The organism is Pseudomonas sp. VE 267-6A (assembly GCF_024126555.1).
GTDB lineage: Bacteria > Pseudomonadota > Gammaproteobacteria > Pseudomonadales > Pseudomonadaceae > Aquipseudomonas > Aquipseudomonas palmensis.
Genome location: NZ_JAMYBY010000001.1, coordinates 57,672 through 172,318 on the forward strand (window position 1 = coordinate 57,672; position 114,647 = coordinate 172,318).

Annotated in this window: 98 protein-coding genes (2 of these 98 cut by a window edge); 43 read left to right on the forward strand and 55 right to left on the reverse strand. The window is 65.1% G+C overall.

Going from position 1 to position 114,647, the window contains the following annotated elements; all coding sequences use genetic code 11:
- Positions 1-8, reverse strand: partial view of an RNA ligase RtcB family protein gene (locus NJH59_RS00270; protein WP_253086207.1) — the 5' end (the start) only. 1,129 nt of this gene lie to the left of the window's left edge; only the first 8 of its 1,137 coding nucleotides appear in the window; the start codon lies at positions 6-8; its stop codon lies off the left edge, out of view.
- A gap of 410 nt (positions 9-418) precedes the next feature.
- The gene (locus tag NJH59_RS00275) at positions 419-1,210 is read right to left on the reverse strand and encodes a helix-turn-helix transcriptional regulator (RefSeq protein ID WP_196931973.1); all 792 of its coding nucleotides are present in this window, start codon (positions 1,208-1,210) and stop codon (positions 419-421) included.
- Between the two features lie 87 nt (positions 1,211-1,297).
- Here NJH59_RS00275 and panB point away from each other — a divergent pair, with 87 nt between their 5' ends.
- The 11 genes from panB to NJH59_RS00330 all read left to right on the forward strand — a co-directional run bounded on the left by panB (position 1,298) and on the right by NJH59_RS00330 (position 12,917).
- Positions 1,298-2,119, forward strand: coding sequence for a 3-methyl-2-oxobutanoate hydroxymethyltransferase (panB, locus tag NJH59_RS00280; RefSeq protein ID WP_043863699.1), 822 nt, complete (start codon positions 1,298-1,300; stop codon positions 2,117-2,119).
- Positions 2,120-2,196: 77 nt separating this feature from the next.
- A complete protein-coding gene (locus NJH59_RS00285; RefSeq protein WP_054915967.1) occupies positions 2,197-2,655 on the forward strand; it encodes an Lrp/AsnC family transcriptional regulator in 459 nt (152 codons plus the stop codon).
- A gap of 247 nt (positions 2,656-2,902) precedes the next feature.
- A complete protein-coding gene (locus NJH59_RS00290; RefSeq protein ID WP_100634773.1) occupies positions 2,903-4,585 on the forward strand; it encodes an NAD(P)/FAD-dependent oxidoreductase in 1,683 nt (560 codons plus the stop codon).
- 12 nt (positions 4,586-4,597) lie between these two features.
- A complete protein-coding gene (locus NJH59_RS00295) occupies positions 4,598-5,398 on the forward strand; it encodes a carbon-nitrogen hydrolase family protein (protein WP_100634775.1) in 801 nt (266 codons plus the stop codon).
- Positions 5,399-5,440: 42 nt separating this feature from the next.
- Complete coding sequence (pqqF, locus tag NJH59_RS00300; RefSeq protein WP_253086208.1) at positions 5,441-7,777, forward strand: pyrroloquinoline quinone biosynthesis protein PqqF; 2,337 nt, start codon at positions 5,441-5,443, stop codon at positions 7,775-7,777.
- A 120-nt stretch (positions 7,778-7,897) separates the two neighbouring features.
- Entirely contained in the window at positions 7,898-7,969 is a 72-nt protein-coding gene (gene pqqA / locus NJH59_RS00305; RefSeq protein WP_008365141.1) for a pyrroloquinoline quinone precursor peptide PqqA, read from the forward strand.
- A 67-nt stretch (positions 7,970-8,036) separates the two neighbouring features.
- Positions 8,037-8,948, forward strand: a complete 912-nt coding sequence (gene pqqB, locus NJH59_RS00310; RefSeq protein WP_054915970.1) for a pyrroloquinoline quinone biosynthesis protein PqqB — start codon at positions 8,037-8,039, stop codon at positions 8,946-8,948.
- Between the two features lie 8 nt (positions 8,949-8,956).
- On the forward strand, positions 8,957-9,712 hold the full coding sequence (pqqC, locus tag NJH59_RS00315) for a pyrroloquinoline-quinone synthase PqqC (protein ID WP_054915971.1): 756 nt from the start codon (positions 8,957-8,959) through the stop codon (positions 9,710-9,712).
- Positions 9,709-9,984 (forward strand): pyrroloquinoline quinone biosynthesis peptide chaperone PqqD, encoded by a 276-nt coding sequence (pqqD, locus tag NJH59_RS00320; RefSeq protein WP_043863692.1) that lies wholly within the window; start codon positions 9,709-9,711, stop codon positions 9,982-9,984. Before pqqC ends, pqqD begins: the two co-directional genes overlap by 4 nt.
- Positions 9,956-11,116, forward strand: a complete 1,161-nt coding sequence (gene pqqE, locus NJH59_RS00325; protein WP_253086209.1) for a pyrroloquinoline quinone biosynthesis protein PqqE — start codon at positions 9,956-9,958, stop codon at positions 11,114-11,116. The genes pqqD and pqqE overlap by 29 nt, the downstream gene beginning before the upstream one ends.
- Positions 11,082-12,917: a S9 family peptidase gene (locus tag NJH59_RS00330; RefSeq protein ID WP_253086210.1), complete on the forward strand. Its 1,836-nt coding sequence runs from the start codon at positions 11,082-11,084 to the stop codon at positions 12,915-12,917. Before pqqE ends, NJH59_RS00330 begins: the two co-directional genes overlap by 35 nt.
- 97 nt (positions 12,918-13,014) lie before the next feature.
- Here the strand turns inward: NJH59_RS00330 and NJH59_RS00335 are convergent, their stop codons facing one another.
- From NJH59_RS00335 to NJH59_RS00345, 3 genes are all read right to left on the reverse strand, one after another.
- Positions 13,015-13,173, reverse strand: a complete 159-nt coding sequence (locus NJH59_RS00335) for a YqaE/Pmp3 family membrane protein (RefSeq protein WP_011063854.1) — start codon at positions 13,171-13,173, stop codon at positions 13,015-13,017.
- Between the two features lie 163 nt (positions 13,174-13,336).
- Positions 13,337-14,608 carry an aminotransferase class III-fold pyridoxal phosphate-dependent enzyme gene (locus tag NJH59_RS00340; protein WP_043863689.1) on the reverse strand — a complete coding sequence of 424 codons (1,272 nt, stop codon included), beginning with the start codon at positions 14,606-14,608 and terminating at the stop codon, positions 13,337-13,339.
- Positions 14,605-15,303 carry an MOSC domain-containing protein gene (locus NJH59_RS00345; RefSeq protein WP_058541823.1) on the reverse strand — a complete coding sequence of 233 codons (699 nt, stop codon included), beginning with the start codon at positions 15,301-15,303 and terminating at the stop codon, positions 14,605-14,607. The genes NJH59_RS00340 and NJH59_RS00345 overlap by 4 nt, the downstream gene beginning before the upstream one ends.
- Before the next feature lie 102 nt (positions 15,304-15,405).
- Here NJH59_RS00345 and NJH59_RS00350 point away from each other — a divergent pair, with 102 nt between their 5' ends.
- A complete protein-coding gene (locus NJH59_RS00350) occupies positions 15,406-16,326 on the forward strand; it encodes a LysR substrate-binding domain-containing protein (RefSeq protein ID WP_043863687.1) in 921 nt (306 codons plus the stop codon).
- Positions 16,327-16,555: 229 nt separating this feature from the next.
- Here the strand turns inward: NJH59_RS00350 and NJH59_RS00355 are convergent, their stop codons facing one another.
- The 9 genes from NJH59_RS00355 to bioB form a co-directional block, all read right to left on the reverse strand.
- Complete coding sequence (locus tag NJH59_RS00355) at positions 16,556-18,334, reverse strand: acyl-CoA dehydrogenase C-terminal domain-containing protein (protein WP_253086211.1); 1,779 nt, start codon at positions 18,332-18,334, stop codon at positions 16,556-16,558.
- A gap of 122 nt (positions 18,335-18,456) precedes the next feature.
- The gene (locus tag NJH59_RS00360; RefSeq protein WP_043863685.1) at positions 18,457-19,740 is read right to left on the reverse strand and encodes a GGDEF domain-containing protein; all 1,284 of its coding nucleotides are present in this window, start codon (positions 19,738-19,740) and stop codon (positions 18,457-18,459) included.
- A 198-nt stretch (positions 19,741-19,938) separates the two neighbouring features.
- On the reverse strand, positions 19,939-21,744 hold the full coding sequence (locus tag NJH59_RS00365; RefSeq protein WP_043863684.1) for a phenylacyl-CoA dehydrogenase: 1,806 nt from the start codon (positions 21,742-21,744) through the stop codon (positions 19,939-19,941).
- 268 nt (positions 21,745-22,012) lie between these two features.
- The gene (locus NJH59_RS00370; RefSeq protein ID WP_043863683.1) at positions 22,013-22,309 is read right to left on the reverse strand and encodes a hypothetical protein; all 297 of its coding nucleotides are present in this window, start codon (positions 22,307-22,309) and stop codon (positions 22,013-22,015) included.
- A 119-nt stretch (positions 22,310-22,428) separates the two neighbouring features.
- A complete protein-coding gene (bioD, locus tag NJH59_RS00375) occupies positions 22,429-23,109 on the reverse strand; it encodes a dethiobiotin synthase (RefSeq protein WP_043863682.1) in 681 nt (226 codons plus the stop codon).
- A 1-nt stretch (position 23,110) separates the two neighbouring features.
- The gene (gene bioC, locus NJH59_RS00380) at positions 23,111-23,935 is read right to left on the reverse strand and encodes a malonyl-ACP O-methyltransferase BioC (protein ID WP_236177171.1); all 825 of its coding nucleotides are present in this window, start codon (positions 23,933-23,935) and stop codon (positions 23,111-23,113) included.
- Positions 23,928-24,659: an alpha/beta fold hydrolase gene (locus NJH59_RS00385; RefSeq protein WP_253086212.1), complete on the reverse strand. Its 732-nt coding sequence runs from the start codon at positions 24,657-24,659 to the stop codon at positions 23,928-23,930. The genes bioC and NJH59_RS00385 overlap by 8 nt, the downstream gene beginning before the upstream one ends.
- Positions 24,652-25,824, reverse strand: coding sequence for an 8-amino-7-oxononanoate synthase (gene bioF, locus NJH59_RS00390; protein ID WP_253086213.1), 1,173 nt, complete (start codon positions 25,822-25,824; stop codon positions 24,652-24,654). The genes NJH59_RS00385 and bioF overlap by 8 nt, the downstream gene beginning before the upstream one ends.
- A gap of 7 nt (positions 25,825-25,831) precedes the next feature.
- On the reverse strand, positions 25,832-26,890 hold the full coding sequence (gene bioB / locus NJH59_RS00395) for a biotin synthase BioB (RefSeq protein ID WP_043863678.1): 1,059 nt from the start codon (positions 26,888-26,890) through the stop codon (positions 25,832-25,834).
- Between the two features lie 89 nt (positions 26,891-26,979).
- Here bioB and NJH59_RS00400 point away from each other — a divergent pair, with 89 nt between their 5' ends.
- From NJH59_RS00400 to rarD, 4 genes are all read left to right on the forward strand, one after another.
- Positions 26,980-27,717, forward strand: a complete 738-nt coding sequence (locus tag NJH59_RS00400; protein ID WP_253086214.1) for a ComF family protein — start codon at positions 26,980-26,982, stop codon at positions 27,715-27,717.
- Between the two features lie 59 nt (positions 27,718-27,776).
- The gene (locus tag NJH59_RS00405) at positions 27,777-28,532 is read left to right on the forward strand and encodes a TOBE domain-containing protein (RefSeq protein ID WP_043863676.1); all 756 of its coding nucleotides are present in this window, start codon (positions 27,777-27,779) and stop codon (positions 28,530-28,532) included.
- Between the two features lie 166 nt (positions 28,533-28,698).
- A complete protein-coding gene (locus NJH59_RS00410; RefSeq protein ID WP_100634789.1) occupies positions 28,699-29,673 on the forward strand; it encodes a serine/threonine protein kinase in 975 nt (324 codons plus the stop codon).
- Positions 29,674-29,736: 63 nt separating this feature from the next.
- Positions 29,737-30,624: an EamA family transporter RarD gene (gene rarD / locus NJH59_RS00415; RefSeq protein WP_054915981.1), complete on the forward strand. Its 888-nt coding sequence runs from the start codon at positions 29,737-29,739 to the stop codon at positions 30,622-30,624.
- A gap of 15 nt (positions 30,625-30,639) precedes the next feature.
- On the opposite strand, the gene NJH59_RS00420 is transcribed toward rarD, so the two are convergent.
- The gene (locus NJH59_RS00420; RefSeq protein WP_058541817.1) at positions 30,640-31,164 is read right to left on the reverse strand and encodes an ACT domain-containing protein; all 525 of its coding nucleotides are present in this window, start codon (positions 31,162-31,164) and stop codon (positions 30,640-30,642) included.
- 302 nt (positions 31,165-31,466) lie between these two features.
- On the opposite strand from NJH59_RS00420, the gene NJH59_RS00425 reads away from it, so the two are divergent.
- Positions 31,467-33,644: a malate synthase G gene (locus tag NJH59_RS00425; RefSeq protein ID WP_043863672.1), complete on the forward strand. Its 2,178-nt coding sequence runs from the start codon at positions 31,467-31,469 to the stop codon at positions 33,642-33,644.
- Between the two features lie 54 nt (positions 33,645-33,698).
- Here the strand turns inward: NJH59_RS00425 and NJH59_RS00430 are convergent, their stop codons facing one another.
- Positions 33,699-34,151, reverse strand: coding sequence for a response regulator (locus NJH59_RS00430; protein ID WP_054915983.1), 453 nt, complete (start codon positions 34,149-34,151; stop codon positions 33,699-33,701).
- A gap of 202 nt (positions 34,152-34,353) precedes the next feature.
- Between NJH59_RS00430 and NJH59_RS00435 the strand changes: the two genes are divergently transcribed.
- The 7 genes from NJH59_RS00435 (at position 34,354) to NJH59_RS00465 (ending at position 42,461) form a co-directional block, all read left to right on the forward strand.
- Complete coding sequence (locus NJH59_RS00435) at positions 34,354-36,288, forward strand: DUF294 nucleotidyltransferase-like domain-containing protein (protein ID WP_043863670.1); 1,935 nt, start codon at positions 34,354-34,356, stop codon at positions 36,286-36,288.
- A gap of 10 nt (positions 36,289-36,298) precedes the next feature.
- The gene (locus tag NJH59_RS00440) at positions 36,299-37,009 is read left to right on the forward strand and encodes a PolC-type DNA polymerase III (protein WP_043863669.1); all 711 of its coding nucleotides are present in this window, start codon (positions 36,299-36,301) and stop codon (positions 37,007-37,009) included.
- A gap of 107 nt (positions 37,010-37,116) precedes the next feature.
- Positions 37,117-37,635 carry an RNA polymerase sigma factor gene (locus tag NJH59_RS00445; RefSeq protein WP_043863668.1) on the forward strand — a complete coding sequence of 173 codons (519 nt, stop codon included), beginning with the start codon at positions 37,117-37,119 and terminating at the stop codon, positions 37,633-37,635.
- Complete coding sequence (locus NJH59_RS00450; RefSeq protein WP_054915985.1) at positions 37,632-38,600, forward strand: FecR domain-containing protein; 969 nt, start codon at positions 37,632-37,634, stop codon at positions 38,598-38,600. Before NJH59_RS00445 ends, NJH59_RS00450 begins: the two co-directional genes overlap by 4 nt.
- Before the next feature lie 144 nt (positions 38,601-38,744).
- Entirely contained in the window at positions 38,745-41,180 is a 2,436-nt protein-coding gene (locus NJH59_RS00455; RefSeq protein WP_253086215.1) for a TonB-dependent siderophore receptor, read from the forward strand.
- Positions 41,181-41,188: 8 nt separating this feature from the next.
- Positions 41,189-42,292, forward strand: coding sequence for a PepSY domain-containing protein (locus NJH59_RS00460; protein WP_253086216.1), 1,104 nt, complete (start codon positions 41,189-41,191; stop codon positions 42,290-42,292).
- Entirely contained in the window at positions 42,279-42,461 is a 183-nt protein-coding gene (locus NJH59_RS00465; RefSeq protein ID WP_088514279.1) for a hypothetical protein, read from the forward strand. The genes NJH59_RS00460 and NJH59_RS00465 overlap by 14 nt, the downstream gene beginning before the upstream one ends.
- A 75-nt stretch (positions 42,462-42,536) precedes the next feature.
- On the opposite strand, the gene NJH59_RS00470 is transcribed toward NJH59_RS00465, so the two are convergent.
- The 8 genes from NJH59_RS00470 to glnE form a co-directional block, all read right to left on the reverse strand.
- On the reverse strand, positions 42,537-43,979 hold the full coding sequence (locus tag NJH59_RS00470) for a lipopolysaccharide kinase InaA family protein (RefSeq protein ID WP_043863663.1): 1,443 nt from the start codon (positions 43,977-43,979) through the stop codon (positions 42,537-42,539).
- Positions 43,979-44,731, reverse strand: coding sequence for a lipopolysaccharide kinase InaA family protein (locus tag NJH59_RS00475; RefSeq protein WP_054915989.1), 753 nt, complete (start codon positions 44,729-44,731; stop codon positions 43,979-43,981). Before NJH59_RS00475 ends, NJH59_RS00470 begins: the two co-directional genes overlap by 1 nt.
- Complete coding sequence (locus NJH59_RS00480; RefSeq protein ID WP_078480851.1) at positions 44,728-45,462, reverse strand: lipopolysaccharide kinase InaA family protein; 735 nt, start codon at positions 45,460-45,462, stop codon at positions 44,728-44,730. The genes NJH59_RS00475 and NJH59_RS00480 overlap by 4 nt, the downstream gene beginning before the upstream one ends.
- Entirely contained in the window at positions 45,462-46,268 is an 807-nt protein-coding gene (rfaP, locus tag NJH59_RS00485) for a lipopolysaccharide core heptose(I) kinase RfaP (RefSeq protein WP_253086217.1), read from the reverse strand. Before rfaP ends, NJH59_RS00480 begins: the two co-directional genes overlap by 1 nt.
- Entirely contained in the window at positions 46,265-47,389 is a 1,125-nt protein-coding gene (locus NJH59_RS00490; protein WP_088514278.1) for a glycosyltransferase family 4 protein, read from the reverse strand. The genes rfaP and NJH59_RS00490 overlap by 4 nt, the downstream gene beginning before the upstream one ends.
- The gene (gene waaC, locus NJH59_RS00495; RefSeq protein ID WP_054915991.1) at positions 47,389-48,447 is read right to left on the reverse strand and encodes a lipopolysaccharide heptosyltransferase I; all 1,059 of its coding nucleotides are present in this window, start codon (positions 48,445-48,447) and stop codon (positions 47,389-47,391) included. Before waaC ends, NJH59_RS00490 begins: the two co-directional genes overlap by 1 nt.
- Position 48,448: 1 nt before the next feature.
- Entirely contained in the window at positions 48,449-49,498 is a 1,050-nt protein-coding gene (gene waaF, locus NJH59_RS00500) for a lipopolysaccharide heptosyltransferase II (RefSeq protein WP_043863657.1), read from the reverse strand.
- A 163-nt stretch (positions 49,499-49,661) separates the two neighbouring features.
- Positions 49,662-52,598 (reverse strand): bifunctional [glutamate--ammonia ligase]-adenylyl-L-tyrosine phosphorylase/[glutamate--ammonia-ligase] adenylyltransferase, encoded by a 2,937-nt coding sequence (gene glnE, locus NJH59_RS00505; protein WP_229588945.1) that lies wholly within the window; start codon positions 52,596-52,598, stop codon positions 49,662-49,664.
- 382 nt (positions 52,599-52,980) lie between these two features.
- Between glnE and aceE the strand changes: the two genes are divergently transcribed.
- The 5 genes from aceE (at position 52,981) to NJH59_RS00530 (ending at position 61,665) form a co-directional block, all read left to right on the forward strand.
- Positions 52,981-55,626, forward strand: coding sequence for a pyruvate dehydrogenase (acetyl-transferring), homodimeric type (gene aceE, locus NJH59_RS00510; RefSeq protein ID WP_043863655.1), 2,646 nt, complete (start codon positions 52,981-52,983; stop codon positions 55,624-55,626).
- Between the two features lie 13 nt (positions 55,627-55,639).
- Positions 55,640-57,277, forward strand: coding sequence for a dihydrolipoyllysine-residue acetyltransferase (gene aceF, locus NJH59_RS00515; protein WP_253086218.1), 1,638 nt, complete (start codon positions 55,640-55,642; stop codon positions 57,275-57,277).
- 317 nt (positions 57,278-57,594) lie between these two features.
- Positions 57,595-60,288 (forward strand): GGDEF and EAL domain-containing protein, encoded by a 2,694-nt coding sequence (locus NJH59_RS00520; protein WP_043863653.1) that lies wholly within the window; start codon positions 57,595-57,597, stop codon positions 60,286-60,288.
- A gap of 69 nt (positions 60,289-60,357) precedes the next feature.
- Positions 60,358-61,023, forward strand: a complete 666-nt coding sequence (msrA, locus tag NJH59_RS00525) for a peptide-methionine (S)-S-oxide reductase MsrA (RefSeq protein ID WP_043863652.1) — start codon at positions 60,358-60,360, stop codon at positions 61,021-61,023.
- Positions 61,024-61,032: 9 nt separating this feature from the next.
- Positions 61,033-61,665: a glutathione S-transferase gene (locus NJH59_RS00530; RefSeq protein ID WP_043863651.1), complete on the forward strand. Its 633-nt coding sequence runs from the start codon at positions 61,033-61,035 to the stop codon at positions 61,663-61,665.
- A 179-nt stretch (positions 61,666-61,844) separates the two neighbouring features.
- On the opposite strand, the gene creD is transcribed toward NJH59_RS00530, so the two are convergent.
- From creD to NJH59_RS00550, 4 genes are all read right to left on the reverse strand, one after another.
- Positions 61,845-63,179, reverse strand: a complete 1,335-nt coding sequence (gene creD / locus NJH59_RS00535) for a cell envelope integrity protein CreD (RefSeq protein ID WP_043863650.1) — start codon at positions 63,177-63,179, stop codon at positions 61,845-61,847.
- Between the two features lie 94 nt (positions 63,180-63,273).
- On the reverse strand, positions 63,274-64,707 hold the full coding sequence (gene creC, locus NJH59_RS00540) for a two-component system sensor histidine kinase CreC (RefSeq protein WP_043863649.1): 1,434 nt from the start codon (positions 64,705-64,707) through the stop codon (positions 63,274-63,276).
- Positions 64,707-65,387 (reverse strand): two-component system response regulator CreB, encoded by a 681-nt coding sequence (creB, locus tag NJH59_RS00545; protein ID WP_043863648.1) that lies wholly within the window; start codon positions 65,385-65,387, stop codon positions 64,707-64,709. The genes creC and creB overlap by 1 nt, the downstream gene beginning before the upstream one ends.
- A gap of 141 nt (positions 65,388-65,528) precedes the next feature.
- Positions 65,529-66,029, reverse strand: coding sequence for an ATP-dependent zinc protease (locus NJH59_RS00550; RefSeq protein WP_043863647.1), 501 nt, complete (start codon positions 66,027-66,029; stop codon positions 65,529-65,531).
- A 180-nt stretch (positions 66,030-66,209) separates the two neighbouring features.
- Here NJH59_RS00550 and NJH59_RS00555 point away from each other — a divergent pair, with 180 nt between their 5' ends.
- Entirely contained in the window at positions 66,210-67,100 is an 891-nt protein-coding gene (locus tag NJH59_RS00555) for an acyltransferase (protein WP_043863646.1), read from the forward strand.
- Here NJH59_RS00555 and NJH59_RS00560 read toward each other — a convergent pair.
- The 12 genes from NJH59_RS00560 to glyA form a co-directional block, all read right to left on the reverse strand.
- On the reverse strand, positions 67,097-68,254 hold the full coding sequence (locus tag NJH59_RS00560) for a glutathionylspermidine synthase family protein (protein ID WP_253086219.1): 1,158 nt from the start codon (positions 68,252-68,254) through the stop codon (positions 67,097-67,099). The genes NJH59_RS00555 and NJH59_RS00560 overlap by 4 nt on opposite strands.
- A 9-nt stretch (positions 68,255-68,263) precedes the next feature.
- Positions 68,264-68,959 (reverse strand): DUF1190 domain-containing protein, encoded by a 696-nt coding sequence (locus NJH59_RS00565; RefSeq protein ID WP_054915998.1) that lies wholly within the window; start codon positions 68,957-68,959, stop codon positions 68,264-68,266.
- A 15-nt stretch (positions 68,960-68,974) separates the two neighbouring features.
- Positions 68,975-69,403 (reverse strand): DUF350 domain-containing protein, encoded by a 429-nt coding sequence (locus NJH59_RS00570; RefSeq protein WP_043863643.1) that lies wholly within the window; start codon positions 69,401-69,403, stop codon positions 68,975-68,977.
- Positions 69,404-69,474: 71 nt separating this feature from the next.
- Positions 69,475-70,041: a DUF2780 domain-containing protein gene (locus NJH59_RS00575; RefSeq protein ID WP_043863642.1), complete on the reverse strand. Its 567-nt coding sequence runs from the start codon at positions 70,039-70,041 to the stop codon at positions 69,475-69,477.
- A gap of 173 nt (positions 70,042-70,214) precedes the next feature.
- Entirely contained in the window at positions 70,215-72,569 is a 2,355-nt protein-coding gene (locus tag NJH59_RS00580; RefSeq protein ID WP_058541809.1) for a glucose/quinate/shikimate family membrane-bound PQQ-dependent dehydrogenase, read from the reverse strand.
- Between the two features lie 195 nt (positions 72,570-72,764).
- Positions 72,765-73,964, reverse strand: coding sequence for a formaldehyde dehydrogenase, glutathione-independent (gene fdhA, locus NJH59_RS00585; protein ID WP_043863640.1), 1,200 nt, complete (start codon positions 73,962-73,964; stop codon positions 72,765-72,767).
- Between the two features lie 124 nt (positions 73,965-74,088).
- Entirely contained in the window at positions 74,089-74,946 is an 858-nt protein-coding gene (gene purU, locus NJH59_RS00590) for a formyltetrahydrofolate deformylase (RefSeq protein ID WP_043863639.1), read from the reverse strand.
- Positions 74,943-75,575 carry a sarcosine oxidase subunit gamma gene (locus NJH59_RS00595; protein WP_043863638.1) on the reverse strand — a complete coding sequence of 211 codons (633 nt, stop codon included), beginning with the start codon at positions 75,573-75,575 and terminating at the stop codon, positions 74,943-74,945. The genes purU and NJH59_RS00595 overlap by 4 nt, the downstream gene beginning before the upstream one ends.
- A gap of 130 nt (positions 75,576-75,705) precedes the next feature.
- Positions 75,706-78,723, reverse strand: coding sequence for a sarcosine oxidase subunit alpha (locus tag NJH59_RS00600; protein ID WP_253086220.1), 3,018 nt, complete (start codon positions 78,721-78,723; stop codon positions 75,706-75,708).
- Positions 78,720-79,049, reverse strand: coding sequence for a sarcosine oxidase subunit delta (locus NJH59_RS00605; RefSeq protein ID WP_058541806.1), 330 nt, complete (start codon positions 79,047-79,049; stop codon positions 78,720-78,722). The genes NJH59_RS00600 and NJH59_RS00605 overlap by 4 nt, the downstream gene beginning before the upstream one ends.
- Before the next feature lie 13 nt (positions 79,050-79,062).
- Positions 79,063-80,313: a sarcosine oxidase subunit beta family protein gene (locus tag NJH59_RS00610; RefSeq protein ID WP_043863635.1), complete on the reverse strand. Its 1,251-nt coding sequence runs from the start codon at positions 80,311-80,313 to the stop codon at positions 79,063-79,065.
- Between the two features lie 15 nt (positions 80,314-80,328).
- Positions 80,329-81,582 (reverse strand): serine hydroxymethyltransferase, encoded by a 1,254-nt coding sequence (gene glyA / locus NJH59_RS00615; RefSeq protein WP_253086221.1) that lies wholly within the window; start codon positions 81,580-81,582, stop codon positions 80,329-80,331.
- 177 nt (positions 81,583-81,759) lie between these two features.
- On the opposite strand from glyA, the gene NJH59_RS00620 reads away from it, so the two are divergent.
- Positions 81,760-82,803, forward strand: coding sequence for a low specificity L-threonine aldolase (locus NJH59_RS00620; RefSeq protein WP_253086222.1), 1,044 nt, complete (start codon positions 81,760-81,762; stop codon positions 82,801-82,803).
- A gap of 84 nt (positions 82,804-82,887) precedes the next feature.
- Here the strand turns inward: NJH59_RS00620 and NJH59_RS00625 are convergent, their stop codons facing one another.
- The 3 genes from NJH59_RS00625 to NJH59_RS00635 all read right to left on the reverse strand — a co-directional run bounded on the left by NJH59_RS00625 (position 82,888) and on the right by NJH59_RS00635 (position 85,514).
- Complete coding sequence (locus tag NJH59_RS00625; RefSeq protein ID WP_253086223.1) at positions 82,888-84,825, reverse strand: methyl-accepting chemotaxis protein; 1,938 nt, start codon at positions 84,823-84,825, stop codon at positions 82,888-82,890.
- Positions 84,826-84,984: 159 nt separating this feature from the next.
- On the reverse strand, positions 84,985-85,287 hold the full coding sequence (locus NJH59_RS00630; protein WP_043863631.1) for a cell division protein ZapA: 303 nt from the start codon (positions 85,285-85,287) through the stop codon (positions 84,985-84,987).
- On the reverse strand, positions 85,284-85,514 hold the full coding sequence (locus tag NJH59_RS00635) for a hypothetical protein (protein WP_043863630.1): 231 nt from the start codon (positions 85,512-85,514) through the stop codon (positions 85,284-85,286). The genes NJH59_RS00630 and NJH59_RS00635 overlap by 4 nt, the downstream gene beginning before the upstream one ends.
- 278 nt (positions 85,515-85,792) lie before the next feature.
- Between NJH59_RS00635 and NJH59_RS00640 the strand changes: the two genes are divergently transcribed.
- From NJH59_RS00640 to NJH59_RS00650, 3 genes are all read left to right on the forward strand, one after another.
- Positions 85,793-87,418: a methyl-accepting chemotaxis protein gene (locus NJH59_RS00640; RefSeq protein ID WP_253086224.1), complete on the forward strand. Its 1,626-nt coding sequence runs from the start codon at positions 85,793-85,795 to the stop codon at positions 87,416-87,418.
- A gap of 381 nt (positions 87,419-87,799) precedes the next feature.
- Positions 87,800-89,221 carry a cytosine permease gene (locus tag NJH59_RS00645; RefSeq protein ID WP_078480832.1) on the forward strand — a complete coding sequence of 474 codons (1,422 nt, stop codon included), beginning with the start codon at positions 87,800-87,802 and terminating at the stop codon, positions 89,219-89,221.
- Positions 89,218-90,063: a nitrilase-related carbon-nitrogen hydrolase gene (locus NJH59_RS00650; protein ID WP_078480831.1), complete on the forward strand. Its 846-nt coding sequence runs from the start codon at positions 89,218-89,220 to the stop codon at positions 90,061-90,063. Before NJH59_RS00645 ends, NJH59_RS00650 begins: the two co-directional genes overlap by 4 nt.
- Here NJH59_RS00650 and gbcB read toward each other — a convergent pair.
- Entirely contained in the window at positions 90,060-91,160 is a 1,101-nt protein-coding gene (gene gbcB / locus NJH59_RS00655; RefSeq protein WP_043863626.1) for a glycine-betaine demethylase subunit GbcB, read from the reverse strand. The genes NJH59_RS00650 and gbcB overlap by 4 nt on opposite strands.
- 282 nt (positions 91,161-91,442) lie before the next feature.
- Between gbcB and gbcA the strand changes: the two genes are divergently transcribed.
- Complete coding sequence (gbcA, locus tag NJH59_RS00660) at positions 91,443-92,735, forward strand: glycine-betaine demethylase subunit GbcA (RefSeq protein ID WP_078480829.1); 1,293 nt, start codon at positions 91,443-91,445, stop codon at positions 92,733-92,735.
- Positions 92,736-93,421: 686 nt separating this feature from the next.
- Here the strand turns inward: gbcA and NJH59_RS00665 are convergent.
- The 6 genes from NJH59_RS00665 to NJH59_RS00690 all read right to left on the reverse strand — a co-directional run bounded on the left by NJH59_RS00665 (position 93,422) and on the right by NJH59_RS00690 (position 101,163).
- Entirely contained in the window at positions 93,422-94,192 is a 771-nt protein-coding gene (locus NJH59_RS00665) for an electron transfer flavoprotein subunit beta (protein WP_043860354.1), read from the reverse strand.
- A 10-nt stretch (positions 94,193-94,202) separates the two neighbouring features.
- On the reverse strand, positions 94,203-95,423 hold the full coding sequence (locus tag NJH59_RS00670) for an electron transfer flavoprotein subunit alpha/FixB family protein (protein ID WP_253086225.1): 1,221 nt from the start codon (positions 95,421-95,423) through the stop codon (positions 94,203-94,205).
- Positions 95,420-97,369, reverse strand: coding sequence for a dimethylglycine demethylation protein DgcB (gene dgcB, locus NJH59_RS00675; protein ID WP_253086226.1), 1,950 nt, complete (start codon positions 97,367-97,369; stop codon positions 95,420-95,422). The genes NJH59_RS00670 and dgcB overlap by 4 nt, the downstream gene beginning before the upstream one ends.
- A 158-nt stretch (positions 97,370-97,527) precedes the next feature.
- Positions 97,528-99,588, reverse strand: a complete 2,061-nt coding sequence (dgcA, locus tag NJH59_RS00680) for a dimethylglycine demethylation protein DgcA (protein WP_043860357.1) — start codon at positions 99,586-99,588, stop codon at positions 97,528-97,530.
- A gap of 15 nt (positions 99,589-99,603) precedes the next feature.
- Positions 99,604-100,134: a 4-vinyl reductase gene (locus NJH59_RS00685; RefSeq protein WP_054916693.1), complete on the reverse strand. Its 531-nt coding sequence runs from the start codon at positions 100,132-100,134 to the stop codon at positions 99,604-99,606.
- A 51-nt stretch (positions 100,135-100,185) separates the two neighbouring features.
- Positions 100,186-101,163: a dipeptidase gene (locus NJH59_RS00690; RefSeq protein WP_210015261.1), complete on the reverse strand. Its 978-nt coding sequence runs from the start codon at positions 101,161-101,163 to the stop codon at positions 100,186-100,188.
- 266 nt (positions 101,164-101,429) lie between these two features.
- Between NJH59_RS00690 and NJH59_RS00695 the strand changes: the two genes are divergently transcribed.
- The 3 genes from NJH59_RS00695 (at position 101,430) to NJH59_RS00705 (ending at position 102,659) form a co-directional block, all read left to right on the forward strand.
- The gene (locus tag NJH59_RS00695) at positions 101,430-101,840 is read left to right on the forward strand and encodes a lysozyme inhibitor LprI family protein (RefSeq protein WP_088514261.1); all 411 of its coding nucleotides are present in this window, start codon (positions 101,430-101,432) and stop codon (positions 101,838-101,840) included.
- An 8-nt stretch (positions 101,841-101,848) separates the two neighbouring features.
- Complete coding sequence (locus tag NJH59_RS00700; RefSeq protein ID WP_043860360.1) at positions 101,849-102,268, forward strand: DUF3010 family protein; 420 nt, start codon at positions 101,849-101,851, stop codon at positions 102,266-102,268.
- A gap of 130 nt (positions 102,269-102,398) precedes the next feature.
- A complete protein-coding gene (locus NJH59_RS00705) occupies positions 102,399-102,659 on the forward strand; it encodes a hypothetical protein (protein ID WP_253086227.1) in 261 nt (86 codons plus the stop codon).
- Positions 102,660-102,761: 102 nt separating this feature from the next.
- On the opposite strand, the gene NJH59_RS00710 is transcribed toward NJH59_RS00705, so the two are convergent.
- Entirely contained in the window at positions 102,762-103,865 is a 1,104-nt protein-coding gene (locus NJH59_RS00710; protein ID WP_043860362.1) for a GlxA family transcriptional regulator, read from the reverse strand.
- A gap of 393 nt (positions 103,866-104,258) precedes the next feature.
- Positions 104,259-105,635, reverse strand: coding sequence for an L-serine ammonia-lyase (locus NJH59_RS00715; protein ID WP_253086228.1), 1,377 nt, complete (start codon positions 105,633-105,635; stop codon positions 104,259-104,261).
- 350 nt (positions 105,636-105,985) lie between these two features.
- Here NJH59_RS00715 and NJH59_RS00720 point away from each other — a divergent pair, with 350 nt between their 5' ends.
- The 3 genes from NJH59_RS00720 (at position 105,986) to choV (ending at position 109,027) form a co-directional block, all read left to right on the forward strand.
- Positions 105,986-106,933, forward strand: coding sequence for a choline ABC transporter substrate-binding protein (locus NJH59_RS00720; RefSeq protein ID WP_043860364.1), 948 nt, complete (start codon positions 105,986-105,988; stop codon positions 106,931-106,933).
- Positions 106,934-107,003: 70 nt separating this feature from the next.
- The gene (gene choW, locus NJH59_RS00725; RefSeq protein ID WP_173925098.1) at positions 107,004-107,852 is read left to right on the forward strand and encodes a choline ABC transporter permease subunit; all 849 of its coding nucleotides are present in this window, start codon (positions 107,004-107,006) and stop codon (positions 107,850-107,852) included.
- On the forward strand, positions 107,849-109,027 hold the full coding sequence (gene choV / locus NJH59_RS00730; RefSeq protein WP_043860366.1) for a choline ABC transporter ATP-binding protein: 1,179 nt from the start codon (positions 107,849-107,851) through the stop codon (positions 109,025-109,027). Before choW ends, choV begins: the two co-directional genes overlap by 4 nt.
- A 338-nt stretch (positions 109,028-109,365) precedes the next feature.
- Here the strand turns inward: choV and NJH59_RS00735 are convergent, their stop codons facing one another.
- The 3 genes from NJH59_RS00735 to betT all read right to left on the reverse strand — a co-directional run bounded on the left by NJH59_RS00735 (position 109,366) and on the right by betT (position 113,057).
- Positions 109,366-110,076 carry a hypothetical protein gene (locus tag NJH59_RS00735; RefSeq protein ID WP_253086229.1) on the reverse strand — a complete coding sequence of 237 codons (711 nt, stop codon included), beginning with the start codon at positions 110,074-110,076 and terminating at the stop codon, positions 109,366-109,368.
- A gap of 145 nt (positions 110,077-110,221) precedes the next feature.
- Positions 110,222-110,542, reverse strand: a complete 321-nt coding sequence (locus NJH59_RS00740; RefSeq protein WP_253086230.1) for a hypothetical protein — start codon at positions 110,540-110,542, stop codon at positions 110,222-110,224.
- Positions 110,543-111,053: 511 nt separating this feature from the next.
- Positions 111,054-113,057, reverse strand: coding sequence for a choline BCCT transporter BetT (betT, locus tag NJH59_RS00745; protein ID WP_054915558.1), 2,004 nt, complete (start codon positions 113,055-113,057; stop codon positions 111,054-111,056).
- Positions 113,058-113,480: 423 nt separating this feature from the next.
- Between betT and betI the strand changes: the two genes are divergently transcribed.
- Positions 113,481-114,146 carry a transcriptional regulator BetI gene (betI, locus tag NJH59_RS00750; protein WP_043860369.1) on the forward strand — a complete coding sequence of 222 codons (666 nt, stop codon included), beginning with the start codon at positions 113,481-113,483 and terminating at the stop codon, positions 114,144-114,146.
- Between the two features lie 29 nt (positions 114,147-114,175).
- Positions 114,176-114,647: the beginning of a betaine-aldehyde dehydrogenase gene (gene betB / locus NJH59_RS00755; protein ID WP_043860370.1), read on the forward strand. The gene runs 1,001 nt beyond the window's last position; the window shows 472 of its 1,473 coding nt (coding positions 1-472); its start codon is at positions 114,176-114,178; the stop codon falls past the right edge of the window.

The window sequence follows — 114,647 nt, forward strand, 5'->3', positions numbered from 1 at the left end:
GTGCCCATAGTCCAATCCTGATGGGTTGAAACAAAAAGATGTTCGGATTGGCAGGCCAGAGGCCGGGCGTTGCGGTACCGCTAACGAGTAGCGGTGAATGCGTTCAAGCCAGGCGCGACCTGCAAAGGGTGATCAACTGTTGCATGATGTACCTCCTTTGCTGTCGGGTGAGAGAAGGCGGGCATCTTAGGTGTGTAATTGCCACCCTGCAACAACCTTGATCACATTTTTACCAGGAGAACAACGTCATGGCCGCAAAACCTGACCGCTCCGCGGTACAAAAAACATACCCTGGCGGTACAGTGCCCAGCTTCCAACCATTTCGCCAATTACGCTAAACACTAGTCCGTGTGGGCCCACCATACTCAAAGCCGCGCATTGCGCGGCTTTTGCGTTTCCGGCCCTCAGAACTTCACAATCACGTCCCCAAACTGGCCGCATACACCCCCGGCGTCTTCCCATAGTGGCGCTGAAACAACCCGATGAACGCCGACACCGAGTCATACCCCAGTTCATTCGCCAGCCGAGTCACGCTCATGCCCTGCGCCAGCAACGGCAATGCGGCCAGCAAGCGCAGGCGCTGGCGCCATTCACGGAATGAAAGCTGGGTCTGCGCCTGAAACAGGCGCACCAGCGTGCGCCGCGATGCCCCCACCTGCTGCGCCCATTGCTCGAGGGTGCGGTTGTCCCCAGGCTCGACCTGCAGTGCATCGGTGATCCGGCGCAGGCGCGGGTCGCTGGGCAGCGGCAGGCTGAACGGTGCTTCGGCCAGCCCCTGCAACTCGTCCACCAGCACCTGCAGCAGGCGCGCCTGCGGCCCGTCGTCAGGGTAGTCGGCGGGAAAGTGGCTGACCCGTTCGATCAGCTCGCGCACCAGCGGCGTCACCTGCAGTACCGCGCAGTCACGGCGAGCGCCCGGCAGCACCGCGGCATCCAGGTACAGCCCGCGAAACGCCAGCGCCTGCTCACTGAACGCCGTGTGCTGCACCCCTGGCGGAATCCACAACGCGCACTGCGGCGGCAGCAGATAGCTGTGGCGCTCGGTCAGCACCTGCATGATCCCGGCGCTGGCATAGGTGAACTGCACCCAGTCATGGCTGTGCATCTGCACTTCATAACCTGCCGGTATGCCGAACATGCGCCGCTGCACCGGGCGCGAAAGCGCCAGCGGTACGGGCGGCACCTGCGGTATCTGTCCCGCTTGCGGCATCAGCTGTCCCCTTTGCTCAAGTGAGCCAAAAGTGCCGATGGTAGCCTGCGCCGCGACCCGTTGCACAACCTGATCGGAGACTTATCGATGAGCACCCATGTACGTCAAAACCGCCTGACCATTCCCGCCATCCAGCAGCGCAAGGGCGCCGGCAGCCTGGTGGTGCTGACCGCCTACAGCCTGCCCATGGCCCGCTGGGTGGATGCCCATGCCGACCTGATCATCGTCGGCGATTCGGTGGGCATGGTGCTGTACGGCATGCCCAGCACCCTGGGCGTGACCCTGGACATGATGATTGCCCATGGCCAGGCGGTGATGCGCGGGGCAGAGCGCGCCTGCGTGGTGGTCGACCTGCCGTTCGGCTGCTATCAGGCCTCGCCGGAGCAGGCATTTGTCAGCGCCGCCCGGGTGCTGCGCGAAACCGGTGCACAGGGCATCAAGCTCGAAGGTGGCGCCGAAATGGCCCACACCGTCGAATTTCTGGTGCGCCGTGGCATTCCGGTGATGGCGCACGTGGGCCTGATGCCGCAGCAGGTCAACAGCATGGGCGGCTTCAAGGCCCAGGGGCGGGATGAACAAAGCGCAACCAAGGTGCGCGACGATGCCTTGGCCATGCAGGCGGCGGGTGCGTTCTCGGTGGTGCTCGAGGGCATCGCCGAGCCGCTGGCCCGCAGCCTGAGCGAAGCGTTGCACATCCCCACCATCGGCATTGGCGCATCCCCTGCGTGCGATGGGCAGGTGCTGGTGACCGAGGACCTGCTGGGCCTGTTCGGCGAGTACCAGCCGCGCTTCGTCAAACGCTATGCCGAGCTGCAACCGCAGATCGAACAGGCACTGGAGCACTACGCCCGCGAGGTGCGCAGCGGCGAGTTCCCGGGGCTGGAGCACTGCTTCAAGGCCGCGCCCTGATAGCACCGGCGTGGACAGTGGGTCGATTAGCTGCCTTAATCGGCCCACTTCCCAAGCGAAAGAAACGATCCCTGTCCATGCCCACCCGCCCTGTCGCCCTCGATGAAATCGACCGTCAACTGATCGCCGCCCTGCAGATCAACGCCCGCGAAAGCGTGGCCATGCTTGCCCGGCAACTGGGCATTGCCCGCACCACCGTGACCTCGCGCCTGGCGCGCCTGGAGAAAACCAACGTCATCAGCGGTTACGGCGTGCGCCTTGGCCAGCGCGTGATCGACGGCGGCCTGCAGGCCTATGTGGGCATCACCGTGCGCCCCCGCTCGGGCAAGGAGGTGGTACGCCGCCTGAGCGCCATGGGGCAGATCCAGCAGTTGTGTGCGGTCAGTGGCGAGTTCGACTATGTGGCGTGGCTGCGCAGCGATTCGCCCGAACAACTGGACCAGTTGCTCGACCAGATCGGCAGTGTCGAGGGCGTGGAGAAAACCACCACCTCGATCATCCTCAGCAGCAAGGTGGACCGCGGCCAACCGGTTTGACATGGGTTAGCGGGGAACAGATAGAGCCCTTCGCTGGCAAGCATGCTAACGGTGCTCGCAAACCTGTAGGAGCCGGCCTTGCCGGCGAAGGCATCACTCTGCTCAAGCATCCCGTCACAATGACAAAAATCCCCACAAAACGACGACACTCTGCATCTTAATAACCAACACCCTCCCCTCGTAGAATGACCGCCAGCATTTCCTATACTCAAGCTCCGCTCCCCGCGCAGCCCTGGCAAGGTCTCCCATGAACAAGAACAATCGCCACCCCGCCGACGGCAAAAAACCGGTCACCATCTTCGGCCCGGACTTCCCCTTCGCCTTCGACGACTGGATCGAGCACCCGGCCGGCCTGGGCAGCATTCCCGCCGAGCGCCACGGTGAGGAGGTGGCCATCGTCGGTGCCGGCATCGCCGGCCTGGTGGCCGCCTACGAGCTGATGAAGCTGGGCCTCAAGCCGGTGGTGTACGAGGCGTCGAAAATGGGCGGGCGCCTGCGCTCGCAGACCTTCTCCGGCGCCGAAGGCATCGTCGCCGAGCTGGGTGGCATGCGCTTCCCGGTGTCTTCCACGGCCTTCTATCACTACGTCGACAAGCTGGGCCTGGAGACCAGACCCTTCCCCAACCCGCTGACCCCCGCCTCCGGCAGCACGGTGATCGACCTCGAGGGCCAGACCCACTACGCCGAAAAACTCAGCGACCTGCCGGCACTGTTCCAGGAAGTCGCCGACGCCTGGGCCGATGCGCTGGAGGATGGTGCACGCTTCGGCGACATCCAGCAGGCAATCCGCGATCGCGACGTGCCGCGGCTGAAGGCGCTGTGGAACACCCTGGTGCCGCTGTGGGACGACCGCACCTTCTACGACTTCGTCGCCACCTCCAAGGCCTTCGCCAAGCTCAGCTTCCTGCACCGCGAAGTGTTCGGCCAGGTCGGCTTTGGCACCGGCGGCTGGGACTCCGACTTCCCCAACTCGATGCTCGAGATCTTCCGCGTGGTGATGACCAACTGCGACGATCACCAGCACCTGGTGGTGGGCGGTGTCGAGCAGGTGCCCCTGGGCATCTGGCGGCATGTGCCGCAACGCTGCGCCCACTGGCCGCAAGGCACCAGCCTCAGCTCATTGCACCGTGGCACGCCACATTCAGGGGTGAAAAGCATCGCCCGCGCCGACGATGGGCGCCTGGCCGTCACCGACACCTGGGGCGTCACCCGCCATTACGCCGCGGTGCTCACCACCTGTCAGAGCTGGCTGCTGACCACCCAGATCGAGTGCGAGGAGTCGCTGTTCTCGCAGAAGATGTGGATGGCCCTGGACCGCACCCGCTACATGCAGTCGTCCAAGACCTTCGTGATGGTCGACCGCCCGTTCTGGAAAGACAAGGACCCGCAGACCGGCCGCGACCTGATGAGCATGACCCTCACCGACCGCCTCACCCGCGGCACCTACCTGTTCGACAACGGCGACGACAGGCCGGGGGTGATCTGCCTGTCGTACTCGTGGATGAGCGATGCGCTCAAGATGCTGCCGCACCCGGTGGAAAAACGCGTGAAACTGGCGCTGGACGCCCTGAAGAAGATCTACCCCAAGGTCGATATCGCCGGGCACATCATCGGCGACCCGATCACTGTGTCGTGGGAAGCCGACCCGCATTTCCTGGGGGCGTTCAAGGGCGCCCTGCCCGGCCATTATCGTTACAATCAGCGCATGTACGCGCACTTCATGCAGCAGGACCTGCCTGCCGAGCAGCGCGGCATCTTTATCGCAGGCGACGACGTCTCCTGGACCCCGGCCTGGGTCGAAGGCGCGGTGCAGACCTCGCTCAACGCGGTATGGGGCATCATGAACCACTTCGGTGGCCGCACCCACGTCGACAACCCCGGCCCTGGCGATGTATTCAACGAGATCGGCCCGATCGCCCTGGCCGACTGAAAGGAGAGACCCATGCGCATAGCCCTGTACCAGGGCCAGCCCCACCCGATGGACGTGGCCGGCAACCTCGAGCGCCTGCACCAGCAGGCGCAGCTGGCGGCGGCACGCGGCGCCGAACTGCTGGTGTGCCCCGAGATGTTCCTCAGCGGCTACAACATCGGCAGCGAAGCGGTCGCACGCCTGGCCGAGCCGCAGGACGGCGCATCGGCCATGGCCGTGGTGGAAATCGCCCAGGCCAACCGCATCGCCATCGTCTACGGCTACCCCGAGCTTGGCGAGGACGGCCAGGTGTACAACAGCGTGCAGTTGATCGACGCCCACGGCAGCAGCCTGGCCAACTACCGCAAGACCCACTTGTTCGGCGGGCTGGACCGCGCCATGTTCAGCCCCGGCCCCGACCATTTCCCGGTGGTCACGCTCAATGGCTGGCAGCTGGGCCTGTTGATCTGCTACGACATCGAGTTCCCGGAAAACGCCCGCCGCCTGGCCCTGGCCGGGGCCGAGCTGATCGTAGTGCCGACAGCCAACATGCAGCCCTACGATTTCATCTGCCAGTTCACCGTGCGCGTACGCGCCCAGGAGAACCAGTGCTACCTGGTGTATGCCAACTACTGCGGCGCCGAGGAGCAGATCCACTATTGCGGCCAAAGCAGCATCATCGGCCCGGACGGCAGCCTGCTGGCCATGGCCGGGCATGAGCCCACGCTGCTGGTGGCCGACCTCGAGCTGCAACGGGTGCACGAAGGCCGCGCCAGCACACCGTACCTGCACGACCTGCGTGTGGAACTCCACGGCGGCCCGCGCAAGCGCTGATTTATCCGCTAGCATGACGGTTCGCACGTTACCGGAGCCGTCATGTCCTGCGCCCACCTCACCCTGCCCAACGGCCTGCACGTCACCCTGCGCCATGCACCGCGGCTCAAGCGCTGTGCAGCGGCAGTGCGGGTTCGCGCCGGCAGCCACGATGCTCCCAACGCCTGGCCGGGGCTGGCGCACTTTCTCGAACACCTGTTCTTTCTCGGCAACCCGCGCTTTGCCATCGACGACGCCCTGATGCGCTACGTGCAGCGCCAGGGCGGCCAGGTCAATGCCAGCACGCGGGAGCGCACCACCGACTTCTTCTTCGAAGTGCCGGCTGCCGCCTTCGAGGGGGGCATCGAGCGCTTGTGTGAAATGCTCGCCAACCCCCAGGCCGACCGTGCGCAACAGCTGCGCGAGCGCGAAGTGATCCATGCCGAGTTCATTGCCTGGGCGCGCAACCCCGAAGCGCAGCGTCAGCACGCACTGCTGCAGAGCGTGTCGGCGCAGCATCCGCTGAGCGGTTTTCACGCTGGCAACCGCTACAGCCTGCCGGTACCCGACGCGGCCTTCCAGAGCGCCCTGCAAGCTTTTCACCAACGCTACTACCAGGCCGGGCAGATGACCCTGAGCCTGGTCGGCCCACAGCCGCTGGCCACCCTTGAAGCCCTGGCCATGCAGTACGGCGCCGTCTTCGCACCTGGGCAGGCCATAGAACAAGGCCCGGCACCGGCGCTGCAGCTTCGCGCTGCGCGGGTTGAACAGCTGCCCGGGCAACGGGATGTGCTGCTCGGCTATGAACAGCTGCCCGCCGGCGCTGCCCAGGCGATCGCCTTTCTCGACACCTGGCTTTCGGACACCCGCCCGGGCGGGCTGCTGGCCGCTTTGCGCGAACGGCGCTGGCTGGAGGATTTCAGTTTTTCGGCATTGCATCAGTTCGCCGCACAGGCACTGCTGCACGCGCGCTTCAAGCTCAATGACGCGGCACCTGCCGACCAGGTCGAAGACCTGTTCCGGGACTGGCTGAGCTTCTTGCGCGATGCCGACCTGACGGCGCTGAACAGCGAATATGCACGTATCCAGCAGTCACGCGCGCTGGCCGCCGGCGCCCTGGAACTGGCGCGCCGCGACAGCAGCGGCCAGCCATTCAGTGCACTCGACGCCCAGGGCCTGGCGGCACTGCAAGGCCTGCTCGAACCCTTCACCGAGCAAGCCCGCCAGCCCTGGCGACTGCCACCTGCCGAGCCCTTGCTGGCCGTCGGGTTCAGCGATGTACCCGCCACGCCGACACCCGCCGGGGTTATCCACAGCCCGGCGCTGCCGGCTGTGCGGCAGTACGGCGTGATCTACCTGCGCTGGCAGGTGCGCTCGGCGTTGCGCGCTCGGCTGTGGCGCGTACTCGAAGGTGCCCTGCGCCCACTGGTCGAGCGCGCCACCCGCGCCTCGGTGGAGCTGCAATGGAGCGAGTGCGAGCACCTCTGGCAACTGCGCTGCGCCGGGTCACCGCCCGCCATTGTCGCAGTCGTCGAGCAGGCATTGGCGCTGCTGCGCCTGCCTGCCGCCCAGGACTGGAGCGCAGGCTCAGGCACCGAGCCGGCGCTGATCCCGATCCGCCTGCTGCTAAAGCAGTTGCCGGGCTATATCGTCGGGCGTGACCCGGGGCCATTGCCGACCTGCCTGATCGCCCAGCCCGAGCTGGATGCGCTCTGGCAGCATGCCCGCTGGCAGGGCATGACCTGCGGCTTCACCGAAGCGGTGCAGCCGGCGCTGAATGCGCTGCTGGCCCAGGTACCGGGACAGCCGGGCATGGCCGAGCCGATCACCGGCGATGCCACAGGGCCCTGGCAGCATGTGCCGCTGCCCGAAGGCGAGCACGCACTGCTGGTGTTCTGCCCCGCCCCGCCCGGCAGCGAGGCGGTGTACCGGCTGCTGGCACATCGACTGCAAGGGCCCTTCTACCAGCGCCTGCGGGTGGAGCTGCAACTGGGCTATGCAGTGTTCAGCGCATTGCGCCAGGTGCAGGGCCATACCGGCCTGCTGCTGGGCGTGCAGTCGCCCAAGGCCGACCCGGTACAGATTCTCGAGCACATGCGCTGCGTGGTCGCAGGCTTCACCCATGACCTGACCGATGATGCCGAGGCGCGTCAGGCCCTGGCGGCGCAGTTCCACGAACCGGACATGGGCAATGCCGACGTCGCCGAATGGGCCTGGCAGGCCCGGCTGGCCGGCAGCGACGCCCCCAGCCTGGACACGCTGCGACAACAGCTGCTGGCCGTCACCGCACAGCAGCTCGAACACGCCGCCCGGCACCTGTTCGACAACGCCCTGTACCTGGCCAGCGCCGCACAGGGCGGATTGTTACCGGCAACGCAACAGCCTTTCTCGCAGGTTTAACCAAACTGTCCATTAATTTTAGTAAGATGGCGCTACCCGGGCCGTTGTAACCCCTTGTTTCAAAGGGGGGCCTAAATATGTAGCCACCCGCCCCCAGACCTATCCGGAAGGAGTACTCCCATGTGGACCAAACCTGCTTACACTGACCTGCGTATTGGCTTTGAAGTGACCATGTATTTCGCAAGTCGCTGAGTCTGCTTGCGGTACAACGCCTCGGTCAGCCGGGGCGTTTTCATTTTTGGACGCAGCAGGAGTGGCCATGTACATCCAGATTCTAGGTTCCGCCGCCGGCGGCGGTTTCCCGCAGTGGAACTGCAACTGCGACAACTGCAAGGGCTTTCGCGACGGCACCTTGCGCGCCAGCGCACGCACCCAGTCCTCGATCGCGCTGTCCGACGACGGGGTGCACTGGGTGCTGTGCAACGCCTCGCCGGACATCCGCGCGCAGCTGCAAGGCTTCGCCCCCATGCAGCCCGCCCGCGCCCTGCGCGACACCGGGATCAACGCGATCATCCTGCTCGACAGCCAGATCGACCACACCACCGGCCTGCTCAGCCTGCGCGAAGGTTGCCCGCACCAGGTGTGGTGCACCGACATGGTCCACCAGGACCTGAGCACCGGCTTCCCTCTGTTCACCATGCTCAGCCACTGGAACGGTGGCCTGCAGTGGAACCGCATCGAGCTCGAAGGCAGCTTCGTGATCGAGGCATGCCCGAACCTGCGCTTTACCCCGTTCCCGCTGCGCAGCGCCGCGCCGCCCTACTCGCCGCACCGCTTCGACCCGCACCCGGGCGACAACCTGGGGCTGATGGTCGAAGACCTGCGCACCGGCGGCAAGCTGTTCTACGCCCCGGGCCTTGGCCAGTTCGACGACAAGCTGCTGCAACTGATGCACGACGCCGATTGCCTGCTGGTCGACGGCACGCTGTGGGAGGATGATGAGATGCAGCGCCGCGGTGTCGGTACCCGCACGGGCCGCGAGATGGGTCACCTGGCACAGAATGGCCCCGGCGGCATGCTCGAGGTACTCGAAGGCTTCCCCGACCAGCGCAAGGTACTTATCCACATCAACAACACCAACCCGATTCTCGATGAAGACTCCGCCGAGCGCGCCGAACTGGCCCGCCGCAACGTCGAAGTGGCCTTCGACGGCATGAGCATCGAGCTGTAGGAGCCCCCATGAGCGAAGCCGTACCGCTTTCCCCCGCCGCGTTCGAGCAGGCCTTGCGCGCCAAGGGCGCCTACTACCACATCCATCACCCCTACCACGTGGCCATGTATGAAGGCCGCGCCAGCCGCGAGCAGATCCAGGGCTGGGTCGCCAACCGCTTCTACTACCAGGTCAACATCCCGATGAAGGATGCGGCGATCCTGGCCAACTGCCCGGACCGCGAGATCCGCCGTGAGTGGATCCAGCGCCTGCTCGACCACGACGGCGCCCCCGGCGAAGACGGCGGCATCGAAGCCTGGCTGCGCCTGGGCCAGGCCGTGGGCCTGGACCCCGACCAGCTACGCTCGCAGGAGCTGGTGCTGCCCGGCGTGCGCTTCGCGGTCGACGCCTACGTCAACTTCGCCCGCCGTGCCAGCTGGCAGGAAGCGGCCAGCAGCTCGCTGACCGAACTGTTCGCCCCGCAGATCCACCAGTCACGCCTGGACAGCTGGCCACAGCACTATCCCTGGATCGACCCGGCCGGCTACGAGTACTTCCGCACCCGCCTGGGCCAGGCCCGGCGCGATGTGGAGCATGGCCTGAGCATCACCCTGCAGCACTACACCACGGTGCAGGGTCAACAACGCATGCTGGAGATTCTTCAGTTCAAGCTCGATATTCTGTGGAGCATGCTCGACGCCATGAGCATGGCCTATGAACTGAACCGCCCGCCCTACCACAGCGTCACCAGCGAGCGGGTGTGGCACAAGGGGATCACCTTATGAGTTTCGACCGTTCGAAGACGCCGCACTGGCGCCCCGGCTACCGTTTCCAGTACGAACCGGCGCAGAAGGGCCATGTGCTGCTCTACCCCGAAGGAATGATCAAGCTCAACGAAAGCGCCGCGCTGATCGGCGGGCTGATCGACGGCAAGCGCGATGTGGCCGCGATCATTGCCGAGCTGGACGTTCAATTCCCCGGTGTACCCGAACTCGGTGACGACATCGAGCAATTCATGGAGGTCGCCCGTGAGCAACACTGGATCGTCCTTGAGTGAGGTACCGGCCAAGCCCGCAGTCGGCCTGCCGCTGTGGCTGCTGGCCGAGCTGACCTACCGCTGCCCGCTGCAATGCCCGTACTGCTCCAACCCGCTGGACTTCGCCGAGCAGGGCAAGGAGCTGAGCACCGAGCAGTGGTTCAAGGTGATGGCCGAGGCGCGTGAAATGGGCGCCGCGCAACTGGGCTTTTCCGGCGGCGAGCCACTGGTGCGCCAGGACCTGGCCGAGCTGATCGGCGAGGGGCGCCGCCTGGGCTACTACACCAACCTGATCACCTCCGGCATCGGCCTGACCGAACAGAAGATCGCCGACTTCAAGCGCGCCGGGCTGGACCACATCCAGATCAGCTTCCAGGCCAGCGACGAACAGGTCAACAACCTGCTGGCAGGCTCGAAAAAAGCCTTCGCGCAGAAGCTGGAGATGGCCCGCGCGGTCAAGGCCCACGGCTACCCGATGGTGCTGAACTTCGTCACCCACCGGCACAACATCGACAAGATCGACCGCATCATCGAGCTGTGCATCGCCCTGGAAGCCGACTTCGTCGAGCTCGCCACGTGCCAGTTCTACGGCTGGGCCAAGCTCAACCGCGCCGGCCTGCTACCCACCCGCGCGCAGCTGGAGCGCGCCGAACGCATCACCAACGAATACCGCGAGAAACTGCAGGCTGCGGGCAACCCGTGCAAGCTGATCTTCGTCACCCCCGACTACTATGAAGAGCGGCCCAAGGGCTGCATGAACGGCTGGGGCAGCATATTCCTCACCGTCACCCCGAACGGCACCGCACTGCCGTGCCATGGCGCACGCCAGTTGCCGGTACAATTCCCCAACGTGCGCGAACACAGCATGCAGCACATATGGTATGACTCGTTCGGCTTCAATCGTTTTCGCGGTTACGACTGGATGCCCGAGCCGTGCCGCTCCTGCGACGAGAAAGAAAAGGACTTCGGCGGCTGCCGCTGCCAGGCCTTCATGCTGACCGGCGACGCCAGCAATGCCGACCCGGTTTGCGCCAAATCGGCGGACCACGGGATCATCCTCGCTGCTCGGGAGGAGGCCGAAACCGCCACCCAGACCATCGACCAGATGACCTTTCGCAATGATCGAAACTCCCGTCTCATCGCCCGCGGCTGAGCGTTTCAGCGCACAACAGGCGGTTGCCGCCGGCACCGACTACGCCGAACTCAAGCGCAGCCCGCTGGGGCTGTTCTGGAACGAGTTTCGCCCCCAGGACGGCGGTTGCCGCATCTGGCAGTGGCGTGACGGCCAGGCCCGCTGCCTGACCCCCGACGGCTTCAGCGTGCGCAGCCGCGTCTACGAGTATGGCGGCGGCGGTTTCTGCCTGAGCGACGACGGGCTGGTGTTCGTCAACGAAGCCGACCAGCAGCTCTACAGCCAGGGGCTCGAGGGCGGGCAGCCGCAGCCGCTGACCCACGGCCAGTGCCGCTACGGTGACCTGCGCTGGGGCGCCGGCCAGGTGCTGGCGGTTGAAGAAGACGCCGATGTGCACCGGCTGGTATCGATCACCGCCGGCACCCGCACAGTACTGGCCGAAGGCGCCGACTTCTATGCCGCTCCCACCCTCAGCGCCGACGGCCAGCGCCTGGCCTGGATCGAATGGAGCCGCCCGCACCAACCCTGGACTGCCACCCGCCTGCTGTGCGCCGAACGCCGCGATGCACACACCTGGGAAGCGCCGCGCTGCATCGCCGGCAGCGAGGCGCAACCGGAATCGCTGCAGCAGCCGCGCTTCGATGCCGACGGTCGCCTGTACTGCCTGTCGGATCGTGACGGCTACTGGCAACCCTGGGGCGAAACCCCGCAGGGCTGGGCAGCACTGCCGGCCGAGCGCGCCGACCATGCTGGCGCACCGTGGCAACTGGGCGCCAGCACCTGGCTGCCCCTGGACGGCGGCGGGTATCTGGTGAGCTGGTTCGAGGGCGGCTTCAGCCGCCTGGGCGTGCATCATGCCGATGGCACCCTGGAAGACTTCAGTGACGTCTACACCCGCTTTCGCTGCCTGGAGATCGACGACCGGTACCTGTATGCCATCGCCGCCTCTGCCGTCAGCACGCCCGCCGTCATCGCCATCGACCGCCACAGCCATGCCGTTCAGGTGCTGGCCGGCGGTGCGATGCCCTTGCCCAGCGAACAGGTCAGCCAGCCGCGCAGCATCACCTACCCCAGCGGCGATGCCCAGGCGCACGCCTTCTTCTACCCGGCCATGAATGGTGTCGAGGCGCCGCCGCTGGTGGTGTTCGTGCATGGCGGACCGACCTCGGCGTGCTTCCCGGTGCTCGACCCGCGCATCCAGTACTGGACCCAGCGCGGCTTTGCAGTGGCCGACCTCAACTACCGTGGCAGCAGCGGCTATGGCCGCGCCTATCGCCAGGCCCTGCACCTGCGCTGGGGCGAAGTGGACGTGCAGGATGCCTGCGCGGTGGTCGACTTCCTGGCAGGGCAAGGGTTGATCGACCCGACGCAGGCGTTCATCCGCGGGGGCAGCGCCGGGGGCTACACCACGCTGTGCGCGCTGGCGTTCCAGAATGTGTTCCGTGGCGGGGCGAGCCTGTACGGGGTCAGCGACCCGCTGGCGCTGACGCGCGCCACGCACAAGTTCGAAGGCGATTACCTGGACTGGCTGATCGGCGACCCGCAGCAGGATGTGCAGCGTTATCAGGCGCGCACGCCACTGCTGCATGCCGCGCAGATCAAGGTGCCGGTGATTTTCTTCCAGGGCGAACTGGATGCGGTGGTGGTACCGGAGCAGACCCGTTCGATGCTGGCGGCGCTGAAGGCCAATGGGGTGCGTGCCGAAGGGCATTTCTACCCGACCGAGCGGCACGGGTTCCGGACGGCAGCGAACCTGGCGCATGCGCTGGAAGAAGAGTGGAAGTTCTACCGGGAGGTTCTGTCACGGCCATTGCCATTGTAGGAGCCAGCCTTGCTGGCGAATGTCCCAGCGCGGTCTGAACCGTACAGGCCCATTCGCCGGCAACGCCGGCTCCTACAGGCGATGGCCGCGACGCGGTCTAGCGCTTGGCGATGATGTACACCGCGTGCACGATCCCCGGAATGTAACCGCACAAGGTGAGCAGGATGTTCAGCCAGAAGGCGCCACCAAAACCCACCTGCAGGAACACGCCCAGCGGCGGCAACAGAATGGCGAAGATAATTCGGATCAGGTCCATCGGGCAGCTCCTTGTCTAAAGTCCTAACTACAGACTGCAAGCACCCCCCACTGGTTCAAATAGCCATCCCCCATAAAAAAACGCCCCAGGCCAAAAGGATCAGGCCCGGGGCGATGCGCAGGAACGCGAGACGGTTCGTTGAATTCGGTACGGCGCTACCGGGTCAGGCACGCCGCTGGTTGAGTTGCGCCGTGTGCACACGGGCAAAGGCACGCGCCAGGCGCAGCAGCATTTCGTCGATGTTGCCGCGGCTGACGGTCAGCGCCGGCGAAAAGCGCAGCACATTGGCCTGCGCCGCATTGAGCAGCAGCCCTTCCTGCAGCGCCGCCTTGACCAGGGCTGCGGCCGAGTCGTCGCTCAGCTCCAGGCCCCACAGCAAGCCCTGGCCGCGCACCTCGCCCTGGCCATAACGCCCCGCCAGGTGGCTCAGGCCATCACGCAGGTGCCGCCCCGACGCCTGCACCTGCTCCATGAAGCCCGGCTCCAGCACGGCATCGAGAATCGCCAGGCCCGCCGCACTCATCAGTGCATTGCCATGGTGACTGCCTTCCAGCTCGCCGGCCTCGGCGCAGCAGGCCGTACCCCGCGCCAGCAGGGCGGCCAGCGGCACACCGCCGCCCAGGCCCTTGCCCAGGGTGATGATGTCGGCGCGCACGCCGTAGGTCTGCTCGGCCAGCAGCGCGCCGCAACGGCCCACGCCGGTCTGCACCTCATCCAGGATCAGCAGGATGCCCAGTTCGCGGCACAGGCGCTCGACACCCTTGAGGTACTGCTGGGTGGCCGGGATCACCCCGGCCTCGCCCTGGATCGGCTCGAGCATGATCGCCACGGTACGCGAGTCCACTGCTGCATGCAGCGCGGCCAGATCGTTGAACGGCACCTTGCTGAAACCCGGCAGGCCGGGCTCGCAGCGGTTGCACGCCGACGGGTCGGAGGCCGACAGCGCCCCCAGGCTGCGCCCGTGGCAGCTCTGGCGCGCAGTGATGATGTGGTAGGCGCCATTGCGATGCAGCTGGCCCCACTTGCGCGCCAGCTTGATCGCACCTTCGCAGGCTTCGGCACCACTGTTGAGCAGGTAGGCCTGATCGCTGCCGGTGCTCTGGCACAGGCGGTTGACCAGGCTCAACAGGCCACGGTTATGAAAGCCGGCGCCGGGGTTGATCAATGCCTGGGCCTGGCTGCTCAGTGCCTGCACCAGCGCCTTGGGGCTGTGCCCGAGGCTGTTCACCGCGCAACCCTGGGTGAAATCCAGATAGGCGCGGCCTTCGTTGTCCCACAGCCACGAACCCTGGCCGCGCACGAACACCTGTGGCGCACGCTCGGTGGCCGGCATCAGGCATTCCCGCGACAACTGCTCGGCCTGGGCCAGTGCCACCGGCGCCGGTGCCTGCTCGGCAGCGCGCGCCGCCTGGCGACGCAGATTGAACAGGTTCATGCGCGCAGCCCTTCCAGCGGCAGGCCAAGCAGGCGCGCGGCCCAGTCCTCGACCTGGCCGCTGCGCAGGCGCTTGATCGCGATGTCGCGCCAGCGTGACGAGAGGGCCGGACAATCCACCAGCTTTTTCAAACCCGCATGCTCCAGAGGTTCACGGTAAAAAGTATGCAGTGCCCAGGCCACGGTCAGGCCCGGATAGCTGCGTTGTATCAGTTCGAACGGCTCATCGGCGCTGACGAAGCCAGGCTTGAGCACCCGGTAGAACCAGCCGCAGCGCAGCGCGTCCTGCGCCTGTTGCGGCAGGTTCGGCAAGCCCCAGCGATGGCTCAGGCGGTAGCACGGCGAGCGCGGCTGGCTGACCTGCAGCAGCGCCCCGCCCCAGCGGAACATGTCGCCCAGACAGACGTGCTCTTCGGTAAGGCCGCGGGTCGAGAGGTTTTCGCCAAAACCCGGCGCGCACCAGTCGATCTGTGGATAACGTCGCCGCCACCAGGCGTAGTGCTCGGCCGGATAGTGGTGCAAGGCCCGCTCGGGGCCGGTATGGAAGCGCGGGTCGCCGTGTTCGTCGCTGCCCAGCCCCTGTGGCCATAACCACAGCCTTCTTGCAACCTGTTCCTTATCGATATCGGTGAGTAACCCATAACCGACATTTTTTGCCTTGCCTATGTAAACGCCATCCACATACACGGTATTCATCGCGCCTTCTGGCCCTGTAAACCTTGTGAATACGGGATAGACTAGGCTTCTCGCGGGCCTTCGGCCATTTCGTTTTTCGAGCTTTTTTGATAAGTATTGCTTATGGATTTTCGCCAACTGCGTTATTTCGTCGCGGTGTACGAAGAAGGCCATGTGGGCCGGGCCGCCGAACGCCTTTCACTGTCGCAGCCAGCGCTGTCGCAGCAGATCCGCCAGCTCGAACACAGCCTCGATGTGAGCCTGTTCGAACGGGGCAACAAGCGCCTGTTGCCAACCCTGGCCGCACACACACTGTACAACCACGCCCTGCCCCTGCTCGACGGCCTGCAACGCGCCCGCGAGGCGTTGCGCAACTTCCGCGGGCAGGCCTTGCGGACCCTGGCCATCGGCGTGCTGCAGACGGTACGGCCGAGCCTGGTGCCGCAACTGCTCGACCGCCTGCGCAAGGCGCAACCACACCTGGTGGTGCAGATCTACGAACTGTCGGGGCTGGAGATCGAACGGCGCCTGCTCAACGGCACCCTGGACATCGGCATCAGCTACCTGCCGCCGCGCCAGCCGGGCCTTCACGGCCTGCTGCTGTACGAAGACGAGCTGCAACTGGTGATCCCGCACACGCACCCGCTGCGCGAATTCAAGAAGGTCTCGCTCAAGCAGGCCGCCGAACTGCCCATGCTGATGCTGGGCGAAGAGTTCCAGGTACGCCAGATCTGGCAGGCGCAACTGGCCAACCTCGGGCGCCGCCCGCAGGTGCAGGCCGAGATGAACAACATGGGCGGGATTCTCGACAGCCTGGCGCATACCTCGCTGGCAACCGTGTTGCCGGGGCGTGCGCGCGACGCCACGGACGATCCAGAGCTGCTCTGGAAGCCGCTGAGCGAGCCGCGGGTGCCACTGAAGGTAGGCCTGGTGTTTCGCGATGCGCAGCGCCAGCAGGCGTCGGTTGAGCTGCTGCGCAATCTGCTGGAGGAAGAGATCGACCCTCGCCAGATCGGCGGTTCACCTCTGGATGTGCTCGGCTAGAAAAAACCCGGGCAAAAGAAAACCCCGCCGAAGCGGGGTTTTGCAGACTGTTTCCCTGACATCCTTTTCGTCCCGCCGTCCTGGCAGGAAATCCTTCCGTGTCCCTGTTATGTACTGTGCGCATCCTGCGCGACGTCCATGAGGTGAAGATTAGCTGTGGATCCAATCTTACGGAAGAGGCTAAACGTCACCACGTCATGTAAGCAAATGCTTACATGACGCCGTCAGATCAAAACTGTTCCGCGTCGAGCAGGTACAACGACTCGCTGCCCGCCTTCACCGAGGCGCTGAGCGAGTGAATACGCGGCAGCAGGCGGGCGAAGTAGAAGCGTGCGGTGCCCAGCTTGCTGGCGTAGAAGTCGTCCTCACCCTGTTTGGCCAGGGCCGTGCGGGCCATCAGTGCCCACATGTAGGCATAGGCGGTGTAGCCGAAGGCGTGCAGGTACTCCACCGACGCCGCGCCGATTTCGTTGGGGTTCGCCTTGGCGCGGTCGAGCACCCAGGCGGTCAGTTCGTCGAGGCTGTCCAGCGCCGTCTCCAGCGGTTTGACGAACTCGCCCAGCGCCGTGTCGGCGGTGGCGATGAAATGGCGGATCTCGTCGGCGAACAGCTTGTAGAACGCCCCGCCGCTACCCACCACCTTGCGGCCCATCAGATCCAGGGCCTGGATGCCATTGGTGCCTTCGTAGATCTGGGTGATGCGCACGTCGCGCACCAGTTGCTCCTGGCCCCACTCGCGAATGTAGCCATGGCCGCCGAACACCTGCTGGCCATGCACGGTCACTTCCAGGCCCAGGTCGGTGAGAAACGCCTTGGACACCGGCGTCAGCAGCGCCACCAGGTCTTCGGCGCGCTTGCGGGCCTCGCGGTCTTCGCTGAACTTGGCGGTATCGAGCTGCATCGCAACATAGGTGGAGAAAGCCCGGCCGCCTTCGTTCAGTGCCTTCATGGTCAGCAGCATGCGCCGCACATCGGGGTGCACGATGATCGGGTCGGCAGTCTTGTCCCTGGCCTGGGGCCCGGTAGGTGCACGGCTCTGCAGGCGGTCGCGGGCGTATTCGATGGCGTTCTGGTAGGAACGCTCGGCCGATGCCAGGCCCTGGATGCCGACCCCCAGACGCTCGTAGTTCATCATGGTGAACATCGCTGCCAGGCCCTTGTTCGGCTCGCCGACCAGGTAGCCCACGGCGCTGTCGAAGTTCATCACGCAGGTGGCCGAGGCCTGGATGCCCATCTTGTGCTCGATGGAGCCACAGGTGGCCGGGTTGCGCTCGCCCAGGCTGCCGTCGGGGTTGACCAGGAACTTGGGCACCAGGAACAGCGAGATGCCCTTGGGCCCGGCCGGGGCGTCAGGCAGCTTGGCCAGCACCAGGTGGATGATGTTCTCGGTCAGGTCGTGTTCGCCGCCGGTGATGAAGATCTTGGTGCCGGTGACCTTGTAGCTGCCGTCGGCCTGCGGCTCGGCGCGGGTACGTATGATGCCAAGGTCGGTACCGGCGTGGGGCTCGGTCAGGCACATGGAGCCGGCCCAGACCCCGGCGTACATGTTGGGCAGGTACCGCGTCTTGAGCTCTTCGCTGGCGTGGGCGTTGATCGACAGGCAGGCACCGGCGGTCAGCATCGGGTACAGGCCGAAGGCCAGGCTCGAGGAGTTGACCATTTCTTCGACCTGGGCAGAGATCACCTTGGGCATGCCCATGCCGCCATAGGCAGGGTCGCCGCCCACGCCCACCCAGCCGCCATCGGCGTAGGTGCGGTAGGCATCGATGAAGCCGGCCGGGGTGCGCACAGCGCCGTTGTCCCAATGGCAGCCCTCTTCGTCGGCGCTGCGGCTCAGCGGAGCGATGCGCTGGCTGGTGACCTTGCCGGCTTCCTCGAGCACCGCCAGTGCGGTTTCTTCGTCGACCGCCTCGGCCAGCCCGGGCAGTTGTGCCCACAGCCGGGATACTTCGAAGACTTCGTTGAGGACGAAGCGCATATCGCGCAGGGGCGCTTTATAGTCAGCCATGGCAACCTCTCACACCTTGAGTCGGGACGGCCCCGCAGGGCCGCTACACAGTTGCGAGCCAGTGTAACCTAACAACTTTTGTGACACATAGGGTCATCTGGCGACCATATGGTCACTTCTGGTCACGCCGTGCGCACCGCTCCACGCTTGCTCTGGTGGCCGTAGGTCATGGTGCAGTTACGCCCCGCTCCCTTGGCACTGTACAGCGCCTGGTCGGCCGACTTGAGCACCTCATCGGGGCTGCGGTGCTCGGGCAGGCGCTCGGCGGCACCGATGCTGATGGTCACCGACACGCTGCTGGCCCCGGCCGCCCCACGGCGTTGTCGCCCCTGCTGGTCGTCCTGGGGGCGGCTGTCCTGGTTGCGCAGCTGGATATTGTAGTTGGCGATCACCTCGCGCACCGCCTCCAGGTGCGGCAGGCATTCCTCGATGGTCTTGGCCGCGAACACCAGGGCGAACTCCTCGCCGCCATAGCGGTAGGCGCGGCCCCCGCCGGTGACCTTGGACAGTTTGCTGGCCACCAGGCGCAGCACCTGGTCGCCCACGTCGTGCCCGTGGGTATCGTTGAATTTCTTGAAGTGGTCGACGTCGGTCATCGCCAGCACATAGTTGCGCCCCAGACGCTGCATGCGCTCGTTGAGCGCGCGGCGCCCCGGCAGGCCGGTGAGCTCGTCGCGAAACGCCATCTGGTAGGCCTCGTGGGAGACCGCGGCGGCGATCATCAGCATCACCTGGCTGCACATGATATTCAGGGTGAAGGGCAGGATGAAGGTCTGCGGCAGCATCCAGAAGATCCCCATCAGACCGATCACCTGCGCCGCATGCAGCGGGCGCGGTTCGCGCAGGTACTGCACCACCAGCAGGATGAAGGCGAGCAGAAACACCGGGTAGGCCAGCTGGATCAGGCTCATCCACTGACCGTGCAGCGCCGGCCAGCGGATTTCCGCGAGCCAGTTGAGCAGCGCCTGCGGGTAGCTCTGCTCCAGCCCCAGCGCCGTGCTGCCGACCGCCAGCAGCACGGCAAAGCGCGCCACCATGTCCTGGAACAGGTGCGTGCGCTCCTGCCAGGCGCCGTACAGCGCAAACAGGATGGGCAGCAACAGGCACACCAGGTGGAACACCACGGCGGCGTCCTGGCGTACCACGCCATTGTCGCGGTAGTAGTCGGTCTGGGTGTCGAGCAGGAAGTAGGCGATATACACCGTGACCATCAGGAACAGTTCACGCTGACGGCGGTAGACCGTGCAGTAGGCCCCGCCCAGCAGCAGCACCAGGGTTGGCAGCACGTTGAACAGCGAGGTGAAGAAGACGTTGAGGTCTCTGACATAAGCAGCGGCGAGCCCCGACACCAGCAGGAACAGTGACGGCAGAAAATGGCTCAGTCGTACAGCGGATAAACGAAACAAGGGAATCTCCGACCCGGCAGATCAAGTAATGGCATTGTGCCTTTAATGTGTCGGCAGCGCACATGAATAGATGAATATGCCGGCAGCACTTGTAACGGCAGGGTGGGAGCAGGGCTTAGCACGTATTCGTATCAGGTTCTGACTGGCGCATAAAAAAACCCGCCGGTAAGGGCGGGCTTTCTTGCTTCAGGCGATGACTCAGTACGAGAGCCCGAAATGCTCTTCGTTCATGTCCATCAGGTTGCTCGCGCCCGACAGCATGGTTTCCACATGCGTGCGGGTCCGCGGCAGGATGCGCTGGAAGTAGAAGCGCGCGGTCTGCAGCTTGGCGGTGTAGAACGCCTCTTCGCTGGTGCCGGCAGCCAGTTTCTCGGCGGCCAGGCGCGCCATGTCGGCCCAGAAGTAGGCCAGGCAGGCGTAACCGGAGTACATCAGGTAGTCCACCGAGGCGGCACCGACTTCTTCGCGGTCCTTCATCGCGGCCATGCCGACCTTCATGGTCAATTCGCCCCACTCCTTGTTCAACTTGGCCAATGGCGCGACAAACTCGCTGATGGCCTCGTTGCCTTCGTTGTTCTGGACGAACTTGTGCACGATCTTGGTGAAGCCCTTGAGCGCCTCGCCCTGGGTCATCAGCACCTTGCGGCCCAGCAGGTCCAGCGCCTGGATGCCGGTGGTGCCTTCGTACAGCATCGAGATGCGGCTGTCGCGAACGTTCTGCTCCATGCCCCACTCGGCGATGAAGCCGTGGCCGCCGTAGATCTGCACGCCGTGGTTGGCCGACTCGAAGCCGACTTCGGTCATGAACGCCTTGGCGATCGGGGTCATGAAGGCCAGCAGTGCGTCGGCCTTCTTCTTCTCTTCTTCGTCCTGGCTGTACTTGACGATGTCGACCTGCTTGGCGGTGAAGTACACCATCGCGCGGTTGCCTTCGGCGAAGGCTTTCATGGTCAGCAGCATGCGACGCACGTCCGGGTGGACGATGATCGGGTCAGCCGCCTTGTCCGGCGCCTTGGGGCCGGTCAGCGAACGCATCTGCAGGCGGTCGCGGGCATACTTCAGGCCGCCCTGGAACGCCACTTCGGCGTGGGCCAGGCCTTGCAGCGCGGTACCCAGGCGAGCGGTGTTCATGAAGGTGAACATGCAGTTCAGGCCCTTGTTGGCCGGGCCGATCAGGTAGCCGGTGGCGGCGTCGAAGTTCATCACGCAGGTGGCGTTGCCGTGGATGCCCATCTTGTGTTCGATGGAGCCACAGGAAACGGCGTTGCGCTCGCCCACACCGCCTTCGGCGGTCGGCAGGAACTTGGGCACGATGAACAGCGAGATGCCTTTGGTGCCGGCCGGTGCATCGGGCAGGCGCGCCAGCACGATGTGCACGATGTTGTCGGCCATGTCGTGTTCACCGGCCGAGATGAAGATCTTGGTGCCGGTGACCTTGTAGGAACCGTCGGCCTGAGGTTCGGCCTTGGTGCGCAGCATGCCCAGGTCGGTACCGCAGTGCGGTTCGGTCAGGCACATGGTGCCGGTCCATTCGCCGGATACCAGCTTGGTCAGGTAGGTGTTCTGCTGCTCGGCGGTGCCGTGCTCGGAGATGGTGTTCATCGCGCCGTGCGACAGGCCTGGGTACATGCCCCACGACCAGTTCGACTCGCCGACCATTTCGCTGACCGCCAGGCCCAGCGACTCGGGCAGACCCTGGCCGCCGTGATCGACGTCATGGGCCAGGCTCGGCCAGCCGCCTTCGACGAACTGCTTGTAGGCTTCCTTGAAGCCGGTGGGGGTCTTAACGCCCGACTCGCTCCAGGTGCAGCCTTCCAGGTCGCCCACACGGTTCAGCGGGGCCAGTACCTGTTCACAAAACTTGGCGCCTTCCTCGAGGATCGCATCGACCATGTCGGGGGTGGCGTCCTGGCAAGCCGGCAGGCTCTGATAGTGCGCTTCGTAGCCCAGCAGTTCATCGCGAACGAAACGAATATCACGCAAGGGGGCTTTGTAATCAGGCATAGCGATGAACCTCTGCTGATGGATCCTTGAATAGGGAGACCGCGACATACACCGACCAGCTCTAGGCGGCTTTCGGTCAAACAGTTGTTTGAAACATACGTTTACGCCGAAACCTTGTCAAGCACCCCCATGAGGGCATTTCTGCCATGGCAGGCTACGCTCCGGCCCCGCTCGCCAGAACGCAGGCACGACAAGGCGCCCGGCATTGGGCCAGGGCGTCGAGTCAGGATGTAGGGGTAAAACCGGGGAGGTGCGAGGGCCTGCTGGCTCAGGCGTAGGTATCGATCAGCGTGCCGAGCATTTCGTCGGAGGCCTTGGCCACTTTGACACCCAGCTCGACCTGATGCTTGCCCAGGGCAAGTTCGACGGTGCTGGTGGCCAGGTCCATCTGCTGGCTGCGGTCGACCGAGCGCAGGCGTTCGGCCTGGTAGTCGCTGGACTGGCTGGTGGCAGCACGTTCGACAGTGGTGTTGGCGATCTGGCTGGCGGCCTGATCGACGCGGTTCTGGCCGCTCTGAATGGCGCCCAGGCCGGCATAGAATGCGGAACTGCCCGAGATTTCCATTTCAAACTCTCCAGGTGACGGAAGGCACAGATGACATCAATGGCCCCTATTGAAGCAGACAACCCGGCAAAAGGCCCGTCAAAAACACTAATGGCACAGTGCCCTTCAATAGACTCAGCCTAGTCGAGCAAATCCAGCTGCAGGTATGCGGCCACCGCCTCGGCGCTGGCCACCTTGAGTTTTGGCACCCGGCCCAGGCAGGGGGCCGGCAGGCGTTCGGCAAGCGAAGCCAGGTTCTCCTCCAGGCGCGAGGTGCGCGGCTCGATGATGTTCGCCACCCAGCCGGCCAGTTGCAGGCCATCGCGGGCAATCGCCTCGGCACTGAGCAGCGCATGGTTGATGCAACCCAGGCGCACGCCTACCACCAGGATCACCGGCAGCTTGAGCGCAATCGCCAGGTCCGACAGATTGGCCTGATCGGACAACGGCACCCGCCAGCCACCCGCCCCTTCGATCAGGGTGAAATCGGCGTTGTGCGCCAGCACCGTGCGCATCGGCGCCAGCAACGCCTGCACGCTCAGCGCAACACCCGCCTCGCGGGCCGCCAGGTGCGGGGCGATGGCGGGCTCGAAGGCAAACGGGTTGAGCTGCGCATAGGGCAGCGTGAGGCTGCTTTGCGCGATCAGGGCCAGTGCATCGGCGTTGCGCAGGCCCTTGGGGGTCACCTCGCAGCCCGACGCTACCGGCTTGGCCCCAAGGGTACTCAGGCCGGCCAGACGTGCCGCATGCAGCAGGCCGGCGGCAATGGTGGTCTTGCCCACATCGGTATCGGTGCCGGCGATGAAATAGGCAGCATGCATCTCAATCCCCCTGGTGCTGCGGCTTGTGCAGTACCGCATAGACTACCTGATAGGTGGCGGGCAGTCCCTGCGGCTGGCGAAAGCGCTCGTAGGCCTGCAGCAGGCCCTGCATGCGTGCCCTGCCGGTCAGGCCGGCGGGGCGACCGGGGTTGAGGTTGTGTGCGCCCAGCGCCTTGAGCTCGTGGGTCAGGCTGCGCACATCGGGGTAATGCAGTACATGGGGCCGGGCCTCCAGCCCGAGCACCTGCAGCCCGCTGTCGGCACACAGACGCTGGTAGTGCGCCAGAGGGCGGAAGCGATTGACGTGCACCAGCCCGTCCACCGCCTGCCAGCTTTCACGCAGCTCGAACAGCGTGCCCACGCACAGGCTGGCGAACGCCAGCACGCCCCCAGGCTGCAGAACCCGCTGCGCTTCACGCAGCACCGCAGCCAGGTCGGCGCACCACTGCACCGCCAGGCTGGAGAAGATCAGCCCGGCGCTGCCATCACGCAGCGGCAGACGCTCGGCATCGCCCGCCACATGGTAATGCGCGCCCCCCAGCTCACGGGCATGCAGCAGCATGCCTTCGGCGATATCCACCGCCACACCCAGCCCTTGTGGATAACGTTGCTGCAAGTGCCGGCTGAAATGCCCGGTGCCACTGCCCAGATCGATCCAGCAACGCGGTTGCAACTCGGCGGGCAGCTGCGCCAGCAGATGAGCGCCCACCGCCCGCTGCAACGCGGCGACACTGTCGTAGCTGGCCGCAGCACGGGAAAACGAGGCCGCCACCTGGCGCTTGTCGGGCAAGGCGCCGGGCAGCCTGGGCAGGGAAAGATCAGTCATCGCCACTCTCGTGCAGGAAGGTCTTGATAAAGGTCGCCAACGCCTGGGCGTGCTCCAGCAGGAAGGCGTGGGCGCTGTCCTCGACAATGCCCACCTCGACGTCCTGCAGCAGTTCGAACAGCGCCTTGGCCGCCTCGACCGGCACCAGCGCGTCGCTGCCTGCGAACAGGTGCAACTGCGGGCCGCCGAAGTTGCTCAGCGCAGCCCGGGTATCGAGTTTCCGCAATACCTCCAGGCCCGTGGCCAGGTACAGCGGGTCGGTTGCCGGCACCCCCACCTCCAGCAAACGCGCCAGGCTGCGCGGCGCCTGGGCGCCCTGGCTGCACAGCGACTTGAAGCGCTTGAGCGTCACTTGCGTATGGCTACGGCAACCGTCGAGAAAGGTATTGAAGGTGTCGGTCGGCATGCCATGGGGCCAGCCCGCACGGGCCACGAAGCTGGCGTTGCTGCCCAGCGTCACCAGCCCGCAGCAGTGATCGCCGCGTCGCGCCGCCAGCTCGGCGGCGAGCATGCCGCCCAGCGACCAGCCTCCCAGCCAGGTGTCGGTAGGCAGCGTGCGGTCCAGGTGATCCAGCCATACAGGCACGTCACTGCCATCCAGCTCCGGCAGAGGCATCAGCTCCACGTGCAGCTTGGCATCCAGGGCGCGCAAGCTCGCGGCCAACGGCTCCAGTGCAGCGGTACCCAGGCCCCAGCCCGGCAACAGAATCAGTCGATCACGCATCAGCAGGCTCCAGCAGCGAATGACACTCGGCCAATGCATTCAACAATAGCTGTACCTGCGCGGCGCTGTGGGCGGCGGTCAGGGTCACGCGCAGCCGGGCACTGCCGGCCGGCACCGTCGGTGGACGGATCGCCGTGACCATCAGCCCGCGTTCGCGCAACATCGCCGACAGCCGCATGGCCCTTGCGGCATCGCCGATCAGAATCGGCTGGATCGGCGTGAAACTGTCCATCAGGTGCAGGCCGATCTGCTCGGCGCCCTGACGGAACTGGCGGATCAGCGCAGCCAGGTGCTCGCGGCGCCAGTGCTCGTCACGCAGCAGTTGCAGGCTCCTGAGCGTGGCGCAGGCCAGGGCCGGTGGCTGGCTGGTGGTATAGATGTACGGGCGGGCGAACTGGATCAGGCACTCGATCAGTTCCTCACTGCCGGCGACGAATGCACCGGCGGTACCGAAGGCCTTGCCCAGGGTGCCGACCAGCACCGGTACCTGCCCCATGTCCAGGCCGAAATGCTCCACCACGCCACCGCCGTGGCGGCCCAGGGTGCCGAAGCCGTGGGCATCGTCGACCATCAGCCAGGCGCCCCTGACCTGCGCCTGGGCAGCCAGCGCCGGCAGGTCGGCGATGTCGCCATCCATGCTGAACACGCCATCGGTGACCACCAGCGCATTGCCGGTAGCCTTGGCCAGGCGCTTGCCGAGGCTGTCGGCATCGTTGTGCAGGTAGCGGCTGAAGCGCGCACCACTGAGCAACCCGCCATCCAGCAGCGAAGCATGGTTGAGGCGATCCTGCAGCACGCTGTCGCCCTGCCCCACCAGCGCGGTCAACGCACCCAGGTTGGCCAGGTAGCCGGTGGTGAACAGCAGCGCGCGCGGGCGACCGGTAAACTCGGCCAGGGCTAGTTCCAGTTCATGGTGCGGCGAGCTGTGGCCGATCACCAGGTGCGACGCCCCGCCGCCCACGCCCCAGCGCTCAGCGCCTGCACGCCAGGCGTCGATCACCTCGGGGTGGTTGGCCAGGCCCAGGTAGTCGTTGCTGCAAAACGCCAGCAACGGCGTGCCGTCCACCATCACCTGCGGCCCCTGCGGGCTCTGCAGCAGGGGGCGCTGGCGATACAGCGCCGCAGCGCGCCGTTGTTCCAGGCGCGCACTCAGATCAAAGCTCATGGCGACCTCAGGCGGAGGCGGCGTCGTAGAACAGCTCGCTGCTCTTCTGCTCGATCAGCGCCTGCTCGATGGCCGCCTGGTGCACCTCGTCGGCGTGCTCTTCGCGCGCTTCAGGCTGGATGCCCAGGCGCGCGAACAGTTGCATGTCCTTGTCGGCCTGCGGGTTGGCGGTGGTCAGCAGCTTCTCGCCGTAGAAGATCGAGTTGGCCCCGGCGAAGAAGGCCAGTGCCTGCATCTGTTCGTTCATCGCCTCGCGCCCGGCCGACAGGCGCACATGGGACTGCGGCATGAGGATACGCGCCACTGCCAGCATGCGGATGAAGTCGAACGGGTCGACGTCTTCGGCATTTTCGAGCGGCGTGCCCGCCACCTTCACCAGCATGTTGATCGGCACCGATTCGGGGTGCTCCGGGAGGTTGGCCAGCTGGATCAGCAGCCCGGCGCGGTCGTCCAGCGATTCGCCCATGCCCAGGATCCCCCCCGAACAGATCTTCATCCCGGCATCGCGCACATAAGCCAGGGTCTGCAGGCGCTCGCCGTAGGTGCGGGTGGTGATGATGCTGCCGTAGAACTCCGGCGAGGTGTCCAGGTTGTGGTTGTAGTAGTCCAGGCCGGCCTGGGCCAGGGCCACGGTCTGCTCCTGGTCGAGCTTGCCCAGGGTCATGCAGGTTTCCAGGCCCAGGGCCTTGACCCCTTTGACCATCTGCAGCACGTAGGGCATGTCCTTGGCCGACGGGTGCTTCCATGCCGCGCCCATGCAGAAGCGCGTGGAGCCGATGGCCTTGGCCCGGGCGGCCTCCTCCAGCACCTTCTGCACCTCCATCAGCTTCTGTTTTTCCAGGCCGGTGTTGTAGTGGCCGGACTGCGGACAATATTTGCAATCTTCCGGGCAGGCGCCGGTCTTGATCGACAGCAGGGTCGAGACCTGAACGCGGTTGGCGTCGAAATGCGCGCGGTGAACGGTCTGCGCCTGAAACAGCAGGTCGTTGAACGGTAGCTGGAACAGTGCTTTGACTTCGGCCAGGGACCAGTCGTGACGAAGCGTTGCAGTTGTGCTGGCGCTCATGGGTGTTTCCTTGTTTAGGCTTGTACTGGCGCCGGGACAGGAAAGCCCGCCAGCGCATCACGGATAGCTCGCATAGTTAAGGAAGCGCCATGCACTGTCAACCACGCCTTAAACAACTGGTTTACAACTGGCTAAATATCAACCAAACGTGTTTGCTGTGCGATGAACCTGCCCAGCAGTCACACCCCATTTGCGTGGCCTGCGAGGCCGAACTGCCCTGGCTGGAAGAATGCTGTCGAACCTGCGCGCTGCCCTTGCCGATGCATGGCCTGACCTGCGGCCAGTGCAGCCGCCGCCCACCCGCCTTCACCCGGGTCGAGGCGCCCTGGCACTACGGCTTCCCGGTGGATGCACTGATCACCCGCTTCAAGCACCAGCGCCAGTGGCCGCTGGGCCGATTGCTGGCGCAACTGCTGGGCAACTGGCTTGCCTACCGCTTTGCCGAAGACCTGCCGCGGCCCGGCCTGCTGTTGCCGGTACCGCTGGCGCGCCGGCGCCTGCGCGAACGCGGCTTCAACCAGGCTGCGATGCTTGCCCAGTGGTTGGCCGGGCAGTTGGGGATCGCCTGCGAGCCACGTCTGCTCCAACGCCCGCAAGAAACGGCGGCCCAGCAGGGGCTGACGGCCAAGGCGCGCAAGCGCAACCTGCGCCACGCCTTTGCCCTGGCCGATTCGGCGGCGATCAGGGGGCAGCATGTGGCGATCGTCGACGATGTGCTCACCACCGGCGCCACTGCGCAGGCATTGGCCAGCCTGTTGCGGGCGGCGGGTGCCACGCGGGTGGACGTATACTGCCTGGCACGCACGCCCAATCCCGGCGGCGCTTGACTTGCGCCGGGGCGGCGGGCACTTTCTGGGCCATCCCTGCCCCGACTGCGTGCCCGCCCATGTCCCTGCCTGCCCTGTTGACCCAACATATCGTCCGTCGCCCGCAACGCATCGCCCTGCTTGCCCACATCGCCGAGCAGGGGTCGATCACCCGGGCGGCCAAGAGCGCCGGCATCAGCTACAAGGCCGCGTGGGATGCCATCGACGAGCTCAACAACCTGGCCGCCAGCCCGCTGGTGGAACGCAGCGTGGGCGGGCGCGGCGGCGGTGGGGCGAAACTGTCGCTGGAGGGGCAGCGGGTGTTGCGCCTGTACCAGAAGCTGCAACTGTTGCAGGCGCAGGTGCTGGAAGCGGCCGAAGACTCCGACGATCTCGACCTGCTCGGGCGCCTGATGCTGCGCACCAGTGCGCGCAATCAGTTGCATGGGCGGGTCAGCGCCATTCGCGCGCAGGGCCGCATCGACACCGTGGAGCTGACCCTGGCCGGGGGGCTGCGCATCGAGGCACAGATCACCCATGACAGCACCTTGCGCCTGGAGCTGGAACCGGGCACGCCGGTGGTGGCGCTGATCAAGGCCGGCTGGCTGGAGGTGGCGATGCCCGGGCCGGCGCAGGTCAACCAGTTGAGCGCCGTGGTACAGGAACTGATCGATGACCCGCAAGGGACTACCGAGGTGCGCCTGAGCCTGAGCAACGGCCAGACGCTGTGCGCATTTGCCGAGCCGCAGTGGCTGCTGGACAACCGGGTGGCGGTAGGCAGTGAAGTGGCAGTGCGGTTCTCGCCGGCGTATGTGCTGCTGGGTACGCCGCTCTAGATTATTGGGGCTGCAGCACAGCCCATCGCGGGTCAAGCCCGCTCCCACAGGTTCAGCGATTTCCTTGTGGGAGCGGGCTTGACCCGCGATGGGGCATGCAGCGTCCCCGGGGTGCTGTACCATGGCTCTCATACGCCCGGCCACCCGTCGCGCTGCAGGAGTTCCCATGTCACACCCCTTCGATACCCTTACCCCCGACCTGGTCCTGGACGCTGTCGAAAGCATCGGCTTTCTCAGCGACGCTCGTGTTCTGGCACTCAACAGCTACGAGAACCGTGTCTACCAGGTGGGCATCGAAGACGCCGAACCGCTGATCGCCAAATTCTATCGCCCCGGCCGCTGGAGCAACGCGGCGATTCTCGAGGAGCACGCCTTCACCGCCGAACTGGCCGACTGCGAAGTCCCCGTGGTCGCCCCGCTGGTGCACAACGACCAGAGCCTGTTCGAGCATGCAGGCTTTCGCTTCACACTGTTCCCGCGCCGTGGCGGCCGCGCGCCGGAGCCGGGCAACCTCGACCAGCTGTACCGCCTCGGCCAGTTGCTCGGTCGCCTGCACGCGGTCGGCGCCACGCGCCCGTTCGAACACCGTGAAGCGCTGGGCGTGGCCAACTTCGGTCACGCCTCCCTCGCCACCCTGCTCGAAGGCAATTTCGTGCCGCGCAGCCTGCTACCGGCCTACGAGTCGGTGGCCCGCGACCTGCTCAAGCGCGTGGAGGACGCCTACGCCCGCACCCCGTACAAGAGCATCCGCCTGCACGGCGACTGCCACCCCGGCAACATGATGTGCCGCGACGAGGTGTTCCACATCGTCGACCTGGACGACTGCCGCATGGGCCCCGCCGTGCAGGACCTGTGGATGATGCTCGCCGGCGATCGTCACGAGCGCCTGGGCCAGCTGGCCGAACTGATGGATGGCTACAACGAGTTCCATGATTTCGACCCCCGCGAACTGGCCCTGATCGAACCGCTGCGCGCCCTGCGCCAGCTGCACTACAGCGCCTGGCTGGCGCGCCGCTGGGACGACCCGGCGTTCCCGCGCAGCTTCCCGTGGTTTGGCAGCGAACGCTACTGGGGCGACCAGGTCCTGGCCCTGCGTGAGCAGACCGCCGCACTGGCCGAAGAGCCGCTGAAATTGTTCTAGAACCTGCTGCCAGTCTGTCTACAATAGCCGGGTTTTAGATAGCTGCCTAAGCAAGGAATCAGCATGCAAGCCGCCAACCCGCGCCGCGGGTACATACTGGGCCTGACCGCCTACATCATCTGGGGCCTGTTCCCCATCTATTTCAAAGCCCTGCAGAACGTGCCCGCCGTGGAAATCATCGTGCATCGGGTGCTCTGGTCGGCCCTGTTCGGCTCGATCCTGCTGCTGTTCTGGAAGCACCCGGGCTGGTGGCGCGAACTGCGCGACAACCCGCGACGCCTGGCAATCCTGGCCCTGAGCGGATCGCTGATCGCGGGCAACTGGCTGACCTATGTGTGGTCGGTGAACAACGGGCGCATGCTCGAGGCGAGCCTGGGTTACTACATCAACCCGCTGGTCAACGTGCTGCTGGGCATGTTGCTGCTGGGCGAGCGTCTGCGCCGCCTGCAGTGGGTGGCGGTAGGCCTGGCGGCAGTGGGGGTGGCGCAGCAGGTGTGGCAGGTAGGCAGCCTGCCATGGGTGTCGCTGGTACTGGCGCTGAGCTTCGGCTTCTACGGGCTGATCCGCAAGCAGGCGCCGGTGGCGGCGTTGCCGGGGCTGGTGGTGGAAACCTGGATGCTGGTACCGCTGGCCATCGGCTGGCTGCTGCTCAACCCCATGGCCCACAGCGCCCAGGCCAGCTTCTACAGCACCAGCGACGCGCTGTGGCTGGCCGCCGCCGGGCCCGTCACGCTGATACCGCTGGTGTGTTTCAACGCCGCCGCGCGGCATCTGCCTTACACCACCCTGGGCTTTCTGCAGTACCTGGCGCCGACCCTGGTGCTGCTGCAGGCGGTGCTGCTGTTCGACGAACATCTGTCGAGCAGCACCCTGGTGGCGTTCATGTTCATCTGGGCCGGCCTGGCACTGTACAGCGTGGATGCCTGGCTGAGCATTCGCCGGCGCACCTGAGCGCTACGCCACCCCCTACGCCGACTCTTCGGGGCGCAGCTTGAGCTCCACCATCAGGTCGTCGGCCAGGGCCTCCAGGCGCTTTTGCAGGTCATCCAGCGACAGCGTCAGCGGCAGGGCCAGCAGCGCATCGGCGTGAAACAGCGGCTCGCTGCTCATCGGCGCGGGCCGCACGTCGGTACTGAAGCGCTCCAGGTTCACCCCCTGTTCGGCCAGCAGCCGGGTGATGTCGCGCACGATGCCGGGGCGATCGTTGCCCACCAGCTCCATCGCGATCGGCTTCCAGGTGCACGACGGCTCGATGCCGCTTTCGGCGATCAGCACGCGAATCCCGTGCTTGCCCAGCGCCTGCAACGCCTCCACCAGTTCGTCATAGGATTCGGCCGGTACCGCGACGCGCAGGATGCCGGCGAATTGCCCTGCCATGCGCGACATGCGACTCTCCAGCCAGTTGCCGTTATGCTCGGCGATGCATTCGGCCACCCGCTCCACCTGGCCGGCGCGGTCAGGGGCAATCACGGTCAAGACAAGATGATCCACGCGCCAGTCCTCTCTCCAGCCCCCGAATACCGGGGGCGCCGATCAAGTATAGGCAAGGCGCGGCAACCTGCCGCAGCGGGCTCGAACAACAAATCGTGTACTGTTTTTAGATTTATCTGGAACAATTCACTCGATTTTTGAGAACATGCCCGCTCCCAGAACGACGTTTTGCGACCAAATGGTCGCAAAACGGCGTATTTAGTCTGATTTTCCCAAGCGCAGCGCTTCATGTAGTATGCCGCGACGCGCACTACAAAAATGTTGAAACAAGAGCTGAATAGCTGAGCAGAGTGAGGCAAGCAATGACTGAACACGTTCAAGTCGGTGGCCTTCAGGTCGCCAAAGTCCTGTTCGACTTCGTGAACAACGAAGCCATTCCCGGAACCGGCGTCAACGCCGAGCAGTTCTGGATCGGGGCAGAGAAGATCATCAACGACCTCGCTCCAAAGAACAAAGCCCTGCTGGCCAAGCGTGACACCCTGCAGGCGCAGATCGACGCCTGGCACCAGGCGCGCAAGGGCCAGGCCCACGATGCTCCGGCTTACAAGGCCTTCCTCCAGGAGATCGGCTACCTGCTGCCAGAAGCGGCGGACTTCCAGGCCTCCACCCAGAATGTCGATGACGAGATCGCTCGCATGGCCGGCCCGCAGCTGGTAGTGCCGGTGATGAACGCACGCTTCGCCCTCAACGCCTCCAACGCCCGCTGGGGCTCGCTGTACGACGCGCTGTACGGCACCGACGCCATCAGCGAAGCCGGTGGTGCCGAGAAGGGCAAGGGCTACAACAAGGTACGCGGCGACAAGGTCATCGCCTTCGCCCGCGCCTTCCTCGACGAGTCTGCGCCACTGGCGGCCGGCTCCCACGTCGATGCCACCCGCTACAGCATTGCCGATGGCAAGCTGGTGGTCACCCTCAAGGGTGGCAGCAACAGCGGCCTGCGCGACGACGCGCAACTGGTCGGCTACCAGGGCGATGCCACGGCCCCTGTCGCCGTGCTGCTGAAAAACAACGGCCTGCACTTCGAGATCCAGATCGATGCCAGCACCCCGGTCGGCCAGACCGACGCCGCCGGGGTCAAGGACGTACTGATGGAAGCCGCCCTGACCACCATCATGGACTGCGAAGACTCCGTGGCCGCGGTGGATGCCGACGACAAGGTGGTGATCTACCGCAACTGGCTGGGCCTGATGAAGGGCGACCTGGCCGAGAGCGTGAGCAAGGCCGGCCAGACCTTCACCCGCACCATGAACCCGGACCGCGAGTACACCGCGCCCAATGGCGGCTCGCTGAGCCTGCATGGCCGTTCGCTGCTGTTCGTGCGCAACGTCGGTCACCTGATGACCATCGACGCGATCCTCGACAAGGATGGCAACGAAGTGCCCGAAGGCATCCTCGATGCGCTGGTCACCAACCTGGCTGCGGTGCACAACCTCAACGGCAACACCACCCGCAAGAACAGCCGTACCGGCTCGGTGTACATCGTCAAGCCGAAGATGCACGGCCCTGAAGAAGCCGCCTTCACCAACGAGCTGTTCGGCCGCGTCGAAGACGTGCTGGGCCTCAAGCGCAACACCCTGAAGGTCGGCATCATGGACGAGGAGCGCCGTACCACGGTCAACCTCAAGGCTTGCATCCAGGCCGCCAGCGAGCGCGTGGTGTTCATCAACACCGGCTTCCTCGACCGTACCGGCGACGAGATCCACACCTCCATGGAAGCGGGCGCCGTGGTGCGCAAGGGCGCCATGAAAACCCAGAAGTGGATCGGTGCCTACGAGAACAACAACGTCGACGTGGGCCTTGCCACCGGCCTGCAGGGCCGCGCGCAGATCGGCAAGGGCATGTGGGCCATGCCTGATCTGATGGCCGACATGCTCGAGCAGAAGATCGCCCACCCACTGGCCGGTGCCAACACCGCCTGGGTGCCGTCGCCGACCGCCGCCGCGCTGCACGCGCTGCACTACCACAAGGTCGACGTGTTCGCCCGCCAGGCGGAACTTGCCAAGCGTGCGCCGGCCTCGGTCGACGATATCCTGACCATTCCGCTGGCCACCGACACCAACTGGTCGGACGAAGAGATCCGCAACGAACTGGACAACAATGCCCAGGGCATTCTGGGCTATGTAGTGCGCTGGATCGACCAGGGCGTGGGTTGCTCGAAAGTGCCGGACATCAACGATGTGGGCCTGATGGAAGACCGCGCCACCCTGCGGATTTCCGCGCAGTTGCTGGCCAACTGGCTGCGTCACGGCATCATCAGCGAGGCGCAGGTGATCGAAGGCCTCAAGCGCATGGCGCCGGTGGTCGACAAGCAGAACGCCAACGACCCGCTGTACCGCCCGATGGCACCGGACTTCGACAGCAACATCGCCTTCCAGGCGGCGGTCGAGCTGGTGATCGAGGGTGCGAAGCAGCCGAACGGTTATACCGAGCCGGTACTGCATCGCCGTCGTCGCGAGTTCAAGGCGCGCAACGGGCTGTAAGCTCGTTACAGCGCTGCCTTACGCACCCCTTCGCTGGCAAGCCAGCGAAGGGGTTCAGCCGATGCCCAGCTCATGCCTCACCAGCTTCACCAGCTTTTCCAGCTTCTCCTGGTCGAGCGGCTTGAGCAGAAAGTCGACCACGCTCAGGTGCATTGCCGCAATCGCGTCCTGCACCTTGGCATCGCCCGACACGATGATGATCGGCAACGCGGCCTGGTCCGACTCACGAATCTGCTCGATGAACTCGATGCCCCCCACCGGCTGCATGCGCAGGTCGGTAATCAGCAGCCCGATTCTGGGTTCGCGCTTGAGGTAGTCGAACGCCACCGTGGTGTTTTCTGCGGCAAGGCAACGAATGCCATGGGCCTTCAAGTAACTCGCCAGCGCTTCGCGCGACCCTTTGTCGTCTTCGACGATCAGCACCTTGGGCAGCGCGGTCCCGCGCGCAGTCACGCTCGCCAGCGCCTTGCGCTCGGCTTCGCTCAGTATGTCGTCGGCTTCGGGCATGGCTGTTCCATCGTAAAAATATCCGTTGAATCAAGTTCAGACCGCAAACGCATGTGCCGCAACCCGCCTTTCGTCGGATAATTGACGCTTACCCACTTTAGACAAACGTCCAATGGGCACTGCGCACCCCGCGGCCGACCATGCAGCACGATAAAAACAAATGCTCGGCCCTCGGCGCCGACGCACAGATGCGGTAAAGCTCATGAGCAAGATGGACGCCTTCGACCAGGCCGGCAAAACCGCAGTACTGCAGAATATTCACGGCACCATGCAGTTCCTGCAACGCTTTCCTCCCTTCAACCAGATGGAAAACGCCCACCTGGCGTACCTGGTGGAACAATGCCAGCTGCGCTTCTACGCCAGCGGTGAGAGCATCATCAAGCCTGCCGACGGACCCGTCGAGCACTTCTACATCGTCAAGCAGGGACGCGTGGTGGGCGAGCGCAACCATGCCGCCACCGGCACCGAGACCACCTTCGAGATCACCGGAGGCGAGTGCTTCCCGCTGGCCGCCCTGCTGGGCGAGCGCGCCACCCGTACCGAACACCTGGCCGCCGAAGACACCTTCTGCCTGCAACTGAACAAGGCGGCGTTCATCCGTCTATTCGCACTCTCAGAAGTGTTTCGGGATTTTGCCCTGCGGGGCGTCAGCAGCCTGCTCGACCAGGTCAACCAGCAAGTCCAGCGCCGCGCGGTTGAAACCCTCGGCAACCAGTATTCGCTCAACACCCGCCTGGGTGAGCTGGCCATGCGTCATCCGGTCACCTGCGCCCCAGATACGCCCGTACGCGAGGCCGTACGCCTGATGCACGAGCAGCAGGTGGGCAGCATCGTGATCGTCGACGAGCAGCGCGCACCGGTCGGCATCTTCACCCTGCGCGACCTGCGCCAGGTGGTGGCCGATGCCAGTGCCGACTTCGCCGCGCCGATCGCCGCGCACATGACCGCCGCGCCTTTCTACCTCAGCCCCCAGGCCAGCGCCTTCGACGCCGCCATCGCGATGACCGAGCGCCATATCGCCCATGTGTGCCTGGTGCAGGACCAACGCCTGTGCGGGGTGGTCTCCGAGCGCGACCTGTTCTCGCTGCAGCGGGTCGACCTGGTACACCTGGCGCGCACCATCCGTCACGCCGCGCGGGTCGAGAACCTGGTGTCGCTGCGCGGCGAGATCGGCCAGCTGGTCGAGCGCATGCTCGCCCATGGAGCCTCGTCCACCCAGATCACCCACATCATCACCCTGCTCAACGACCACACCGTGTGCCGGGTGATCGAACTGGCGATCCAGGACAAGGGCGACCCCGGCGTGCCGTTCAGCTGGCTGTGCTTCGGCAGCGAAGGCCGCCGCGAACAGACCCTGCACACCGACCAGGACAACGGCATCCTGTTCGAGGCACGCGACGCGGCCCAGGCTGCCGAAATTCGCGCCCGCCTGCTGCCGCTGGCGCAGCACATCAACCAGGGCCTGGCGCAGTGCGGCTTCACCCTGTGCAAGGGCAACATCATGGCCGGCAACCCCGAGCTGTGTCTGTCGAGGGCCGAGTGGGCACGGCGCTTTGCCGCGTTCATCCGCGAGGCCACCCCCGAGAACCTGCTGGCCTCGAGCATCTATTTCGACCTGCGCGTGGTGTGGGGCGACGAACAGGCGTGCGAACAACTGCGCCAGGGCATCCTCGACCAGGTCGCCGACAACCGCCTGTTCCAGCGCATGATGGCCGCCAACGCCCTGCGTCAGCGCCCGCCCGTGGGGCGCTTTCGCGAGTTCGTGCTGACCCGCAGCGGCAACGACAAGGCCGCCACCCTCGACCTCAAGGTGCAGGGCCTCACGCCCTTCGTCGACGGCGCGCGCCTGCTGGCGCTGGCCAATGGCGTGCACGCCAACAACACCCTGGAGCGCCTGCGCCAGCTGGTAGGCAAGGAAGTGATCGACCCGCTCGATGGCGGCGCCTATGAAGAGGCCTACCACTTCATCCAGCAGACCCGCATGCAGCAGCACCAGTTGCAGACCCGCCAGAACCTGCCCTACTCCAACCGCGTCGACCCCGACAGCCTCAACGACCTGGACCGGCGCATCCTGCGCGAATCGCTGCGCCAGGCCCAGCGTCTGCAAAGCAGCCTGGCCCTGCGCTACCAACTATGAGCTACCTGTCATGAGCCTGTTCGCCTGGCTGCGCCCCAGCCAACCCGCACTGGACGCCGCCCAGCAGCAGCGTCTGGCCCAACTGCCCGGCCCCGCCCCGCTGCAGGACCACACCCTGCGCGCCCAGCGCTGGGTGGTGCTGGACCTGGAAACCACCGGTCTGAACCTGAACCGCGACCAGGTGCTGTCGATTGGCGCGGTGGTGATCGAGGACGGCGCCATCGACTTCAGCCAGCAGTTCGAGCGCACCCTGCACCGGCATGACCACAAGCCGGGCCCCAGCGTGCTGATCCATGGCCTGGGGCCCAGTGCGATTGCCGCCGGCTGCGTGCCGGCCGATGCACTGCTCGACCTCATGGCGTTCATCGGCGACAGCCCGCTGCTGGCGTTCCACGCCGGCTTCGACCAGCGCATGCTCAGCCGCGCCCTGAAGGACAGCCTGGGCTACCGCCTGCAGCACCCGTTCATCGACGTGGCCGAGCTGGCCCCGCTGCTCAACCCCGACGTGGTGTTGCGCGACGCCGGGCTCGACGACTGGACCGCGCACTTCGGCCTGCAGGCCGGTGAACGCCACCACGCCAGCGCCGATGCACAGGTCACTGCCGAACTGGCACTGATCCTGTTCAGCCAGGCGCGACGCCAGCACATCGACAGCCCGCTGCTGCTGGAGCATCGCCTGCAAGGCTGGCGCCGGCGACGGCAACACAGCCACGGCTTCTGACCAGCCCCGGATACGTCATCCGATGAGCGTTAATTGCACAGTGCCAGCGGCTCTGACACAATCGCGAATAATTCTCGTTAGTTAACGCATCTATTCCGGGGAACACCTTGTCGTCAGTGCAAAGCCCACACGGTGAGCTGGTTGGTGCGCTGTACCGTGACCATCGCGGCTGGCTGCTGGGCTGGCTGCGGCGCAACGTCGCCTGTGCCGAGCGCGCCGAAGACCTGAGCCAGGACACCTTCGTGCGCCTGCTCGGGCGCGAGCAGCTGCCCGCACCACGCGAGCCGCGGGCGTTCCTGGCCGCGGTGGCGCGCGGCCTGCTGTTCGACCACTTTCGCCGGGCGGCACTGGAGCAGGCGTACCTCGCCGAACTGATGCTGATCCCCGAAGCCGAGCAGCCGTCACCGGAAGAACAGCACCTGATCCTCGAAGACCTCAAGGCCATCGACCGCCTGCTGGGCAAGCTGTCGAGCAAGGCGCGCGCCGCGTTCCTGTACAACCGCCTCGACGGCATGGGCCATGCCGAGATCGCCGAGCGCCTGGGCGTGTCAGTGTCGCGGGTGCGCCAGTACCTGGCCCAGGGCATGCGCCAGTGCTATGTGGCGCTGTACGGCGAGCCGACATGAACGGCTTCAGTAGCAGGCCGGTATCGGCCAAGGTGCTTGATGCCGCCATCGCCTGGCAGCTGTGCCTGGATGCGGGCAGCGCCGAGGAGCGTGCCGATTTCGAGCGCTGGCACGCGGCAGACGAAGAACATGCGCGGGCCTGGATGCAGCTGGGCATGCTCAACCAGCGCTTCGCCGCAGCGGCCGGCCCGGCGCGCAAGGCCCTGGGCGAAACCCGGGCCGGCCTGCGCCAGCGCGTGCGCAAGCTGGGCAGCGGGCTGGCCAGCATCGTGCTGGTGGGCGGCCTGCTCGGCTGGCTGAGTACCCACCAGAGCCTGGACTACTGGCTGGCCGACCAGCGCACGGCCACCGGCGAGCAGCGCAGCCTGCGCCTGGAGGACGGCACCCTGCTCAGCCTCAACACCCATTCGGCGGTGGATGTTCGCTTCGATGGCCAGCAGCGCCTGATCGTGCTGCGCGAGGGCGAGATTTCCATCGAGACCGGGCACAAGGATGACCGTCCGTTCATCGTCGCCACGGCCGACGGGCGCCTGCGTGCACTGGGCACACGCTTCCTGGTGCGCCTGGAAGACCAGGGCACGCGCCTGAGCGTGTTGCAGTCGGCGGTGGCGGCCAAGCCGCAGGACAGCGGCGACGAGCAGATCGTGCGCGAAGGCCAGCAGGTGATGATGAGCCACGACCAGCTGGGCAGCATCGATCCGCTGGCCCTGGGCGCCGACGCCTGGACCCACGGCATGCTGGTGGTCGACAACGTGCGCCTGGATGCGCTGGTGCAGGAGCTGGGGCGTTATCGCAGCGGCTACCTGGGGGTGTCGCCGGAGGTGGCCGGGTTGCGCATTACCGGCAGCTTCCCGCTGCACGACACCGACCTTGCGCTGCAGTCGCTGCTGCCGACCTTGCCGGTGCAGGTGCAAAAGCGCACGCCATGGTGGGTGACGATCGTGGCCAAGGGCGAGACCCCGTAAAACGCCTTCGCCTGCAACGCCCTCCTGCAGGAGCGGGCGTTGCCGGCGAAGGCCTCAACATTATTTTTTACCCACCCCCTGACACTTTTCCCTTTTCACTCGGCATGGAAGCTAGTTAGCACTATTGCGCCGAGGAACCGCTGCATGTCCCGTCCCCTTGAAAAGCTGTTGCGTCATTGCCTGCTGACCCTGGCCCTGACCAGCACCGCCGCCATCGCCGCCGAATCGAGCGCCGCGCGCAGCTACAGCCTGCCCGCCGGGCCGTTGTCGACCACCCTCAACCTGATCGCCAGCCAGGCCGGCATCGCCCTGACCCTGGACCCGAGCCTGGCCAGCGGACGCACCTCGGCGCCGGTCAGCGGCCAGTACGACGGCCTCGGCGCCCTGCAGGCCGCCCTGCGCGGCACCGGCCTGCAACTGCAGCAGAGCAGCGCCGGCACCTACAGCCTGATCGCCGCCCCCGAAGGCAGCCTGGCCCTGCCGGAAACCAGCATCAACGCCGCCGGCGACTACGAGAGCGCCTGGGGCCCGACCACCGGCTACGTCGCCACCCGCACCGCCGCCGGCACCAAGACCGACACCCCGATCGTCGAGGCGCCACGCTCGATGTCGGTCATCACCCGCGAACAGCTCGACCAGCGCCAGGTGCTCAACCTCAACGACGCGCTGCGTTACACCGCGGGCGTGCAAAGCAGCGGCTACGGCTCGGACTCGCGCGCCGACTGGCTGCGCGTGCGCGGCTTCGACCCCACCCAGTTTCTCGACGGCCTGCCGCTGCCCAAGGGTTCGTTCGCCAACCCCAAGGTCGAACCCTGGAACCTGGAACGCATCACCGTACTGCGCGGCCCGGCCTCTTCGGTGTATGGCCAGACCCCGCCCGGCGGCATGCTCGACATGCTCAGCCGACGCCCGCAGGCCGAAAGCGCGCACCAGATCGAAGCCCAGGTCGGCAGCAACGAACACCGGCAGATCAACTTCGACAGCACCGGCAAGATCGACGACGCCGGCCAGTTTCTGTACCGGGTCAGCGGCGTGGTACGCGACAGCAACGCACCGGTCGACCATATTCCCGACAAGCGCTACAACCTCGCCCCCAGCCTGACCTGGAACGTCGACGACGACACCAGCCTGACCTTCATCTCGCAGTTCACCCGCGACGATACCGGCATTACCGGGCAGTTCCTGCCCTTGCAGGGCACCCGGCTGGCCTCGCCTGCCGGGGCGAAGATTTCCCACCACAAGAACCTCGGTGAGCCGGGCTGGGACTTCTACGACCGCACCTATTACGCCCTGGGCTACGCCTTCGAGCACCGCCTCGACGACGTATGGCAGCTGCGCCAGAACCTGCGCTACACCAAGAGCGACCTGTCGTTTCGCGCGGTCAACGTGGCCACCTTCAATACCGTAGAACCCGACGGCACGGTCAACCGCGAGGCCGGCATCGTCAACGAAGACATCAGCCAGTTCGCCGTCGACAACAACCTGCAGGCCAACTTCAGCACCGGCGCGCTGGAGCACACCCTGCTGCTGGGCCTGGACCACCAGCGCTCCAACACCAACTACCAGTGGCTGTATGGCGGCTCGTACAACTACGACGCCAACGGCAACATCAGCGGTATCAACGTGCCGCCGATCAGCCTGATCCGGCCGGTGTATGGCGCAGACATGTCCAACGTGAGCTATTTCGCGCTGCAGGACTACGGCCAGAAAACCCGCCAGACCGGCGTCTACGTGCAGGACCAGATCGCCCTGGACAACTGGCGCCTGACCCTGGGCGGGCGTGAGGACTGGATTCACACCGGCACCACCTTCCACAACAAGGGCGACGCCACCAGCACCCAGCGCGACAAGGCCTTCACCGGCAACGTGGGCCTGAGCTACGTGTTCGACAACGGCCTCACCCCGTACCTGTCCTACACCGAGTCGTTCCAGCCGACCACCGGCGCCAACGTGGATGCAGCACAGTCGTTCAAGCCCACCGAAGGCCGCCAGTACGAAGTGGGCGTCAAGTTCCAGCCGGTGGGCAGCAACACCCTGCTGACCGCTGCCGCCTACGACCTGCGCCAGAGCAACGTGAAGGTCACCGAAGGCAGCATCTCTCGCAGTGTCGGTGAATTGCAGGTGCGCGGCATCGAGCTGGAAGCCACCAGCGCCGTCACCGACAACCTCAAACTGGTCGGCTCCTACACCTACACCGATACCGAGATCCGCAAGGGCGTGCCTGGCGAAGTCGGCAACCGCATGGCGCTGATCCCGCGCAACCAGGCCACCCTGTGGGCCGACTACACCTGGCACGCTGGCCCGCTGGACGGCTTCGGCATGGGCGCCGGGGTTCGCTATGTCGGCGATACCTACGGCAACACCGCCAACACCGAGGTGGCGCATGTAGGCTCCTACACCGTGTACGACGCTGCCTTGCACTACGACCTGGGTCGCCTGGACAGCAGCATGAAGGGGCTGAGCGTGGCGGTGGAAGCCAAGAACCTGTTCAACAAGGACTACCTGGCCAACTGCGACGGGTTCTGGTGCTACTACGGCGACCAGCGCAACGTGGTCGCCAGCGTGAACTACACGTTCTAGGGCCAACGATGAAGAGCCAAACCATACGTCGCTGGTCGTGGGTGCATACCTGGAGCAGCCTGGTGTGCACGCTGTTTCTGCTGTTGCTGGCGCTGACCGGGCTGCCGCTGATCTTCCACCACGAGATCGACCACCTGCTGGGCGATGCGCCCGAGCTCAAGGTAATGCCCGCCGACACACCCAGACTCGACCTGCAGGCCCTGGTGCTCAAGGCCCAGGCCCATCGCCCGGGCGAGGTGATGCAGTACTTCGGCTGGGACGAGGACGACAGCAACGGCGTGATCGCGATCATGGCCGCCACCGCCGGTACCGAGCCCAACTCGTCGCACACCTTCATGCTCGACGGGCGTAGTGGCGAGGTGGTGGAGATGCCCTCGGCCAACGGCGGCTTCATGCTGACCATGCTGCGCCTGCATGTGGACATGTTCGCCGGCTTGCCGGGCAAGCTGCTGCTGGCCTTCATGGGCCTGCTGTTCGTGGTGGCGATCATCTCCGGGGTGGTGCTGTACGCGCCATTCATGCGCAGGCTGAAGTTCGCCACGGTACGCCACGACAAATCGCGGCGCCTGCGCTGGCTCGACCTGCACAACCTGATCGGCATCGTGACCCTGACCTGGGCGCTGGTGGTGGGCGTGACCGGGGTGATCAGCGCGCTGTCCGACCTGGTCATCGCCGCCTGGCGCAACGACAGCCTCAGCGCGATGATCGCACCGTACCGCGATGCACCGCCGCTGACCGCACTGGCCCCGGCCAGCCGTCTGCTGGACATTGCCGCCGAGGCGGCGCCGGGCATGCAGCCGGACTTCATCGCCTTCCCCGGCACGCGCTTTTCCAGCGAGCACCACTATGCGGTGTTCATGAAGGGCAGCACCCACCTGACCGCTCACCTGCTGACCCCGGTACTGATCGATGCCAGCACCCTGCAGGTGACGGCGATTGGCGAGCGGCCGTGGTACATGGACGCGATGGGCCTGTCGCAGCCGCTGCACTTTGGCGACTACGGCGGCCGGCCGATGCAGATTCTATGGGCGCTGCTGGATGTGCTGACGATCATCGTGCTCGGCAGCGGCGTGTATTTGTGGTGGGTGCGCAGGCGACGTGATGAAGCGTGAATCGAGGTTCTGGAAGGTGTTCGGCATGCCGGGCCTGATTGCCCTGCTGGGCGCAGTGGGGCTGTTCGCGGCGCTGCTGGGGGATGGCCCGTGGGATGTGCTGGCGTGGGTGGGGCTGGCCCTGCCGGTGGGGTACAGCCTGCGAGGTTTTTGGCCGGCCGCGCGATAGTCTTGGTCGGCAAGGCCGGCGCCTGCAAGGTTTCACGTCGTCTGCAGGAGCCGGCCTTGTCGGCGAAGGCGCAGGTCAGTCAGCCAGTTTCGGCAGGCACTCATCCAGCCGCTGGTGCAACGCACTGTCCGCCGGCCAGTTGCGCAACAACCGCGCCCGGTCACGGGCGAAGGCCTTGGCGAAACTGAGCTGGGTGGCGTGCTGGCACATCGCATCAAGGTCGATCAGCGACCATTGACCGTCCTGCCAGAACAGGTTGTGGCCCTTCAGGTCGCCGTGGCTGATGCGTTCGCCCATCAGCTGCTGCAACAGGGTCTGCAGCGCTTGCAGTTGCTCCTCTGGCACCTCGGCGCTGTCGACGTAGGGCGCAAAGCTCTCGATCAGGTCCGGCCCGTCGGCATACTCGGTCACCAGGTACGCACGGCTGCGCAGCCCCAGCACGCGCTGCTCCAGCACCGCCAGCGGCCTGGGCGTGGCGATGCCGAGGAACTCCAGGCGATGCCCTTCGATCCACGAATGCCAGGCCCGGCTGGGGCGCCAGAAGCGCTTGAACCAGTGGGCGGTGTTCTTGATGTTGTAGCGCTTGAGCACCAGGCTGCGACCGCCCGCCTCGACCCGTGCCACGCTCGCCGCGCCGCCAGTCTTGTACAGGTGGCCCTGGTCGATCAGCGCGTCGGCCTGCTCCAGCACCGGCAGCATGGCCGCCACCTCCGATCGACGGATCGCGCGCAGGCCCGAGGCCCCGCGCTGCACGCTGAACAGCGTGCACTCGCGACCAGCCTTGTCCAGGTAGTCCTTCAGACGCCAGCTGCGCACCTTGTCGATCTGCTTCTGCAAGGCTTCCAGCGGCAGCGCATGCTCGCCGTTGACCAGCACGTAGTGAACCAGCAGTTCCTCGACGAAGGGCTCCAGGCGCTTGGGCAACTGCGCAAAGAACACCCCCAGGTTCTGCAGCACCTGCTGACGCGACAGCGGCTGGCCCGGGGTTTCGGCCTTCACCCCCGCGCCATCGATCAGGTACAGCTCCCCGCCATGGCGCAGCAGGTTGTCCAGGTGCAGGTCGGCCTGCCACAGGCCCTTGGCATGCATCTGCGCCACGGCGCGCAGGGCTTCGCCCAGCACTTCCTGCTGGGCATCGGCAAGCACCGGCAGGCCCTCGACCGCCGCCCAGGCATCCGCCAGGCTGTGGGCGTGCTCAAGAAATTCGAACAGCAGCCAGCCGCCCTCGCCTTCACGCAGGCCGTCGGCCAGCAGCAACGGCGTGGTCAGCCCCTGGCTGGCCAGCAGGCGCGCACCGTCCAGTTCGCGCTGGAAGTGGCGGGCGGCGCTGCTGCCCACCAGCAGCTTGGCCAGCACCGGCTTGCCACGCCAGATCCCGGCACCGACATACCGCTGCCCCGGCAGCACCCGCAGCAGGCTGAGCAGTTGCAGCTCGGCCGGCCCGGCGGCGTCGGCCAGGGCAATGCTCAATGGCAGTTGCGGGCTGCGCCCGGCGTCCTTGAGTTCAGACAAACGCATCAGCGGGCCTCTTTTTCACGACGGCGATGCAGCAGGCGCTGCAGCCAGGTATCCACCAGCGTACTGTCGGCCGGTTGCTCCAGGTAGGCGGCCAGCATCAGCCGTACATCGCTCTCGCTCCATGCGCCAGCACGACGCAGCAGCGGCTCCAGGTCCTTGAGGCGATCACGCTGGCCCAGCAGCAGCGGCCGGGTTTTCTCCAGGTCGATCAACTGCGCCTGCCAGCCTTCGCTGCGCTCGCGCAAAAAGATGTGCTTGGGGTAGAAGCAGCCATGCACCTGCCCCGCCGCGTGCACCGTGCGGGCCAGTTCGCCACAGGCGCGCAGGATGCCCTGGCGTTGCTCCAGGGCCAGTTGCGGCCACTGCCCGAGCAGGTGGTCAAGATCGCTCCAGTCATCCAGCGCACGGGTCATCAGGATCGCGCGGCGCTCGCCGTCGACCCTGCGCTCGGCGTAGAACACCGCCTGCAAGGCCGGGATCTGCAGCTTCTGGTAGCGCTTGATGTTGCGAAACTCGCGGGCGAAAGTCGGCTCGCCGAAGGGGCTGTGCAGGGTGCGCGTGAGGTAGTCGCTCTGGCGCTTGAGGTAGAACCCTTTGCCCTCCAGCTCCAGGCGGTACACGCGGCTCCAGCCGCCGCGCCCGGTGTTGGGCTCGTCCACGGCGTCCAGCTGCAGCGCCCACAGCGCCTCGAAGCTGTTCAGGCCGTGGCGTTCAAGCAGTGCAGCTTCGGCACTGGCCAGGAAATCACTCATTCGCGCCCCTCGAAAAACGTCACGACGTGCCGCACGCGGCGCTTGTCCGACGCGTTCAGGCGATCGCGACGGCGATATTGCAGGTAGAACCGCAGGCGCTGGGTGGCCGACAGGTGATACTTGGCCACCTTGTCCAGGCAGGCCAGATCCTTGGTGATGCGATAGCGCAGCATGAAGCCGACCCAGAACGCACCGGTCGGGCAGTCGATGAAGAACAGCATGCCCTTGTCATCGACCAGCAGGTTGCGCCACTTGAGGTCGTTGTGGGTGAAGTGATGGTCGTGCATCACCCGCGTGTGGCGGGCCAGCTGTCGGCTGACATGGTCGACCCAGCCGGCATCTGCCAGGCGCGGGTCGTTGCGCTTGGCCAGTGCCGAGAGGTCCTCGGTGCGCGGCAGCTCGCGGGTGATCATGGCGCCCCGGTGGAAGGCGAAGCCGCGCCGCTCCAGGCCGCAGGCCACCACCTCGGCGGTGGGGATGTCCCACTTGGCGAACTGCTTGAGGTTCTGCCACTCGGCCTTGATCCGCGGGCGCCCCAGGTAGCGGCGCAGGCCCTTGCCGGCGCCGGTGTAGCGCTTGACGTAGTAGTTCACCCCGCCGCGCTCCACGCGAATCACTTCGCTGAGCGGGTCGTGGGTGAGGCGTTCGCCCTTGAGCGCGAACACCGCATCGATGCTGCCGAAATCCTGTGCCAGGGCCGAGTAGGCCGGCTCCAGTGTCCAACCCGCCATCAGAGCGCGTCCCCATACCGTTGTTTACGCTCGTAGAGCTTGTTTGCCTTGCCCTCCAGCCAGCGCAGCAAGGTGGCGTGCTCGGCCAGGATCTGGCGCAGCGGCTGCTGGAAGTAGCCGCGCAGAAAGCGCAGCTTGTCGCGTCGGGTCAGGCCGATGTCCAGCGCCGAGAAGTACAGCGCGGCCAGGTCCTTGTCGCGCCAGCGTCGGGAAATGCTGGCGCGGGTCTGGGCCCGGTGCAGGTCGATCACCGACAGCCTGAATTCGTCCGGGGTTACCGGGCGGTCGGTGTGCAGCAGAAAGTGGCAGATGTAGCAGTCGCGGTGGTTGACCCCGGCGCGGTGCATCATGCCGGTCATGCGCGCCACCTCGGCGATCAGCGCGCGCTTGAGACGCGGCGCCGGCGGCGTCCTGACCCAGTCGAGGCTGAAGTCCTCGAGGCTGACGGTGGGCGCCAGCTCCTCGGTGACGATGAACGAATGCTGGGTCGCCGGGTTGCTGCCGCGTTCGCCGTAGGCCACCGCGGTCATGGTCGGCACCCCGACTTGGTGCAGGCGCTGGATGGCCTGCCATTCCTGGCCGGCACCGAGCACCGGCAGCTTGGCGGTGAACAGGTTCTTGAAGATCTCGCCCCAGCCGATGCCGCGGTGGATCTTGACGAAATAACCGTTGCCCTCGACCTCGGTGCGCAGCGTGCGCCGGCCTTCCAGCTCGCGGTACACCTCGCCTTGCAGGGCCTCGACGGCGTCGAAGGCATCGCGCCCGGCCCACAGGCGCTTGAAGGGTTCAGCCAGTATCAGTTTCATGCGCGCTCCTGCGCCAGGATCACGTCGGCCGCATGCTGCGGCATGCTGTACAGGTCGGCGGTGTCGGCGAATGCCAGGCCGTTGCGGCCCCAGTCGGCACGCGCCGCATCGTCTTCGAGCATACGTTGCAGGTAGCGGTTGAGTTGCTCCTGCTCGAACGGCTCGTCGAGCACCAGGCCGGCATCGGCCTCAGCGATGTAATGGGCATAGCCGCACACTGCCGAAACCAGTACCGGCAACCCGGCCACCACGGCTTCGAGCAGCACGGTGCCGGTGTTCTCGTTGTAGGCCGGGTGGATCAGTGCGTCGGCCCCGAGCAGAAAGCGCGGGATATCGCTGCGGCCCTTGAGGAACTGCACCTGCTCGGTCAGCCCCAGGGTCGCGCTCTGCAGCTGGAACACCTTGGGGTCGTCCTGGCCGATGACCATCAGCCGGGTGCGCTTGCGCAGGCTGTTGGGCAAGGCGGCCAGCGCCTTGAGGCTGCGGTCCACGCCCTTGGTCTTGAAGCCCGAGCCGATCTGCACCAGCAGGCGCTCGTCGTCCGCCAGGTTGAACTCGCGGCGAAACTCGGCGCGGATCTCGGCGGCATTGGCCGGCGCCCGGCGGTCCTGGCTGATGCCCGGAGGCAGCAGGTGGAAGCGCTCGGCGGGGGTGTCGTAGTGCTTGACGAACAGCGGCTGCTGGACCTCGGAGATCATCAGGATCTGGGTCTTGGCGTCCTTGCCGAACACCGCACGCTCGTACTCGGCAAAGTGGCGGTAGCGACCCCAGCGGCGGTACAGCGAGTGGCGCAGGTTCTGCGCCTTGTCCTCGAAGCAGCCGTCGGCGGCGTAGTACACGTCCAGCCCCGGCATCTTGTTGAAGCCGATCAGGCGGTCGACCGGGCGCCTGGCCAGGTCGGCCTGCATCCAGTCGGTGAGCTTCTCGTTGCGCCTATGGTTGAACAGCGCCTTGACCGGCGCCACCAGCACTTCGAAGCCCTCGGGCACGTCGCCCTCCCAGATCAGGGTATACACCCGGATCTGGTGGCCACGGCGCTGGCACTCCAGGGCGATGCGCATGAAGTCACGCTGCAGGCCGCCGAAGGGGAAATACTTGTAGAGCACAAAGGCCAGTTGCATCAACGCACATCCTCTGCCCGCAGCAACGCGCTCAACTGGCTCGCCACACGCTCGGGGTTCAGGCGAGTGAAGCACAGCGGCCACTCGCGTTTGAGATCGAACCGGCGCCGGTCGTCGGCGCTCGGCTTGTAGGTGCACTTCTTCTGCAGGCACGGGGCGCAGGGGAAGTCACTGCCCAGGTGCACCTGGGCCTTGCCGTAGGCCCCGGTCAGGCCCGGGTTGGTAGGGCCGAACAGCGACAGGGTAGGCACATCGAGTGCCGCCGCCAGGTGCCCAAGGCCGGTGTCGACGGCCACGCAGGCCTTGGCGGCAGCCAGCACCCGGGCGACCCCGGCCAGGTTCAGCCTGGGCAGCACCTGGGCGTTCTTCAGGCCCTGGGCGATGCGCTCGGCGCGGGCCTTTTCGGCCGGGTTGCCCCATGGCAGGCAGATATGCAGGCCGGCACGCCCCAGGCGTTCGGCCAACTGGCGCCAGTACAGTTCGGGCCAGTGCTTGGTGTCCCAGGTGGTGCCATGCAGGAACACCACGTAGGGCTTGGTGGGTATCTCTTCCAGGCGCGAGCGATCCAGGCCGTAGTCACCCAGCCCCGAGGGCAGGTCGTAGCCCAGCGCCAGGGCGAACAGCTGGCGCACCCGCTCCACCGCATGCTGCCCGCGGGCCACCGACAGGCGCCGGTCGTAGAAGCGGCTGGCCAGCCCCTCGCGTGCCGAGTAGCGGTCCAGCCCGGCCACCGGCGCCTTGACGTAGCGGGTCAGCCAGGCGCTTTTCACCAGGCCCTGGGCGTCGATCACCAGGTCGTACTTGCGCTCGCGCAGGCGCTTCTTGAACTGGCGCCATTCGCCGTTCTTCAAGGTTTGCCAGAGGTTCTTGCGCCAGCGACGGATGGCCACCGGGATCACGTGATCGACCGCAGGGTGCCAGGTGGGGATTTCGGCGAAGCCTTCCTCGACCACCCAGTCGAAGCGGATGCCGGGAATGGCGTGCGCCGCGTCGGTCAGTGCCGGCAGCGCGTGGATGACATCCCCCAGCGAGGAGGTCTTGATCAGCAGTACCCGCAACTTAATCGACCTCGACCGTGACGTCGACCAGCGACGGACCGTTGAGCCGCTGCAACGCCGAGGCCACCGCCTCCGGTTCCAGCAGACGCAGGCAATTGTAGTGGCCGAAGCGGCAGGTGCGGTCGAAGCACGGGCTGCATTCCAGCCCCAGGCGCACCACCTCGACCTGGTCGGCCAACGGTGGGGTGAAGCCCGGCGAGGTCGACCCGTACACCGCCACCAGCGGGCGATTGAGCGCTGCAGCCACGTGCATAAGCCCCGAATCGTTGGACACCACCGCATCGCTGCACGACAGCAGGTCGATCGCCTCGGCGAGCGAGGTCTCGCCGCTGAGGTTCACCGACTCTTCACGCAGGCCCGGGATCAGCCACTCGCGGATCGATTCACCCACCGCATGGTCGTTTTTGGAGCCGAACAGCCACACCTGCCAGCCTTCGCGAATCTTGATTTCCGCGACCTTGGCGTAATGCTCCGAAGGCCAGCGCTTGGCCTCGCCGAACTCGGCGCCGGGGCACAGCGCCAGCACCGGGCGGTCCAGGCTCAGGCCGAACTTGGCCAGCGCCGCATCACGGCTGGCGGTCTCGATCTGCAGGCTGGGGCGCGGGTAGGGTTTGGGCAGCTCGGCACCGGCGGGGTAGCCCAGGGCCATGAAGCGCTCGATCATCAGCGGGTAGCGCGCCTTGTCGAGGGTGCGCACATCGTTGAGCAGGCCGTAGCGCAGCTCGCCGCGCCAGCCGGTGCGCTGCGCGATACCGGCAAAGAACGGCACCAGCGCAGACTTGAGCGAATTGGGCAGCAGGATCGCCTGGTCGTACTGACCGGCCAGCGACTTGCCGATGCGCCGGCGCGTGGCCAGTTCCAGCGCGCCGTGGCCGAGCGGGAAGCTCAAGGCCTGGCGCACTTCGGGCATGCGCTCGAGGATCGGGCGGCTCCATTCGGGTGCCAGCACATCGATCACGCACGCGGGGTGACGCTGCTTCAGCACATGGAACAGCGTCTGCGCCATTACCATGTCGCCCACCCAACTGGGCCCAATGATCAAAATTCTCATGCTTTATCCAGAAACGATCAGGGAGGCTACAGCCTGTTTTCCAACAGCCTGGCCTCCCCTCTTTATAATCAGGCGTGGTGCGACCAGTGTACGCCACTCAGTGTAGGACGTGGTCGCCGCCGCTTCATTGCGCCGTATCGCCTGGTGGCTGTTCAGCCCGCGTTCAGGTCAACCCCAGCTCGCCCCAGATGCGCCGTACCTGCCGGCGCTCGTCGACGAACTGCCCGGCGTCGATCACCCCGGCCTGCTTCTGCAGGGCCTGGCGGTGCGCGGCGGAGCGGAAGGCCTTGTACACTTCACGCAACAAAATTGCATCGCTGGCCGGCATCAGCCCGACCTCCTCCAGCCCTTCGAGAATGCGGATGTTGTCGGTGTAGCGCAGCAGTGCCGGGTGCGTGTGGGACCAGGCCAGGGCCGCGTATTGCACCATAAATTCAATATCGACGATACCACCGGCATCCTGCTTGATATCGAAGGCAACCCCGCTGTCGAAGGCGTTGGGCCCAAGCCCGGCCTGGGTCGCCCGGGTGCCGAGGTTGTCGCGCATCTTGGCGCGCATGTCGCTGACTTCGGCCCGCAGCTTGTCCAGGTCGCGGGCCTGTCCCAGCACCTGCGCCCGCACCCCCTCGAAGGCCGCCCCCACCTGCGGGCAGCCCACCAGCACCCGCGCACGCACCAGTGCCTGGTGTTCCCAGGTCCAGGCCTCGTTGCGCTGGTAGCGCTCGAAGGCGCCCAGCGAACTCACCAGCAAACCCGAAGCGCCGGACGGGCGCAGGCGCATGTCCACGTCATACAGCTGGCCGGAGTTGGTCTGGGTGGTCAGCAGGTGAATGATGCGCTGACCCAGGCGGGTGAAGAACTGCGCACTGTCGATGGGCTTGGCGCCATCGGTCTCGGCCTGGGGGTCACCGTCGTGGATGAACACCAGGTCCAGGTCCGAGCCGTGGCCCAGCTCGATGCCGCCGACCTTGCCGTAGCCGACGATGATGAAGCCGGGGTCGCACAGGCTGCCATCGCTGCGCCTTGGCTGGCCATGACGCGCCACGGTCTGGCGCCAGGCCAGGGCCAGCACCTGGTTGAGAATGGCTTCGGCCAGCCAGGTCAGGTAGTCGCTGACCTTCATCAGCGGCAGGTTGCCGGCGATTTCCGAGGCGGCCACGCGCAGGCTGTGGGCCAGCTTGAAGTGACGCAGCGCTTCCATCTGCTGTTCAAGGTCATCCTCGGGGATGCGCGTGAGACGCTCGCGCAGCTCGGCGGCCAGCTCCGGTGCTTGGGGCGGGCTGAACAGGCGGCCTTCGTTGAGCAGTTCATCGAGCAGCAGCGGGAAGCGCGTGATCTGCTCGGCGATCCACGGGCTGGCGGCGCACAGGGTCAGCAGGCGGCGCAACGCACCGGGGTTTTCGGTCAGCAGCACCAGGTAGGCCGAGCGCCGCGCCACGGCCTCCACCAGCGGCAGCACGCGTTCGAGCACCAGGTCCGGGTCGGCGTGCTCCACCGCCTGCGCCAGCAGGCGCGGTATAAAGGCATCGAGGCGTTCGCGGCCCAGGCGCTGCATGGCACGCAACTGCGGGCTGGCGCGCAGGCTGGCCAGCTGCTTGAGCGCCCTGGCCGCATCGGCGAAGCCGGCGTCGGTCAACTGGCGGCAGGCGGCCTCTTCGTCCTGGGCTTCTTCCCACAGCGGCAGCCACTCGCCACCGACCACCACTTCGCCCTCTTCGCCTTCCTCTTCATCGGGGTCGGCGATCACCTGGCGGAAGTGCCAGTCGATGCGCCCGCGCCAGTGCATCAGTTGCGCGTGGAAGCTCGCCCAGTCGGCAAAACCGAGCATGAAGGCGATACGTGCGCGGTCCAGTTCGTCGTCGGGCAGCATCTGGGTCTGGCGGTCGGCGATGGCCTGGATGGCGTGTTCGGTATAACGCAGGAACTCATAGCCCTCGCGCAGCTCGCTCACCACCGCCGGCGGCAGGTAGCCCTGGCCTTCGAGCGTCGCCAGCACCTTGAGCAGCGGTCGCTGCTGCAGGCTCAGGTCGCGCCCGCCGTGGATCAGCTGGAACGCCTGGGCGATGAACTCCACCTCGCGGATGCCACCGGCGCCCAGCTTGATGTTCTCGGCCATGCCCTTGCGCCGCACCTCCTGCTGGATCAGCTGCTTCATGGTGCGCAGCGCCTCGATCGCCGAGAAGTCCAGGTAGCGCCGGTACACGAACGGGCGCAGCAGGTCCTGCAGCTGCGCGCCGGCCTGCTGGTCGCCGGCCACCACACGGGCCTTGATCATGGCGTAGCGTTCCCAGTCGCGGCCCTGGTCCTGGTAGTACTGCTCCAGTGCATTGAAGCTGAGCACCAGCGCGCCGGACGAGCCGTAGGGGCGCAGGCGCATGTCGACGCGGAACACGAAGCCGTCGACGGTGATCGGGTCCAGTGCCTTGATCAGGCGCTGGCCCAGCCGGGTGAAGAACTCCTGGTTGTCCAGCGGGCGCTTCACGCCCACGGTTTCGCCGCCCTCGGGGTAGGCGAAGATCAGGTCGATGTCCGACGACAGGTTCAGTTCCACCGCCCCCAGCTTGCCCATGCCCAGCACCACCATCTGCTGGGGCAGGCCGCTGCGATTGCCGGTGGGGGTCCCGAACTGCGCACACAGGCGCGGGTACAGCCATTGATACGCCTGGTCGATGGCGGCATCGGCCAGGTCGGACAGGTCGCGGCAGGTCTGCACCAGGTCGGCCTGGCGGGTCAGGTCGCGCCAGATGATGCGCACCTGCTGGCGGGTGCGCTGGCGGCGCAGGTTGCGCGCCAGTTCGTCTTCGCTGCCGGCGGCCTGCGCCGCACCGGCCACCTGGGCACACAACTCGCCGGCGGCGAAGGCGCGGTCGAGCTCGCCGCTGGCGGCCAGGGCCAGCAGCATCGCCGGGTCGCGCACGCTCTGTTCAAGCACGAAATCGCTGGCCGCCGCCACGCGGGCGAACTCGGTCCAGCGCTGCTCGTTCCAGTCGTCCAGGCTCAGCCCGTCGACGGCCGCGACGGCGTTGCGCAAAGAGGTGGCATTACGGCTGACCAGCGGTTGCAGGGCAGCGGGCAGTTCGGCCAGCAGGGGCAGGCTCATGGTCTATCCTTGATCGGCGTGAAAGGGTTGGTGGCACTTGGGCAAGGGAACTCGGCGTACGGTTCGACTGTCGTACAAAGGTCATAAATAGCTGAAAAACGTAATTCTTTGATAGAAATCATCGCAAACAACCGCATGCCGACCAGTTTTTAACCACCGGTATCGTTTTATCCCACAACCCGAACAGGGGCCACGAGCTTATCCGTGTAGTTTTACTACTGCTTTTTTACTGTCAACGCATGTAATGAGGATCGATTTGTAGTAAAACTACACGCCGCCGGTACAACGCCCGGTAATCCAAGAATTTCATGTCGTCTGCCCAAAAGGCCAGTCGCAAACTCAGGCAACCGATTCTGGAAGCCTTTCCGCCCTGGAGCAAGCCATGCAAGACCTCGATCCCGTCGAAACCCAGGAATGGCTGGACGCCCTGGAGTCGGTTCTCGACAAAGAAGGCGAAGACCGCGCTCACTATCTGATGACCCGTATGGGCGAGCTGGCCACCCGTAGTGGCTCCCAGCTGCCGTATGCCATCACCACGCCATACCGCAACACGATTCCCGTCACCCACGAAGCACGCATGCCTGGCGACCTGTTCATGGAACGCCGCATTCGCTCGTTGGTCCGCTGGAACGCGCTGGCCATGGTAATGCGCACCAACCTGAAAGACTCGGACCTGGGCGGCCACATCTCCAGCTTCGCCTCCAGCGCCACGCTGTACGACATCGGCTTCAACTACTTCTTCCAGGCCCCGACCGACGAGCACGGCGGCGACCTGATCTACTTCCAGGGCCATGCCTCGCCGGGCGTCTACGCCCGTGCCTTCATGGAAGGCCGCATCAGCGAAGACCAGATGAACAACTTCCGTCAGGAAGTCGATGGTCAAGGCCTGTCGTCCTACCCGCACCCGTGGCTGATGCCTGACTTCTGGCAGTTCCCGACCGTGTCGATGGGCCTGGGCCCGATCCAGGCGATCTACCAGGCACGTTTCATGAAGTACATGGAAAGCCGCGGCTACATCCCTGCCGGCAAGCAGAAGATCTGGTGCTTCATGGGCGACGGCGAGTGCGACGAGCCGGAATCCCTGGGTGCGATCTCCCTGGCAGGCCGCGAGAAGCTGGACAACCTGATCTTCGTCATCAACTGCAACCTGCAGCGCCTCGACGGCCCGGTTCGCGGCAACGGCAAGATCATCCAGGAACTCGAAGGCGTGTTCCGTGGTGGTGGCTGGAACGTCAACAAGGTGGTCTGGGGCCGTTTCTGGGACCCACTGCTGGCCAAGGACGTCGACGGCATCCTGCAGCGCCGCATGGACGAAGTCATCGACGGCGAGTACCAGAACTACAAGGCCAAGGACGGCGCGTTCGTCCGTGAGCACTTCTTCAACACTCCTGAACTCAAGGCCATGGTCGCCGACCTGTCCGACGACGAGATCTGGAAGCTCAACCGTGGTGGCCACGACCCGTACAAGGTCTATGCAGCCTACCACCAGGCGGTCAACCACAAGGACCAGCCTACGGTCATCCTGGCCAAGACCATCAAGGGTTACGGCACCGGTGCTGGCGAAGCCAAGAACACCGCGCACAACACCAAGAAGGTCGACGTCGACAGCCTGCGTCACTTCCGCGATCGTTTCGACATCCCGGTCAAGGACGAAGACCTGGAAAACCTGCCGTTCTTCAAGCCTGAAGAAGGCAGCGCCGAAGCCCGTTACCTGAGCGAGCGCCGTTCTGCCCTGGGCGGTTTCGTGCCACAGCGCCGGGCCAAGAGCTTCAGCATCCCGACCCCGCCACTGGAAACCCTCAAGGCGATCCTGGACGGCTCGGGCGACCGTGAAATCTCCACCACCATGGCCTTCGTGCGCATCCTCGCGCAGCTGGTCAAGGACAAGGAAATCGGCCAGCGCATCGTCCCGATCATCCCGGACGAAGCGCGTACCTTCGGTATGGAAGGCATGTTCCGCCAACTGGGCATCTACTCGTCCGTCGGTCAGCTCTACGAGCCCGTCGACAAGGACCAGGTGATGTTCTACCGCGAGGACAAGAAGGGCCAGATCCTCGAGGAAGGCATCAACGAAGCCGGCGCCATGTCGTCGTTCATCGCCGCCGGTACCTCGTACTCGAACCACAACCAGCCGATGCTGCCGTTCTACATCTTCTACTCGATGTTCGGCTTCCAGCGTATCGGCGACCTGGCCTGGGCCGCTGGCGACAGCCGCACCCGTGGCTTCCTGATCGGCGGTACTGCCGGGCGTACCACCCTCAACGGTGAAGGCCTGCAGCACGAAGACGGTCACAGCCACATGCTGGCCGCGACCATCCCGAACTGCCGCACCTATGATCCGACCTACGGCTACGAGCTGGCGGTGATCATCCAGGACGGCATGAAGAAGATGACCGAAGAGCAACAGGACGTCTTCTACTACATCACCGTGATGAACGAGTCCTACCAGCAGCCTGCCATTCCGGCCGGTGTCGAGGAAGGCATCATCAAGGGCATGTACCTGCTCGAGGAAGATACCAAGGACGCAGCGCACCACGTCCAGCTGATGGGCTCCGGCACCATCCTGCGCGAAGTGCGTGAAGCGGCGAAGATCCTGCGTGAAGAGTTCAACGTCGGTGCCGACGTGTGGAGCGTCACCAGCTTCAACGAACTGCGTCGCGACGGCCTGGCCGTGGAGCGCAGCAACCGCCTGCACCCTGGCCAGAAGCCCAAGCAGACCTACATCGAGGAGTGCCTGGGCGGCCGCAAGGGCCCGGTCATCGCCTCTACCGACTACATGAAGCTGTTCGCCGAGCAGATTCGTCAGTGGGTACCGAGCAAGGAATTCAAGGTCCTGGGTACCGATGGCTTCGGTCGCAGCGACAGCCGCAAGAAGCTGCGTCACTTCTTCGAAGTCGACCGTCACTTCGTGGTGCTGGCTGCCCTGGAAGCCCTGGCTGACCGTGGCGAGATCGAACCGAAGGTCGTGGCCGATGCCATCACCAAGTTCGGCATCGACCCGGACAAGCGCAACCCACTGGACTGCTGAGGAGTATTTTTAAGTGAGCGAACTCATTCGCGTACCTGACATCGGCAGCGGTGAAGGTGAAATCATCGAGCTGTTCGTCAAAGTCGGCGACCGTATCGAAGCCGACCAGAGCCTGCTGACCCTGGAGTCGGACAAGGCCTCCATGGAGATCCCGGCCCCCAAGGCCGGTGTGATCAAGGCCCTGAAGGTCAAGCTGGGCGACCGCCTGAAAGAAGGCGACGAACTGCTGGAACTGGAAGTCGAGGGCGCCGCTGCGGCGCCCGAGGCACCGGCTGACGCTGCGCCTGCCGCCGAACAAAAGCCTGCTGCCGCCCCGGCTGCAGAGGCTGCCCCGGCACCGGCCGCTGCACCTGCGGCTGCCACTGTGCAGGACATCCACGTGCCGGACATCGGCTCGTCGGGCAAGGCCAAGATCATCGAGCTGCTGGTCAAGGTCGGCGACAGCGTCGAAGCCGACCAGTCGCTGATTACCCTGGAGTCCGACAAGGCCTCGATGGAAATCCCGTCGCCGGCTGCCGGCGTGGTGGAAAGCATCGGCGTCAAGCTCGAAGACGAAGTCGGCACTGGCGACTTCATCCTCAAGCTCAAGGTCCAGGGCGCCGCCGCGCCAGCAGCGCCTGCCGCTGCTGCACCGGCTGCCAAGGCTGAAGCGGCCCCGTCTGCTGCGCCTGCCGCCGCACCGGCTGCCAAGGCCGAAGCCGCACCGGCCCCGGCCGCTGCGCCAGCGCCAAGCGGTGCCAAGGTTCACGCCGGCCCTGCCGTGCGTCAGCTGGCCCGCGAGTTCGGCGTCGAGCTGAGCGCCGTGGCTGCCAGCGGCCCGCACGGCCGCGTGCTCAAGGAAGACGTGCAGGTGTACGTCAAGGCCATGATGCAGAAGGCCAAGGAAGCACCGGCTGCCGGCGCGACCGGTGGTGCGGGCATCCCGCCGATTCCGGCCGTCGACTTCAGCCGCTTCGGTGAAACCGAAGAAGTGCCGATGACCCGCTTGATGCAGGCTGGCGCCACCAACCTGCACCGCAGCTGGCTGAACGTGCCGCACGTGACCCAGTTCGACAGCGCCGACATCACCGAGCTGGAAGCCTTCCGCGTTGCGCAGAAGGCCGTGGCCGAGAAAGCCGGCGTCAAGCTGACCGTGCTGCCCTTGCTGCTCAAGGCCTGTGCGCACCTGCTCAAGGAACTGCCGGACTTCAACGCGTCGCTGGCCCCTAGCGGCAAGGCGATCATTCGCAAGAAGTACGTCAACGTCGGTTTCGCCGTGGATACGCCAGACGGCCTGCTGGTCCCCGTGATCAAGAACGTCGACCAGAAGAGCCTGCTGCAGCTGGCTGCAGAAGCGGCGGCCCTGGCTGAAAAGGCCCGCACCAAGAAGCTTTCTGCCGACGACATGCAGGGCGCCTGCTTCACCATCTCCAGCCTCGGTCACATTGGCGGCACCGGCTTCACGCCGATCGTCAACGCGCCGGAAGTGGCGATCCTGGGTGTGTCCAAGGCCACCATCCAGCCGGTGTGGGATGGCAAGGCGTTCCAGCCCAAGCTGATGCTGCCGCTGTCGCTGTCGTACGATCACCGCGTGATCAACGGTGCCGCTGCCGCGCGCTTCACCAAGCGCCTGGGCGAGCTGCTGACCGACATCCGCACCATGCTGCTGTAACTGCTGCCCGCCGTGCTCCCCTGCCGGGGAGCACGGACACTGTTTTCGAGCTGCCACGCTCGTACCTCAACCCCGCCATCTGGCGGGGCTTTTTTTGCCTGCGATTCATGCCGTGCCGCTCAACGCCCCACCTTGAGCGGCACCGCCAGACGCAATCCGTCGCGGCATTACTGAAGAATTTGTACCTGTCAGCCGATACAGATCAAGCCAGGCCACTCTATTGCTTGTCAGCCTCAAGCACATGATGCAACCTTGCTCAAACGCGTAGCAGCACTTCGCCCAGCCCGCGCCAACAGCCTTCTTGAAGCGAGCTTCCCATGAAAAGCCAACCTGATGCCGCCAGCCGTACGGTGGCCGAGGTAGTGACGCAGTTGCCGGTGCCTTCGCGGCTCGGCATGCTGCGTTTCGAGCGGCTGAATGAGGCCAGCTGGGCCATGCTGTTCCTCGACCCGGGCTGCGAGCGTCAGTTCGGCCAGGCGGCCGTCGACCTGTGTGCGCTGATCGGCTCGCCCTATGCCAGCCTGATGGAGCCCGAGGCACGCTACAAGCTGCACGACACCATCGAGCTGCAACTGGCGCAGCGTCCGTACTACCTGGTGCGTTATACCCTGCACACCAGTCTGGGCCCGCTCAATATGCTGGAGCTGGGCGAAGCCTACCGGCAGCACAACCGCCAGTTGCTGCGCGGCTATCTGCTGGTGCTCGATGCCCAGCCCAACGACACACCCGACCTTTCGGCGGCAGAACTCGAAACCCGCAACAACCGCCTGCAGATCGCCCTGCAGCTCAACCAGCAGGCGCAGCAGGAACAGCTCGAGCACCTGGAGCGTGTACGCGCCCAGCAGGACCTGATCCTGCGCCTGGCGCGCCAGCGCTACAGCGCCGACAACTCGCTGCAGGAAGCCGCCGAGCTGATCACCCGCAGTGCCTGCGAAATCTACAGCATCGACTGCGCCAGCATCTGGTACCTGGAAGGCCAGCAACTGGAACCGATCTCGGCGTTCTACCGCGCCACCCAGGAGTACCGCCTGCCCGAGGCGATCGATGCCGGGCGATTTCCCGACTACCTCGAGGCGCTGCACACCAGCCGCGCCATCGATGCGCACAACGCGGCGCGCGACCCACGCACCCGCGAAATCTCCGAGAGCCTGCGCCAGCGCGGTATCCACGCCATGCTCGATGCCAGCATCCGCATCGACGGCCAGGTGGTCGGCGTGCTCTGCCTGGAACACAGCGGCTCGACCCGAGCCTGGCAATCGGATGAAATCGCCTTTGCCGGTGAGCTGGCCGACCAGTTCGCCCAGGTCATCAACAACCACAACCGGCGCACCGCCACCAGCGCCCTGCACCTGTTCCAGCGCGCGGTGGAACAAAGCGCCAACGCCTTTCTGCTGGTCAACCGCGATGGCGTGGTGGAATACGTCAACCCCAGCTTCACCGAGATCACCCAGTACACACCCGAAGAGGTGCATGGCCACCGCCTGTCCGAGCTCACCGCACTGGAGAACCTCAGCGAGCTGCTGTTCGACTCGCCGTCGAGCCTGGCCATGGGCAACAGCTGGCAGGGCGAATTCAAGAGCCGGCGCAAGAACCTCGAGCCCTACTGGGGCCAACTGTCGATCTCCAAGGTGTATGGCGACAACCGCGAGTTGACCCACTACATCGGCATCTACGAAGACATCACCCAGAGCAAGCTGGCCCAGCAGCGCATCGAACGCCTGGCCTACACCGACAACCTCACCAGCCTGGGCAACCGCCCGGCGTTCATCCGCAGCCTCGACGAGCGCTTCGAGCGCGACAGCGACAGCCCCATCTGCCTGCTGCTGGTGGACATCGACAACTTCAAGCGCATCAACGACAGCCTCGGGCACCAGACCGGCGACAAGCTGCTGATCAGCCTGGCCCGGCGCCTGCGCAACAGCCTGAGCCCCGGTGGCAGCCTGGCGCGCTTTGCCAGCAACGAATTCGCCGTGCTGCTGGAGGACAGCAGCCTGGATGCCGGCCAGCAGGTGGCCCAGCAGTTGCTCAACACCCTCGACAAGCCGATGTTCGTCGACAACCAGCTGATCAGCGTGACCGGCTCGGTGGGCCTGGCGTGTGCGCCGCTGCACGGGCGCGACCCGCAGACCCTGATGAAGAACGCCGGCCTGGCCCTGCACAAGGCCAAGGCCAACGGCAAGCACCAGGTGCAGGTGTTCACCGAGGCGCTCAACGCCGAGGCCAGCTACAAGCTGTTCGTGGAAAACAACCTGCGCCGCGCCCTGACCCAGAACGAACTGGACGTGTTCTACCAGCCCAAGCTGTGCCTGCGCAGCGGCCGCCTGCTCGGCCTGGAGGCCTTGCTACGCTGGAACCACCCGGAGCGGGGCATGATCCGCCCCGACCAGTTCATCAGCGTGGCCGAGGAAACCGGGCTGATCATCCCCATCGGCAAGTGGATCGCGCGCCAGGCCTGCCGCATGAGCCAGCTGCTGAGCACCGAGGGCATGGGCAACCTGCAGGTGGCGATCAACCTGTCGCCCAAGCAGTTCTCCGACCCGGAGCTGGTCAGCTCGATCGCCAACATCCTCAAGGAAGAAGCCCTGCCGCCACACCTGCTGGAACTGGAACTGACCGAGGGCCTGCTGCTCGAAGCCACCGAGGATACCCACCGCCAGCTCGACGAGCTCAAGCAACTGGGCCTGACCCTGGCCATGGACGACTTCGGCACCGGCTACTCCTCGCTCAGCTACCTGAAGAAATTCCCGATCGACATCATCAAGATCGACCGCAGCTTCATCCACGAGATCCCGGACAACCAGGACGATATGGAAATCACCTCGGCAGTGGTGGCCATGGCTCACAACCTCAAGCTCAAGGTGGTGGCCGAAGGCATCGAGACCGCCGAACAGCTGGCGTTCCTGCGCCGCCACCGCTGCGACGTCGGCCAGGGCTACCTGTTCGACCGGCCGATCCCCGGCAGCGAGCTGATCGAAAAACTCAAGCGCTATCCGCGTGGCCCAATCGCCTGACAGCGGCGAAACACTCGGGCACACTACGGGTCTACCCCCTACACATCCTGCCTTGAAGAGGAACCGCCCATGGTCCTGCGCTCGGAGATTCTGGTGAACAAAAACGTACTGCCTGCCGCCGAACAGGCGCTGCCGGGTCGCGAGACCCCGATGACGCTGCCCGAGAAGCATTTCGTGTTCGAAGACACCCCGCTGCTGGGCCCGTTCTTCGAAGACGTCGATTTCGCGATCTTCGGCCTGGGCTGTTTCTGGGGCGCCGAGCGGCGCTTCTGGCAGCGTGAAGGTGTGGTCAGCACCGTGGTCGGCTACGCCGGCGGTTTCACCCCCAACCCCACCTACGAAGAAGTCTGCTCGGGCCTGACCGGCCACACCGAAGTGGTGCTGGTGGTGTTCGACAAGGCCAAGGTCAGCTACCAGGACCTGCTGACCATGTTCTGGGAGCTGCACAACCCCACCCAGGGCATGCGCCAGGGCAACGACGTCGGTACCCAGTACCGTTCGGCCATCTACTGCACCAGCCCCGAACAGCTGGAACTGGCCGAGGCCAGCAGGCAGGCCTACCAGGCCGAGCTGAACAAGGCCGGTTTCGGCCAGATCACCACCGAGATCGCCCAGGCACCGACCGTGTACTTCGCCGAGGCCTATCACCAGCAGTACCTGGCCAAGAACCCGAATGGCTACTGCGGCATCGGCGGCACTGGCGTGTGCCTGCCACCCAGCCTGCAAGGCAACTGAGGCCACGCCATGAGCACACCGAGCATGACCCTGTTCCATGCCGCCGCCTCGCCGTTCGTACGCAAGGTTCGCGTGCTGCTGCACGAGACCGGGCAGGCCGAGCGGGTAGCCCTGCATCCCGTCGACCTGAGCCCGATCAAGACCGATGCCGAGCTGAACCTGGGCAACCCGGCGGGCAAGATCCCGGCGTTGCGCCTAGAGGACGGCACGGTGCTGCATGACAGCCGCGTGATCGTCGAGTTTCTCGACCATCAGCATGTGGGCAACCCGCTGATCCCGCGCGAAGGCCCGGCGCGCTGGCGGCGCCTGACCCTGGCGTCGCTGGCCGATGCGATCATGGACGCGGCGGTGGTGGCGCGCTACGAGACCTTCCTGCGCCCTGAAGAGAAGCGCTGGACGCCGTGGGTCGACGCCCAGCAGGACAAGATCCGGCGCGCGCTGGCGCACCTGGAAGACGAGCACCTGGCCGAACTGGCCTCGGTGTTCGACGTAGCGGCAATCGGGGTGGCCTGCGCGCTGGGCTACATCGACCTGCGCCTGCCGGACCTTGGCTGGCGCGAGCGCCAGCCGAAACTGGCAGCCTGGTATGCCGAGGTGAGTCAGCGCGAATCGATGCTAAAGACCGCCCCTTCTGTGGCCTGATCGGGCCTCATCACGGGTCAAGCTCACCCCCACAGATCTGCTGCTGCCCTTGAGGCTTGTACCGGACCTGTGGGAGCGGGCTTGACCCGCGATGAAGTCGACGCTGATCTCGGCAGCCCAGATCAATCTGATTTCCCCCACCATCACAGCCCCCAGCGTGCGTTCCTCTCTCAATCCGCTCATTTCAAGATCCCCTGCCCAACCTGATACCAGTCCAGGCGGCGTGTCAGCACCATGAACACCCCAAGCAGGCCGAACAGCAGCAACGAGCCCATCAGCAGCGCGTAGTCCTCGGCGCCCAGCAGCCCGTAGAGCATCGCGTACAGCACCAGCAAGCCCGCCGCAAACCCCAGCCCGCGCGCCAGGCTGCGCAGCACGTGGCACAGGTAGAAGCCGATCAGCAGCACGCAGCCGCCCGCCGACAGCGCATACGCCAACCCGAACCCCAGGTGCTCCGACAACGACAGCAACAGCAGGTAGAAGAACGCCAGGGCCACACCCACCAGCGCATACTGGATCGGGTGCACGCTGAGGTTCTTGAGAATCTCGAACAGGAAGAACCCGGCAAAGGTCAGCGCAATGAACAACAGCGCATACTTGATCGCCCGCTCGCTCTTGAGGTACTGGTCCACCGGGTCGACGAAGCTCACGCCGAAACTGCGCCCGTGAAAGTCGTCGCAGGCGTTGTTGACCACGCACTGGGTCAGCGCATCCTCCAGGTTGGTGGAGAAGAACGAGGTCTGCCAGCGCGCGCTGAAGCCGTGGGCGTCGATCTCGCGGCTGATGGGCAGGTAGTTGCCGATGAAGCTTGGATGCGGCCAGTTCGCCGCCATGTTCACCGTGGTGCTGCGCCCTACCGGCAGCACATGCAGGCGCCCGGTGCCCTGCAGGCTCAGGTCGAAGGCGTAGTCCAGGCGGGTCTCGGCGCGGCCGTCCAGGTCGGGCAGCGTCACGTGCACACCGCCGCCCAGCCAGCCCAGCCCCGTGCCCGCGGCGAAGGCCAGCGACTGGCCATTCACGTTCAGTTCCAGGCTCTTCTCGATACCGCGGATATCGCTGATGCCCACGGCCAGAAACGCCGGGTCGAAGCGGTAATCGTCGAAGTCTTCGGTGATGCCCCACTGCGCCGGCACCTTGAATTGCCCGCTGATGCGGTTGTCGGCGTGGAACAGGCGCGCCTGGTAGATGCCCCGCGAACGCAGCTCGGTGTCGACCTTGGCGTCGACCTCCAGGGTTTCGGGCAGAAAGTACAGATGCCCGGCCACCGTGCTGGTCTGCTGCTGGGTGCTGCCATCCACGGTTTTCCAGGTGCGCTGGATCTTGCGGTACGGCACCACCAGCAGCGGCCCGCTGATCTGCTGGCTGTAGCTGGAGCTCTGGGCGATGTCCTCGACCACACTGTCGCGCTGCTGCTGGCGGTCCTGGATCAGGCCGCCGATCATCAGCAGGGGTATCAGCAGCAACACGATCAGAAAGGCGATGGCGCCCAGTTTGATGCTCAGGGTTCGGTTCATGGGCAATGGCTCCGGTTTCGATGGAGCCAGTCTGCCCGCCGTGCATGGAGCGGGTTGGGCGCTTGTGTGGAGTTATGTGGAGAGTGCGTGGAGCTCAGCCCAGCCGCTCGTTGGGCAGCCACAGGCGCACCCGCACGCCGTCCTCGACGTTGGCCACCTCCAGCGAGCCGCCATGCAGCTGCATCACTTCCTCGACGAAGTTCAGCCCAAGGCCTGTGCTCTTGCGCCCCGTGCCCGGGCGCGGCAGCGAGTAGAAGCGCTCGCTGAGCCGGCCCAGGGCATAGTCCGGGATCGCCGCCCCCTGGTTGTACAGGCTCAGCGCCAGCCGTGGGCCCCGTGTCTCCAAATCGACCACCAGCAGGCCGCCTGGCGGGGTGAAGTCCAGAGCGTTCTCCAGCAGGTTGCCGATGGCCTGGCGCAGCAGAAACGGTTCGCACAGCAGCCGCACGCTGGCCGGTACCCGCTGGCGCACCTGCAGGCCGGCGCTTTCGATGCGCGCGCTCTGGGCCAGCAGCACCTCGTCCACCAGCGCCGCCAGCGGCACCTGCTGCTGGTCTTCCAGGCCCTGGCGCTGCTCGACCTGAGCCAGGTCCAGCAGCCGCTCGATCAACTGCTGCATGCGCGCGCTCTCGCTTTCGATATTGCTGGCAAAGCGTTGGCGCTGCTCGTCGCTCATCGGCCCCTGCAGCAGCTCGCTGGCCCCGCGAATCGCCGCCAGCGGGCTTTTCAGCTCGTGGGTCAGGGTGTGAACGTAGCGCTCCACATACGCCCTGCCCTCCAGCTGCGTGCGCATGCGCTCCACCGCACCGGCCAGTTGCGCCAGCTCGCCGCCGCGGTAATGCGGCAAGGCCACGCGTTCACCCTCGCTGACCGCCTGTGCATAGCGCGTCAGCCGACGTAGCGAGCGCGCCAGCCACCACGACAGCCCGGCGCCCACCAGCAGGCCCAGCACGATCAGGCCAAGGCCCAGGTTGAACAGGCGCCGCTCGGAGCGATCGATGTACGGCTGCAACGACTTGTTCGGCTTGGCCACGGTGACCACGCCGATGATCTTGCCGGCATCGATGATCGGCGCCGCCACGTGCATCACCGACGACTCCGGGTCGTCCGGATCGCTGCGGGTGGAGCGGGCGCCGTACTCGCCGCGCAGGGTCAGGTACACGTCGTTCCAGCGCGAATAGTCCTGGCCCAGGGCTTCGCCGCTGGAGTCGAGCAACACCTTGCCGTTGGCGTCGGTGACGTAGATGCGGTGGTTGACCTCGTTCTTGGCCAAGCCCCAGATATCGGCCCTGGGCTGGCGCTTGCCGTAAGCCTTGAGCAGCTCGGGCAGCCGGCCCTGGCCGAGGGTGCCGGCCTTGACCTCGTCGCGCAGAATCTCGGCCAGCAGGTTGGCGGTGTCCACCAGGGTTTCCTCGGTGGACTGGCGCACACCCGGGCGCACCTGTTCGCGCACGGTGTTGAGGATGAAGTAGCCGGTCAGCCCGACGAACAGGAAGTACACCAGGAAGATGCGGATGCCCAGGCGCATCAGCTGTGCCCGGGGCTGTAGCTGTAGCCCAGGCCGCGGTGGGTCTGGATAGGTTCGGCGTCGGCCTGCACGGTGCGCAGCTTGGCGCGCAGGCTCTTGATGTGGCTGTCGACGTTGCGCTCGTAGCCGGCCTCGGCCGGCACGCCGGTGGCATCCAGCAGTTGCTCGCGGCTGAACACCCGTTCGGGTTGTTCGAGCAGGCATTGCAGCAGGCGAAATTCGTGCCGGGTGAGGGTGAGCGATTGACCGCGATAGCTGATCTGCAGGCGCTGGGAGTCGATGCTGAAGGGCGTCTCGGGGGCCTCGGGTTCGCTGCGCGGGGTCATGCGCTTGAGGATGGCGCGTACCCGCGCCGCCACTTCACGCGGGCTGAAGGGTTTGACCACATAGTCGTCGGCACCGATCTCCAGGCCCACCACGCGGTCGATCTCCCCATCGCGGGCGCTGAGGAACATCACCGGCACCTCGCTGAAGCGGCGCAGCTGGCGGCAGGTTTCGAAGCCGTTGATATCCGGCAGGCCGATATCGAGAATGATCAGGTCAGCCGGGCGCTGACGCTGCTGTTCCAGCGCGGCGCTACCCAGGGTCACCCATTCGGTGCTGTGACCGTCGCCTTGCAGGGCAAAGATCAGGGTGTCGGCGATGGCCGCTTCGTCTTCGACAATCAGTATGTGGGGCATGGGCGGTGCAGGCCTGGCAGGTTTGGGTGCACTTGTAGGGGATTATCCCTCGACTGACAAGGCCCTGTCGCGGCTCAAGCCCGCTCCCACGGGAGAACGACGGCCCTTGTGGGAGCGGGCTTGAGCCGCGATGGATTCAACTCAGCATTCAGGCTTGCCCGCCGTGAACCGGCGCGCCGGGTTCACCGCCGCGCCGAACTCGCGCAGCGCCTTGGCCCCGATCAGCAGCGGGTAGTTGAAGCTGCTGCGGTCGGTCAGGTTGACCTCCACCGTGCGCTTGACGTCGCCCAGGCACAACTCCAGCTCCACCACCGGACGCTTGGCCGGGTCGGGTGCTTCGCCGTCCTCGTCTTCATCGGCGCGGCTCTTGATCTTGCTGATGCGCGCCACCTTGTGTTCATACACCTTGCCGTCGGCATCCTTGGTCGCCAGGCGGAACCGCACCCAGTCCTCACCATCGCGCTTGAAGCGCTCGATGTCCTTGGCCGACAGCGACGCGGTCAGCGCGCCGGTGTCCATCTTGGCCTTGAACGTCTGGTCGAGGTCCGCCACGCCAATGTATTCATAACGGCCATACAGGGTCGGCTCGGCGGCCATCACCGGCAAGGCCAGCAGGGAAAGCAGTGCAAGTACGGATTTCACCGGGTCAGCTTCCTTGAGAAAAGTCTGTGTTTAGACTGCCGCAGCAGCATAGGTTCGTCGCCACAGGGTATTCAACACAATGTGAAACATTTGTCCGCGCCGTGGGCTGCCCAGAATTTGGCCTGAACCGAATCCCTGCTTATCATGGCCGACCGCCTAACCGAAAATCAGAGTTTTCTTATGCGCCGCCTGCTTACCGGCAGTCTTGTGACCCTGCTGCTCTTGCTCAACACCCTGGTGCTGATCGGCCCGTTGCTGGTCTTCGCCCTGCTCAAGCTGGTACTGCCCGGCCGCTACCGCGACTACGCCTCGTGGGCGGTGATGTGGATCGCCGAGACCTGGGCCGAGATCGACAAGCTGATCTTCGCCCTGTGCATCCCCACCCGCTGGGACGTGCGCGGCGCCGCCGACCTGCGCCTGGACACCTCCTACCTGATGGTCAGCAACCACCAGAGCTGGGTGGATATTCCCGCGCTGATCCAGGTGTTCAACCGGCGCATTCCGTTCTTCAAGTTCTTCCTGAAAAAGGAACTGATCTGGGTGCCGTTCCTGGGCCTGGCCTGGTGGGCGCTGGACTACCCGTTCATGAAGCGCTACAGCAAGGCCTTTCTCGAACGCCACCCGCACCTCAAGGGCCAGGACCTGGAGATCACCAAGGCCGCCTGCGAGCTGTTCAAGCGCCAGCCGGTGACCGTGGTCAACTACCTCGAAGGCACCCGCTTCACCCCGGCCAAGCGCGATGCCCAGGGCTCGCCGTTCCGCCACCTGCTCAAGCCCAAGGCCGGCGGCGTGGCGTTCGTGCTCGCCGCGCTGGGCGAACAGCTCGACGCCCTGCTCGACGTGACCCTGGTGTACCCCGGCGACACCGCGCCGGGGTTCTGGGACCTGGTCAGCGGTGCAGTGCCGCGGGTGATCGTGGACATCCAGGTACGCGCACTGGACCCGGCCCTGTGGCGCGGCGACTACGAGAACGACCCGCAATTCCGGCGCAGCGTACAGGACTGGGTCAACCAGTTGTGGCACGACAAGGACGCGCGCATCGAGCAACTGCGCCAGGAGCTGCGCCGCTAGCCGATGATCGCGTGGGGCACGAAGCGGCTGCTGTCCTTGGTGATCAGCGAGTTGTCCTCGCGAATGCCGATGCCTGCCGGCTGATCGCCAACCACCCAGCTGCCGATCACCGTGTGGCTGCCGGCAAACCGTGGCAAGGCATGAAACTGCTGGATCACGTGGGGGCCACTGCCATACGGCCCCTCCTCCTTCACCCGCTGCCCGTCAGGGGTATGAATCTCCACATTCGCCCCCTCCCGCGAGAAGAACGGCTTGCGCACCCACCCCGGCGCCAGCGGCCGTTCGGGCGTGGCGTCGATGAATGCGGGCAGCAGGTTCGGGTGCCCTTCGTGCTGCTCCCACAGCAGCGCCAGCATGCCCTTGTTCGACAGCAGCGCCTTCCAGGGCGGCTCGACGAACAGCGTGCCGCTGCCGGCAATCGCCGGGCCGTAGCGGTCGTGGAACATGTCTTCCCACGGGTAGAGCTTGAACAGGCTGGGGATCGGCGCCCCACTGCGGTCGATGAAACGCCCGGCCGGGTTCAGGCCGATGTCTTCCACATCGATCAGGCGTGTATCGAGCCCGGCGGCGGTGGCAATGTCGCACAGGTACTGCACCGTGCCACGATCCTCCAGCGAGTCCCTGACCGAGGCAAAGTAGAACGGCGTGGCAAAGGTGTTGGCGCCGAACACCTGGCCGAGCTTCTCTTCAAGGCTGTTGAACTGGTCGGCATCGGCCGGCAGTACGCCGCGCTGCATCTGCTGCTCAAGCCACAGGTACTGGAAGAAGCCGGCCTCGTACAGCGAGGTGGGTGTGTCGTAGTTGGCTTCCAGAAGTTTGGCCGGGCCATGGCCGTCGTAGCTCAGGTCCATGCGCCCGTAGAAATGCGGGTGCCCGTCGCGCCATGAGCGGCGGATCAGGTCGCGGTAGTCACGCGGGATGGCCAGGCGGTCGAGCAGTTCTTCGCTGTCCACCGCCCGCGCCACCAGGTCCATGCACAGCTCGTGCAACTGGCGGGTGGGTTCTTCGAGGTCGTCCTCGATCTGGCGCAGGGTGAACTGGTAGCACGCCGACTCGTCCCAGTACGGCTCGTCGCCGAAGGTGTGGAACCTGAAGCCGAAGTGTTCGGCGGTGGCTTTCCAGTCCGCGCGCGGGGTGCAGGCAATACGTTTCATCGCCCGCCCTCAGGAACCGAAACCGAAGCCGCCACGGCCTGGTACATGGGCCGCGAAGCCGGGGTGGCTGCCCACCGTCCAGGGCCGTGCCGAGGCCATGAAGCGCGCCGGCAGCACCGACGCATGGGCATCGGCACCAGCCCCGCCGTTGAAACGGCTGGACGGCGTGTGGTCCTCGACCAGCCCGGCATACTGGTTGCCGCTGTTGACCTGGTCGGTCAGCGAGCTGGCCCTGAACCCTTCGCGCCCTTCACGCTCGTGGTAGATCGCCTCCGACAGGTAGCGCGGCTCGACATTGACGTAGTCGTAGCGGCCACCGCCGCCGCCATACACGGCCGACGAGGTGGTGCTGGAGGTCTGATTCAGCCCGTCGTCATACACCTGGCGCTCGGTGGTCAGGGCGAAGCCTTGCATGCGCGGCATGTGAAAGCTCGCGCCCTGACCTGGCTCGCACTGCTCGAAGCTGGCCAGGCAGTCTTCCAGGCGGGTGAAGCGTGGGGCGTTGGCGTCGTGGTGCTGGCGGGCGACGTTCCAGGCGTTGTCGCACACCGAACGGCTTACCCCGGCCAGGGCGCAGCTGTCGACGTCCTGGTAACGCTTGACCTCGCTGACCACGCGGGTGGCGCTGCGATCACTGTCACAGGCGGCCAGCGCCAGCGGCAGGCTGCCCAGGGCAATCAGCCGAATGCTCGTGCTGCGTTTCATGGCTGTGCTCCGCTGTCAGGCCGCTGGGGTCATGCACGCGGCATTGAGCATGCCGATGCCGATGGCCACGGCAGCCAGCAGGATGGCGGCCGCGTTTTCCTGACGGCGGATACGCTCGTCCATGCCCTTGACCACCACGCTGACCACCACGAACGCGAGCAACTGCACGGCGCCGGCGATCACCGACCACAGCAGGAAGTCGAGCAGCGAGATCGAATGGGAGATGGCCCCGGACACGGGGATGGCGAAACCCAGCAGCGCACCGCCCAGGGCGATGGCGGCAGCGCTGTTGCCTTCGCGGATCAGGGCAAATTCGTTGTAGGGGGTCAGGCGGGTATAGATGAACGCATAGAGTGCGAACAGCACGGCGGCGCCGGCCATGTAGAACAGAAAACCCAGCACGGCATCGGCCGGCAGGGACATCTTCAGGGCATCCATGAACATCGGGGTCGCACTTCCTTGCTTGAACGGGGCGGGACATATACCACACCGCCCCGCCTCGGCAAACCGCCGGCTTACACCGAAGGCACGGCGGCCGGGGTGCCCCAGATGCCGCCCAGGCTCTGCAGCAGCGAACCGGCCACGCCTTGCTGGCCCAGGTACTGCAGGATCAGCGGGGCGAACTGGGCGATCATGCCGGTGTTCATGCCCAGGGCGCCGAAGGCGTTGTTCAGGTCGTCGGTGTCCTTGACGTTGCCCAGTGCGTTGCTCAGGGCCGACGAATTGCCGCTCTTGCCGAGCAGCTCGCCCAGGCCGCTGAGGCCGCCCAGGGCATTGTCGCCGGACAGCAGGTCAAGGCCGGGCACGGCCTTGCTCAGTTGCGAGTAGTCGCTGCTGCTGAGCTGATGCCTGGCCAGGCCCAGCAGCGCGCCGGTGCCGCCAATGGCCTGTTCGGGGGTGATATCGAGTTGGTCGCCCAGGGTATTGAGCAGGTTGGCCGAGGGGGCCGGGGCTTGAACGGCAGCGTCCTGCTGTTTGTTGCCTTGCATGGCAGATACGGCGTTGGCGGCATCGTTGAGATTGAAGGCCAGGGCCGAGGTGGTGGCGAGTGCCAGCAGGGAGAGCAGTGCGAAACGTTTCATGGGGCGGACCTCGTAGGAAAGCGAGGTTTCGACCCGTATCTGCGGTGAATGTTCCGCCGTCATCGCCTGTAGGAGCCGGCCTTGCCGGCGAAAGCAGCACCGCGATATCCAGGGGTACGCGGTGGCCGCTTTCGCCAGCAAGGCTGGCTCCTGCAACAGAATGGCAACCCGCCCTAGGGCAAGGCGTACGCAATCACGTAATCACCCCGATCCGGCGACTGACGCGCACCGCCAGCACTGATCAGGATGTATTGCTTGCCGGTCTTGGGCGACACGTAGGTCATCGGCCCCGACTGGCTGCCCACCGGCAGACGCGCCTTCCAGATCTCGTTGCCGTTGCCGGAGTCGAACGCACGCAGGTAGAAGTCCTGGGTGCCGGCAAAGAACAGCAGGCCCGACTGGGTCGACAGCGAAGCGCCCAGGGTCGGCATGCCGATCGGGATCGGCAGGTGCATGCGGATACCCAGCGGCCCGGTGTCCTGCACGGTACCGACCGGCACCTGCCACATCAGTTTCCTGGTCTTCAGGTCGATGGCCGACATGGTGCCGAACGGCGGCTTCTGGCACGGAATACCGGCCGCGGACAGGAAGCGCTGGCGCATCGCGCCATACGGCGTACCGTCCTGCGGCACCACACCCATCTCGATGCCGCTGGCACCTTTGGGAATGTCTGCACGCGGGATCATGTAGTTGGCCAGGCCCAGACGCATGTCGTTGACGAACATGTAGTTGCTGGTCGGGTCGACCGACACGCTACCCCAGTTCATGCCACCCAGCGACCCGGGGAACTGCAACGCCGGGTCCAGCCCTGGCGGGGTGTACACACCCTCGTGGCGCATGCCCTTGAACGAGATGCGGCACAGCAGTTGGTCGAACGGGGTCGCGCCCCACATGTCCGACTCTTTCAGGGTCTGGTTGCCGATCGACGGCATCTCTACCGAGAACGGCTGGGTCGGCGAATAACGCTCGCCCGGCACGTTGCCCTGGGGCACCGGCTTCTCTTCGACCTTGGCAATCGGCACGCCGGTTTCACGGTTGATCACGAAGATCTCGCCCTGCTTGGTCACCTGGGCCAGCGCCGGTTGCACGCCACCCTTGTCATCCGGGATGTCGTACAGCAGCGGCTGGGCCGGCAGGTCGAAGTCCCACAGGTCGTGGTGGGTGGTCTGGAAGTGCCAGCGCACCTGGCCGTTCTTCACGTCCAGCGCCACGATCGAGGAGCTGTACTTGTCGTCCAGTTCGGTACGGGTGCCGGCGAAGAAGTCCGGGGTGGCGTTGCCGGTCGGCAGGTACACCAGGCCCAGCTTGGCGTCATAGGACATCGCCGACCACACGTTGGGCGTGCCACGGGTGTAGGTCTGGCCTTCGGGCGGACGCTTGGTGATGTTCGGGTTGCCCGGGTCCCAGGCCCAGGCCAGCTCGCCGGTCCGCACGTCATAGGCACGCACCACGCCCGGCGGTTCGCCGGTGGAGAAGTTGTCGGCCACGCGGCCACCGACGATCACCACATCGCCGGCCACCAGCGGGGTGGAGGTCTGCTGGTAGTAGCCCGGCTTGATCTCGCCCATGTCGACGCTCAGGTCGACCACGCCGTTATCGCCAAAGTCGGCACATGCTTCGCCGTTTTCGGCGTTGATCGCGATCAGGCGGGCATCGCCGGTGGGCAGGAACAGGCGCTTGGCGCAGGCCTGCGGGCCGGCGTCGGCGGCCAGCGGGGTTTCGGAGTAGCCCAGGCCACGGCAACGCTGCCAGTTCGGCGCGCTGCCCTTGGGGTCGAACATCCAGCGCTGCTTGCCGGTGTCCACGTCCAGGGCGAAGACCTTGCCGTAGGCGGTGCAGGAATACAGGGTGTCGCCGATCTGCAGCGGCGTGTTCTGGTCTTCGGCGCCGGCGCCGGTGCTTTGCGGCACGTCACCGGTATGGAAGGTCCAGGCCACCTGCAGCTTGTCGACGTTGCCCTTGTTGATCTGGTCCAGCGCGGCAAAGCGGTTGCCGGCGGTGGTGTTGCCCCAGTGCGCCCAGTCCTTCTGCTCGGTGCCCGGCTTGACCGGCTGCACCGCAGGCTCGCTGCTGGCGGTGACCACGTGGGTGGGCACGAACATGTAGCCCAGGGTGGCGACCACGCCAACGGCCAGCACACCGGCCACCGCGAACGCGCCACGCCCGGCCGCACGACCGTCGGCGCGTTGCAGGCTCGGGAACACCAGCGCGATGACCAGGCCGATCACGGCAAAGGTCAGTACCCGCGAGACCAGCGGCCAGAAGTCCAGGCCGGCATCCCACACCGCCCAGATCGCGGTAAGCACCAGGGCCACCGCGTACAGCCAGGCGCCCGACGGCTTGCGCCGCGCGATCAGCACACCGCTGACCAGCATCGCCAGGCCCATCAGAAGGAAGTACCAGCTACCACCGAGGCTGCTCAGGTACGCACCGCCCCCTGCCAGCACCAGGCCGATCAGGGCGATCAGGATGCCCAGACCTCCCAGCAGCCACTTTGCGGTGCCCGGAGCACCTGCCTGTTCGTTCATGTGATTACCGTCCTAAACGTAGTGAAAAACCACCGTCAACAGTTGGCCGACCCAATCCCGAGCATAGTCGGCGCATTTAGGTAGCTTGCTTGTTAACCAGTTAGTACGTTTAAGGGTAACAAAAAATTGCGGGCTACTGCGACAATTTGTCTGTCAGCCCGGCTTCAGGGGCCTGAAACCGGGTAGACATTGGTCTTACGCTGCGCTGAACAGCGTGTGCGGGTCGATCACGAATTTCTTCGGCACGCCGGCATCGAACTCGCCGTAGCCCTCGGGCGCCTGATCCAGGCTGATGACCTGCACGCCGACCACCTCGGCGATGTTGATGCGGTCCCACATGATGGCCTGCATCAGGGCGCGGTTGTACTTCATCACCGGGGTCTGCCCGGTGTGGAAGCTGTGGGACTTGGCCCAGCCCAGGCCGAAACGGATGCTCAGGCTGCCCATCTTGGCTGCGGCGTCCACCGCGCCCGGGTCTTCGGTCACGTACAGGCCGGGGATGCCGATCTTGCCGGCGACCCGCACCACCCCCATCAGCGAGTTGAGCACCGTGGCCGGCGCCTCGTGCTGGGCCCCGGCATGCCCGTGGCCACGGGCCTCGAAGCCCACCGCATCGACCGCACAGTCCACCTCCGGCTCGCCCAGCAGGTTGGCGATCTGTTCGTGCAGCGGGGTGTCCTGGGACAGGTCGGCGACCTCGAAGCCCTGGGCCTTGGCATGGGCCAGACGTACCGGGTTCACATCACCGATGATCACCACCGCCGCGCCCAGCAGCCGCGCCGAGGCGGCAGCGGCCAGGCCGACCGGGCCGGCACCGGCCACGTACACCGTGCTGCCGGGGCCGACACCTGCGGTGACCGCACCGTGGTAGCCGGTGGGCAGGATGTCGGAGAGGCAGGTCAGGTCGCGGATCTTCTCCATGGCCTTGTCGCGGTCGGGCAGCTTGAGCAGGTTGAAGTCGGCGTAGGGCACCAGCACATACTCGGCCTGCCCGCCGGTCCAGTCGCCCATGTCGACATAGCCGTAGGCGCCGCCGGCGCGGGCCGGGTTGACGCTCAGGCACACGCCGGTGTGTTGTTCCTTGCACGAGCGGCAGCGCCCGCAGGCCACGTTAAACGGCACCGAGACCAGGTCGCCCAGTTGCAGGTTCTCGACGTCACGGCCTTTCTCGATGACCTCGCCGGTGATTTCGTGCCCCAGCACCAGGCCGGTCTGGGCGGTGGTACGACCGCGCACCATGTGCTGGTCGGAGCCGCAGATATTGGTGGAGACCACCCGCAGGATCACGCCGTGTTCGATCTTGCGCCCACGTGGGTCCTGCATTTTGGGATAGGGGATTGTCTGCACCTCGACCTTGCCTGCGCCCAGGTACACCACACCACGATTGCCAGACATGCTTTCACCTCGCTCGATTGTTGTTATGTCGCGCTGAATGTTCTGTCCGTCTTTCGGGCCTCATCGCGGGTCAAGCCCGCTCCCACAGTCCCTGTGGGTGCGGGCTTGACCCGCGATACGCCCGCTACAGCACCACCGTGCGATTGGCGTTCAAAAACACCCGCCGCTCGATGTGATACCCCACCGCCCGTGCCAACGTCAGGCATTCGATATCGCGCCCGCGGGCGATCAGGTCTTCAGGGTAGTGGCTGTGATCCACGGCTTCCACGCCCTGGGCAATGATCGGGCCCTCGTCCAGGTCGTTGTTGATGTAATGCGCCGTGGCCCCCACCAGCTTCACGCCCTTGTTGTAGGCCTGGTGATACGGCTTGGCGCCCTTGAACCCCGGCAGCAGCGAGTGATGGATGTTGATCGCCCAGCCATCCAGGCGTCGGCACAGCTCCGGCGACAGCACCTGCATGTAGCGCGCAAGGATCACCAGCTCGGCGCCGGACGCCTCGATCACCTGCAGCACCTTGCGCTCCTGCGCCGGCTTGTCCTGCGGGTCGAGGGCAAAGTGGTAATAGGGGATGCGGTGCCAGTGCGCCAGCGGCTCCAGGTCCGGGTGGTTGGAAATCACCGCCACCACGTCCATCGCCAACTGGCCGATGCGCTGGCGGTACAGCAGGTCGTTGAGGCAATGATCGGCCTTGGACACCATGATCACCACCTTGGGCCGGTGCCTGGGCGCAGTCAGCTCGAAGGTCATGCCGAACGCTTCGCCACGGGCGGCCAGGCCTGCGCGAAAGGCCTGCTCGTCGAATGCCTCGGGCTGGCGAAACTCCACCCGTATGAAGAACCGCGCCGACAGCCGGTCATCGAACGAATGATGCTCGGTGACGTAGCACTGCTGCTCGTACAGGTAGCGCGTCACCGCGTCCACCGTACCCAGCAGGCTGGGGCAGTCGGCGGTAAGGATCCAGGTGTCCGGCGCACGGCTCATGAGGCGATGCTCAGGCCATGTTCGGCGCAGGCATCCTGCAGCCACAGCCACCAGTAGTCGCTGAAGCTGCGCCGGATCAGCAGCTCCCAGGTGTCCTCGCCGGTGCGCCGGATCACCAGCTGGGACTTGGCGAACACCGTGCCCACCGCCTTGCCCACCGGGAAGTTGTTGGGGTGCACGTCGTAGCTGGTGGACTTCATCAGCACCTCGCGCACCCTGGGCCCGCTCAGTTCGAGCAGGGTCTGTCCGCCGCTGACGTTGACCACCTGGATGTGTTGCCCGTCGAGGGCTTCGCGCAGCTTCTGCTCGGCGGCCAGCTCCTCGCCACCGGGCACGATCAGCAGCCACTCGTCGGGGCCCATCCACTGCAGCGAGGTCTCGCCGCTGGCGACCACGGTGAGTGCGACCGGCAGTTCCAGGCCCAACGCCTGTTGCACGCCGCTGACGAAAGCCGGGTCGTGGGCGTTGCCGCGCAGGGTCAGGTGGCCGAGGAACTTCTTCTCGCGCAGGGTCACGCCGGGGTTCTTGCGGCCCTTGCCGACCAGGCTGGGCAGGTCGGCGTGATGCAGGGGTGATTCGGCCCTGGCGTCAGTCTCGGGGCGTTGCGGGTAGACGTTGATTGCGCTCATTACATACCTGCCTTGAATTCAGTAGTGCTGTGATCTCTTTGTAGGAGCCGGCCTTGCCGGCGAAGGCCGCGACCCGGTTGCAACCCGGTGCGCGGTGGTCGCTTCGCCAGCAAGGCTGCTCCTGCAACCATCAGATGTTCTGCCGCTCACCCTTCGGATCAAAGAACACCGAGGCGCAGATCTCGGCCTCGATCACGCTGCCATCGGCCTGCGGCGAAAACACCCGCTCGCCCATGCGTTTGAGCCCGCCCTTGACCACCCCCATGGCAAACGAATAGCCCAGCGAGTTGCTCGCGTAGCTCGAGGTCACGTGCCCCACCATGTCCATCGGAATCGGCTGTTTGGGGTCCAGCACCAGCTGCGCGCCCTCGGGCAACCACTGGCTCGGGTCCACCGGCTTGAGCCCCACCAGCTGCTTGCGGTTCTCGCGCACGCAGTCTTCCCGGTTCATGCCGCGCCAGCCGATCCACGAGAACGGCTTGGTGCGCCCCACGCACCAACCCATGTTCAGGTCGTCCGGGGTCATCGAGCCGTCGGTGTCCTGGCCAACAATGATGAAACCCTTCTCGGCGCGCAGCACGTGCATGGTCTCGGTGCCATAGGGGGTGAGGTTGTACGGCTTGCCGGCGGCGACGATCTGCTCCAGCACGCCCATCGCGTAATTGGCCTGCACGTTCACTTCATACGACAGCTCGCCGGTGAACGAGATGCGGAACACCCGCGCCGGCACCCCGCCCACCAGGCCCTCCTTCCAGCTCATGAACGGGAAGGCGTCCCTGTCCAGGTCGATGTCGGTCACTTCAGCCAGCAGCTTGCGGCTGTTGGGCCCCGATAGGGTCAACGTGGCCCAGTGGTCGGTGACGGAGGTGAAGTACACCTTCAGCTCTGGCCATTCGGTCTGCTGGTAGATCTCCAGCCATTGCAGCACCCGCGCCGCGCCGCCGGTGGTGGTGGTCATCAGGAAGTGGTTGTCGCCCAGGCACGCGGTCACGCCATCGTCGAAGACCATGCCGTCTTCCTTGCACATCAGGCCGTAGCGCGCCTTGCCCACGTCGAGCTTGGTCCAGGCGTTGGTGTAGATGCGGTTGAGGAACTCACGGGCGTCCGGGCCCTGGATGTCGATCTTGCCCAGGGTCGAGGCATCCAGCAGGCCGACGCTGTCGCGCACCGCCTTGCATTCGCGGGCCACCGCCGCCTGCAGGTCTTCGCCGCCGCGGGGGAAATACCACGGGCGCTTCCACTGGCCGACGTCCTCGAACTCGGCGCCGTTCTTCACATGCCAGGCATGCAGCGCGGTGAAGCGCACCGGCTCGAACAGGTGGCCGCAATGGCGCCCGGCCACCGCGCCGAAGGTCACCGGCGTGTAGTTGGGGCGAAACATGGTGGTGCCCATCTGCGCAATGCCGATGCCCAGCGAGCGTGCGGCGATCGCCAGCCCGTTGATGTTGCCCAGCTTGCCCTGGTCGGTGCCGAACCCCAGCGCGGTGTAGCGCTTGACGTGCTCCACCGACTCGAAGCCTTCGCGGGTGGCCAGTTCGATGGCGGCCGCAGTCACATCGTTCTGCTGGTCGACGAACTGCTTGGGTGCCCGCGCGGTGTTGCGGTCATGGGGTACCTGGAACAGCGCAACGGTAGGCTCCTCCGGACGCACCAGCACCTTGGGCAGAACGCCCTCCACTGCCTTGAAGCCGGCCTCGGTGGCCGCACGCACGCCGCCTTCGAAACCGTCGGCCAGCGCATCGCCCAGGGCGAACACGCCATTGACGCCACCCACGCACACGCGCTTCTGCGGCGCTTCGCCGGGCACGAAGCCGAGAATGTCGTCGCGCCACAGCGGCTTGCCGCCCAGGTGCGAAGCCAGGTGCACCACCGGGCTGTAGCCGCCCGATGTCGCCACCAGGTCGCAGTCCAGCCATTCGCCGGGGCTGGTGACCTGGTGTGCGGCCACGTCGATGGCCGCCACCCGCGCTGCCGTCACATGCTTGCTGCCGCGCGCCTCGATCACCGCGCTGGAGGTGAGGATGCGAATGCCCTTGGCACGTGCCTCCTCCACCAGCGAGCCACGGGGGTTGTGCCGCGCATCGGCGACCGCGACCACCTTGAGCCCGGCGTCGTGCCAGTCCAGCGCCACGCGATAGGCGTGATCGTTGTTGGTCGACAGCACCAGCTTGCGCCCCGGCGCCACGCCATAACGGCGCACGTAGGTAGATACCGCGCCGGCGAGCATGTTGCCCGGCACATCGTTGTTGCCGTACACCAGCGGCCGCTCGTGGGCACCGGTGGCCAGCACCACACGCCCGGCGCGCACACGGTGCATGCGCTGGCGCACCTGGCCGATGGGTGCGCGGTCGCCCAGGTGATCGGTGAGGCGCTGGTGGATCGTGAGGAAGTTGTGGTCGTGGTAGCCGTTGACCGTGGCCCGCGCCAGCAAAGTGACCTCGGGCATGCCCTGCAGCTCGTCGATCACCTTGGCCACCCACTCGGCGGCGGGCTGGCCGTCGAGGGTTTCGCGGGTATCGAGCAGGCTGCCGCCGAACTCCTCCTGCTCGTCGGCCAGGATCACCCGCGCCCCGCTGCGCCCGGCTGCCAGTGCCGCAGCCAGCCCGGCGGGGCCTGCGCCGACCACCAGCACATCGCAGTGGTGGTTCATGTAGTCGTAGCTGTCCGGGTCGTTTTCCAGCGGCGAACGGCCCAGGCCCGCGGCCTTGCGGATGTACTTCTCGTAGGTCATCCAGAACGACTGCGGGTACATGAACGTCTTGTAGTAGAACCCCGGCGGCATCAGCTTGCCGCCGACCTTGCCGAGGATGCCCATCACGTCGGTGTTCACGCTGGGCCAGCCGTTGGTGCTGGTGGCCACCAGGCCGGCGTACAGCGCCTGCTGGGTAGCGCGCACGTTGGGTACCTGGGTGGCCTCGCTGGCACCGATCTGCAGGATCGCGTTGGGCTCTTCGCTGCCGGCGGCGATGATGCCGCGTGGGCGCGAGTACTTGAAGCTGCGCCCCACGATGTCGACGCCATTGGCCAGCAGCGCGGCGGCCAGGGTGTCGCCCTGGTAGCCCTGGTAGCGCTGGCCGTTGAAGGTGAAGTCAAGGACCTGGCTGCGGTCGATACGACCGCCGTTGGGCAGACGATAGCGCTGGCTCATACCTTTTCTCCCTGGCCGGTGACAGCCAGCTGCGGGACGTTTTCCTGGGCGCGCGCCTGGGGCCTGGCACCAATCGGATAGGTTTCGAGAATCTCGTAGGTCACGGTGTCGCGGGTGGCGTTGAAGTACTGGCGGCAGCCCGCGGCATGGATCCACAGCTCGTGGTGCAGGCCGCGCGGGTTGTCACGAAAGAACAGGTAGTCGCCCCACTGCTCGTCGGTGCAGGCACTCGGGTCCAGCGGGCGCGGAATGTGGGCCTGGCCGGCGGCATGGAATTCTTCCTCGGAGCGCAGTTCGCCGCAGTGGGGACAGAAGATGTGCAACATGGAGTGTCTCCTGTTAGTGGGCGACAGCGGCAGCGCCGTGCTCGTCGATCAGGGCGCCGTTATGGAAACGGTCGATGGAAAACGGCTTGGCCAGTGCATGCATCTCGCCGGTGGCCAGGCTTGCGGCGAACACGTGGCCCGAGCCCGGCGTGGCCTTGAAACCGCCAGTGCCCCAGCCGCAGTTGAAGAACATGTTAGCCACCGGGGTCTTGGAGATGATCGGGCAGGCGTCCGGGGTGGTGTCGACGATGCCGCCCCACTGGCGGTTCATGCGCACCCGCGACAGGATCGGGAACATCTCGACGATGGCCTGCAGGGTATGTTCGATCACCGGGTACGAACCGCGCTGGCCGTAACCCACCCAGCCGTCGATGCCGGCGCCGATCACCAGGTCGCCCTTGTCCGACTGGCTGATGTAGCCGTGCACCGCGTTGGACATGATCACGCTGTCGATGATCGGCTTGAGCGGCTCGGACACCAGTGCCTGCAGCGGGTGCGACTCGATGGGCAGGCGAAAGCCGGCCAGCCTGGCCATGTGCCCGGAGTTGCCGGCGGTGACCACGCCCACGCGCCGCGCACCGATAAAGCCCTTGTTGGTCTCGACGCCGACCACCGCGCCGTTTTCCTTGCGAAAGCCGATCACCTCGGTCTGCTGGATCAGGTCCACGCCCAGGGCATCGGCGGCACGCGCATAGCCCCAGGCCACGGCATCGTGACGCGCCACGCCGCCGCGCCGCTGCACGGTGGCGCCGAGAACCGGATAACGGGTGTTCCTGGAGCAGTCCAGGTGCGGAATCTCGTCGGCCACCTGCTTGCTGTTCAGTAGTTCGCCGTCCACGCCGTTGAGCCGGTTGGCGCTGACCCGGCGCTCGGAGTCGCGCATGTCCTGCAGGGTGTGGCACAGGTTGTAGACCCCGCGCTGGGAGAACATGACGTTGTAGTTGATGTCCTGGGACAACCCCTCCCAGAGCTTCATCGCGTGCTCATAGAGGTGCGCCGACTCGTCCCACAGGTAGTTGGAGCGCACGATGGTGGTGTTGCGCGCGGTGTTGCCGCCGCCCAGCCAGCCCTTCTCGACCACCGCCACATTGGTGATGCCGTGCACCTTGGCCAGGTAGTAGGCGGTGGCCAGGCCGTGCCCGCCGCCGCCGACGATGACCACGTCGTAGACCTTCTTCGGGGTGGGCGTGCGCCACATGCGCTGCCAGTTCTCGTGGTGGCTGAGCGAGTGCTTGAAAAGGCCGAAGCCCGAATAGCGTTGCATGGTCTGTTACTCCACTCAGCGGTAAACCGGAAAATCCGCACACAGTGCCGACACGCTCCTGGCCACGTCGGCCTCGACATCGGCATCGCCCAGGTGGTCGAGGATGTCGCAGATCCAGCCGGCCAGCTCCGTGCACTGGGCCACCTTGAAGCCACGGCTGGTGACGGCCGGGGTGCCGATGCGCAGGCCCGAGGTGACGAACGGCGACTGCGGGTCGTTGGGCACGGCGTTCTTGTTGACGGTGATGTGGGCGCGTCCCAGGGCGGCATCGGCGTCCTTGCCGGTCAGGCCCTGGCGGATCAGGCTGACCAGGAACAGGTGGTTGTCGGTGCCACCGGACACCACGTCGAAACCACGCTCGATGAACACCGCAGCCATCGCCCGGGCGTTGTCGATCACCTGTTGCTGGTAAGCCTTGAAGCCGGGCTCCAGGGCCTCCTTGAAGCACACCGCCTTGGCCGCGATCACATGCATCAGCGGGCCGCCCTGCCCGCCGGGGAACACCGCGGCGTTGAGTTTCTTTTCCAGCGCTTCGTTGGCCCTGGCCAGGATCAGCCCGCCACGCGGGCCACGCAGGGTCTTGTGGGTGGTGGTGGTGACCACGTCGGCATAGGGCAGCGGGTTGGGATACAGGCCCGCCGCGACCAGCCCGGCGACGTGGGCCATGTCGACGAACAGGTAGGCGCCGACCTTGTCGGCGATCTGGCGAAAGCGTGGGAAATCGAGGGTTTTGCTGTAGGCCGAAAACCCGGCAATGATCATCTTCGGCTGGTGCTCGACGGCCAGGCGCTCGACATCGTCGTAGTCGATCAGGCCGGTGCGGGTATCGATGCCGTATTGCACGGCGTTGTACAGCTTGCCGCTGAAACTGACCTTGGCACCGTGGGTGAGGTGGCCGCCGTGGGCCAGGCTCATGCCCAGCACGGTGTCGCCGGCCTGCAGCAGGGCCAGGTACACCGCGGCGTTGGCCTGGCTGCCGGAGTGCGGCTGGACGTTGGCATAGTCGGCGCCGAACAGCTGCCTGGCACGATCGATGGCCAGTTGCTCGACCTTGTCCACGTGCTCGCAGCCGCCGTAGTAGCGCTTGCCCGGGTAGCCTTCGGCGTACTTGTTGGTCAGGCCGCTGCCCTGGGCCTGCATCACGCGCTTGCTGGTGTAGTTTTCCGAGGCGATCAGTTCGATGTGGTCTTCCTGGCGCTGTTCCTCGGCGTTGATCGCCGCCAGCAGTGCATCGTCGTAACCCTGGATCTGGTCGTGCTTGGTGAACATCGCATCTCTCCCGGCAGTGGCATGGACAGCGCCCTTTGGCTGCGATGGTAGGGCTGGCGCGGGCCGTCCAGATGCCTGCGCACGCCACGCAAAGGTGCGTTTACGACATGGCCCTTGTAGTCGGCGATTTGATAGTTGGTTTAGAGTGCTTGCCTGCGTCGACCACAGGACAGTGCAATGACAGAACAAAGCCAGCAATTTGCCAGCGACAACTATTCCGGCATCTGCCCCGAAGCCTGGGCGGCGATGGACAAAGCCAACCAGGGCCACGAACGCGCCTACGGCGACGACCAGTGGACCGCCAAGGCCTCCGACCACTTTCGCAAACTGTTCGAGACCGACTGCGAGGTGTTCTTCGCCTTCAACGGCACCGCCGCCAACTCCCTGGCCCTGTCGTCCCTGTGCCAGAGCTACCACAGCGTGATCTGCTCCGAGACCGCCCACGTCGAGACCGACGAATGCGGCGCGCCGGAGTTCTTCTCCAACGGCTCCAAGCTGCTCACCGCCCGCAGCGAAAATGGCAAGCTCACGCCCGAGTCCATCCGCGAAGTGGCGCTCAAGCGCCAGGACATCCACTACCCCAAGCCACGCGTGGTGACCATCACCCAGGCCACCGAAGTGGGCAGCGTGTATCGGCCCGAAGAGCTCAAGGCGATCAGCGCCACCTGCAAGGAGCTGGGCCTGAACCTGCACATGGACGGCGCGCGCTTCAGCAATGCCTGCGCGTTCCTGGCCTGCTCGCCGGCCGAACTGACCTGGAAGGCCGGCATCGACGTGCTGTGCTTTGGCGGCACCAAGAACGGCATGGCGGTGGGCGAGGCGATCCTGTTCTTCAACCGCAAGCTGGCCGAAGACTTCGACTACCGCTGCAAGCAGGCCGGGCAACTGGCGTCGAAGATGCGCTTTCTGTCGGCGCCGTGGGTGGGGTTGCTCGAAGACGGTGCGTGGCTGCGCCATGCGCAGCACGCCAACCACTGCGCGCAGTTGCTCAGCGGGCTGGTGGCGGACATCCCGGCGGTGCAGTTGATGTTCCCGGTAGAAGCCAACGGGGTGTTTCTGCAGATGCCGGAGCCGGCACTGGAAGCGCTGCGCGCCAAGGGCTGGCGGTTCTACACCTTCATCGGCAGCGGCGGCGCACGGTTCATGTGCTCGTGGGACACCGACGAGGCACGGGTGCGCGAGCTGGCGGCGGATATTCGTGCGGTAACGCTGGGTCGCTGATGGCCCCTTCGCCGGCAAGGCCGGCCCCTACAGACACCGCCAACCTGTAGGAGCCGGCCTTGCCGGCGAAGCAGTCACCCTGATCTAGAGCCTGAACCCACCCATCTGCCGCGCCAGGTCATCAGCCAGCCCGCGCAACGCCTGGCAATCCACCCGACACGCCTCCACCTGCGCCACCGTCTGGCGCGCCAGGTCGGAAATCCCCTGCACGTTGCGGTTGATCTCCTCGGTCACCGCCGACTGCTCCTCGGTGGCCGTGGCCACCTGCAGGTTCATGTCGGTGATGTGTTCCACCTGCCCGGTAATGGTGGTCAACGACGCTCCGGTCTGCTGGCTCGACGCCACGCCGGTGCCGGTCGCCGCCTGCCCCGCCTGCATCGACGCCACCGCGCTGCCCGCCCCCTGCTTGAGGCGCTGGATCATCTGCTGCACCTCGTCGGTGGACACCTGGGTTCGCTGGGCCAGGGTACGTACCTCGTCGGCCACCACAGCGAAGCCACGGCCCATCTCCCCGGCTCGCGCCGCCTCGATCGCCGCGTTCAACGCCAGCAGGTTGGTCTGCTCGGAAATGCTGCGGATCACCGCCAGCACCTCGTCGATGGACGCCACCTCCTGTGCCAGTTGGCCAACCGCACTGGCCGCCACGCCGATCTCGCCCGACATGCCTTCGATGTGCGCAATCGAGCGCTGCACCACCTCGCGCGCCTGCAACGCTTCGGTGCGCGCGGTCTGCGAGGCGTGCGCGGCCTGGCCGGCATTCTGCGCGATGTCCTGCACGGTGAGGCCCATCTGGTGCACGGCAGTGGCCACCATCTCGGTCATCTCCTGCTGGCGATGGGAGCGCCCGGCGGTGTCCTCCACCACCGCGCTCACCTGCCCCACGGCGCTGCGCAGGTGCTCGGTGGTGCGCAGCACCTCGCCGATCAGGTCGCGCTGGCTGTCCAGAAAACGGTTGAAACCCCGGGCCAGGTCGCCCAGTTCATCGGCCCGCGACTCGTCCAGGCGCTGGGTCAGGTCGCCACCGCCCTGGGCAATCGCGGTCAGCGCACCGGTCACCCGGCGCAGCGGGCGCACGATGCCGCGCGCCAGCCATACCACCAGCAGCAGCGACAGCAACGCCACCGCCGCGCCGATCAGGCTGGTGAGCCACACGGCCTGGTTCACCTGGGCGTAGATCTGCGCCTCGGGCACCTCGGCCACCAGCGTCCAGTTCAGGTCGCGCAGCGGCAGGCTCAGGGCCAGGTAGGTCTCGCCATCGCGCTCGAAGCGGCTCTGCTGCAGGCCCTCGTGCGGGGTCAACGCACGCTGGGCGGCGCCTTCGCCGATCTGCTCGGCCAACTGGCGCTTGCCGCTGAACTCGGACTGCGGGTGCACCTGGATCAGGCCATCGCCGCGCACCAGGAACACCCGGCCGCGCTCACCGAAACTGAAGTCGTGGATCAGTTGGGACAACTCGGTCATGCGCAGGCCCAGCCCGGCAATGCCCACCAGCTGGCCGGCTTTTTCCACCCGAAAGTCGATGAACAGCGCCAGGTCGCCACTGCTGATGTCCGTGTCGATATTGAGCAGGCGCGGCTTGCCACTGTCGATGAACCCGAAGAACCACGAGTCCTTCGGGTTGTCGCGGCTCAAGGTGCGGTCCAGCCCGCCCTGGTTGTAGTAGTGATTGCTGCCCGTGGCGGCGAACAGCGCGGTGAACGCCTGGTTGTGCACACGCACCGACTCCAGGTACTCGACGAACGCACCGGCCTGTTCGGGGGGCTCCCCCGCTGCCAGCCAGTCGCGCAACAGGGTGTTGTTGGCAATGTCGGCCGCCGCCGTCAGAGGCCGGCCCAACATGCGCTCGATATCGTTGCGCATGGCCTCGATGCTCGCCGGCAGCGCCGTCTCCACCAGGTAGCGCTCGGTCAGTCGATTGACCGCCACGGTGTAGATACCAACCACGATCAGAATGCTCGCCACCAGGGCCGCGCCCATGCTTGCGATCAATTGCCACTGGATACTGCGCCGCCAGAACTGCATGAATTTCCCCTGAGTTAAACCAGCCGTGTACCGCGAACACCAGGCCAATTGTATACAACAGAAAATACAATGCTAGCAGTCAGCCACACTCGGGCCGCTCACTGCCCCCAGGGGTCAGTGAGCCAGCACAGTAAAGAGGGAATGCACGCGAGGGGGAAATCAGCTGTTGCCGATTGTCCGGGCAATGACGTCGACCGTGGCGCTGACTTGCTCTTGATAACGGTCGAGGGCTTCCTGATGTGCCTGTTGCAGTTCGATCTGCTGCGAGCACAGGTTCAGGGCGGCCAGCACCAGCAACTTGTCGCCGATCAGCGACGGGTACTTGCGCTTGGTATCGGCCAGGGAGGCCTTGAGCATCTGCACCGCCTGCGCCAGGGTCTGCTCCTGACCTTCAGGGGCCTTGATCGAATAGTCATTGCCCATTATCGACACGACATTGATCGACTGCGCGGTGGTCTTCATGCGGTAACGGCGCCGCCACCGGCACGTTCAACCAGCGCCTGGATACGCGCGGCGGTTGCACCTTGCTTCTCTTCCTGCTCCATCAGGCTCAGTTGCAGGCTTTCGTTCTCGTCCTTGGCCTGGGCCAGTTCGTCGCTCAGCTGCGCGTTGCGCTCGGCCAGGTCGAGGTTCTTCTGCACCAGGTCGTTGACCAGTTGCTCCAGTTGACTCAGGGATGTTTCCAGCATGATTGCGTTCTCACGGTTTTTCAGGGGGCGCACACGATAAAGAAATCTCACCGCACTCGCCAGGGATATCGGGGCCAGAGCCTCGACCGGGTGCAGATTGACCCGTCGATCGGCAACCGGTTCCAGCGCTTGGTCGGATGCCGGGGTAAAAAAAATGACCGGTGGTTCACATTTAGTTACATGCCCCCTCAAGTCTGCCCTGCTTTGACCGATAGGCAATAAGAGTTGCCCCACGACGCATGGACCGCGCGCATTCCTATTCCCTGCCGGATAAAACCATGTCATTACGTAACATGAACATCGCCCCGCGCGCACTTCTGGGGTTTTCGCTGATCGGCGCCCTGATGCTTGCATTGGGCATCTTTGCCCTCAACCAGATGGGGCAGATACGCAAGGCCGGCGAAGCCATCGAACAGATCAGCGTGCCCAGCATCACCAACCTCGACCAGCTCACCCAACTCACCCTGCGCCTGCGCACGTTGTCCTACCGCCTGCTGCTCAACCGCGAAGCCGCCACCCTGCAGGACACCGTGCAACTGCTGGCCAAGCGCAATGCCCAGATCGACGAAGCGCGCCGGGCCTACGAGCCCCTGATCGAAGGCGACGAGGAACGGGGCGCGTACAACCAGTACGTGCAACTGCTCAACCAGTACCGCCAGCTCGAAAACCGCATGGTAAGCCTGTCGCAGGCCGGTGATGTGGAAGCACTGCGCAGCCTGATCAACCACGACCTGCTCGACAACTCCGAGCAGATCAGCGCAGTTACCGATCGCCTGGTCAAGATCAACACCGATCAGACCCGTCTGACCAACCAGACCGCCGCCACGCAATACGACACGGCCTTCACCCTGGTGATCGTGCTGCTGGTGGCCGCCACCGCACTGACCCTGCTGTGCGCGCTGCTGCTCACCCGCAGCATCGTCAAGCCGATCGACGAAGCGCTGCAGGCGGCCGAGCTGATCGCCGATGGCAACCTGACCAAACCGATCAACACCACCGGTACCGACGAAGCGGCGCGCCTGCTGCACGCCATGGGCAAGATGCAGCACAAGCTGCGCGACACCCTGCAGCAGATTGCCGGCTCCGCCACCCAGCTGGCCTCGGCGGCCGAAGAGCTGAATGCAGTCACCGACGAAAGCGCACGCGGCCTGCAGCAGCAGAACAACGAGATCCAGCAGGCCGCCACTGCCGTCACCGAGATGACCAGTGCGGTGGAAGAAGTGGCACGCAACGCGGTGAGCACATCCGAGGCGTCCAAGCAGGCCACCCGCTCGGCCGGCGACGGTCGCGACCTGGTCATGGAGACCGTCAGCGCCATCGAGCGCATGAGTGCCGACGTGCAGGGTACTGCCGAGCTGATCGGCAACCTGGCCGGCGAGTCGCGTGACATCGGCAAGGTGCTCGATGTGATCCGCGGCCTGGCCGACCAGACCAACCTGCTGGCCCTCAACGCCGCCATCGAGGCGGCGCGTGCCGGTGAAGCCGGGCGCGGCTTCGCCGTGGTCGCCGACGAAGTGCGCGCTCTGGCCCACCGGACCCAGCAGTCGACCAGCGAAATCGAGCGCATGATCGGCAGCATCCAGGGCGGTACCGAACAGGCGGTGAACTCGATGCGCCACAGCACCGAACGCGCCGAGTCGACCCTGAGCATCGCCCGCGGCGCCGGCCTGTCGCTGGAGACCATCACCACCGCAGTGGCCGAAATCAACGAACGCAACCTGGTGATCGCCAGCGCCGCCGAAGAGCAGGCCCAGGTGGCCCGCGAAGTGGACCGCAACCTGGTGAACATCAACGACCTGTCGGTGCAGTCGGCCACCGGGGCGCACCAGACCAGCGCCGCGAGTGCCGAACTGTCTCGCCTGGCGGTGGGCCTGAACGGCCTGGTCGCACGCTTCAGCGTGTAGGTCGCCACCGGGCCCCGGCGCAGTGCGCGCCGGGCGCCCGGCTTTTTCGATCGGCCCCCGCTCGCCGTCGAAAACACTATCTCGTCAGACTTATCTAAAGTTGCTCACAAACTATTCCTAATATTAAGTAGGAATATTCACTGCACTTTAACTTCGGCATCAAAAACCTCACGCCGCACGATAACTTTTCGCAATAACCTCCCCGCATTGCAGACTGGCATAAATACCAGTTTACAAATCAGAATGGCTCTACATCGGACATTACAGACACTTTCAGGCAAGTACCTGCGCGCTCGCTGAAAGTGTGTCGTTGTTCCGTTAGTTGCAGCTTCATCTAACCTCATCAGCATTGAACCTTTCGCCCGAATGCCTGGGAACGCCATGAACAATGCGGCACCTGCACCTGAAACGTCAGGCCTGAAGATAGAAACTCGTACCATCCACCCGGTGCCCCTCGACGAGCGTCACGGCAAGGCCTGGCACCTGGGCCCCTTCTGGTTCACCGGCAACTTCGTACTCACCACCATGGTCACCGGCTTCGTCGGGCCCGCCCTGGGTCTGGCCGCCTGGCAGGCGGTGCTGGCGATCCTGCTCGGGGTGGCCCTAGGCACCCTGTGCATGGCCCTGCATGCCAACCAGGGCCCGCGCCTTGGCCTGCCACAGATGATCCAGTCCCGTGCCCAGTTCGGCCTGCGGGGCGCCGTGCTGCCGTTCATGGCGGTGGTGTGCGTGTACATCGGCTTCAACGTGTTCAACGTGATCCTGGCCACCGATGCGCTGACCACTGTGCTGCCGGGCAGCGATGCCTTCTGGTACGCACTGCTGATCGCGGTGGCCGTGGTGATCGCCGTGGTCGGGCACGACCTGCTGCACACCGTGCAGCGCTGGCTCACCTACCTGCTGATCGGCGTGTTCGGCCTGCTCACCCTGGCAGCGCTGCTGTTGCTGGAGGCCGACACCGTTCAGCGCCAGCTGCAGTTTTCCTGGTCGGGCTTTCTCATCCAGCTGTCGGCCGCCGCCGGCTACCAGATCAGCTACTCGGTGTATGTCTCGGACTACTCGCGCTACCTGCCGCCCAGCACCTCGGCGCGCAAGGTGGTGCTATGGACCTATCTGGGCGCCGCAGGCTCTGCGGTGTGGCTGATGTCGCTGGGCGCACTGGTAGCCTCGGCAGTGGTGGCGCCCGAAGCCATCAGCAGCCTGCAACACCTGGGCAACCGCTTCCTGCCCGGCTTCGGCACTTTCGCGATCCTGATGGCGGTGCCGGCGCTGGTGGGCATCATGGCCGTCAACTGCTACGGCGCGCTGCTGACCGGCATCAGCGCGATCACCGCGTTTCGCCCGCTGGCGCCGGGGCTGGCCGGGCGTGCCCTGGGCCTGGGCGGCATTGGCGCGGTGGTGTACCTCACCGCCATCGCGTTGCCCGACAGCTACCTCGACAGCTTCAACCTGTTCCTGCAACTGATGCTGTATGTGCTGGTGCCCTGGAGCGCAATCAACCTCACCGACTACTACCTGTTGCGCAAAGGCAACTACGTGATCCCGGCCATGTTCGACCCGGCGGGCGAATACGGCCAGTGGGCCTGGGCCGGCATCCTGGCCTACCTGGGGGGGCTGCTGGCGATGCTGCCCTTCGTGTCGCTGGCCGGCGTGCAAGGGCCGGTGGCGGTGGCGTTGTCCGGCGCCGACCTGGCCTTCGTTCCCGGCTTCATCGTTTCGGCCCTGCTGTACTGGCTCCTGATGCGCCACCTGCCCGGCACCCCGCCGCCCCCGGTCGCCGAGCGCAAGGCGCCGCAGCCATGACCCCATCCCCGCAAACCGTGCGTGTCGGGTGCTACCAGCTGGCGCCGACCATTGCCAATCCAAGCTACAACCTCGACCGTACCCGGGTGGCCATCGCCGAGGCCGCCGAGCGCGGCGCGCAACTGCTGGTACTGCCCGAGCTGGCGCAGAGCGGCTACGCGTTCTACGACCGCGAAGAGGCCCACGCGCTATCCGAGCCCCGTGACGGGCCGACCCTCGAGGCCTGGGCCCGGCAGGCCGCCAAGTACCAGATCATCGTGGTGGGCGGCTTCTGCGAGCGCCTGCCCGACGGCCAAGTGGCCAACAGCTCGGTGCTGATCGAGCCCGACGGCCGACGCACCTTCTACCGCAAGGCCCACCTGTGGGACCGCGAAACGCAGATCTTCACCCCCGGCAGCGAGCCGCCGCCGGTGGTGGACACCCACCTGGGGCGCATCGGCATGATGATCTGCTACGACCTGGAGTTTCCCGAATGGGTGCGCCTGGCGGCGCTGCGCGGTGCCCAGCTGCTGTGCGCACCGGTGAACTGGCCGGACACCTCCCGGCCCGGCTTCCAGCGCCCGGCCGAGGTCATCCGGGTTCAGGCCAGCGCCTCGGTGAACCGGCTGTTCGTCATTGCCTGCGACCGCTGTGGCGAGGAGCGCGGGGTTGGCTGGGTGGGCGGTTCGACCCTCACCGATGCCGACGGCTATGTGCTCAAGGGCGGCAAGCGTGTCGGCAAGAAGCAGCTGCTGCTGGCCGACATCAGGCTGGGCCAGGCACTGGACAAGCAGATCAGCGACCACAACCACGTGCTGGCCGACCGGCGCCCTGCGCTGTACCACGAGCTGCTGCGCGACTAGAACTCGATGCGCACGTCACCACGCGGCACGCTGCAGCACGACAGGATATAGCCTTCGGCCTCGTCGTCCTCGGTGATGCCGCCGTTGTGCTCCATGTCCACCTCGCCACCCAGCTTGAGCACCTTGCAGGTGCCGCAGATACCCATGCCGCAGGCCTTGGGGATCATCAGCCCGAGCTTGGCGGCTGCCGCATGCACCGTCTCTCCCGGCGCCACGCGGATGCTCTTGCCGCTGGCGGTGAACTCCACCTGGTGCTGGTCGGCCACGTCCACCTCGGCGGCCTCGGCGGCCTGCTCGGCGTTCTCTACCGCATCGGCCTTGGCCTCGGGCGGCGTGGCGCCGAACGACTCCTCATGGTAGCGCTGCATGTCATAGCCGCTGGCTTCGAGCATGCGCTTGACCGCGTTCATGTAGGGCGTGGGCCCGCAGCAGAAGATCTCGCGTTCCAGGTAATCGGGCGCGATCAGCTCCATCAGCTTCTGGTTCAGGTAGCCGCGATAACCGGCCCATGCCTCGCCCAGGCCATGCTTCTCGCAGATGATGTGCAGGCTGAAGTTGTCGATCCGCGAGGCCATGTGCTCCAGCTCGCGGTGGTAGATGATGTCCTTGGGCGAACGCGCGCTGTGCACGAACACCATGTCGACATTGGCATTGGTGTCATAGAACCAGCGCGCCATGGACATCACCGGGGTGATGCCCACCCCGCCGCTCAGGTACAGCACCCTGGGGCTGGGGAAGTCCATCGCGTTGAACAACCCCACCGGCCCGTGCACGGCCAGCTCCTGGCCTTCATGCAGGGTGTCGTGCAGCCAGTTGGAAACCTTGCCGCCGGGTACGCGCTTGATGGTCACCGAAAAGCTGTAGGGCACCGAGGGCGAGCTGGAGATGGTGTACGAGCGCATGATCGGCTGACCGTCGATTTCCAGCTCCAGGGTCACGAACTGCCCGGGCTTGAAGAAGAACAGGATCGGCTGGTCGGCCATGAAGCAGAAGGTGCGCACATCCCAGGTTTCCTGAATGACCTTGACGCAGCGCACGGTATGCCGGCCGTTGGCCCAGGTCTGAGTGGTCACCGGGTTGAGGAAGTTGTTCGACATGCTCGTCTCCGCGGCCGATCGGGGCCTGTTATGGCGACGATGATGCGCAAGGTGCCGGCGGCGCACATTCCTGTTCGCGACATCGGCGTACTTATCGCGACCAGCCCCCGCCCACAAGGGCTCGCGCGTCGGGAACGGATCTGGCCATGTCGCCCATGGGCATGGTTGCCGGCGCGGGCGAACGCACACTCCATCGCACATCAACCTGCTGTCTGAGCCCTGCGTCGCCACACGAACGATTAGCCACTTTCGCGGCCCGCACGGGCCATGAGGACCTGAACGATGGACGTCACCGCAACCTTGAGCCTGGGCGACCCACTGGACGCTGCACGCAAGGCCACCGCCGACATGCTGCAGACCCGCGAGCGCACCTTCTCGCTGCCGCAACCCTTCTACACCGATGAGCGGCTGTTCCAGATCGACATGCAGGAGATTTTCCACAAGGAATGGCTGATTGCAGGCATGACCTGCGAGATCCCGGCCAAGGGCAACTACCTGACCCTGCAGATCGGCAAGAACCCGATCATCGTGATCCGCGGTGCCGAGGGCAAGGTGCATGCCTTCCACAACGTGTGCCGCCACCGTGGCTCGCGCCTGTGTACCAGCGACAAGGGCAAGGTGGCCAAGCTGGTGTGCCACTACCACCAGTGGACCTACGAGCTGGACGGGCGGCTGCTGTTCGCCGGCACCGAGATGGGCGACGACTTCGACATGCAGCAGTACGGTCTCAAGCCGGTGAACGTAAAGACCGCCGGTGGCTACATCTTCGTCAGCCTGGCCGACAACCCGCCGGCCATCGATGACTTCCTCACCACCCTGGCCCATTACATGGAGCCCTACGACATGGAGAACACCAAGGTGGCGGTGCAGACCACCCTGATGGAAAAGGCCAACTGGAAGCTGGTGCTGGAGAACAATCGCGAGTGCTACCACTGCAACGCCTCGCACCCGGAGCTGCTCAAGACCCTGCTCGAATGGGACGACGTCACCGACCCGCGCGCCGACCAGGCGTTCAAGGATCACGTGGCGGCCAGCGCTGCGGCGTGGGACGCGGAGAAGATCCCCTATGCGCATGCCAGCTTCGGCCTGCGCAACCGTATCGTGCGCATGCCCCTGCTCAAGGGCACGCTGTCGATGACCCTGGACGGCAAGCTGGGCTGCCAGAAACTGATGGGGCGCATCCAGAACCCCGACCTGGGCTCGATGCGCATCCTGCACCTGCCGCATTCGTGGAACCACTGCATGGGTGATCACATCATCGTGTTCACGGTATGGCCAATCAGTGCCCAGGAGAGCATGGTCACCACCAAGTGGCTGGTGCACAAGGATGCGGTTGAGGGCGTGGACTACGACCCGGCGCGCATGCGCCAGGTGTGGGACGCAACCAACGACCAGGACCGGCGCCTGGCCGAAGAGAACCAGCGCGGCATCAACTCGACGGCGTATCAGCCGGGGCCGTATTCGAAAACCTACGAGTTTGGCGTGGTGAATTTCGTGGACTGGTACAGCGAGCGGATGCTGAGCAACCTGGGCGCGGCGCCGGCGCCTTACCTGAAGGGCGTGGCGGCGCAGTAGTCCCATTCGCCGGCAAGGCCGGCTCCTACGCATCAACTGTAGGAGCCGGCCTTGCCGGCGAAGAACCCCATACAACCTGTACAAATTTTGAACAACACCCGCAAACCCCAGCCCCTACTGCCCCATACCTACTCCACCAACACTTTATCCACAGCCACACCCACAGCAATTGTGGGCAACCCTTGTGGAAAACTTCCGCCCAGCGCCCTTCAATCCACAGCGTGCAATAGATCAAAAAGTGATCAAACCTCTGTAAGCCTTTGAATACGTGCCCCCCAGCACTGCACGAACACCTTATCCACAAAGCCGCCAACAGACTTTGTGTGCAAGTATCCCTCTTTGCAAAACCCATGTGGATAAACCGCCGAAACCCCCGATTTTCGCTGCCGCGTGAGTATTTCGCGGTGGATTGACGAGGTTTTGTGCGTTTTTTGATCAAATAGCTGAACACCTTTAACCACGTGGCCTGCAGCCATGTCCGAACAGATTATCCACAGAGCCGCCAACAAGGATTGTGAGCAAAACTGCCGTCTCGCTGAACGACGGGCATGAAAAAACCGCGAAAAATTCGCGGCGTGTATTGATCACTATTTGAACAATAGCCTGCAGGCCACGTATTACGTGGCCTGCAGCCATAGGCAAACACTTTATCCACAGAACCGCCAACAGACTTTGTGCACAACCCTTCAGCGTAGCACACCCTCCTCCACCAACAGCTTCAGGATCGCCTCGGCGCCTTCGCTCGGGGTCACGCCCTTGAGTACCTGTCCACCGCCGCCACTGGCCTTCGCCGTGGCGGCTTTCATGCGGTCGGCACCGCTCTTGGCCTTGATTACCTTGAGGCGTTTGGGCCGGGGTCTGGCCGGCTGCAATACAGCATCTGTGAATAACTCGTCCTCCACCACCGCCACCTCATGGGCCGCCAACAGCCCGCGTTGCGCCGGCCCATAGGCGCTCTGGCGCGGCACCGGCGCGGCGTTATCCACAGTGGCGAGCATCGGCAGGCGCACGCTCAGGCGACGCCGCTGCCCCCGTGGCAGGGCCTGCAGCACCTGGGCCACGCCATTGTGGATGGATTCCACCTGCGCCAGCCCCACCACCAGCGGCCAACCCAGGCGCTCGGCCAGCAGAAACGGCAGCATGCCCGAGCCTTCGCCGGTTTCGGCCTGGCTGCCGCTCAGCACCAACTGCGCCCCCGCCTCGCGCAGGTAGTCGCCGAGCACGCCCAGCACATCGGCGCCTGCGGGCTGCTGCAACACGTCCAGCTGCGCTAGCCCCATGCCCAGGTACGCGCGCAGCGCAGGCTCGTGCGGGTCGCCGGCATGCAGCACCTGCAGGTTATCCCCAGCCAGTTGCAACCCCAGCTCCACGGCCCGCGCATCCTGTTCGGCGCGGCGCATGCGCCCCGAGGTGGGGTGGGCGCCGATCGAGACCAGGCTGATGACCTTGGTGTTCATGAATGCCCCCTCAGGCCGCATCGCGCCGGGCGCTGTTGCGATAGTTGTCCACAGCCTCGATCAGCGCCTGCAAAATCGCCGCGCTGTCACCGATGACCGCCAGGTCGGCACGCTTGATCATGTCGCAGCCGGGGTCCAGGTTGATCGCCACCACCTTGTCGCAGGCACCAATGCCCTGCAGATGCTGGATCGCCCCGGAGATACCCACAGCCACATACACCCGCGCCGTGACCCAGGTACCGGTGGCCCCCACCTGGCGATTGCGCGGCATGAAGCCATCGTCCACCGCCACCCGCGAGGCCCCTTCGGTGGCCCCCAGCGCGGCGGTGGCCCTGTGGAAAAGTGCCCAGTCCTTGACCCCGTTGCCGCCCGACAGGATGAATTCGGCCTCGGCCATGGCGATGGTGGCCGGGTCCACCGGCATCGGGCCGAGGTCTTCGATACGCGCCAGGCTGCGCGCCGCGCCTGTGGACAACTCCACCGGCAGGGCTTCATGGCGGGTTTCGCTGACCGGCTCGGCACATTCGGCCGCCGCCAGGATCAGGCGCGCCAGCCCGCGTACCAGGTCCTGCTGGCCAGCCCCGGCGCGCCCGCTGCACAGCCCGTCCTTGACCTGCCACACCCGCGTGGCCGGGCGCTCGCCCAGCGCCGCGGCAAGGCGCCGGCCCAGCTCGCCGCCACCGCTGCGGCTGTCGGGCAGCAGCCAGTGGCGCGGGTTGAACTGGTTATCCACAGCCCGCAGGCCTTGCACCCGCTGCTCCGGTGCATAACCTGCGAACGCGTCACCGTCGATCTGCAGCAGGCGGTCGACGCCGAACGTGCCGAAGGCGGTTTCCTTGTGCTCGCCAAACACCACTGCCAGCACCGCGCCGTCGCTGCCGGCCAGGCCGTGGGCCAGCCCGAGCACATCCCGGTCGTGGCTGCTCAGGCGCCCGCCGACCATGTCCGGCACCACCACGATGTAGAACGCCGGCAACGGCACCTGATGCAGCGGCACCAGCACCTCGGCGGCGGCGCTGCGCTTGCTCGTAGCGCCCTGGCTGGCGCCGCTGCGATCGATGCGCTTGATCCCATTGGGGCCGATGAAACCCACCGCATGCGGGTTCTTGCGCAGCACGCCATTGGGCCCCATCCACTGCGTCTGTTGGGCCTGCATGGCTGCGTGCAGCGGGTGCAGGCGGTTGCGTGCAATCCACTCGGCACGCGGGTCACGCCGGATGATGTCGCTCATGGGTCCACCTGCGCAGGTTCTGGTTGGCTTGCTACCGGCGTGCTGGCAACCGTCGCTTCACGCAGCGCGTCGGCCACCAGCTCGGCCAGGTCCTTGATCTGCGGGCGTGGTTCGACCACGCCTTCGAGCATCGCGGTGCACTGCGGGCAGCCCACGGCCACCACCTCGGCGGCGGTCTCGCGGATGTCCTGCATGCGCATGTCGGGAATGCGCTGCTTGCCCGGAATGTCGGTGATCGGCGCACCGCCACCGCCGCCGCAGCAACGCGAGCGAAAGCCGGAGCGCGCCATCTCGCGCACCTTGATGCCCAGCGCGCGCAGCACCTGGCGCGGCGCCTCGTACTCGCCGTTGTAGCGGCCCAGGTAGCACGGGTCGTGATAGGTCACGCTGGCGCCCTTGTGCGGCGCCAGGTCGAGGCGGCCGGCGGCGATCAACTCGGCGATGAAGCTGCTGTGATGCTGCACCTGGTAGTGCCCGCCCAGCGCGCCGTATTCGTTCTTCAGTACATGGAAGCTGTGCGGGTCGCAGGTGACGATGCGCGTGAAGCGGTACTGCGCCAGGGTCCGGATATTGCGCCGGGCCAGTTGCTGGAAGGTGGCCTCGTCGCCCAGCCGGCGGGCCACGTCGCCGCTGTCGCGTTCCTCCAGGCCAAGCACGGCAAAGCCTACATTGGCCGCCCTGAGCACCTTGACGAAGGCGCGCAGGGTGCGCTGGTTGCGCATGTCGAAGGCGCCGTCACCCACCCACAACAGCACGTCGGTGCCGTGCACCTCGCCCAGCACCTCGAGGTCGAGGTCGGCGGCCCAGTTCATGCGCCCGCCCGGGGCGAAGCCGCCGGGGTTGTCGGTGGCGATCAGGTTGTCCAGCACCTCGGCGCCCTTGTTCGGCGTGGCGCCTTTTTCCAGGGTCAGGTGGCGACGCATGTCGACGATCGCATCCACGTGCTCGATCATCATCGGGCACTCTTCCACGCACGCCCGACAGGTGGTGCACGACCACAGCGTGTCGGCATCCACCAGGCCGTCGACGATCGGCTGGTGCGGGTTGCCGCCGTGTTCGCCGAGCGGTTTGCCGGGGTACGGGCTGCCGGCAAACTTCGCATCGGTGCCACCCGCCAGGCCCACCACCATGTCCTGGATGAGTTTTTTCGGGTTCAGTGGCTGGCCGGCGGCGAACGCCGGGCACGCGGCCTCGCATTTGCCGCATTGCACGCAGGCGTCGAAGCCAAGCAACTGGTTCCAGGTGAAGTCCCTGGGTTTTTCCACACCCAGCGGTGCGCTCGGGTCTTGCAGATCCAGCGGCTTGAGCCCGGTGGAGCGTCCGCCGCCAAAGCGTTCGGCGCGCCGGTGCCAGGCCAGGTGCAGGGCACCGGCGAAGGCGTGCTTCATCGGCCCGCCCCAGGTCATGCCGAAGAACAGCTCGCTCACACCCCACAGCACGCCCAGCCCGAGCAAGGCCACCAGCACCCAGCCACCGGTACCTTCGGGCAGGATGCCGGCTACCGGCAGGGTGGCGATGAAGAAGCTGGCGGAAAACACCAGCAGGCTTTTCGGCAGGCGCATCCACGGGCCTCTGGACAGGCGCGCGGGCGGGTTCAGCCGGCGCCTGTAGACGAACAGCGCACCGCCGAACATCAAGGCGGTGGCCACCAGCAGGGCGTAGCCGAGGAGGCGGTTGTGCAGGCCGAAACCGTGCACCAGGATCGCCAGTACGGCGGCCAGCACGAAGCCGCCGGCGGTGGCGACGTGGGTGTTGGCCATGTACCTGTCGCGGGCGACCACATGGTGCAGGTCGACCATGTACCGGCGTGGCATGGCCAGCAGGCCCTTGAGCAGCTCGACCCGCGATGGCCGGCCTTGGCGCCACATCCGCACGCGCCGCAGCGCGCCGAGCACGGCCAGGCCGAGGGCGGCGAACAGCAGCAGGGGTAGCAGGGTGTTCAACATGGGAAGCTCCCACACTCGATATGATCGGTTGCACACACTGTGGGAGCGGGCTTGACCCGCGATGGCGGCACGCCTGACACACCGCAGTGCTTGCATCGCGGGTCAAGCCCGCTCCCACAAAAAGCCCGAGCGACCGGGACAATCGGTTCACAGAGCGATCAGAAATCCTTGCACAGGCGCAAGGCGTCGTAGATCGCCGCATGGGTGTTGCGCTGCGCCACGCAATCGCCGATCCGGTACAGCAGGTACCCCTCCCCCGGCTGGCTCAATATCGGCTGCGGCTCAATCGCGAACAGCGCCTCCACATCGATCTGGCCCTTGTTGCGCGAGCCCTCCTTGAGTGCGTAGTACAGGGTCTCGTCGGGGCGCACACCGTTCTCGATCACCACCTGGTCGACCACCCGCTCCTCCCGTGCCCCGGTGTATTCGTTCTCCAGCACTGCCACCAACTTGTCGCCCTCGCGGTAGACCTTCTCCAGCATCAGGTCGCCGGTCATGATCACTTCCTTGGGGTACATGCTGCGGTAGTAGGTGGGGAACGAGGTGCCGCCAATCGCCACCCCCGGCTTGATGTCGTCGGTGACGATCTCCACCTGGCTGCCCTTGTCGGCCAGAAAATCCGCCACCGACATGCCGGTGAATTCGCAGATGGTGTCGTACACCAGCGCGGTCTTGCCCGGCGCCACCGTGCCGTCGAGCACGTCCCAGCTGCTGACCACCAGGCCCTCGGCCGCGCCCCAGTGCTCGTTCTGCTCGATGAACGGGTGCCCGCCCACCGCCAGCACCACCACGTCGGGGCGCAGGTCCATGAGGGTGTCGACGTCCGCCGCCGTACCCAGGCGCAGGTCGACCTTCAGCCGCGCCAGCTCCAGCTGGTACCAGCGCGTGATGCCGGCGATCTGGTCGCGTTGCGGAGCCTTGGCGGCGATGCTGATCTGCCCGCCGATCGCCTCCTTCTTCTCGAACAGGGTCACGTCATGCCCGCGCTCGGCCGCCACCCGCGCCGCCTCCATGCCGGCCGGGCCGGCACCGACCACCACCACCTTGCGTCTGGGGCCGGTGGATTTCTCGATGATGTGCGGCACGCCCATGTATTCCCGCGAGGTAGCGGCGTTCTGGATGCACAGCACGTCCAGGCCCTGGTACTGGCGGTCGATGCAGTAGTTGGCGCCCACGCACTGCTTGATCTGGTCGATCTGGCCCATCTTGATCTTGGCGATAAGGTGCGGGTCGGCGATGTGCGCGCGGGTCATGCCGACCATGTCCACGTAGCCGCCCTCCAGAATGCGCGTGGCCTGGTTGGGGTCCTTGATGTTCTGCGCGTGCATCACCGGCACGCTCACCACCTCCTTGATGCCCGCCGCCAGGTGCAGGAACGGCTCGGGCGGGAAGCTCATGTTGGGGATCACGTTGGCCAGGGTGTTGTGGGTGTCGCAGCCCGAGCCGATCACGCCGAAGAAGTCCAGCATGCCGGTGGCGTCGTAGTACCTGGCGATCTCCTTCATGTCCTCGTGGCTGAGGCCGTCGGGGTGGAACTCGTCACCGCAGATGCGCATGCCCACGCAGAAGTCGGGGCCGACTTCCTCGCGCACCGCCTTGAGCACTTCCAGGCCGAAGCGCATGCGGTTCTCGAAGCTGCCGCCCCATTCATCGGTGCGCTTGTTGACCCGCGGGCTCCAGAACTGGTCGATCATGTGCTGGTGCACTGCCGACAGTTCCACCCCGTCCAGCCCGCCTTCCTTGGCGCGGCGCGCGGCCTGCGCGTAGTTGCCGATCACGCGCCAGATCTCCTCCGGCTCGATGGTCTTGCAGGTGGCGCGGTGCACCGGTTCGCGGATGCCCGAGGGCGACATCAGGGTCGGCCAGTGATAGCCGTCCCAGCGCGAGCGCCGGCCCATGTGGGTAATCTGGATCATGATCTTGGCGCCGTGCTTGTGCATGGCGTCGGCCAGGTTCTGGAAGTGCGGGATGATGCGGTCGGTGGCCAGGTTGACCGAGGCCCACCACTGCTGCGGGCTGTCGATGGCCACTACCGACGAACCACCGCAGATGGCCAGGCCGATACCGCCTTTGGCCTTCTCTTCGTAGTACTTCACGTAGCGCTCGGTGGTCATGCCGCCGTCGGTGGCGTACACCTCGGCGTGTGCGGTGCTCAGTACCCGGTTGCGGATGGTCAGCTTGCCGATCTGCAGCGGCTGGAACATTGCTTCGAAAGCCATGGCGGGTTCCTCGACTTACAGGGGCTTGACGATGAACAGGCCGTCGTCGTGGCCGTGTTCCGAACCGCCGTAGACCTGCTCGGCGACCGTGCGAAGGGGGCTGCCGCGGGCCGCCAGGATCTGGTCCATGGCGCCGGCGAACCAGCCGGTGAACATGTAGTCGACCTTGCGCCCGACCTTGCCGTACACATAGACGAAGGCCGAGTGTTCGAGCCTGACGCTGGCGGTACCTCTGTCGAGGTCGATGTCCTGGATCGTGAACAGCCCCCAGCCGCGTTGCGACAGGCGCTTCATGTAGTGCTCGAACACCGCCACGCCCTGCAGGCCGTGGCATTCGGCCTCCTTCTCGCACCAGTGCCAGGCCGACTTGTAGCCGGCCTTGTACAGAATCTCGGCGTAGGCGTCGGCGCCCAGCACCTCTTCGATGCCCATGTGGTTGTTGACGAAGAAATGCCGCGGCACGTACAGCATCGGCAGCGCGTCGCTGGTCCACACACCGGTTTCGCTGTCGACTTCGATGGGCAATTGCGGGGCGATCTTGGCCATGGAAACTGAACTCCATAAAAGAAAAAGGATGCGGCTGGGTGAGGCGTGGGGTTACTCGCCCCAGACGTCTTTCAGGACATTGACCCAGTTCTCGCCCATGATCTTGCGCACCACCCGCTCGGGGTGGCCGCGCTTGAGCAGGGTTTCGGTGAGGTTGGGAAATTCGCCCACGGTGCGGATGCCCAGCGGGTTGATGATCTTGCCGAAGCTGGTGAGGCGGCGCGCATAGCCCTTGTCGTGGGTCAGGTACTCGAAGAAGTCCTGGCCGTGGCCCTGGGTGAAGTCGGTGCCGATGCCGATGGCGTCTTCACCCACCAGGTTCATGGTGTATTCGATGGCCTCGGCGTAGTCGTCGATGGTCGCGTCGATACCCTTGGCCAGAAACGGCGCGAACATGGTCACGCCGACAAAGCCGCCATGGTCGGCGATGAACTTCAATTCGGCATCGGACTTGTTGCGCGGGTGCTCCTTTAGCCCGGAGGGCAGGCAGTGGGAATAGCACACCGGCTTTTTCGATTCGAGGATGACTTCCTCGCTGGTTCGGGAGCCGACGTGGGACAGGTCGCACATGACCCCCACGCGGTTCATCTCGGCGACGACTTCGCGACCGAAGCCGGACAACCCGCCGTCGCGCTCATAGCAGCCGGTACCCACCAGGTTCTGGGTGTTGTAGCACATCTGCACGATGCCCACGCCCAGCTGCTTGAAGATCTCCACGTAGCCGAGCTGGTCCTCGAAGGCATGGGCGTTCTGGAAGCCGAAGAGGATGCCGGTCTTGCCCTGCTCCTTGGCCTTGCGGATGTCGGCGGTGGTGCGTACCGGCAGTACCAGGTCGCTGTTTTCGCGAATCAGCTTCTGGCTGGCGACGATGCTGTTGATGGTGGCCTGAAAGCCCTCCCACACCGAGACAGTGCAGTTGGCGGCAGTGAGGCCACCCTTGCGCATGTCCTCGAACAGCTCGCGGTTCCACTTGGCGATGATCAGCCCGTCGATAACGATGCTGTCTGCGTGCAATTCGGCCGGGCTCATCAGGCTGTCCCCTTGTATGACGTTGCGGCGCCGAATCGTCTGCCGGCGCTTTGGGGCCAGCATATGCCTAGGCGCCAGGTCGCCAGGATGCAAAAACGACAGGGGAATTGCCGAAAACGTCAAGGTGCGACAAAGGGCCCGGGCGGCACCCGTCGGGAAGGTGCCGAACAGTGCCGACCATTGCCCGCTCGCCATGCTGTTCTTTGCTACGGTGCTTTGCGAGAATCGCGGATCCTTTACGCGCACCCTGGTGGGAGACTCTGTAGATGAAATCGCTGGTATGGCTTGTGCTTGCGGCTGTGGCGCTGGGCGCACAGGCCGAGGAAAGTGACGCTCCCACCCCGTGCGACAACGTCGAGACGGCCCAGCAGAACTACGCCTGCGCCGCCTACAGCCGTACGGTTGCCGAACGCGAGCTGAACGCCGCCTTCGGCGACCTGCTCGAACGCATCAAGGAACAGTATGCCGGCCAGGGTGCGAAGATCACCGAACTGAGCAACCGCCTGAACGCCGCCCAGAACCTGTGGAAGCAAGTACGCGACGCCGACTGCAAGGTCGAGACCTTCGACAGCACACCGGGCAAGGAGTACGACGCCGCACTGAACACCTGCCTGGCGCAACGCAGCGACGACCGCTCCGAATACCTGCAGTCCCTTGGCCTGCAAAACTCCGATTGAGGCACCCCATGAAAATCTGCGGCATCGAAATCAAGGGCAGCGAAGCCCTGCTGGCCGTGGCCAGCCTGGACGCCGGCCAGCCCGTGCACGTTGGCGTGGCCACCAAGAAGATCGGCCTGGAGGATGACGAGGATGCCGCCCAGGTAAAGGCATTCGCCGCACAGGTCAGAGCCTTTGTCAGCGAGCATGGCATCGGGCAACTGGCGATCAAGAAGCGCAGCAAGAAAGGCGACTTTGCCGGCGGCCCGACCACCTTCAAGATCGAGGGCGTGCTGCAGTTGCTGGACAACTGCACGGTGGAGCTGGTGTCGCCGCAGACCGTCAGCGCCCAGGCCAAGAAGCACAATCTCGAGCTGCCGGGAACGCTGAACAAGTATCAGCATGAGGCCTACAAGAGCGCCTGTGCGGCGCTGCTCAAGCGCGGCTGAGGGCGCCTGCGCACGTCACTGATCTAGCCAAAAACGACCTGTTCATAGGTATGCCGGCCATGCCCCTTGTCGCCACCGCGCAGCGCTCCCAGAATCGGGGCACCCTTCGCCTCGAACAAGGACAACCGCCATGATGCACGCCGATTTGATCGATCAGGACGACCTGCTGGGCCAACTGCGCGCCCTGGGCTTCGAGATGCCTGCCGGCGCCAGCGCCGAGCAGGCCTGCGAATGTGCGGTACGCGGCTTGAGCGCGGAACGCGCCCGGGCCCTGCGCGGCCTGGTGGAGCAGTTGTACACCAGCAGCGCGACGATCCTGCCGGCGGTGCGCCAGGCGATCGACAAGCAGTTGCTGCCGGCGCTGGCGAACCACAAAAGCCTTCACGGTTGACCCCATCGCGGGCCAAGCCCGCTCCCACAGGCGCTTCACTGCCCTTCAGAGCAGCGATGTACCGGTGGGAGCGGGCTTGACCCGCGATGCTGTCGGCCTGGTCTACAGCCTCACACTGGCAAACGTCGACTCATTGCGCGCCTGACTCAGCGCCGACATCGGCCCGGCCAGCGGCGACAGCACCAGCGCCTGCGGCAGCGGCATCATCGCCACCTGCTGGGCCGTGTTCGAGCCTACCCGCTCATCACGCGGCGGTATCCCGAAGTACTCCCGGTAGCACTTGGAAAAGTGCGGCGTGGACACGAACCCGCACACCGATGCCACCTCGATGATCGACATCGGCGTCTGCTTGAGCAGCTGCCGCGCACGAATCAGCCGCAGCTTCAGGTAATAGCGCGACGGCGAACAATGCAGGTACTTCTGGAACAACCGCTCCAGCTGGCGCCGCGACACCGCCACGTACACCGCCAGTTCGTCCAGGTCGATCGGCTCTTCGAGGTTGGCCTCCATCAGCGCCACGATTTCCTGCAGCTTGGGCTGGTTGGTACCGAGCATGTGCTTGAGCGGCACGCGCTGGTGGTCCTGCTCGTTGCGGATACGCTCGTACACGAACATCTCCGAGATCGCCGCCGACAGCTCGCGGCCATGATCGCGACTGATCAGGTGCAGCATCATGTCCAGCGGCGCGGTGCCGCCCGAGCTGGTGAAGCGGTTGCGGTCCAGGGTAAACAGGCGCGTGCTCATGCTCACCCGCGGGAAGGCCTCCTGCATCGCGGCCAGGCACTCCCAGTGCACGCTGCAATCGAAGCCATCGAGCAGCCCCGCACAGGCCAGCGCCCAGCTGCCGGTACACACCGCCCCCAGCCGACGCGACTGGCGGGCCTGGCTCTGCAGCCAGGTCACATGTTCACGGGTCACGGTGCGCTGGATGCCGATGCCGCCACACACGATCACGGTGTCCATCGCCGGCGCCGCATGCATCGCCGAATCAGGAGTGATCTGCAGGCCGTCGCTGGCCCACACCTGACCGCCATCCACGCTCAGTGTGCTCCAGCGATACAGCTCGCGACCCGACAACTGGTTGGCCATGCGCAGCGGCTCGACCGCGGAGGCCAGGGAGATCAGCGTGAAGTTGTCCAGCAGCAGGAAACCGATGGATTGGGGGGTGCGGTTCTGGTTTGGGGTTGCGGAGTTGTACGACGTCATCGCGATCTCTCCTCACACAATGCAGGGTGTGCCTCAGGCTCGGGCTTTTTGTCATGGCCCCGGTTCGATTGCAGGGGCTTTGCCAAACCCAACGCAAATGCCATGCCCAAACTTGAATACGCATTCAACAACACCTGAAAACGACATCGCGATGTGTCTAGTTCGCCCACGCCCGCAGGGTCGCTTTTAAACGCAAAAGGCCGGGCCAAAGCCTGTCTGTAGTCCCGTTGTGAAATTGGGTAGCACTTGTGGGAAGGATGCCCAGAAACGACAACGCGCGGTGTCACCGCGCGTGCTGGAAGGGGTGGCGTGGCCAGTGAATCGCCATCGGCCGGGGCGCGCCAAAACGCAGCGCACGCTCAAAGCGATGGGCCAAAACGGCGCAGCCACGCCTCAGCATTCGATGGCGTTCACCGCCAGCCCGCCGCGAGAGGTTTCCTTGTACTTGTCGTGCATGTCGGCGCCGGTGTCGCGCATGGTGCGGATCACCCGGTCGAGGGAGATGAAGTGCTCGCCGTCACCGCGCAAGGCCATTTGCGCGGCGTTGATCGCCTTGACCGCGGCAATCGCGTTGCGCTCGATGCACGGCACCTGCACCAGCCCGCCGACCGGATCGCAGGTCAGCCCCAGGTTGTGTTCCAGGCCGATCTCGGCGGCGTTCTCCAGTTGCGCCGGGGTGGCCCCGAGCACTTCGGCCAGACCCGCCGCCGCCATTGCGCAGGCCGAGCCGACCTCGCCCTGGCAGCCGACTTCGGCGCCGGAGATCGACGCGTTCTTCTTGCACAGGATGCCCACCGCCGCCGCGCCCAGAAAGAAGTCCACCACGCTGGATTCGCTGACCTCGTCGCTGAAGCGCATGTAGTAGTGCAGCACCGCCGGGATGATGCCTGCCGCGCCGTTGGTGGGGGCGGTGACCATGCGCCCGCCTGCGGCGTTTTCCTCGTTGACCGCCAGCGCATACAGGTTGACCCACTCCATGGCACTGAGGGTGGAGCCGATCACGTTGGGCTTGCCCAGCTCCTGCAGGCTGCGGTGCAGGCGTGCCGCGCGGCGGCGCACATTGAGCCCGCCCGGCAGGATGCCCTCGTGGCGCAGGCCGTTTTCGACACAGGCCTGCATGGCCCGCCACAGGGTCATGAGCCCGGCACGGATTTCAGCCTCGCTGCGCCACACCTTTTCGTTCTCCAGCATCAGTTGCGACACGCGCAGGTCGTGCTGCCGGCACAAATCCAGCAGTTCCACGGCACTGTTGAAGTCGTAGGGCAGCACGGTGGTGTCGGCGTCCAGCACACCGCTGGCCGCCTGCGCCGCGTCCACCACGAAGCCGCCGCCCACCGAGTAGTAGGTATCGCGGTGCAGCTCGCCCTGCTCGCCCTCGGCGATCAGGGTCAGGGCGTTGGGGTGGTACGGCAGGTTCTCGTCCAGCAGGCGCATGTCGCGGGCCCAGACGAAGCCGACCGGCCAGCGTCCGTCCAGCAGCAGGCTGTCGGTTTCGCGCAGCGTGGCGATGCGCGGGGCGATCTGCGCCGGGTCGATGGCGTCCGGCCATTCGCCCATCAGGCCCATGATCACCGCGTTGTCACTGCCGTGACCTATTCCGGTGGCCGACAGCGAGCCGTACAGGCGCACCTCGATACGCCGCACCCGGGCCAGCAGGTTGCGCTCGCGCAGCCCCTGCACGAACAGCGCTGCGGCGCGCATCGGGCCGACGGTGTGCGAGCTTGAAGGGCCGACACCGATCTTGAACAGGTCGAACACACTGATGGCCATGCCGCGTACCTCTGGCTGCTACGCTGAAAAGGCGGCAATCCGCCGGTTTCGCGCATCATCAGGCTTTTGTCAGCGACCACGACGTCTGCAACCGACGCGCTCTTGTCCAGCAGCGCCGCCCGTTGCCAGGGCAGGACCTGCGCCGTTTTTTTGCGGTGCACATGCGCCAGAACCGCGTTTTTCGAGGCCGACGACACTGTAAGCGACCTCATTGGCACTGGATGCGACCCTGCCTGTACTGGATACGACGCACCCGGTAGGCGTTTGATTTTCGCTGTTAGATGATCGGTACCGACTCGATTGCACGGCCCCTGTCCCGTGGGACATCCGAAAAAAACCAGGAGTCCACCATGAAAGGTTCACCCCCGCTGTTGCTGGCCGCGCTGCTGAGCCTGCCGGCGCTGGCCCAGGCCGTGGAGCCCGAGCAGTGCCACACCGTCAACTTCTCCGACGTCGGCTGGACCGACATCACCGTGACCACTGCAGTCACCAGTGCGGTGCTCCAAGCGCTTGGCTACAAGACCCGCACCACCATGATCTCGGTACCGGTGACCTACAAGTCGCTGGCCGACGGCAAGAACATGGACGTGTTCCTCGGCAACTGGATGCCGACCATGGAAAACGACATCAAGCCGTACCGCGATGCCGGCACCGTCGAGACCGTGCGTGCCAACCTGGAGAATGCCAAGTACACCCTGGCCGTGCCCCAGGCGCTGTATGACAAGGGCCTGAAGAACTTCGCCGACATCGCGAAATTCAAGAAGGAGCTGGACGGCAAGATCTACGGCATCGAGCCGGGCAACGACGGCAACCGCACCATCCAGAGCATGATCGACAAGAATGCCTTCGGCTTGAAGGACGCCGGCTTCAAGGTGGTGGAGTCGAGCGAGGCCGGCATGCTCGCGCAAGTCGACCGTGCCCAGCGCCGTGGCACCGACGTGGTGTTCCTCGGCTGGGAACCGCACCCGATGAACACGCGCTTCAAGATGAAATACCTCGAAGGCGGCGACGACTTCTTCGGCCCCGACTACGGCAAGGCCACCGTGCTCACCAACACGCGCAAGGGCTACAGCCAGGAGTGCAGCAACGTCGGCCAGTTGCTCAAGAACCTCTCTTTCACCCTGGACATGGAAAGCACCCTGATGGGCAAGGTGCTCGACGACAAGGTCAAGCCCGACGCCGCCGCCAAGGCCTGGCTCAAGCAGAACCCGCAGGTGCTCGACACCTGGCTGGCCGGCGTGACCACCGTGGATGGCAAACCGGGCCTGGAGGCGGCCAAGGCCAAGCTGACGCAGTAAGCACGCCCCGCGCCGGGGGGCGATTGCCCGGCGCGGGTTGTTTCCAATCCCTTGCAGGTGGACGCTCGCTATCATGCTGATCGATCAAAAAATACCCCTGGGCCAGCACATCGCGGCCTTCGTCGAGTGGTTGACGCAACACGGCGCCAACTACTTCGACGCCTTCGCCGAGGCGCTGGAGTTCATGATTCACGGGGTGACCGGGGCGCTGACCTGGTTCAACCCATTCGTCCTGATTGCCCTGGTGGCCCTGATCGCTCACCTGATCCAGCGCAAATGGGCGCTCACCGTATTCTGCGCGCTGTCGTTCCTGCTGATTCTCAACCTCGGCTACTGGCAGGAAACCATGGAAACCCTGGCCCAGGTGCTGTTCGCCACCTTCGTGTGCGTGGCCATCGGCGTGCCGCTGGGCATCCTGGCGGCGCACAAGCCGATGTTCTACACCGCCATGCGCCCGGTACTCGACCTGATGCAGACGGTGCCCACGTTCGTGTACCTGATCCCGACCCTGACCCTGTTCGGCCTGGGCGTGGTGCCGGGGCTGATCTCGACGGTGGTGTTCGCGATTGCCGCGCCCATCCGCCTGACCTACCTGGGCATCCGCGACGTGCCGCAGGAACTGCTGGATGCCGGCAAGGCGTTCGGCTGCTCGCGGCGCCAGCTGCTCTCGCGCATCGAGCTGCCGCATGCCATGCCCAGCATCGCGGCGGGGGTCACCCAGTGCATCATGCTGTCGCTGTCGATGGTGGTGATCGCCGCGCTGGTGGGCGCCGACGGTCTGGGCAAACCGGTGGTCAACGCACTCAACACCGCCGATATCGCGCTGGGCTTCGAGGCGGGGCTGGCGATCGTGCTGCTGGCGATCATGCTCGACCGTATCTGCAAGCAACCGGACGCACCGGCAAGGAGTGAAGCATGAGCATCATTCGCTTCGAAGAGGTCGACGTGATCTTCTCGCGCCACCCGCGTGAGGCGCTCAGCCTGCTGGACCAGGGCCTCACGCGTGAACAGATCCTGAAGAAGACCGGCCTGGTGGTCGGCGTCGAGAAAGCCAGCCTGGACATCAACAAGGGCGAGATCTGCGTGCTGATGGGCCTGTCGGGTTCAGGCAAGTCGAGCCTGCTGCGCTGCATCAACGGCCTGAACACGGTGAGCCGCGGCAAGCTGTTCGTCGAGCATGAAGGCGCACAGATCGACATTGCCCACTGCACCCCGGCCGAGCTGAAGATGATGCGCACCCAGCGTATCGCCATGGTGTTCCAGAAGTTCGCCCTGATGCCCTGGCTGACGGTACGCGAGAACATCAGTTTCGGCCTGGAGATGCAGGGCCGGCCCGAGAAGGAGCGGCGCAAGCTGGTGGACGAGAAGCTCGAGCTGGTGGGCCTGACCCAGTGGCGCAACAAGAAGCCCGACGAGCTGTCGGGCGGCATGCAGCAGCGCGTGGGCCTGGCCCGGGCACTGGCGATGGACGCCGACATCCTGCTGATGGACGAACCGTTCTCGGCGCTCGACCCGCTGATCCGCCAGGGCCTGCAGGACGAGCTGCTTGAGCTGCAACGCAAGCTGGCCAAGACCATCGTGTTCGTCAGCCATGACCTGGACGAGGCCCTCAAGCTCGGCAGCCGCATCGCGATCATGAAGGACGGGCGCATCATCCAGTACAGCAAGCCCGAGGAGATCGTGCTCAACCCGGCAGACGAGTATGTGCGTACCTTTGTCGCGCATACCAACCCGCTCAACGTGTTGTGCGGGCGCAGCCTGATGCGCACGCTGGACAAGTGCAAGCGCATCAACGGTTCGGTATGCCTGGACCCGGGTGGTGATTCTTGGCTGGACCTGGCCGAGGGCAACACCATCAGGGGCGCGCGCCAGGGCGTCAACGGCATGGCCTTGCAGAACTGGGCGCCCGGCGAGGCGGTGGAGGGGCTGGAGCGAAAGCCGACGCTGGTGAATGCCAATATCGGTATGCGCGAGGCGTTGCAGATTCGGTATCAGACGGGGAACAAGCTGGTGCTGCAGGAGGGGAATCAAGTGGTGGGGATATTGGGCGACAGCGAGCTGTATCACGCGTTGTTGGGCAAGAATCTGGGGTGAAGCGGATGGCTTCTTCGCCGGCAAGGTCAGCGCATGACTTGCCAGCGAGGGGGCCGTGAGGGCAAGACGTCGATATGAATTCTTTTTCTGGCAAGTTTGAACTGTGGGGCAGGGTTTTTAAGTTTGAAAGTAAAAACTGTCTATTCTCATGCTGACAGCCGCTTATGGTGGGGCGGTCATGGGGGGCGTAATTCTCGTATTGACGCTGTGGGGGCGTAGTAAAGGGTGCGATTTCCCAATTAATGACAATTCAATACTTAGCCCGCTTCCGAAAACACTGCTTCCATAAAAACAGAGCTTATACACAAGACTCACACTTCTATCTTTATAGGGGCATATTAAAACCTCCTGCTATTTTTGCACAAAAAGCCAACTAACCTTGAAAATGCATAAGGATATTTACTTACCTCACGCCTACTGATAGCACCATCCAGCTCAAACGAATTCATGTATTTTTTTACGCTTCTTACTGAAACACCAGGAACACTACCAACTCTATCCAGACCACTTTCCACATTATCAATCAAGTATGCACCCCTGTTCTGGCGAAAACCAAATCTGACCACTATGTTTTCCTCAAACACAACAGCGCCCTCATCATTACCATCCCAGAAATAAAAACTTATATTATCGAGCGATCCGCCCCGTAAGTCTCGATAATCCCAATACGCTTTCAGCAGCGTGGTTAATCTAACCTTCGGCTCAACACCCAATCCAGTGCCGACAGATTCATCTGCAAAAAAATACAACTTGTGCATCAGACTAAGCCCAGTATTTCTATGAGGCACAATAATTTCTTTTTCGTAAGCGTGACAGTCTGACTTATCACCCACCAATTCATACCCGTAGTCCTCTAGGGTGGAGCGCTCCATATCAGGCAGCCCAAGAATCTCTAAATCCTCAAATGTTAATTTATCCAAAAAAATATTAAATATTTCGAAAAATGTAGCTCTCAACATTGTTTTCACCAAGAATTTAATAACAGGGTTCGTTCCAGCGGAGTGATGCCACGGCCCGGCTCGAAGAGGTAGAACTTTATTCACTGCCATACCGGTCATTCAGCATGGGCTGTCAGCTTGGAGCATAAGTACATGTCTCTGGCATCCGAAGGGGCCTTCTTGTAGAGGCCTAAACGCATACAATTACTTTAGAGCCAAAAAACACTTTATTTAAGTGCAACTTTACTTATCGACTTTAAAGTGCCTGTCCAACTTCAAAAATTGCCCACCCCCTCATTATTTGAAGCTCTCTTATTTTTAGTTTAATTTCCGACCCCTCTGATTTGACGTAGAAACCTAGCAAGGCGATTTTTTCTTCTATTTCGTCTACATGGCTAAACGGCATAGCATTTGCCGCACTTTCAAGCTCTTTGAACAAATTCCGGTACCTCGAGAACTCTTTGACTGGAGAGAACCTCCCTTGCTTCTTGGGGTTGTCACCAACCTGCAATATGATCTGCCCCAAGCACTTATTTTCTTTATCAAATAAATAAAACAGCTCTTCAGCTATTGACATCTCGCTTCATCCCCCAGCGCATTTGATAGACCGACTAAATTTTCGTCACTGAATCCATCTCTTCCATCCGGATGAATAATTCTCGCATGACTGGGAAATTTATTCGTCGGATCACTGATTACATCGAATCCTGCAACCCTAATGCTTTCTGCTGTTCCCGATGCAACTTTACCCGCTGCACGTTGTAACCCGCTGGCCTTGGGAAAGGCAAAACCCGAAAAAGTGCGCAACTTCTTGCGCAGTACTGTGCAAGAAGTTGCGCAGTTAGCTGCAGGCCACGTTGAGTATGGCCCGCAGCAATGTATGCACAGGGTTATCCACATTGGAGTGCGCAAGAAGTTGCGCAGTTGTTAAAAGTCGAGAATCGACTTTTTGGTGCTTCCTTGGTCGCCAGCCAGCAAACCTTTTAATTTATTTATCGTTCTTCAGCGCTGTAGAACGCCAACGCATCGCCAGCAAAAAAAAGGCCCTGCCGTCACCGGCAGGGCCCTTCTTCATCAGCTATCTGCCATCAGCTGTACACACGCCCCAGCAACTGGCGATGGCTCTCGAATTGATCCAGCACGTCGCGGGTGATCTGCTCGACGGTAAAGCCCATCAGGTCGTACTCCTGGCTGCCGTTGTGCAGGTACACCTCGGCCCGGTAGTAACGCTGGCGCACGTCGCCTTCACCCTGCGCCGGCGCTTCGCTCGGCGCCGCCAGGTAGCCGTCCAGGCTCACTTCGTAGACGAACGGGTTGCCCTCCTCCATCTCGATGCGCAAGCCCATCGCCTCGCGCGACTGGCCGACGCGGCTCTGCACCTGCAGGCCCATGCCCTGCAACTGCACCGCCGCCTCTTTCAGCGCCGGGCTCACCTGCTTGTCCATGAAGCGCTGCACCATCGCCTGGGTCGGCTGCAGGTCCAGCTGGGTGAGGCGCTCGCTGAAGCCGCGACGGCCACGCGCCGCCAGTTCGGCCTGCTCCTGCTCGACCTGGGTGTCCTGCTTCATGGCCTTGAACAGGCCGAACATGAACACCACCAGCACCACCGAGAACGGCAGCCCGGCCAGTACCACCATGGTCTGCATGGCCTGGAAGTTGCCCACCAGCAACAGCCCGATGGTCACCAGGGTGATGATCGCCGACCACAGGATACGCAGCCAGTGCGGGGCATCCTCGTCCACGTCGCCGCCCTTGCACGACAGGTTGGCCATCATCACCGCGCCCGAGTCAGCCGGGGTGAGGAACAGCACGAAGCCGACGAACACCGCCACACCAACCACGATCTTGGCCGCCGGGAAGTGCTCCAGCAGCTGGTAGATCGACATCGCCGGTTGTTCCACCGCCGTGCGCCCAAGCTCCACCGCACCGTGGTTGATCACCAGGTCCAGCGCGGTGTTGCCGAAGATCGACAGCCACGCCAGGGTAAAGCCCAACGGAATCAGCAGCACGCCGGCCACCAGCTCGCGCACGGTGCGGCCACGGGAGATACGCGCGATGAACATGCCCACGAACGGGGCCCAGGAAATCCACCAGGCCCAGTAGAACAGGGTCCACAGGCCCAGCCAGCCTTCGGACCTGGCGTTGTTGCCTTCGTACACGTAGAGGTCGAAGGTCTTGAGGATCACGCCGTTGAGGTAGTCGCCTATGTTCTGCACGAAACCGTTGAGCAGGTGCAGGGTGTCGCCGAACAGCAGCACGAACAGCAGCAGGCCGCTGAACAGCAGGATGTTCAGGTTGGACAGGCGGCGAATGCCGTTCTCCACGCCGGACACCGCCGCGATCGTGGCCACGGTGCTCATCACCAGGATCACCATCAGCAGGTTGGTGTTGCTGTGCTGCATGCCGAACAGGTACTCCAGCCCCGAGGACACCTGCATCGCACCGATGCCCAGGTTGGTCACCAGGCCCAGCAGGGTCACGAACATGCCGAAGATGTCCACGGTGTGCCCGGCAGCCCCCTTGACCCAGCGCTCACCCACCAGCGGGTACAGCGCCGAACGCAAGGCCAGTGGCTGGTTGTGGCGGTAGGCGAAGTAGGCCACGGCCAGGCCCACCAGCGCATAGATCGCCCAGCCGTGCAGGCCCCAGTGCAGGAAGGTCAGCTGCATGCCCTGGCGTGCGGCCTCCAGGCTGGCCGGCGCACCGGCAGGCGGGTTGAAGTAGTGGTCCAGCGGTTCGGACGCGCCAAAGTACAGCAGCGAGATACCGATACCGGAGGAGAACAGCATGCCGGCCCAGGCACCGTAGCTGAAGTCGGGCTTGTCGTCCTTGCCGCCAAGCTTGAGCTTGCCGTAGGAGGAAAACGCCAGCCCGATGACGAACAGCAGGTAGCCGCCGATCACCAGCATGTAGTACCAGCCGAAGCTGCGCGACAGCCAGGCTTGGGCCTGGCCGAGAATTTGACCGGCCGTGTCCGGGGCGGCGATCAGCAAGGCAGTCAACAACAGGATCAGCAGCGCCGTGGTGTAGAACACCACGCTGTTGACCCGGACCCTCTCGGCAGGGGTCTTTATCAGGGAGGCAGAACTCATTGCACAGATGCTCCAGGCAGTGCGAGAGAAAACACGAAACGACCCGTCACCCGCGCAATTGGTGCAATAGCCCCACTGCGTCAGGTGTTATAAAAGCACCTTGAAAAACCGTGATCCCAAACCGATTGCGTTGAAAAAAACAGAAAAAGGGTCCCGATCCGAGGGCCCGCCGAACGGTGCGACACCGCTGGGCAATTCTGATCAACGTTTCGTTTAAACCCGTGCACGCCTTGCATTACGGGGGTTACACGTCTTTTTAGGGTGCCAATCGGCGTCAGTGACGGGCCACAAAAACCTGTCAATGGCGCGAATTGTCGCAGAGCTTATTCTTTGTTGATTGAACGTTCAATCAAAACAAAATAGACTGGTCTTCGCCGAGTCAGCCGCCTGTCGTCTGCCCGAAGGCCTGAGGAGATTTGCCAGATGCCCAAGGTCGGTATGCAACCCATTCGCCGCCAGCAGTTGATCGAAGCCACGTTGATGGCGGTAGACCAGGTCGGCATGGGGGACGCCAGCATTGCGCTGATCGCCCGTTTGGCCGGTGTGTCGAACGGCATCATCAGTCACTACTTCCAGGACAAGAACGGCCTGATCGCAGCGACCATGCGGTACTTGATGAACGTGCTGATCGACAACGTCGCGGCACGTCGCCAGGCGCTCACGGAGGACACCCCGCGCGCCCACCTGAAGGTGATCGTCGAGGGCAACTTCGACGCCAGTCAGGTCAACGGCCCGGCAATGAAAACCTGGTTGGCCTTCTGGGCCGCCAGCATGCACCAGCCGTCTTTGCACCGGTTGCAGCGGATCAACGATCACCGCTTGTATTCCAACCTGTGCTGCCAGTTCCGCCGTGTGTTGCCGCTGCCCGAAGCCCGCAGCGCGGCCCGCGGGCTGGCTGCCCTGATCGACGGGCTGTGGCTGCGCGGCGCGCTGTCGGGAGATGCCTTCGATACCGACCAGGCGCAGCAGATCGCTTACGAATACATGGATTCACAACTGGCTAAACAGAGCAGCCCGGCTCTACAGGACCCGGCCTCTGAACCACTGCGCGTCGCGAGTGCCAAACAAGCAGGAGCACAGCGCGGATAGCCGACACACACTGCACTTGCGAGGACACTATGGCCCGTTTCGAAACGCAAAAACTCTACATTGACGGTGGTTATGTCGACGCTTCCAGCGGCGCCACCTTCGACGCCATCAACCCGGCCAACGGCGAAGTCCTCGCCCAGGTGCAACGTGCCAACCAGGCCGACGTGGAGCGCGCAGTGGAAAGCGCCGAGCGCGGCCAGAAAGTCTGGGCGGCCATGACCGCCATGCAGCGTTCGCGCATCCTGCGCCGCGCCGTCGACATCCTGCGCGAGCGCAACGACGAGCTGGCTGCACTGGAAACCCTGGACACCGGCAAGTCCTACTCCGAAACCCGCTACGTCGACATCGTCACCGGTGCCGACGTGCTCGAATACTACGCAGGCCTGGTGCCGGCCATCGAAGGCGAGCAGATCCCGCTGCGCGACAGCTCGTTCGTGTACACCCGTCGCGAGCCGCTGGGCGTGACCGTGGGTATCGGCGCCTGGAACTACCCGATCCAGA

What these genes read in the sequence shown, in the direction of transcription:
- NJH59_RS00580 (WP_058541809.1), bottom strand. Translation starts at nt 72,569, where the DNA reads ATGAACGAACAGGCAGGTGCTCCGGGCACCGCAAAGTGGCTGCTGGGA.
- bioF (WP_253086213.1), bottom strand. Translation starts at nt 25,824, where the DNA reads ATGAGCTTTGATCTGAGTGCGCGCCTGGAACAACGGCGCGCTGCGGCG.
- betT (WP_054915558.1), bottom strand. Translation starts at nt 113,057, where the DNA reads ATGAGTTCTGCCTCCCTGATAAAGACCCCTGCCGAGAGGGTCCGGGTC.
- NJH59_RS00295 (WP_100634775.1), top strand. Translation starts at nt 4,598, where the DNA reads ATGCGCATAGCCCTGTACCAGGGCCAGCCCCACCCGATGGACGTGGCC.
- NJH59_RS00460 (WP_253086216.1), top strand. Translation starts at nt 41,189, where the DNA reads ATGAAGAGCCAAACCATACGTCGCTGGTCGTGGGTGCATACCTGGAGC.
- NJH59_RS00350 (WP_043863687.1), top strand. Translation starts at nt 15,406, where the DNA reads ATGGATTTTCGCCAACTGCGTTATTTCGTCGCGGTGTACGAAGAAGGC.
- NJH59_RS00385 (WP_253086212.1), bottom strand. Translation starts at nt 24,659, where the DNA reads ATGCGTGATCGACTGATTCTGTTGCCGGGCTGGGGCCTGGGTACCGCT.
- pqqF (WP_253086208.1), top strand. Translation starts at nt 5,441, where the DNA reads ATGTCCTGCGCCCACCTCACCCTGCCCAACGGCCTGCACGTCACCCTG.
- NJH59_RS00470 (WP_043863663.1), bottom strand. Translation starts at nt 43,979, where the DNA reads ATGCGTTTGTCTGAACTCAAGGACGCCGGGCGCAGCCCGCAACTGCCA.
- panB (WP_043863699.1), top strand. Translation starts at nt 1,298, where the DNA reads ATGAGCACCCATGTACGTCAAAACCGCCTGACCATTCCCGCCATCCAG.
- NJH59_RS00650 (WP_078480831.1), top strand. Translation starts at nt 89,218, where the DNA reads ATGACCCCATCCCCGCAAACCGTGCGTGTCGGGTGCTACCAGCTGGCG.
- NJH59_RS00370 (WP_043863683.1), bottom strand. Translation starts at nt 22,309, where the DNA reads ATGGAAATCTCGGGCAGTTCCGCATTCTATGCCGGCCTGGGCGCCATT.
- waaF (WP_043863657.1), bottom strand. Translation starts at nt 49,498, where the DNA reads ATGAGAATTTTGATCATTGGGCCCAGTTGGGTGGGCGACATGGTAATG.
- rfaP (WP_253086217.1), bottom strand. Translation starts at nt 46,268, where the DNA reads ATGAAACTGATACTGGCTGAACCCTTCAAGCGCCTGTGGGCCGGGCGC.
- NJH59_RS00665 (WP_043860354.1), bottom strand. Translation starts at nt 94,192, where the DNA reads ATGAACACCAAGGTCATCAGCCTGGTCTCGATCGGCGCCCACCCCACC.
- NJH59_RS00450 (WP_054915985.1), top strand. Translation starts at nt 37,632, where the DNA reads ATGAACGGCTTCAGTAGCAGGCCGGTATCGGCCAAGGTGCTTGATGCC.
- NJH59_RS00600 (WP_253086220.1), bottom strand. Translation starts at nt 78,723, where the DNA reads ATGAGCCAGCGCTATCGTCTGCCCAACGGCGGTCGTATCGACCGCAGC.
- pqqC (WP_054915971.1), top strand. Translation starts at nt 8,957, where the DNA reads ATGAGCGAAGCCGTACCGCTTTCCCCCGCCGCGTTCGAGCAGGCCTTG.
- creD (WP_043863650.1), bottom strand. Translation starts at nt 63,179, where the DNA reads ATGAACCGAACCCTGAGCATCAAACTGGGCGCCATCGCCTTTCTGATC.
- glnE (WP_229588945.1), bottom strand. Translation starts at nt 52,598, where the DNA reads ATGAGCCTGCCCCTGCTGGCCGAACTGCCCGCTGCCCTGCAACCGCTG.
- NJH59_RS00565 (WP_054915998.1), bottom strand. Translation starts at nt 68,959, where the DNA reads ATGAAACGCAGCACGAGCATTCGGCTGATTGCCCTGGGCAGCCTGCCG.
- NJH59_RS00635 (WP_043863630.1), bottom strand. Translation starts at nt 85,514, where the DNA reads ATGCTGGAAACATCCCTGAGTCAACTGGAGCAACTGGTCAACGACCTG.
- NJH59_RS00275 (WP_196931973.1), bottom strand. Translation starts at nt 1,210, where the DNA reads ATGCCGCAAGCGGGACAGATACCGCAGGTGCCGCCCGTACCGCTGGCG.
- NJH59_RS00430 (WP_054915983.1), bottom strand. Translation starts at nt 34,151, where the DNA reads ATGCCCGAAGCCGACGACATACTGAGCGAAGCCGAGCGCAAGGCGCTG.
- glyA (WP_253086221.1), bottom strand. Translation starts at nt 81,582, where the DNA reads ATGTTCACCAAGCACGACCAGATCCAGGGTTACGACGATGCACTGCTG.
- NJH59_RS00605 (WP_058541806.1), bottom strand. Translation starts at nt 79,049, where the DNA reads ATGTTGCACATCTTCTGTCCCCACTGCGGCGAACTGCGCTCCGAGGAA.
- NJH59_RS00355 (WP_253086211.1), bottom strand. Translation starts at nt 18,334, where the DNA reads ATGGCTGACTATAAAGCGCCCCTGCGCGATATGCGCTTCGTCCTCAAC.
- NJH59_RS00740 (WP_253086230.1), bottom strand. Translation starts at nt 110,542, where the DNA reads ATGTCAATAGCTGAAGAGCTGTTTTATTTATTTGATAAAGAAAATAAG.
- betI (WP_043860369.1), top strand. Translation starts at nt 113,481, where the DNA reads ATGCCCAAGGTCGGTATGCAACCCATTCGCCGCCAGCAGTTGATCGAA.
- choV (WP_043860366.1), top strand. Translation starts at nt 107,849, where the DNA reads ATGAGCATCATTCGCTTCGAAGAGGTCGACGTGATCTTCTCGCGCCAC.
- dgcB (WP_253086226.1), bottom strand. Translation starts at nt 97,369, where the DNA reads ATGTTGAACACCCTGCTACCCCTGCTGCTGTTCGCCGCCCTCGGCCTG.
- pqqB (WP_054915970.1), top strand. Translation starts at nt 8,037, where the DNA reads ATGTACATCCAGATTCTAGGTTCCGCCGCCGGCGGCGGTTTCCCGCAG.
- NJH59_RS00365 (WP_043863684.1), bottom strand. Translation starts at nt 21,744, where the DNA reads ATGCCTGATTACAAAGCCCCCTTGCGTGATATTCGTTTCGTTCGCGAT.
- purU (WP_043863639.1), bottom strand. Translation starts at nt 74,946, where the DNA reads ATGAGCCGTGCGCCGGACACCTGGATCCTTACCGCCGACTGCCCCAGC.
- NJH59_RS00735 (WP_253086229.1), bottom strand. Translation starts at nt 110,076, where the DNA reads ATGGCAGTGAATAAAGTTCTACCTCTTCGAGCCGGGCCGTGGCATCAC.
- NJH59_RS00530 (WP_043863651.1), top strand. Translation starts at nt 61,033, where the DNA reads ATGAGCACACCGAGCATGACCCTGTTCCATGCCGCCGCCTCGCCGTTC.
- NJH59_RS00715 (WP_253086228.1), bottom strand. Translation starts at nt 105,635, where the DNA reads ATGGCCATCAGTGTGTTCGACCTGTTCAAGATCGGTGTCGGCCCTTCA.
- NJH59_RS00405 (WP_043863676.1), top strand. Translation starts at nt 27,777, where the DNA reads ATGTCCCTGCCTGCCCTGTTGACCCAACATATCGTCCGTCGCCCGCAA.
- NJH59_RS00570 (WP_043863643.1), bottom strand. Translation starts at nt 69,403, where the DNA reads ATGTTCATGGATGCCCTGAAGATGTCCCTGCCGGCCGATGCCGTGCTG.
- NJH59_RS00520 (WP_043863653.1), top strand. Translation starts at nt 57,595, where the DNA reads ATGAAAAGCCAACCTGATGCCGCCAGCCGTACGGTGGCCGAGGTAGTG.
- pqqD (WP_043863692.1), top strand. Translation starts at nt 9,709, where the DNA reads ATGAGTTTCGACCGTTCGAAGACGCCGCACTGGCGCCCCGGCTACCGT.
- NJH59_RS00400 (WP_253086214.1), top strand. Translation starts at nt 26,980, where the DNA reads ATGCACTGTCAACCACGCCTTAAACAACTGGTTTACAACTGGCTAAAT.
- NJH59_RS00335 (WP_011063854.1), bottom strand. Translation starts at nt 13,173, where the DNA reads ATGGACCTGATCCGAATTATCTTCGCCATTCTGTTGCCGCCGCTGGGC.
- NJH59_RS00440 (WP_043863669.1), top strand. Translation starts at nt 36,299, where the DNA reads ATGAGCCTGTTCGCCTGGCTGCGCCCCAGCCAACCCGCACTGGACGCC.
- NJH59_RS00705 (WP_253086227.1), top strand. Translation starts at nt 102,399, where the DNA reads ATGATGCACGCCGATTTGATCGATCAGGACGACCTGCTGGGCCAACTG.
- creC (WP_043863649.1), bottom strand. Translation starts at nt 64,707, where the DNA reads ATGCGCCTGGGCATCCGCATCTTCCTGGTGTACTTCCTGTTCGTCGGG.
- NJH59_RS00640 (WP_253086224.1), top strand. Translation starts at nt 85,793, where the DNA reads ATGTCATTACGTAACATGAACATCGCCCCGCGCGCACTTCTGGGGTTT.
- NJH59_RS00695 (WP_088514261.1), top strand. Translation starts at nt 101,430, where the DNA reads ATGAAATCGCTGGTATGGCTTGTGCTTGCGGCTGTGGCGCTGGGCGCA.
- NJH59_RS00710 (WP_043860362.1), bottom strand. Translation starts at nt 103,865, where the DNA reads ATGACGTCGTACAACTCCGCAACCCCAAACCAGAACCGCACCCCCCAA.
- NJH59_RS00285 (WP_054915967.1), top strand. Translation starts at nt 2,197, where the DNA reads ATGCCCACCCGCCCTGTCGCCCTCGATGAAATCGACCGTCAACTGATC.
- aceE (WP_043863655.1), top strand. Translation starts at nt 52,981, where the DNA reads ATGCAAGACCTCGATCCCGTCGAAACCCAGGAATGGCTGGACGCCCTG.
- NJH59_RS00560 (WP_253086219.1), bottom strand. Translation starts at nt 68,254, where the DNA reads ATGAAACGTATTGCCTGCACCCCGCGCGCGGACTGGAAAGCCACCGCC.
- NJH59_RS00575 (WP_043863642.1), bottom strand. Translation starts at nt 70,041, where the DNA reads ATGAAACGTTTCGCACTGCTCTCCCTGCTGGCACTCGCCACCACCTCG.
- msrA (WP_043863652.1), top strand. Translation starts at nt 60,358, where the DNA reads ATGGTCCTGCGCTCGGAGATTCTGGTGAACAAAAACGTACTGCCTGCC.
- rarD (WP_054915981.1), top strand. Translation starts at nt 29,737, where the DNA reads ATGCAAGCCGCCAACCCGCGCCGCGGGTACATACTGGGCCTGACCGCC.
- NJH59_RS00435 (WP_043863670.1), top strand. Translation starts at nt 34,354, where the DNA reads ATGAGCAAGATGGACGCCTTCGACCAGGCCGGCAAAACCGCAGTACTG.
- NJH59_RS00290 (WP_100634773.1), top strand. Translation starts at nt 2,903, where the DNA reads ATGAACAAGAACAATCGCCACCCCGCCGACGGCAAAAAACCGGTCACC.
- NJH59_RS00475 (WP_054915989.1), bottom strand. Translation starts at nt 44,731, where the DNA reads ATGAGTGATTTCCTGGCCAGTGCCGAAGCTGCACTGCTTGAACGCCAC.
- NJH59_RS00345 (WP_058541823.1), bottom strand. Translation starts at nt 15,303, where the DNA reads ATGAATACCGTGTATGTGGATGGCGTTTACATAGGCAAGGCAAAAAAT.
- NJH59_RS00555 (WP_043863646.1), top strand. Translation starts at nt 66,210, where the DNA reads ATGCGCCGCCTGCTTACCGGCAGTCTTGTGACCCTGCTGCTCTTGCTC.
- NJH59_RS00645 (WP_078480832.1), top strand. Translation starts at nt 87,800, where the DNA reads ATGAACAATGCGGCACCTGCACCTGAAACGTCAGGCCTGAAGATAGAA.
- creB (WP_043863648.1), bottom strand. Translation starts at nt 65,387, where the DNA reads ATGCCCCACATACTGATTGTCGAAGACGAAGCGGCCATCGCCGACACC.
- bioB (WP_043863678.1), bottom strand. Translation starts at nt 26,890, where the DNA reads ATGAGCGCCAGCACAACTGCAACGCTTCGTCACGACTGGTCCCTGGCC.
- dgcA (WP_043860357.1), bottom strand. Translation starts at nt 99,588, where the DNA reads ATGGCTTTCGAAGCAATGTTCCAGCCGCTGCAGATCGGCAAGCTGACC.
- NJH59_RS00685 (WP_054916693.1), bottom strand. Translation starts at nt 100,134, where the DNA reads ATGGCCAAGATCGCCCCGCAATTGCCCATCGAAGTCGACAGCGAAACC.
- NJH59_RS00455 (WP_253086215.1), top strand. Translation starts at nt 38,745, where the DNA reads ATGTCCCGTCCCCTTGAAAAGCTGTTGCGTCATTGCCTGCTGACCCTG.
- bioD (WP_043863682.1), bottom strand. Translation starts at nt 23,109, where the DNA reads ATGCATGCTGCCTATTTCATCGCCGGCACCGATACCGATGTGGGCAAG.
- NJH59_RS00330 (WP_253086210.1), top strand. Translation starts at nt 11,082, where the DNA reads ATGATCGAAACTCCCGTCTCATCGCCCGCGGCTGAGCGTTTCAGCGCA.
- gbcB (WP_043863626.1), bottom strand. Translation starts at nt 91,160, where the DNA reads ATGTCGAACAACTTCCTCAACCCGGTGACCACTCAGACCTGGGCCAAC.
- NJH59_RS00425 (WP_043863672.1), top strand. Translation starts at nt 31,467, where the DNA reads ATGACTGAACACGTTCAAGTCGGTGGCCTTCAGGTCGCCAAAGTCCTG.
- NJH59_RS00610 (WP_043863635.1), bottom strand. Translation starts at nt 80,313, where the DNA reads ATGCAACGCTATTCGGGCTTCGGCCTTTTCAAGCACTCGCTCAGCCAC.
- NJH59_RS00630 (WP_043863631.1), bottom strand. Translation starts at nt 85,287, where the DNA reads ATGAAGACCACCGCGCAGTCGATCAATGTCGTGTCGATAATGGGCAAT.
- NJH59_RS00670 (WP_253086225.1), bottom strand. Translation starts at nt 95,423, where the DNA reads ATGAGCGACATCATCCGGCGTGACCCGCGTGCCGAGTGGATTGCACGC.
- NJH59_RS00690 (WP_210015261.1), bottom strand. Translation starts at nt 101,163, where the DNA reads ATGAGCCCGGCCGAATTGCACGCAGACAGCATCGTTATCGACGGGCTG.
- gbcA (WP_078480829.1), top strand. Translation starts at nt 91,443, where the DNA reads ATGGACGTCACCGCAACCTTGAGCCTGGGCGACCCACTGGACGCTGCA.
- fdhA (WP_043863640.1), bottom strand. Translation starts at nt 73,964, where the DNA reads ATGTCTGGCAATCGTGGTGTGGTGTACCTGGGCGCAGGCAAGGTCGAG.
- bioC (WP_236177171.1), bottom strand. Translation starts at nt 23,935, where the DNA reads ATGACTGATCTTTCCCTGCCCAGGCTGCCCGGCGCCTTGCCCGACAAG.
- NJH59_RS00480 (WP_078480851.1), bottom strand. Translation starts at nt 45,462, where the DNA reads ATGGCGGGTTGGACACTGGAGCCGGCCTACTCGGCCCTGGCACAGGAT.
- NJH59_RS00700 (WP_043860360.1), top strand. Translation starts at nt 101,849, where the DNA reads ATGAAAATCTGCGGCATCGAAATCAAGGGCAGCGAAGCCCTGCTGGCC.
- NJH59_RS00620 (WP_253086222.1), top strand. Translation starts at nt 81,760, where the DNA reads ATGACAGAACAAAGCCAGCAATTTGCCAGCGACAACTATTCCGGCATC.
- NJH59_RS00720 (WP_043860364.1), top strand. Translation starts at nt 105,986, where the DNA reads ATGAAAGGTTCACCCCCGCTGTTGCTGGCCGCGCTGCTGAGCCTGCCG.
- NJH59_RS00595 (WP_043863638.1), bottom strand. Translation starts at nt 75,575, where the DNA reads ATGAGCGCAATCAACGTCTACCCGCAACGCCCCGAGACTGACGCCAGG.
- NJH59_RS00490 (WP_088514278.1), bottom strand. Translation starts at nt 47,389, where the DNA reads ATGCAACTGGCCTTTGTGCTCTACAAGTATTTCCCCTTCGGCGGCCTG.
- NJH59_RS00410 (WP_100634789.1), top strand. Translation starts at nt 28,699, where the DNA reads ATGTCACACCCCTTCGATACCCTTACCCCCGACCTGGTCCTGGACGCT.
- NJH59_RS00625 (WP_253086223.1), bottom strand. Translation starts at nt 84,825, where the DNA reads ATGCAGTTCTGGCGGCGCAGTATCCAGTGGCAATTGATCGCAAGCATG.
- NJH59_RS00340 (WP_043863689.1), bottom strand. Translation starts at nt 14,608, where the DNA reads ATGAACCTGTTCAATCTGCGTCGCCAGGCGGCGCGCGCTGCCGAGCAG.